The organism is Solidesulfovibrio carbinolicus, from assembly GCF_004135975.1.
In the GTDB taxonomy this organism is placed as follows: domain Bacteria; phylum Desulfobacterota; class Desulfovibrionia; order Desulfovibrionales; family Desulfovibrionaceae; genus Solidesulfovibrio; species Solidesulfovibrio carbinolicus.
Genome location: NZ_CP026538.1, coordinates 4145408 through 4237500, shown reverse-complemented (window position 1 = coordinate 4237500; position 92093 = coordinate 4145408). Strand labels below are relative to the sequence as shown.

Annotated in this window: 86 protein-coding genes and 2 rRNA genes (2 of these 88 running past the window's edge); 26 read left to right on the top strand and 62 right to left on the bottom strand. The window is 67.1% G+C overall.

Features of this window, described 5'->3' with window-relative positions; genetic code table 11:
• The 7 genes from C3Y92_RS18975 to C3Y92_RS18945 form a co-directional block, all read left to right on the top strand.
• Window positions 1–2128: ribosomal RNA gene (locus tag C3Y92_RS18975) — 23S ribosomal RNA — on the top strand (it extends 795 nt beyond the left edge of the window).
• A gap of 43 nt (window positions 2129–2171) precedes the next feature.
• Window positions 2172–2286: ribosomal RNA gene (gene rrf, locus C3Y92_RS18970) — 5S ribosomal RNA — on the top strand.
• 259 nt (window positions 2287–2545) lie between these two features.
• Window positions 2546–3463, top strand: a complete 918-nt coding sequence (locus C3Y92_RS18965; protein ID WP_129355278.1) for a hypothetical protein — start codon at window positions 2546–2548, stop codon at window positions 3461–3463.
• Between the two features lie 254 nt (window positions 3464–3717).
• Window positions 3718–6774 carry a PAS domain S-box protein gene (locus C3Y92_RS18960; protein WP_129355276.1) on the top strand — a complete coding sequence of 1019 codons (3057 nt, stop codon included), beginning with the start codon at window positions 3718–3720 and terminating at the stop codon, window positions 6772–6774.
• Window positions 6775–6857: 83 nt separating this feature from the next.
• Window positions 6858–8120 (top strand): branched-chain amino acid ABC transporter substrate-binding protein, encoded by a 1263-nt coding sequence (locus C3Y92_RS18955; protein WP_129355274.1) that lies wholly within the window; start codon window positions 6858–6860, stop codon window positions 8118–8120.
• 94 nt (window positions 8121–8214) lie between these two features.
• Window positions 8215–9843, top strand: a complete 1629-nt coding sequence (locus C3Y92_RS18950) for a GGDEF domain-containing protein (protein WP_235669543.1) — start codon at window positions 8215–8217, stop codon at window positions 9841–9843.
• 116 nt (window positions 9844–9959) lie between these two features.
• Window positions 9960–11783 (top strand): ABC-F family ATP-binding cassette domain-containing protein, encoded by a 1824-nt coding sequence (locus tag C3Y92_RS18945; RefSeq protein WP_129355270.1) that lies wholly within the window; start codon window positions 9960–9962, stop codon window positions 11781–11783.
• Between the two features lie 95 nt (window positions 11784–11878).
• Here the strand turns inward: C3Y92_RS18945 and C3Y92_RS18940 are convergent, their stop codons facing one another.
• The gene (locus C3Y92_RS18940; RefSeq protein ID WP_129355268.1) at window positions 11879–12403 is read right to left on the bottom strand and encodes a class IV adenylate cyclase; all 525 of its coding nucleotides are present in this window, start codon (window positions 12401–12403) and stop codon (window positions 11879–11881) included.
• 161 nt (window positions 12404–12564) lie between these two features.
• Here C3Y92_RS18940 and C3Y92_RS18935 point away from each other — a divergent pair, with 161 nt between their 5' ends.
• Together C3Y92_RS18935 and C3Y92_RS18930 are read left to right on the top strand one after the other, a co-directional pair.
• Window positions 12565–13008, top strand: a complete 444-nt coding sequence (locus C3Y92_RS18935) for a flavodoxin (RefSeq protein ID WP_129355266.1) — start codon at window positions 12565–12567, stop codon at window positions 13006–13008.
• 247 nt (window positions 13009–13255) lie between these two features.
• Window positions 13256–13597 (top strand): tetratricopeptide repeat protein, encoded by a 342-nt coding sequence (locus tag C3Y92_RS18930; RefSeq protein WP_235669542.1) that lies wholly within the window; start codon window positions 13256–13258, stop codon window positions 13595–13597.
• A 221-nt stretch (window positions 13598–13818) separates the two neighbouring features.
• Here the strand turns inward: C3Y92_RS18930 and C3Y92_RS18925 are convergent, their stop codons facing one another.
• From C3Y92_RS18925 to C3Y92_RS18890, 8 genes are all read right to left on the bottom strand, one after another.
• A complete protein-coding gene (locus C3Y92_RS18925) occupies window positions 13819–14997 on the bottom strand; it encodes a SpoIIE family protein phosphatase (RefSeq protein WP_129355262.1) in 1179 nt (392 codons plus the stop codon).
• Window positions 14994–16745 carry a [Fe-Fe] hydrogenase large subunit C-terminal domain-containing protein gene (locus C3Y92_RS18920; protein ID WP_129355260.1) on the bottom strand — a complete coding sequence of 584 codons (1752 nt, stop codon included), beginning with the start codon at window positions 16743–16745 and terminating at the stop codon, window positions 14994–14996. Before C3Y92_RS18920 ends, C3Y92_RS18925 begins: the two co-directional genes overlap by 4 nt.
• Before the next feature lie 90 nt (window positions 16746–16835).
• Entirely contained in the window at window positions 16836–17078 is a 243-nt protein-coding gene (locus C3Y92_RS18915; RefSeq protein ID WP_012749929.1) for a (2Fe-2S) ferredoxin domain-containing protein, read from the bottom strand.
• Between the two features lie 220 nt (window positions 17079–17298).
• Window positions 17299–17679: a RidA family protein gene (locus tag C3Y92_RS18910; RefSeq protein ID WP_129355258.1), complete on the bottom strand. Its 381-nt coding sequence runs from the start codon at window positions 17677–17679 to the stop codon at window positions 17299–17301.
• Window positions 17680–17784: 105 nt separating this feature from the next.
• Complete coding sequence (locus C3Y92_RS18905) at window positions 17785–19104, bottom strand: DUF2325 domain-containing protein (RefSeq protein ID WP_129355256.1); 1320 nt, start codon at window positions 19102–19104, stop codon at window positions 17785–17787.
• Between the two features lie 289 nt (window positions 19105–19393).
• Complete coding sequence (locus C3Y92_RS18900) at window positions 19394–20452, bottom strand: acyltransferase family protein (RefSeq protein ID WP_129355254.1); 1059 nt, start codon at window positions 20450–20452, stop codon at window positions 19394–19396.
• A 2-nt stretch (window positions 20453–20454) separates the two neighbouring features.
• Entirely contained in the window at window positions 20455–20973 is a 519-nt protein-coding gene (locus C3Y92_RS18895) for a hypothetical protein (RefSeq protein ID WP_129355252.1), read from the bottom strand.
• A gap of 59 nt (window positions 20974–21032) precedes the next feature.
• Window positions 21033–21728: a YkgJ family cysteine cluster protein gene (locus C3Y92_RS18890; protein WP_235669541.1), complete on the bottom strand. Its 696-nt coding sequence runs from the start codon at window positions 21726–21728 to the stop codon at window positions 21033–21035.
• A 320-nt stretch (window positions 21729–22048) separates the two neighbouring features.
• Between C3Y92_RS18890 and dsrA the strand changes: the two genes are divergently transcribed.
• The 5 genes from dsrA (at window position 22049) to C3Y92_RS18865 (ending at window position 27556) form a co-directional block, all read left to right on the top strand.
• Entirely contained in the window at window positions 22049–23362 is a 1314-nt protein-coding gene (gene dsrA, locus C3Y92_RS18885) for a dissimilatory-type sulfite reductase subunit alpha (protein WP_012749935.1), read from the top strand.
• Between the two features lie 16 nt (window positions 23363–23378).
• The gene (dsrB, locus tag C3Y92_RS18880; RefSeq protein WP_129355250.1) at window positions 23379–24542 is read left to right on the top strand and encodes a dissimilatory-type sulfite reductase subunit beta; all 1164 of its coding nucleotides are present in this window, start codon (window positions 23379–23381) and stop codon (window positions 24540–24542) included.
• 60 nt (window positions 24543–24602) lie between these two features.
• Window positions 24603–24830 (top strand): dissimilatory sulfite reductase D family protein, encoded by a 228-nt coding sequence (locus C3Y92_RS21590; protein ID WP_006922177.1) that lies wholly within the window; start codon window positions 24603–24605, stop codon window positions 24828–24830.
• Between the two features lie 157 nt (window positions 24831–24987).
• Window positions 24988–26418: a cobyrinate a,c-diamide synthase gene (locus C3Y92_RS18870; protein WP_129355248.1), complete on the top strand. Its 1431-nt coding sequence runs from the start codon at window positions 24988–24990 to the stop codon at window positions 26416–26418.
• 73 nt (window positions 26419–26491) lie between these two features.
• Window positions 26492–27556, top strand: a complete 1065-nt coding sequence (locus C3Y92_RS18865; protein WP_129355246.1) for a hypothetical protein — start codon at window positions 26492–26494, stop codon at window positions 27554–27556.
• 149 nt (window positions 27557–27705) lie between these two features.
• Here the strand turns inward: C3Y92_RS18865 and C3Y92_RS18860 are convergent, their stop codons facing one another.
• Both C3Y92_RS18860 and polA read right to left on the bottom strand, forming a co-directional pair.
• Window positions 27706–28527 carry a hypothetical protein gene (locus C3Y92_RS18860; RefSeq protein ID WP_129355244.1) on the bottom strand — a complete coding sequence of 274 codons (822 nt, stop codon included), beginning with the start codon at window positions 28525–28527 and terminating at the stop codon, window positions 27706–27708.
• 118 nt (window positions 28528–28645) lie between these two features.
• A complete protein-coding gene (gene polA / locus C3Y92_RS18855) occupies window positions 28646–31312 on the bottom strand; it encodes a DNA polymerase I (RefSeq protein ID WP_129355242.1) in 2667 nt (888 codons plus the stop codon).
• A 246-nt stretch (window positions 31313–31558) separates the two neighbouring features.
• Between polA and C3Y92_RS18850 the strand changes: the two genes are divergently transcribed.
• Window positions 31559–33172 (top strand): TolC family protein, encoded by a 1614-nt coding sequence (locus tag C3Y92_RS18850; RefSeq protein WP_129355240.1) that lies wholly within the window; start codon window positions 31559–31561, stop codon window positions 33170–33172.
• A 578-nt stretch (window positions 33173–33750) separates the two neighbouring features.
• Here the strand turns inward: C3Y92_RS18850 and dsrP are convergent.
• Genes dsrP through C3Y92_RS18820 form a run of 6 tightly spaced genes read right to left on the bottom strand, consistent with a single transcriptional unit; the run spans window position 33751 to window position 39428 of the window.
• Complete coding sequence (gene dsrP, locus C3Y92_RS18845; RefSeq protein ID WP_129355238.1) at window positions 33751–34944, bottom strand: sulfate reduction electron transfer complex DsrMKJOP subunit DsrP; 1194 nt, start codon at window positions 34942–34944, stop codon at window positions 33751–33753.
• An 8-nt stretch (window positions 34945–34952) separates the two neighbouring features.
• A complete protein-coding gene (gene dsrO / locus C3Y92_RS18840) occupies window positions 34953–35729 on the bottom strand; it encodes a sulfate reduction electron transfer complex DsrMKJOP subunit DsrO (RefSeq protein WP_129355236.1) in 777 nt (258 codons plus the stop codon).
• Window positions 35730–35768: 39 nt separating this feature from the next.
• On the bottom strand, window positions 35769–36185 hold the full coding sequence (gene dsrJ, locus C3Y92_RS18835; RefSeq protein WP_129355234.1) for a sulfate reduction electron transfer complex DsrMKJOP subunit DsrJ: 417 nt from the start codon (window positions 36183–36185) through the stop codon (window positions 35769–35771).
• A 3-nt stretch (window positions 36186–36188) separates the two neighbouring features.
• Window positions 36189–37802: a sulfate reduction electron transfer complex DsrMKJOP subunit DsrK gene (gene dsrK / locus C3Y92_RS18830; RefSeq protein WP_129355232.1), complete on the bottom strand. Its 1614-nt coding sequence runs from the start codon at window positions 37800–37802 to the stop codon at window positions 36189–36191.
• Between the two features lie 45 nt (window positions 37803–37847).
• Window positions 37848–38849 carry a sulfate reduction electron transfer complex DsrMKJOP subunit DsrM gene (dsrM, locus tag C3Y92_RS18825; RefSeq protein ID WP_129355230.1) on the bottom strand — a complete coding sequence of 334 codons (1002 nt, stop codon included), beginning with the start codon at window positions 38847–38849 and terminating at the stop codon, window positions 37848–37850.
• 36 nt (window positions 38850–38885) lie between these two features.
• Window positions 38886–39428 (bottom strand): RsbRD N-terminal domain-containing protein, encoded by a 543-nt coding sequence (locus C3Y92_RS18820; RefSeq protein WP_129355228.1) that lies wholly within the window; start codon window positions 39426–39428, stop codon window positions 38886–38888.
• A gap of 164 nt (window positions 39429–39592) precedes the next feature.
• Here C3Y92_RS18820 and C3Y92_RS18815 point away from each other — a divergent pair, with 164 nt between their 5' ends.
• Window positions 39593–40102, top strand: a complete 510-nt coding sequence (locus C3Y92_RS18815) for a hypothetical protein (protein ID WP_129355226.1) — start codon at window positions 39593–39595, stop codon at window positions 40100–40102.
• Between the two features lie 73 nt (window positions 40103–40175).
• On the opposite strand, the gene C3Y92_RS18810 is transcribed toward C3Y92_RS18815, so the two are convergent.
• Together C3Y92_RS18810 and C3Y92_RS18805 are read right to left on the bottom strand one after the other, a co-directional pair.
• Window positions 40176–40433, bottom strand: coding sequence for an amphi-Trp domain-containing protein (locus C3Y92_RS18810; protein ID WP_129355224.1), 258 nt, complete (start codon window positions 40431–40433; stop codon window positions 40176–40178).
• Between the two features lie 173 nt (window positions 40434–40606).
• A complete protein-coding gene (locus C3Y92_RS18805) occupies window positions 40607–41110 on the bottom strand; it encodes a CinA family protein (protein WP_129355222.1) in 504 nt (167 codons plus the stop codon).
• A gap of 249 nt (window positions 41111–41359) precedes the next feature.
• Here C3Y92_RS18805 and serS point away from each other — a divergent pair, with 249 nt between their 5' ends.
• Complete coding sequence (gene serS, locus C3Y92_RS18800; protein WP_129355220.1) at window positions 41360–42649, top strand: serine--tRNA ligase; 1290 nt, start codon at window positions 41360–41362, stop codon at window positions 42647–42649.
• Entirely contained in the window at window positions 42646–42834 is a 189-nt protein-coding gene (locus C3Y92_RS18795) for a hypothetical protein (RefSeq protein WP_012749953.1), read from the top strand. Before serS ends, C3Y92_RS18795 begins: the two co-directional genes overlap by 4 nt.
• Before the next feature lie 174 nt (window positions 42835–43008).
• Here the strand turns inward: C3Y92_RS18795 and C3Y92_RS18790 are convergent, their stop codons facing one another.
• The 3 genes from C3Y92_RS18790 to pabB all read right to left on the bottom strand — a co-directional run bounded on the left by C3Y92_RS18790 (window position 43009) and on the right by pabB (window position 46307).
• Entirely contained in the window at window positions 43009–43587 is a 579-nt protein-coding gene (locus tag C3Y92_RS18790) for a VOC family protein (RefSeq protein ID WP_129355218.1), read from the bottom strand.
• A gap of 29 nt (window positions 43588–43616) precedes the next feature.
• Window positions 43617–44474: a diaminopimelate epimerase gene (gene dapF, locus C3Y92_RS18785; RefSeq protein WP_129355207.1), complete on the bottom strand. Its 858-nt coding sequence runs from the start codon at window positions 44472–44474 to the stop codon at window positions 43617–43619.
• An 84-nt stretch (window positions 44475–44558) separates the two neighbouring features.
• The gene (gene pabB / locus C3Y92_RS18780; protein ID WP_129355205.1) at window positions 44559–46307 is read right to left on the bottom strand and encodes an aminodeoxychorismate synthase component I; all 1749 of its coding nucleotides are present in this window, start codon (window positions 46305–46307) and stop codon (window positions 44559–44561) included.
• 158 nt (window positions 46308–46465) lie between these two features.
• Here pabB and C3Y92_RS18775 point away from each other — a divergent pair, with 158 nt between their 5' ends.
• Window positions 46466–47671, top strand: a complete 1206-nt coding sequence (locus C3Y92_RS18775; RefSeq protein WP_129355203.1) for an OmpA family protein — start codon at window positions 46466–46468, stop codon at window positions 47669–47671.
• Window positions 47672–47816: 145 nt separating this feature from the next.
• On the opposite strand, the gene C3Y92_RS18770 is transcribed toward C3Y92_RS18775, so the two are convergent.
• Window positions 47817–48452: a class I SAM-dependent methyltransferase gene (locus C3Y92_RS18770; RefSeq protein WP_129355201.1), complete on the bottom strand. Its 636-nt coding sequence runs from the start codon at window positions 48450–48452 to the stop codon at window positions 47817–47819.
• 17 nt (window positions 48453–48469) lie between these two features.
• A complete protein-coding gene (locus C3Y92_RS18765) occupies window positions 48470–49426 on the bottom strand; it encodes a sensor histidine kinase (RefSeq protein WP_129355199.1) in 957 nt (318 codons plus the stop codon).
• Window positions 49427–49569: 143 nt separating this feature from the next.
• Here C3Y92_RS18765 and C3Y92_RS18760 point away from each other — a divergent pair, with 143 nt between their 5' ends.
• The 6 genes from C3Y92_RS18760 to tsaB all read left to right on the top strand — a co-directional run bounded on the left by C3Y92_RS18760 (window position 49570) and on the right by tsaB (window position 55704).
• Complete coding sequence (locus tag C3Y92_RS18760; protein ID WP_129355197.1) at window positions 49570–50058, top strand: hypothetical protein; 489 nt, start codon at window positions 49570–49572, stop codon at window positions 50056–50058.
• A 128-nt stretch (window positions 50059–50186) separates the two neighbouring features.
• Complete coding sequence (locus C3Y92_RS18755) at window positions 50187–50948, top strand: phosphatidate cytidylyltransferase (protein WP_328591054.1); 762 nt, start codon at window positions 50187–50189, stop codon at window positions 50946–50948.
• A 13-nt stretch (window positions 50949–50961) separates the two neighbouring features.
• A complete protein-coding gene (locus C3Y92_RS18750; RefSeq protein ID WP_129355193.1) occupies window positions 50962–52476 on the top strand; it encodes a hypothetical protein in 1515 nt (504 codons plus the stop codon).
• Window positions 52473–53735 (top strand): 1-deoxy-D-xylulose-5-phosphate reductoisomerase, encoded by a 1263-nt coding sequence (dxr, locus tag C3Y92_RS18745; protein WP_129355191.1) that lies wholly within the window; start codon window positions 52473–52475, stop codon window positions 53733–53735. The genes C3Y92_RS18750 and dxr overlap by 4 nt, the downstream gene beginning before the upstream one ends.
• 126 nt (window positions 53736–53861) lie before the next feature.
• Complete coding sequence (rseP, locus tag C3Y92_RS18740) at window positions 53862–54941, top strand: RIP metalloprotease RseP (RefSeq protein WP_129355189.1); 1080 nt, start codon at window positions 53862–53864, stop codon at window positions 54939–54941.
• Window positions 54934–55704, top strand: a complete 771-nt coding sequence (gene tsaB, locus C3Y92_RS18735; protein ID WP_129355187.1) for a tRNA (adenosine(37)-N6)-threonylcarbamoyltransferase complex dimerization subunit type 1 TsaB — start codon at window positions 54934–54936, stop codon at window positions 55702–55704. The genes rseP and tsaB overlap by 8 nt, the downstream gene beginning before the upstream one ends.
• A gap of 374 nt (window positions 55705–56078) precedes the next feature.
• On the opposite strand, the gene C3Y92_RS18730 is transcribed toward tsaB, so the two are convergent.
• The 36 genes from C3Y92_RS18730 to C3Y92_RS18555 form a co-directional block, all read right to left on the bottom strand.
• Entirely contained in the window at window positions 56079–56771 is a 693-nt protein-coding gene (locus tag C3Y92_RS18730; protein WP_129355185.1) for a hypothetical protein, read from the bottom strand.
• 21 nt (window positions 56772–56792) lie between these two features.
• Window positions 56793–57128 carry a hypothetical protein gene (locus C3Y92_RS18725; protein WP_129355183.1) on the bottom strand — a complete coding sequence of 112 codons (336 nt, stop codon included), beginning with the start codon at window positions 57126–57128 and terminating at the stop codon, window positions 56793–56795.
• Window positions 57129–57208: 80 nt separating this feature from the next.
• Window positions 57209–58900 (bottom strand): YIP1 family protein, encoded by a 1692-nt coding sequence (locus tag C3Y92_RS18720; RefSeq protein ID WP_129355181.1) that lies wholly within the window; start codon window positions 58898–58900, stop codon window positions 57209–57211.
• Window positions 58901–59026: 126 nt separating this feature from the next.
• Complete coding sequence (locus C3Y92_RS18715; protein WP_235669540.1) at window positions 59027–60292, bottom strand: glycosyltransferase family protein; 1266 nt, start codon at window positions 60290–60292, stop codon at window positions 59027–59029.
• A 222-nt stretch (window positions 60293–60514) separates the two neighbouring features.
• Window positions 60515–61270, bottom strand: a complete 756-nt coding sequence (gene fliS / locus C3Y92_RS18710) for a flagellar export chaperone FliS (RefSeq protein ID WP_129355179.1) — start codon at window positions 61268–61270, stop codon at window positions 60515–60517.
• Between the two features lie 39 nt (window positions 61271–61309).
• Complete coding sequence (gene fliD, locus C3Y92_RS18705; protein WP_129355177.1) at window positions 61310–63001, bottom strand: flagellar filament capping protein FliD; 1692 nt, start codon at window positions 62999–63001, stop codon at window positions 61310–61312.
• 119 nt (window positions 63002–63120) lie between these two features.
• The gene (locus C3Y92_RS18700; RefSeq protein WP_129355175.1) at window positions 63121–64014 is read right to left on the bottom strand and encodes a flagellin N-terminal helical domain-containing protein; all 894 of its coding nucleotides are present in this window, start codon (window positions 64012–64014) and stop codon (window positions 63121–63123) included.
• Between the two features lie 203 nt (window positions 64015–64217).
• Entirely contained in the window at window positions 64218–65135 is a 918-nt protein-coding gene (locus C3Y92_RS18695) for a hypothetical protein (protein ID WP_129355173.1), read from the bottom strand.
• An 11-nt stretch (window positions 65136–65146) separates the two neighbouring features.
• On the bottom strand, window positions 65147–66139 hold the full coding sequence (locus tag C3Y92_RS18690) for an SPOR domain-containing protein (protein ID WP_235669539.1): 993 nt from the start codon (window positions 66137–66139) through the stop codon (window positions 65147–65149).
• A gap of 26 nt (window positions 66140–66165) precedes the next feature.
• Window positions 66166–67533, bottom strand: coding sequence for a response regulator (locus C3Y92_RS18685; RefSeq protein WP_129355169.1), 1368 nt, complete (start codon window positions 67531–67533; stop codon window positions 66166–66168).
• Between the two features lie 18 nt (window positions 67534–67551).
• Window positions 67552–68751: an HD domain-containing phosphohydrolase gene (locus tag C3Y92_RS18680; RefSeq protein WP_129355167.1), complete on the bottom strand. Its 1200-nt coding sequence runs from the start codon at window positions 68749–68751 to the stop codon at window positions 67552–67554.
• 34 nt (window positions 68752–68785) lie between these two features.
• The gene (locus tag C3Y92_RS21730; protein WP_268932610.1) at window positions 68786–70069 is read right to left on the bottom strand and encodes a two-component system sensor histidine kinase NtrB; all 1284 of its coding nucleotides are present in this window, start codon (window positions 70067–70069) and stop codon (window positions 68786–68788) included.
• Entirely contained in the window at window positions 70066–70896 is an 831-nt protein-coding gene (locus C3Y92_RS21725) for a hypothetical protein (RefSeq protein ID WP_129355165.1), read from the bottom strand. The genes C3Y92_RS21730 and C3Y92_RS21725 overlap by 4 nt, the downstream gene beginning before the upstream one ends.
• A gap of 133 nt (window positions 70897–71029) precedes the next feature.
• Window positions 71030–71845 carry a tetratricopeptide repeat protein gene (locus C3Y92_RS18665; protein WP_129355163.1) on the bottom strand — a complete coding sequence of 272 codons (816 nt, stop codon included), beginning with the start codon at window positions 71843–71845 and terminating at the stop codon, window positions 71030–71032.
• A gap of 91 nt (window positions 71846–71936) precedes the next feature.
• Window positions 71937–73136 carry an HD domain-containing phosphohydrolase gene (locus tag C3Y92_RS18660; RefSeq protein WP_129355161.1) on the bottom strand — a complete coding sequence of 400 codons (1200 nt, stop codon included), beginning with the start codon at window positions 73134–73136 and terminating at the stop codon, window positions 71937–71939.
• A 96-nt stretch (window positions 73137–73232) separates the two neighbouring features.
• Complete coding sequence (locus C3Y92_RS18655; protein WP_129355159.1) at window positions 73233–73742, bottom strand: hypothetical protein; 510 nt, start codon at window positions 73740–73742, stop codon at window positions 73233–73235.
• A 3-nt stretch (window positions 73743–73745) separates the two neighbouring features.
• Window positions 73746–75125, bottom strand: coding sequence for a hypothetical protein (locus C3Y92_RS18650; protein ID WP_129355157.1), 1380 nt, complete (start codon window positions 75123–75125; stop codon window positions 73746–73748).
• Window positions 75126–75133: 8 nt separating this feature from the next.
• Window positions 75134–75430: a hypothetical protein gene (locus tag C3Y92_RS18645; RefSeq protein ID WP_129355155.1), complete on the bottom strand. Its 297-nt coding sequence runs from the start codon at window positions 75428–75430 to the stop codon at window positions 75134–75136.
• A 7-nt stretch (window positions 75431–75437) separates the two neighbouring features.
• Entirely contained in the window at window positions 75438–75956 is a 519-nt protein-coding gene (locus C3Y92_RS18640) for a hypothetical protein (RefSeq protein WP_129355153.1), read from the bottom strand.
• Window positions 75957–75959: 3 nt separating this feature from the next.
• On the bottom strand, window positions 75960–76379 hold the full coding sequence (locus C3Y92_RS18635; protein WP_129355151.1) for a hypothetical protein: 420 nt from the start codon (window positions 76377–76379) through the stop codon (window positions 75960–75962).
• A gap of 92 nt (window positions 76380–76471) precedes the next feature.
• A complete protein-coding gene (locus tag C3Y92_RS18630) occupies window positions 76472–78391 on the bottom strand; it encodes a coiled-coil domain-containing protein (RefSeq protein WP_129355149.1) in 1920 nt (639 codons plus the stop codon).
• On the bottom strand, window positions 78388–79806 hold the full coding sequence (locus tag C3Y92_RS18625) for a LamG domain-containing protein (protein ID WP_129355147.1): 1419 nt from the start codon (window positions 79804–79806) through the stop codon (window positions 78388–78390). The genes C3Y92_RS18630 and C3Y92_RS18625 overlap by 4 nt, the downstream gene beginning before the upstream one ends.
• The gene (locus tag C3Y92_RS18620; RefSeq protein ID WP_129355145.1) at window positions 79806–80264 is read right to left on the bottom strand and encodes a hypothetical protein; all 459 of its coding nucleotides are present in this window, start codon (window positions 80262–80264) and stop codon (window positions 79806–79808) included. The genes C3Y92_RS18625 and C3Y92_RS18620 overlap by 1 nt, the downstream gene beginning before the upstream one ends.
• A complete protein-coding gene (locus C3Y92_RS18615; RefSeq protein ID WP_235669538.1) occupies window positions 80261–81880 on the bottom strand; it encodes a transglutaminase-like domain-containing protein in 1620 nt (539 codons plus the stop codon). The genes C3Y92_RS18620 and C3Y92_RS18615 overlap by 4 nt, the downstream gene beginning before the upstream one ends.
• On the bottom strand, window positions 81867–82070 hold the full coding sequence (locus tag C3Y92_RS18610) for a hypothetical protein (protein WP_129355141.1): 204 nt from the start codon (window positions 82068–82070) through the stop codon (window positions 81867–81869). The genes C3Y92_RS18615 and C3Y92_RS18610 overlap by 14 nt, the downstream gene beginning before the upstream one ends.
• Window positions 82071–82098: 28 nt before the next feature.
• Complete coding sequence (locus tag C3Y92_RS18605; protein ID WP_129355139.1) at window positions 82099–82767, bottom strand: hypothetical protein; 669 nt, start codon at window positions 82765–82767, stop codon at window positions 82099–82101.
• Window positions 82768–82776: 9 nt separating this feature from the next.
• Window positions 82777–83349 (bottom strand): hypothetical protein, encoded by a 573-nt coding sequence (locus C3Y92_RS18600; RefSeq protein ID WP_129355137.1) that lies wholly within the window; start codon window positions 83347–83349, stop codon window positions 82777–82779.
• A 125-nt stretch (window positions 83350–83474) separates the two neighbouring features.
• Window positions 83475–83933, bottom strand: a complete 459-nt coding sequence (locus C3Y92_RS18595) for a hypothetical protein (RefSeq protein WP_129355135.1) — start codon at window positions 83931–83933, stop codon at window positions 83475–83477.
• Window positions 83934–83980: 47 nt separating this feature from the next.
• Window positions 83981–84892, bottom strand: coding sequence for a hypothetical protein (locus C3Y92_RS18590; RefSeq protein ID WP_129355133.1), 912 nt, complete (start codon window positions 84890–84892; stop codon window positions 83981–83983).
• Window positions 84889–85611: a phage adaptor protein gene (locus C3Y92_RS18585; protein WP_129355131.1), complete on the bottom strand. Its 723-nt coding sequence runs from the start codon at window positions 85609–85611 to the stop codon at window positions 84889–84891. The genes C3Y92_RS18590 and C3Y92_RS18585 overlap by 4 nt, the downstream gene beginning before the upstream one ends.
• Window positions 85612–85701: 90 nt before the next feature.
• Window positions 85702–86421: a hypothetical protein gene (locus C3Y92_RS18580; protein ID WP_129355129.1), complete on the bottom strand. Its 720-nt coding sequence runs from the start codon at window positions 86419–86421 to the stop codon at window positions 85702–85704.
• A gap of 22 nt (window positions 86422–86443) precedes the next feature.
• Window positions 86444–87415: a phage major capsid protein gene (locus C3Y92_RS18575; RefSeq protein WP_129355127.1), complete on the bottom strand. Its 972-nt coding sequence runs from the start codon at window positions 87413–87415 to the stop codon at window positions 86444–86446.
• A gap of 18 nt (window positions 87416–87433) precedes the next feature.
• Entirely contained in the window at window positions 87434–88009 is a 576-nt protein-coding gene (locus tag C3Y92_RS18570) for a hypothetical protein (protein WP_129355125.1), read from the bottom strand.
• Window positions 88010–88193: 184 nt separating this feature from the next.
• Entirely contained in the window at window positions 88194–88562 is a 369-nt protein-coding gene (locus tag C3Y92_RS18565; RefSeq protein WP_129355123.1) for a zinc ribbon domain-containing protein, read from the bottom strand.
• A gap of 54 nt (window positions 88563–88616) precedes the next feature.
• Window positions 88617–90377, bottom strand: coding sequence for a hypothetical protein (locus C3Y92_RS18560; RefSeq protein WP_129355121.1), 1761 nt, complete (start codon window positions 90375–90377; stop codon window positions 88617–88619).
• Window positions 90374–90706 carry a hypothetical protein gene (locus C3Y92_RS18555; protein WP_129355119.1) on the bottom strand — a complete coding sequence of 111 codons (333 nt, stop codon included), beginning with the start codon at window positions 90704–90706 and terminating at the stop codon, window positions 90374–90376. The genes C3Y92_RS18560 and C3Y92_RS18555 overlap by 4 nt, the downstream gene beginning before the upstream one ends.
• A gap of 239 nt (window positions 90707–90945) precedes the next feature.
• Between C3Y92_RS18555 and C3Y92_RS18550 the strand changes: the two genes are divergently transcribed.
• A complete protein-coding gene (locus C3Y92_RS18550; RefSeq protein WP_012750003.1) occupies window positions 90946–91362 on the top strand; it encodes a hypothetical protein in 417 nt (138 codons plus the stop codon).
• Window positions 91363–91546: 184 nt separating this feature from the next.
• Here the strand turns inward: C3Y92_RS18550 and tsaA are convergent, their stop codons facing one another.
• On the bottom strand, window positions 91547–92050 hold the full coding sequence (tsaA, locus tag C3Y92_RS18545) for a tRNA (N6-threonylcarbamoyladenosine(37)-N6)-methyltransferase TrmO (RefSeq protein ID WP_129355117.1): 504 nt from the start codon (window positions 92048–92050) through the stop codon (window positions 91547–91549).
• Between the two features lie 12 nt (window positions 92051–92062).
• Window positions 92063–92093 carry the 3' portion of a hypothetical protein gene (locus tag C3Y92_RS18540; protein WP_129355115.1) on the bottom strand. It continues 815 nt past the right edge of the window, so only the last 31 of its 846 coding nucleotides appear in the window; its start codon lies beyond the right edge, outside the window; its stop codon occupies window positions 92063–92065.

Sequence of the window (92093 nt, the reverse complement as noted above, 5' to 3'; positions counted from 1 at the left end):
GAAAACCATTGGGATGACTTGTGGATAGGGGTGAAAGGCCAATCAAACTCGGTGATAGCTGGTTCTCCCCGAAATATATTGAGGTATAGCCTCAGGCAGGAAGGACGGAGGTAGAGCACTGAAAGGGCTAGGGGTCTCACCAGATTACCAAACCCTATCAAACTCCGAATGCCGTTCTTTTATTGTCTGGGAGTCAGACTCTGGGTGCGAAGGTCCAGGGTCGAGAGGGTAAGAGCCCAGATCGACGGCTAAGGTTCCCAAATCCATGCTCAGTGGGAAAGGAAGTGGGACCGCTCTGACAGCCAGGAGGTTGGCTTAGAAGCAGCCATCCTTTAAAGAAAGCGTAATAGCTCACTGGTCTAGTGGTCCTGCGCCGAAAATGTAACGGAGCTAAGCATGGTACCGAAGCCTCGGGCCTATCTTAACGATAGGCGGTAGGGGAGCGTTCCCGGACGGGATGAAGGCAGATTGTAAAGTCTGCTGGACTAACGGGAAGTGATAATGCTGGCATAAGTAACGATAAAACGGGTGTGAAACCCGTTCGCCGTAAGCCCAAGGTTTCCTGGGTAAAGTTAATCTTCCCAGGGTGAGTCGGTCCCTAAGGCGAGGCCGAAAGGCGTAGCTGATGGAAAACAGGTTAATATTCCTGTACCTGTTTGTGTGTGCGACGGAGGGACGCAGGAGGGTAGGTCAGCCGGCTGTTGGAAGTGCCGGTGCAAGCGTGTAGGCTTGGAGAACAGGCAAATCCGTTCTCCTTCAAGGCCGAGACGTGATGCCGTGTCTTACGACTGAAGTGACTAATCCCAGGCTGCCGAGAAAAGCTTCTAAGTTTAGCACAAGCAGACCGTACCGCAAACCAACTCAGGTGGGCGGGGAGAGTATCCCAAGGCGCTTGAGAGAACTCTGGTTAAGGAACTCGGCAAAATGACCCCGTAACTTCGGGATAAGGGGTGCCCCCTATGGTGAAGCATTTACTGCATAAGCCGCGGGGGGTCGCAGTGAAACGGTGGTGGCGACTGTTTACTAAAAACACAGGTCTGTGCGAAGTCGTAAGACGACGTATACGGACTGACGCCTGCCCGGTGCCGGAAGGTTAAGGGGTGGAGTCAGCGCAAGCGAAGCTCTAAACCGAAGCCCCGGTAAACGGCGGCCGTAACTATAACGGTCCTAAGGTAGCGAAATTCCTTGTCGGGTAAGTTCCGACCTGCACGAATGGCGTAACGATCTCCACGCTGTCTCGACCAGAGACTCAGTGAAATTGATGTGGCGGTGAAAATGCCGTCTACCCGCGGAAAGACGGAAAGACCCTGTGCACCTTTACTATAGCTTGACATTGGAGCTTGGGCAACCGTGTGTAGGATAGGTGGGAGGCTGTGAAACCGGCGCGCCAGCGTCGGCGGAGCCATCCTTGAAATACCACCCTCGGTTGTTTAAGCTTCTAACTCGGACCGTTAGCCGGTTCGAGGACATTGTCTGGCGGGTAGTTTGACTGGGGCGGTCGCCTCCCAAAGAGTAACGGAGGCATGCAAAGGTTCCCTCAGGCTGATTGGAAACCAGCCGTCGAGTGCAAAGGCATAAGGGAGCTTGACTGCGAGAGAGACATCTCGACCAGGCACGAAAGTGGGCCTTAGTGATCCGGTGGTCCCGAATGGAAGGGCCATCGCTCAATGGATAAAAGGTACGCCGGGGATAACAGGCTGATCGCATCCAAGAGTTCATATCGACGATGCGGTTTGGCACCTCGATGTCGGCTCATCACATCCTGGGGCTGGAGCAGGTCCCAAGGGTTCGGCTGTTCGCCGATTAAAGTGGTACGCGAGCTGGGTTTAAAACGTCGTGAGACAGTTTGGTCCCTATCTTCCGTGGGCGTTGGAGAATTGAGAGGGGTTGTCCCTAGTACGAGAGGACCGGGATGAACGAACCTCTGGTGCACCTGTTGTCGTGCCAACGGCATCGCAGGGTAGCTATGTTCGGAAAGGATAACCGCTGAAAGCATCTAAGCGGGAAGCCTGCCTCAAGACGAGTTCTCCCTGAAGGATCCATGTAGACTACATGGTTGATAGGCCGGATGTGCAAAAGCAGCAATGTTTGAGCAGACCGGTACTAATAGTCCGTTCGACTTGATTTTTGCCAACTCGAATCCCATCCCTTATTTTAACTTATATATTTGTCCTGGTGGTCATAGAGGAGGGGGTACACCCGACCCCATTCCGAACTCGGAAGTTAAGCCCTCCTTCGCCGATGATACTGCATATTCTTGTGTGGGAAAGTAGGTCGCCGCCAGGGCTACTTTTCAAAAGCCCCCGAATCGAAAGATTCGGGGGCTTTTTTTATGTCGTGGGGGCGGGAAGGGGGGAGGGACCACGGTCACAGTCACTGGAGGGTACGCGGACGCGGTCGGGGCCACGACCAGGGATACGGACGAGGTCAGCGTAGAGGTTTGCTTTTCTGCCGGGCAGCAGGCAAGAGGACGTGAGGTGCGCGGCCGCCGTGCGAGGCCTCGGCGTGCCATACGCCAAACGCTTGAGGGAGAACCGGCACGAACATGCAGACCAGATGCGCTTTCGTCTTTGCCACTGACGCCAACTATTTCTTCCTGGCCAAGGGGTTGGTGCTGTCCATCGAGGAACGGATGCGGTCGCTGTTTGATTGCTTCGTCGTCGATATCGGCCTTGACGACGCGGCCAGGGCCTGGTTTGCCGCCCACGGCGTCGGAATCGTGCGTTTTGACCGTAAACGCCATGTCTTTTTTCTGCCGGAAGAACATTTGCCGCCTTATGCCGACGCCCAGCTGTGTCGCCCATTTTTGCGCGATATGCTGCCGGGCTACGACATCTACCTTTGGTGCGACGCGGACTTCTGGTTCCAGTCCTGCGACGGCATGGCGCTGTTCGCTGATTTGGCGCTGCGCCATCAGGAGCAGGCCGTCTTATGCCCGGAGCATCATTATGGGCTTGCTTTCACACGTAATCAAAAAAGCGCCGTGGACGCCGCCCGGTTGTGGTATGGCGAGATTTTCGACGAGGGCGTGGCTGAGGGGTTTTGCCATCTGCCGGTGCTCAACAGCGGGTTTATGGCCCTGCACCGCGCTTCGCCGGTCTGGACGTTGTGGGCCAAGGAGATCCAGCGCGGCTACCGGAAGAAAAAGCGCTATGCCTTCACCTGGCATGTCACGGAGCAGATGGCGCTCAATTACGTGGTGTATTCCCACCAACTTTTCGTGCCCGTTGACCCGATCTACAATTATCCCTGCGCGGCGGCGGCGGTGGGGCATCGGGAAGACGGCAAGCTCATCGTGACCTATCCGCCTTACAGTCTGCTTCGTGGCGTGCATTTACTGTCGTTTCAGCGTTATGCGCAGGCCTATTTCGACGGCCAGTTTCTGTATCGACAGGGGGCGTATCTGGAACCGGAAGAACTGGCCGACGTCAGGGGGCGATTTGAGAAGGCCGGCCGGCCCTGACAGGCCAAGTGCGCGGCGATCTGACAGGAACCCTTGCTCCAAGGCTCTGGACACTGTAGAAGGTTCTAAAGACCCTCGCACCCATGGAGCGTACGCCAAAAGCCGGCGTCGCCGGCTCGTGTTCGCGCCCACGGCAGGGTCTTGGCTCCGGGGCGACGGCTCTGGGCCTTGGGGATGCTCCCCCAGGGCCGGTGCTTGGGGCCGAGCGTCTCGGAGACCGCCGTTACGCCACCAGGGAACCGAAGGGGCCATCCATGCTGCGCTTGCCGGGTTCTATTCGTTTGAACCTGATACTGGTGGTCCTTGGCGGCGTGCTGCCGGTGCTGGGCGTGGTGCTGGGATCGGGCTGGGAACGGCGCGAACATGAGATCGCCCACATCGGCCAGACCACCATGCGTCTGGCCCAGTATTACGCCCATCAGCAGGCCAGCGAAACGGCTCGTCTGCAGGCCGTCCTGGCCGGGCTGGCCGCCGAACCGGCGGTGCGCGAAAAAAACCTTCCCGCCTGCACCGCGCTGTTTCGCGACGTCCTGGTCGGCAATCCCAACTGCGTCAATTTCGCCCTCATGGACGCTGATGGCGAGGCTCTAGCCTCGGCCCTGCCCTTTTCCAGACAAAACCTGGCCGAGCGGCCCGAATTCCGACAAGCCAAGGCAACGGGACGCTTTTCCGTGGGCGAGTATGCCGTTGGCAAGGTCAGCGGCGTCCAGGTGCTGCCGTTTGCCTATCCCGTTTACGGTGCATCAGGCGAACTGTCGGGCGTGCTCATCGTTACGGTCCGGTTGCAAGACATCGCCACGGTCTTCGATCAATCCATGATGCCGGCCGGTTCCTTTGTCGGGCTGACCGATCGCGAGGGCCGGCGTCTGTATCGCCATCCGGCGTCCCCGGAGGCTCCCGTGGGCAAGCCTATCGCCCGTGACGTCTGGGACCGCATTCGGGCAGGAAATGGCCAGGCGATTTTCTCCGCTGTCGCCACCGATGGCGTCCGGCGCATATTCGCCGTCCAAAGCGTGGCCTTGTCCGATCAGGAAAAGCCCTACCTTTCGATACTGGTGAGCATCCCCGAGCATGCCGCCATTGTGGCGGCCGACGCCGTCACCGCCGTCTGGGCGGGCTGGGCCGGGGCGTCCTTGGTGCTGGCCACGGTCTTGGCCTGGATCGTCGGCCGCTTTGGCATCCACGACCCTCTGGTTCGCATTGTCGAGACGGCCCAACGTCTTGGCGGCGGCGATCTCACCGCCCGGTCGGGCCTGACCGGAAGCCGGGGAACTCTCGGCCGGCTGGCCAAGGCCATTGACCGCATGGCCCAGAACCTGGAGCAGGACCGCCTGGAACTGGTGGAGACCCGCGACGCCTTGGCTCGGGAGGCCCTCCGGCGGCAAACGCTCATGGACTCCAGCAACGACGGCATCGTGGTCATCGACAGCGGACACCGGATCGTTGAAGCCAACCGGCGGTTTGCCGAGATGTTGGGCTATGCTCAGGACGCGGTGGTGGGCATGTTGACCTGGGACTACGAGGCTGACTGGGACGAGGCGGCCATTCGCAGCAGTTTTGACAATCCCTTGGCGGTCAGGACAGTTATTGAGTCCCACTATCGGCGCAAGGACGGCTCGGTGTTTCCGGTGGAGGTCAGCGTCAACGGCGTGGCTATCCAGGGCAAAAACTTCTTCGTGTCCGTGGCCCGCGACATCACCGAACGCAAGGCCGTGGAACAGGCGCTGCGGGACAGCGAGGAACGCTACCGGACGCTTTTTGAAAACTCCCTGGACGCCATTGCTTTGGTAGAAGACTCTCCGTTGCGGTTGCGGTGGGTGAATCCCGCTTTTTGCAAGTTGTTCGGGCTTTCGGCCGAAGAAGCCTACGCCCTGTCGGCCGAAGAACTCTGGGGTCTCGCCCATCCGGACGATAGCCGTTTGCTGCGGCCGCGCTTGGAGGATCGGCTGCGGGCGGAACTGGACCTCGGCCGGGAATGCTACCGGATCGTGTGTGGCGATGGCCGGACGCGTTGGGTCGAAATGACCGGGCGTCGGCTTGGCGGCCAAAGCGCATCGACGCACATGGCCATCTATCACGACATCACCGAAGAACAGGAACGGGCGGCCCTCCTGGCCGCGGCCAAGGATCAGGCCGAGGCCGCCAGCCGGGCCAAAAGCGAGTTTCTGGCCAACATGAGCCACGAAATCCGCACGCCGTTAAACGGCATCGTGACTATCCTGCAGCTCATGGTCGCCTCGGGGCTGACCGAGGAACAGGCCGGCCAGGCCCGCATGGCCCTGGCCGCCAGTCGCCGCCTGACCAGACTCTTGTCCGACATCCTGGACATCTCCCGGGTCGAAGCCGGTAAGATGGCCATTGTCCAGGCCCCGTTCAATTTGCGCCGGGCCATGGCGGAAGTCCGCGAGCTCTTGCTGCCGGCCGGCGATCCGCCGGGCGTAACCTGCACCGTTTCCGTCGATGACGCCGTCCCGGAAATCGTTGTCGGCGACGTCACGAGGTTCCAGCAGATTTTGACCAACCTGCTCGGCAATGCGCTGAAGTTCACCGCCAGGGGAACGGTGTCCGTCACGGCCGTGGCCCAGCCGGATGCCTTGACCGGCCATCCCCGGGTGCTGTTTTCGGTGGCCGACAGCGGCGTGGGCATTCCCAAGGACAAGCTCGACAGTCTCTTTGCGCCGTTCACCCAGGTCGCTCAGGGCTATCGCCGTGACCATCAGGGCGCTGGCCTGGGCCTGGCCATCTGCAAGCGCCTGGTCGGTCTCATGGGCGGTTCCATCGGCATCGAGAGCGAACCTGGTCAGGGCGCTGTCGTCCATTTCAGCCTGACCTTCGGCCTGCCTTCCGACGTGTTGCCGCAGCCGGCCCCCCTGCGTCCACGGGCGACGGTTTTCAAACGCCTCAACCTCTTGCTGGCCGAGGACGAGGCTCTGGCCCGCCTGGCCATTGAGGCCATGCTGCGCCGGGAGGGCCATGACGTCCGTACGGCGGAAAACGGCTGCGAAGCCTTGGCGTTGCTCGCCCGGGAGCCGTTTGACCTCGTGCTCATGGATGTCCAGATGCCGGCCATGGACGGCCTGGAGGCGACGCGGCGCATCCGGTCCGGCGAGGCCGGACCTGCAGCGGCGCGAACGCCTATCCTCGCCATGACGGCCTACGCCATGGAGGGGGACAAGGAACGCTTCCTGGCCGCGGGCATGGACGGCTACGTGACCAAGCCCGTGGAACTCGTCGAACTGCTGGCCGTCATCGACCAAGTGCTGTCGGACCGGGAGCGCGGCGGGACAGCTCCAGGCGCGGCTGAAAAATGATTGGTCTTTTCGGATGAAGCGTATAGACAAATAGTAGGAAATGCATGGCGCGGCTGGGAGGCCGGGCGTGGGGAGTGGAGCTCATGGCGCGATGGCTGGGACTTGGGGCGGCGCTGGTGGTGGCGGCATTGGCCGGAGCGGGCGTCTGGTGGGGATTGTCCAACGGCAAGCCCAAACCCTGCCTTGATCCCCTGGGCTGCGTGGAAATCGCGCCCGGTGGGGCCATTCGCCTGGGTGTCATCCAGGCCTTGACCGGCAAGGTCGCGCCCATCGGCCAGGACCAGCTGCGCGGCCTCGAACTGGCCCTGGACCGCAAGGGCGGACGGCTGCTCGACCATCCCGTGGAACTGGTCATCGAGGACACCGGCTGCCGCCAGGAAGGCGGGGCCAACGCGGCCCTGCGCATCGTTTCCGACCCTTCGGTGGTGGCGATTTTCGGCACCACCTGCTCCGGCGACGCCGCCGCCGCCGCCCAGGTCATGACCGAGGCCGGCCTGTCCATGATCTCCGGCAACAACAGCGCCCCCTTCCTCACCTCCATCGGCGGCAAGCGCGCCCCCAAATGGCAGCCCGGCTATTTCCGCACCTCTTCCAATGAAGAGCATTCCGGCCCGGCCGCCGCCCGGTATGCCTACGAAGGCCTGGGCGTTCGCGCCGCGGCCATGGTCCATGACGGCGACATCTACACCCGGGGGCTGGCCGAGGGGTTTCGGGCCGAGTTCGAGCGTCTGGGCGGCCGCACCGTGCTGTTCGCCGCCGTGGACAAGGGCGACGCCAACATGCGCCCGCTGCTTGAGGCCGTGGCCGCCTCAAAGGCCGAATTGCTCTTTTTCCCGCTCTTCCAGCCCGAGGGCAACCATGTGCTGCTCACTGCCCGGGCCATGCCCGAGATGGTCGGCGTCAAGCTCATGAGCGACGGCGCGCTCATTGAAAAAAGCTTTATCGAGGCCGTGGGCGAGGCGTCCAAAGGCATGTATTTCGTCGGCCCCACCCCGCCGGCCCCCGGGCCGGCCCTGGACGCCCTGCGCGCCCAGTACCAGGCCAAGTATCGGGCCACGCCGGCCACGGACTACTACGCCAGCGCCTTTGACGCCGCCGGCATCCTGTTTGCCGCCATAACCAAGGCGGCCGTGGCCGGCAAGGACGGCTCCCTGGTCATCGGCCGCCAGGCCCTGCGAGACGCCTTGGCCGCCACCGCCGACTATCCGGGGCTGGGCGGAAAACTGCGCTGCGACGGTTTTGGCGACTGCGCCACCCCGCGCTTCAATGTGCTGCGCATGGACGATCCCGCCCAAGGCGTCGCCGGGCTGACGGCCAACGTGGTCTTCACCTACGTCCCGCGGTAAGGCCATGGTCATTTCATTGCGGAGGGTGTGGGAAAACCAGGGCATTACGGCCAAGTTGCGGCTGTCGTTTGCCTTATTGTTCGCGATTTTTCTCATGGGCGTCGGAGCCGGCTTTGTCGGGCTGGCCGTGGTGCGGGGAGCCGAGGCTGACATCGTGGCCAACCTGGAGCTGCGAAACGGTGTGCTGGAGATGGAAAGCCAGCTTGAACGCGCCCGCCGGCTGTACCGGGATTTTCTGCTCCAGGTGCCTCTCGTCGGTTTTGCCCAGGCCCAGGAGCGCTACGGACAACCGGCCCTGGCCGCCGCCGCCCGGGTCATCGCCTTAAGCGAAAACCTCCGCCGGGCCATGGCCGCCATGCCCGACGGCAGCGACATGGCCAAGCGCAAGATCGACATGCGCTTTTTCACGTCCACGGCCAAACGCTTTTCCCAGACGCTGTTAAGCGAGAATGAACTGGTCATCCTGGTGGCCGATCCCGAGACCGGCCTCGACACCCAGATCGGCGCTGCCGTGCGCCAGCTCGGCGTCTGCCTGGAGGGCCAGGACGAACTGGCCTTTCCCGCCCGCGAAATCGGCGTCCTCCTCCAGCAGTACCAGCTGTCCCGGCAGCGGCCGGTCATGCAGACGGCGGTCAACAAGGTCGAGGCCCTGCGCCGGCGCATCGCGGCCACGCCGGGCCTGGAGACCGCCCGAAAGACCGAGGCCCTGCGGCTGTGCGACACCTTTGACAAGGTCGCCGCCAGGCTCATGGACACAGCCACGTCCATGAGCGCCAACGCCAACGATTTCGCCCTTCAGGCCCGGGCCGTGGACCCCATTGCCGAGGACTTGCGCCGCATCACCGCCTTGGAAGTGGAGCGGGCCAAAACGCGCATCGGCTGGGCCACGAAACTGGCCGGCGGCATTGTCCTTTTTTCGGCGCTCCTGGGGCTTGGCTGCATTTTCTGGGTGGCGCGGTTGCTCCATCGGGCCGTGACCAGCCGCATCGTGGAACTCACCCGCTACGCCGGCAACGTCCGCGACGGCCACTTCGGCGAGGCCATCGACATGGCCGGTTCCGACGAAATCGGGCTGCTGGCCCGGGCCCTGGCCGACATGAACGGCCGCATCCACGATCTGGTCGGCGGCCTGGAAGACAAAGTCCGCCAGCGCACCCTGGAACTCGACGCCAAAAATCGCGAGCTCGACGCCAAAAACCAGGCCCTGGCCGTCCTGTCCCTGACCGACCGCCTGACGAGCCTGTGCAATCGCCGCCGCCTCGATCAGGTCCTGTCCGCCGAATGGCGGCGCGCCCAGCGCTACGGCACGCCCTTTTCCGTCATCATGATCGATCTCGACAATTTCAAGGACGTCAACGACACCTTCGGCCATGCCGTGGGGGACGCGGTCCTTGTGCGCGTGGCCGATATCCTGCTGGCCGTGGTGCGCGAAACCGACGTGGTCGGCCGCTTTGGCGGCGAAGAGTTCCTGCTGGTGTGCCCGGAAACCACCGTGGAAGACGCCCGGGTTCTGGCCGAGGCCCTGCGCCGGGAACTCCAGGACACCGATTTTCCCCTCGTCGGGCGCATCACCGCCAGCTTCGGCCTGGCCGACTATGAGGCCGATCCCGGGCCGGCCGCCCTGGTGGCCCGGGCCGACAAGGCCCTGTATCGGGCCAAGCAGAGCGGCCGCAATCAGGTCATCGTGGCCCCGACCACCGCCGCCGTCAGCCGGACCCAGTAGCCGGACCGGCCCGCCCCCACCGCGCCAAGCCCGGCGAGCGCGGCAACCTTCCGGCATTGCCAAGCCCGTGTCATGCCGTTTGACGCCCTGCCCGGCATTGTCTACCTAAAGCGGCCATGAGCGTTTGCACCATCAATCTTCGCGGCATTTCCAAGGCCTTTGGCGTGCGTCAGCTGTTTTCCGGCATCTCCATGGCCGTGGCCGAGCGGGAGCGCGTGGGCCTGGTCGGCCCCAACGGCTCGGGCAAGTCCACGCTGCTCAAAATCATGGCCGGTCTGGCCGAGGCCGACAGCGGCGAGCGCACCCTGCGCCAGGGGGCGCGCCTGGCCTATGTGGCCCAGCAGGACGTTTTCGAACCCGGAGACACCGTGGAAGGCGTGTTGTCCCGGGCCGTGGAGGCCGCCTTCGGCCGGGCCGAGGCCGTTTCCGGCGGCCGGGTCGCGGCCCTGGCCGGCCGCATGGGCTTTACCGACCCCTCGGCCCTGGTCGAGTCGTTTTCCGGCGGCTGGCGCAAGCGGTTGTCCATCGCCCGGGGACTGGCCGGCGAGCCCGACGTGCTGCTTCTGGACGAGCCCACCAACCACCTGGACCTGCGCTCCATCCTGTGGCTCGAACAGTTTCTCTCCGGCGCGCCCTTCGCCTTCGTGGTGGTCAGCCACGACCGGTTCTTCCTGGAAAACGTCTGCACCCGCACCGTGGAGCTCTCCGGCGCCTATCCCGACGGCGTGCTGTCCGTGGACGGCCCCTACAGCGCCCTGGTCGAGGCCCGCGAAGCCTTCATGGAAAGCCAGGGCGCCTTGGAGCGGTCGCTCGCCAACAAGCTGCGCCGCGAGGTGGAATGGCTGCGGCGCGGCCCCAAGGCCCGGGCCACCAAGGCCAAGGCCCGCATCGACGCGGCCGGGGTCCTCAAGGAAAATCTGGCCGCCACCCAGGCCCGCAACCGGGCCGCCCTGCGGGCCGGCATTGACTTCAGCGCCACCGGCCGCCAGACCAAGCGCCTGCTCGTGGCCGAAAACCTCACCCGAAGCCTTGGCGGCCGGGAGCTGTTTTCCAACCTCGACCTCGTGCTCTCCCCGGGCACGCGCCTGGGGCTGGTCGGCCCCAACGGCTCGGGCAAGTCCGCCTTGCTGCGGCTGCTGGCCGACGAGGACAAGCCCGACGCCGGCCGGGTGTCCACCGCACCGGGCCTGTCCGTGGTCGCCTTTGACCAGAAGCGCGAACAGCTCGACAAGGACCAGACCCTGCGGCGCGCCTTCACCCCCGACGCCGACAGCGTCATCTACCGGGGCCAGCCCGTGCATCTGGTCACCTGGGCCAAGCGCTTCGCCCTGCGCCCGGAACAGCTCGACCTGCCCGTGGGGCTGCTGTCCGGCGGCGAACAGGCCCGGGTGCTCATCGCCCGGCTCATGCTGCGCCAGGCCGACGTGCTGCTCCTCGACGAACCCACCAACGACCTCGACATCCCCACCCTGGAGATGCTGGAGGACAGCCTGATGGACTTTCCCGGCGCGGTGGTGCTCGTCAGCCACGACCGGTCGCTCATCGACCGGGTGTCCACGGCCATCGTGGGCCTGGACGGCCAGGGCGGCGTGGAAGTCTTTGCCGACTACGCCCAGTGGGAAGAAGAGTTCCTGGCCCGGCAGCGCGCCGAGGCCCGGGAAGCCAAGGCCCGCGAGGACCGGCCGGCCAAGGCCAAACCCAAGCCCGCGTCACAGGCCAAGAAACTCAGCTTCAAGGAACAACGCGAATACGACGGCATGGAAGCGGCCATCCTCGAAACCGAACAAGCCCTCGAAACGGCCCGCGCCGCCCTGGCCGACCCGGCCGTGGCCTCCGACGGCCATGAGCTGGCCCGCCGCCTGGAAGCCGTCCAGGCCGCCGAGGCCGAAGTGGCCCGGCTCTACGCCCGCTGGGAAGAACTGGCTGCCAAGATTGCGTAGGGGGAGGAGGGAAGATGCCTCCGGCGGCCGGGGAGCTAAGCCCCCCGGCCCCCCTGCCTGGGAGAAGCTCTAAAGGGGCGCGCCGGGGCGGTTGGTTAAACGCCGTCCGGCGAGGCAGACAGCAGATCGACGTAGGCTTCGGCGACGAGGGTGCTTTCGTCGATGCAAAGGGCGGCCATGAGCCGGCGCGCTTCGGCCAGCCCCGACGCCTCGGCCTCGCCCTCGGCCAGGACCACCTCCAGCTCCACAAAATCCCCCAGCCCCTCCACCCGGTCGAGATGCACCCGGGCGCGGCCGATCAAATAGAGGGTTCGCTCCTTGCGCACCCGGCCGGCCGCGCCCAGGGCCTGCTCCAGCACCCGGCGCAGATCGGCCGGCGCGTCCGTCGGCGCGATGTCGTAATGCGAAGCCTTGGGGCCGGAAGCGTCCGGGCGCTGGTAGACAATCAGCTCCCCGCGCCCGTCGGCGAATTCCCGCAGCTTGAGCCGGCCATCGGCGCACGGAAAAAACGTGTCGTCCTGGCGGATCCGCACCGCCGGCCCGTGGGCCAGGGCGGCGGCCGCTGCCTCGACAACTGCCCGATCCACCAGCCGGGCCTTGATTTCCATATTGCGGGCCATGGTTCCATCCTCCCTGGGCGACAAATATCCTGCTGCCCCTTGCCGGTTCAAGGGGGCTGTATAATGATATTGACACTGAAAATCATTTTCATTAAATACGAGGCAACACGAAACGGCTGCCCCCCCGGGCGGCCGGAAACGCCAACCTTACGGAGAGGGCCATGGGTAAAGCGCTGGTTCTTTTTGGTTCCACCACGGGCAATACCGAGTCGGTGGCCGAGTATGTGGCCGAAACGTTGAAAAGCGAAGGCATGGCGGTGGATCTCAAAAACGCGGCCGACGTGACTGCCGAAGGGCTGGCCGAAGGCTACGATCTCGTGCTGTTTGGCTGCTCCACCTGGGGCGATGACGAGATCGAGCTGCAGGAAAACTTCGTGCCCATCTACGATGAGCTGGAAAAAGCCAGGCTCGACGGGCGCAAGGTGGCGGTTTTCGGTTGCGGCGACTCCAGCTACACGCACTTTTGCGGAGCCGTGGACGCCATAGCCGAAAAAGCCGAGCAGTGCGGGGCCAAGGTCATCGGCATGGCGCTCAAAATCGACGGCGACCCGGATAAGGCCGAAGCCGTGTCCTGGGCCAAGGACGTCCTGCAAAGCGCGGCTTAGAAAGAAGATTATAATGGCGAAGAGGCCTCCGGCGGCTGGGGGCCTGAGGCCCCCAGACCCCCCGCATGGGAAAAGGGGTTAAGGGGGCTTGTCGAGTGAACACGGGCAGTTTGTCGCAGGGCGAGGTTGCGGCCCGGACGAGCGACGCCTTTCCGGCTTGGTCCGCCTTTTGGGGCGAAGCCATATACGCCGCCTGATTCGCGGGCGGCAAAGGAGCGACAGTATGGCTTGCGTAGGCGGAAAATGCATGTTGACGAGCCAGGTGCGGCGGCTTCGCGAGGCGGGCATGGACGCCATGGACGCCGGCGATCTGGACCAGGCCGAGACGCTGTTGCGCCAGTCGGTGACGCTGGCCGAAAACGAGGCCGGCCTGGATGTGGTGACGGCCAACGCCTCCTACCGTCTGGCCCTGACCCTGCACAAGGCGGGACGCCATGACGAGGCGGCGGCAGAATTCGAAAAAGCGCTGACCCTGGCCCGGGGACGGGCCGGTTGCGGCAGCAAGCTTTATAAGACGATCCTCGGGCATTTTGCCGAGGCCCTTCCGGCCCGGGCATATCCCGATCGGGCGTGCGCCGTCGGGGAGTAACATCTCCCTTCCGGCGCGGGGCCGCGTCCTGCCTGGCTTGGCGGTTTCCGGCGGGACGCGGCCCTTTTTTGCGGCCTGTGGCCGGCGATCACGGTCTCCAGTGCTGCCCGGCCTAACGCGCGCTAACTCGCCCGAAAACCTCTTGACCTTTTCTCCCTATGGGGGGGCTGGGGGCCTTACGCCCCAGCCGCCGGAGGCATCCCCCCTCTTCCTCACCCTGCCTAGAAAACGCTCATCTTCGTTTCTTTCAAGTACTTCTCTTCCAGCACCTTGCAGATGCGCCGGATGATGTTGCGGCGGATTTCCAGGTCAATGGGCAGGTTGGGGTCCTGGTGGGCTTCGTTGATGCGCGCGCCCACGATGAATTCGATGGAGTCGCTGTCGAGCAGGATGTCGTAGAGCTGCACGGCCGGGTTTTTTTCGCGCGGCGCTTCGTCCTGTTCCAGGAGCCGGGCCACCCGGGTGAGGGTGAGGATGCCTTCGGTGACGAGATCCACGTCGTCCATCTCGGCGGCCGGCGGGATATCGCTGACCGCCCCGACCTGCAGGCTGTCGCGGATGGTGCGGCCGAGCTCCCGGGCCACGATGTTGGCCGTGGTGCCGCCGCAGATGATCTTGCGGCCGGGGAATTCGGCCAGCATCTGGGCGAATTCCTTGTCGCGATGGGCGGCGTAGGGCGGGCCGGTGAGCACGATGGAGCGGCGCGGGCGGCGGAAGTAGATGACGGCGGCGGTCATGTCGTCATAGGCCCGCTGGAAGGGTTCCTGGCGCAGGGCCTGGGACAGGATCTTTTGGGACAGGTTGCGGGCCGAGATGGACGGGTCCTTGGCCACGACCTCCTCGACGAACTCCCGGCAGCCCTTGATGCGCCAGCCCAGGCGCATGCGCTCCGAGCCAAGGCCGGCCTGGGTGATGCCGTCGGAGGTGAAGATGAGCCGGTCGCCGGGCTGCATGTTCAGGTCGTAGACCCGGATGAGGCGATCATTGTAGCGCGGCGAGGAGACCTCCTCGAAGTCCATGTGCTGGGCTTTGCCGGCGCGCAGGAGAATCACCGGCGGATTGTCCATCTCCACGACGCGGGTGGCCCCGTCGGGGTGGATGTCTACCACGGTGAAGGTGGCGTAGCTGATCTTGCGCACCTGGCACACGGGCAGGGCGTCCATGATGACTTCGGCGGCACGCACCACGTCGGCGTCGGTGGCCGTGTACTTCAGCGCCATGGTGGCGGTCATGAGCGACAGGATGCTGGCCTTGACGCCGTGCCCCAGGCCGTCGGAGAGCACGGCAATGACCCGGCCTTCATCCTGGACGCGCAGGGTCTTGAAGGCGTCGCCGCAGATGTCCTCGCCGAACCGGTTGCGCTGGGCGGCGTCCACCTCGATAAAGACTTCCTCGGTCACGGCCGCCGCCCCCGCATGTCCTTGTCGCCGATGGGCTTGGCCCCGCTGGAGAAGCCTTCGGCCAGGGAGCGCAGCAGGATTTCCGTGTCGGCCATGTTCTCGCCCAGGCGGCAGGCGATTTCCTGCACGGTTTCGAGGTTTTTGCGGATGATCTCCCGGGCGCGGTTGGCGATCTCGTCGCGCCGCAGTTCCGAGCCGGTGACGTCAAACACGATGCCGCCGATGACGTTGCGCGGTTCGATGGTAAAGATGGTGACGCTGAAAACGCGGTCGTCGAAGCGCAGGGCGTCGCGGTGGATGTCGGTCTCGGTCTCCAGCGACCGGCGAAACAGGCTGATAAACGGCACGATCTTATCCAGGGCCGCCCCCTCCATGCCGGGGCTGGCCTCGTAGGCCATGACCGTCTCCTCGCCGAACAGCCGGGCGAAGTGTTCGTTGCACTCGATGATCTGCAGCTTGTTGTTGGCGATGACCACGCCGGCCGGGATGCAGCGCAGCAGGGCGTTGGCCTTTCTGGTGGCCCGCTTTCGCAGAAAATGCACGCACATCGATGGTTCGGCCAGGCCTTCGAGCATGGCCCGGGCCAGCCCCCGGCAGGATTCGTGGCCGCAGCCGCCGCAGTTGACCTCGTCTTCAGGCGTGAATTTGCCGATAAGCCGCAGCACCCGGGTGTACTGGTCCTCGCTGTAGACGGGCAGGTCCACCGGCGCGGGGTTCTTGCGCTCGGTGATGGACACGGCCGGCTGGCGCACGGGCAGATCGTCGCCGGGCTGGGCGGCCCGGGCGAACACGTCGAGCTGGTCGAGGAGCCGGGGCCGGCGGCTGGACACGCAGGGCCCGCGCACACAGCCGCCCACGCAGGCCAGCATCTCGATAAAGACCGGGCGGGGCAGCACGTGGTTGTGGACGCCCTGCAAGGCCGATTCGATGGTGGGGATGCCCGAAAGCGTGGTGAAACAGACCTTGTCGTTGCCGGCATAGGCCTTGATGGTGTCGGACATGCCGCCTTCGACGGGATACAGCGCCCCTTCCCTGGCCGGGTGGGGCATGAAGCGGTCGGCCGGGCCGGGGATGAGGTCCTCGGGGCGGATGTTCTCCTCGCGCAGCATGGCTTTGAGGTCGGTGAACGTCATGGCCGCGTCGAGCAGGGCCGGATGGTTGTCGGCCTCGGATTTCTTGGCCACGCAGGGGCCGAAGAACACCACGCCGATATCCTGGCCGTAGTTGCGGCGCAGCATCCGGCAGTGGGACAGAAGCGGCGAGAGCAGCGGGGTGAGGTTGGGCACAAGCTCGGGCATGTAGCCGCGGATGAAGTCCACGGCGGCCGGGCAGGCGGTGGACAACAGGAGCCTGGGGCCGCCCTGGGCCAGGATGCCGGCCACGGCGGCCGAGACTTCCTGGGCTCCCAAGGCTGTCTCGGAAACGCCGGAAAACCCGAGCTTGCGCAGGGCGGCGATCATGGCCTCGGGGGACACGTCGGGAAATTCCGTCACCCAGGACGGGGCCAGGGAGACGTAGGCCAGCTTGTCCGAGCGCAAGAGTTTGTAAACGCCGAAAAGGTCGCTGCGCACCTGCTTGGCCTGGGACGGGCAGGCGGCCACGCACTGGCCGCAGGCGATGCACAGCTCCGGCACCACGGTGGCCCGGCCGTTTTCGACCTGGATGGCCTTGACCGGACATTGGCGCAGGCAGCGGTAGCAGTCCTGGCACTCGGCTTCGATGGTATAAATCGGATAATGGGAATGCATGCCGTCTCCGTCGTAGGGGCCTGGGGTTGCGTCCTGGGTACGCCCGGACGGGCGGGATCGCAAGGCGGCGGGGCGTCGGCGCGGGCGGGATCAGCCGGCCAGGTGGCGGCTTAGGAGTTCCAGGAGGCGTTCGCCGTTGATGTCGCCGTAGAGCTGGCCGTCGATGCGGATGTTGGGGCCGCAGCGGCACTGGTCCTCGCAGCGCGAGCCGGTGAGCACCACGGATTCGCTGAGTCCGTGGTCGGCCAGATACTGCTCGATCATGAGCAGATGCTTGCGGTTGCCCCTGGCAAAGCACGAGCTGCCCATGCAGATGACGATTTCATGTTTCATGGGCGCGGGCCTCATTCGTCACTTTTTTCACAAATTACCCGCAAAAATTGCGCTGATCAAGCAATATTCCCGCAAAATGTTGCGAAATCGCCACGCATGGCGCGTTTACCGCCTGCCCCGCACATATAGCCATAACTTCCCATGGAGCAAGGCCCCCTTCACCTATTTGGGGGGTCCGGGGGCCTCAGGCCCCCGGCCGCCGGAGGCATCTTCACTTCCCCTAAATCACTGCCAAAGCTTCGACTTCCACCACGAAGGCGGCGTCCACGAGTTTGGACACTTCGACGATGGTGGTGGCCGGGCGGATGTCGCCGAAGACTTCGCCATGGGCCTTGGCCACGGCGTCGAAGTCGCCCATGTCGGCCATAAAAAGGCGCGTGCGCACGACGTTGGTCAGGTCGGCTCCGGCCTGGGCCAGGGCGTCGCGGATGATTTCCAGGGCGCGCTTGGTCTGGGCGTAGGCGCCTTCGGGGATGGTTCCGTCGGCATTGGCGCCGACGGTGCCGGACACGTAGACGGTGTTGCCGGCCACCACGGCCCGGGAGTAGCCGAGCAGGGGTTCCCATTTGGAGCCGGAGGAAATGTTGCGGCGAGGGGCCATGGGCAATCTCCTTTGGGGAGCGCTCCTGGTGCGGAGCGCTTCCCGAAAGGAATAGCCGGTCGGGCGGACGGACGCAACCGTGGCCCGGAAAGGGAGGTGGGTGGCCTACTGCGCCGGCGCGCCGAGTTCGGCCAGGGAGCGGGCGAGGCTGGAAAGCCCCGAGGATCGGGCGAGGATAAGGGGTTTGAGACAGCCTTTGCAGGCTTGTTTGACGAGCGAGCAGGCCTCGTGGCTGACGCAGTCCACGGGGCAGACCACGGCGTCGGCGCAGCCGAGCAATTCCCAGAGGCGGTGGGAGGACTGTTCCCGGCCGCCGTCATGGTGAATGAGTTCGCAGCCGAATTTTTCGGCCAGGACTTTGTAATGGGAGACCAGGGACGACCGGCCGCCGACGTAGAGCACGCGCTTGCCGGCCAGGCCCCCGCCGACGAGGTGGAGGCTTGAGCCGGCCGCGGCCGGATCGCGGCGGCAGCCGCCGGCCGGGCAGGGGCAGTCGCCGGTACAGGCATGGGGCTGGTCGTGGTGATCGCCAAGGCCGTCGGGATCGTCGATATGGTGCTCGGCATGGGCGGCGTGGGCGGCGGCGGCTTCGCCCAGGGCGGAAAAGAGCGAGGCTTCCAGGGCGGCCACTTCGCTGTCGCGGTCGGCCAGTTCCTGGCGGGTCTTGGCCAGATCGGCGTGCATCCGCTCCAGGAGCAGGGCCTGGCGTCCGGCTTCGGCTTCGGTGGTTTGCAGACGGTCGGCCAGTTCCATGAGCTGGTCGCGCAGGATGTCGCGGTCGCGGCGCACGGCGGCCACGGCGGAATTTTCAATGGCCTCGCGCAGGGAAATGCGTTCGCGTTCGGCGGCTTGCCGTTTGGCCCGTTCGGCGGCGAGTTCTTCCATGGCCTGGCGGCAGCGGGTCTTCCAGACCGACACGGCCTGGCGCAGCACGGCCTTGCTGTCCTCCAGGGCGGCGGCGGTTTCCGCGAGCTTGTCCTCAAGGCGCGAGAGCTTGGCCAGATCGGCCCGGTTGGCCGCGCCCACCCGGTGGGAGAGCATGTGGACCTCGCCGTAGACGTCGCGCAGCAATTCGTTGGAGGCGGTGGGGTGGGACATGAGCGCCCAGAAGGGACCGGGCACGTCGCCGGCGTCGGCCCGCTCCCGCCACAGCCGGCGCAGTTCGGCCTCGTCCTCGGTCTTCCAAAACATCCGCAATTCCTTGCGGTATTTTTTGTCCAGGTATTTCTGGAGATACTTCGAGGCCGGGCTGGCCGTGATCTTGGCCTGGCCGACGAGGAAGACGTGGGCTTCGTAGTCCGAGGCGGCCTCGGGCACGGCGTCGCCGAATTTGCGGCAGATGCGGCGCAGTTCGGCGATGGTCAGACAGGTCCCCACGATGGGGCAGGCGAATTCGGCGTTATCATTTAAAGTCTTGCGCTGCATGTGGTGTGCTCCCCGGCCGTCCGCGTGGCCGTTGCACCCCTTTTAGACGAAATTGAAAATCATTGTCAATTAAGTCGGCAAAAAAATATCGGCCTCCAGGCCGAAGCCCGTCCGAAGACGGTCTGGAAAACGGGAACGTGGCGGGGAAATGGACGCTGGCGACAGCAGCGAGCGCAAGGCACGAGCGTCTCGCGCCGGCAACCGCCCACTTTAACCCTTTCTCCATTCGGGGGGTCTGGGGGCCTCAGGCCCCCAGCCGCCGGAGGCCTCTTCCCTCTTCTCGTCTCCTCTACACTCCAAACAGCACCCTCGCCCAAACCGCGCCGCCGTGGCGGCGGGCCAGGCGGGTCAGCGCCAGGGAGCCGCCGAAGGACACGGCCATGGCCGCCGCGCCCAGGGGCAGGCGATGGGCCGGGGCCACCGGGGCCGGGACGGCGGCGTAGAAGAGCAGCACCAGGACGTAGTGGGCGAGGTAGATGCCCAGGGTGTCGCGGCCGGTTTCGGCCAGGAGGGTGAACAGCCGGCCGGCACGAGCTTCGGCCGCCCGGCAGCCGCCGAGCAGGGCCAGGCAGCCGGCGAGTTGGAAGGCCAGCCCGGAGAGCAGGAAGTATTGGCGGTAGTTGGCCCCAAGGGACCGGGCCTGGGCGTCCACGTCGGCCCAGTAAATGATGAAGGCGCACACGGCCAGGGCGGTGAAAAGCGGCCAGCGCCGGGCGAGGGCGTCAAGGTGTTGGGGATTTCGGGCCAACCAGCCGCCCAGGCCAAAAAAGCCCAGCCAGACCGGGCCGATCTTGATGGCGACGAGCTCGAAGGCGTGGCTGGCCGGCGGGGACAGGTGCAGGGCCAGGGTGGAGGCGAGGTAAAAACCCAGGGTCGTGGCCGCGCCGGCCGCGAGCCAGACGCGCTCCCGGGCGGGGGAGGCAAAGGGCGCGGCCAGGGCGGTGAGCGCCAGGAGCTGGAGCAGGGCGAACAGATAATAGAGCTGGGCCGGGCCGGTGGCCAGATCGGCCAGGGCGGTCGGCGAAAAAAGCGGCATGCCGTAGGCCAGGCGCAGGACGATAAGCGTCAGAGCGTTCCAGGCCAGGAACAGCGGCAGGATTTTTTTGATCTGGCGCAGGGGCCGGGCGGCCTGGTCGCCGCCGGCCGGGGCGAACAGGGCGAGCAGGTAGCCCGAGATGCAAAAAAACGTGGGCACGGCGAAGGTGACCAGACAGGAGGTGAAAAGCGGCGTGGCTGAAAAGTCGCCTTCCCGGAAAAAGACCGTGTTGCTGGCATGGGACCAGACCACCACGGCCATGGCCAGGGTGCGGGCGGCTTCCAGGAAGCGCAGGTCGCGGCCGGGCGTCACGGTCAGGACGCGCCGCCGGGTTTGCCGGCCCGGGTGTCGTAGATGATCATATAGACTTGATCGATCTGGACGTAGAGATCGGGCAGGTTCCAGATGGTCTGGATCATGGTGGTCATGGTCGGGGGGCCGAAGCTTTCGGTGGCCTTACGCACGAGTCCCGGCACGGCCAGCAGGTCGTGGGACATGACGACCAGGGAGAACCTGCCGGTGGCCTTGTCGCAGCCGTAGTAGACCCGGCCCAGGGGCACGCCTTCGAAATTGGGCTTGGCGTCGCGGTCGTAGTGCAGGGTGAAGCGGCTTTGGGCCGTGACTTCCGGGTCATGGACCAGGCCGAACATCTGGTATTTGGGGTCCCAGACGGGCCGGGCCTTTTCCTCGGCGAAAGTCGGCCCGGAGAAGAGTTTCTGGCAGGACTCGCCAAAGGCGTATTTGCCGAAGACGTGGCGGGCCGAGGCGGCCGAGGCCGGCAGGGCCGGGGATAGGAAGGCAAGACACAGGCTGACGATCAAGGCTCTAAGCATGGTGCATCCTCCCCGTGGCCGGACGGGGCCGGCCTTTTCGGGTCGAACCGGATGTAGGCCTATGGCCGGCGCTTGTAAAGGGCGGCCGGGGCGGCGGCGGCGCGCAGGGCCGGCAGGGCCTGGGCCAGGGGCCGGCCGAGGTGGAAGGGCAGGGTCTGGGGGGCGACGCCCAGGCGGGCCGGGAGCAGTTCGCGCATGGCGGCGTCGAAGCGCAGGGCCGCCCGGGCGGCCTCCCGGGCGGCGTCGTCGCCGGCGGCGGCGGCCCGGCACACGGCGGCCAGGCGCGTGAGGTCCGTTTCGGCGTCGTGGTGGGCGCACAGCTCGGCCAGGGGGCCGGGGGCGAGGATGTCGGCCCGGGTCAGGCGGTCCTTGGCGTAGAGGGCGGCCAGGGCCTGGGGGGCGTCGCAAAAAAGGGTCCGGCACTCCAGGGGCGAGGCGTCGTGAATGGCGCAGGCCGGCGGGTCGCGGTAGAACAGGCAAGCCCGGCCGCCCGAAGCCGGGCGCAGCTTCACGAGCTCGGTCGGCGAGGGGCCGACCCGGCCGGCGACGTTGTCCGTGACGCCTTCGCCGCGCCGCAAGGTGACGAGGTCGGCCAGGGTCAGACGTCCGGCGCGCAGCAGGGGCAGGTCGGCGGCGTGCAGGGCCGGACCGCCCAGACGGCAGCAGCGGCCGCAGCGGCGGCAGGCGGCGGGTGTGTCGGAGAGGGCGGCCGGGGTATGGGCTGGGGTGTCGTCCATGGCCGGGAAATGGGACAAAAACGGTGCTTTTGCAACCCCCTGGAGCGGCGTTGGAAGCAAATAGGCTTTGCAAGGAAAAAGCTCTCGTGGTAGGGGAAATGTTCCGGGGGGACCCGGCGTGAGTTCGGTTTGCCGTTGACACGGCGCGTGTTCTCATTTTAAATCAGGCGCGATTGTTCAAAACTTCACGTTTTACGTTGCAATCCCCATTGAATAACACCCCACACGTCGGCGAGCAGGGTCGGTCGGTGGGGAGGGCGCAAGGCGAGGCCCGTCCCGCCGGAGCGCGTGTTAGCTGGTTAAGGCGGTAACTCTTCAAACCCCACTGGAGGAAGCAAATGGCGAAACACCAAACCCCCTTGTTGGACCAGCTCGAAACTGGGCCCTGGCCCAGCTTCGTGTCCGACATCAAGCAGGAGGCCGCTCACCGGGCCGCCAACCCCGACGGCCTGGACTATCAGGTCCCCGTTGACTGCCCCGACGATCTGCTCGGCGTTCTGGAACTCTCCTTCAAGGACAAAGAGACCCACTGGAAGCACGGCGGCATCGTCGGCGTGTTCGGTTACGGCGGCGGCGTCATCGGCCGTTACTGCGACCAGCCCGAAATGTTCCCCGGCGTCGCGCACTTCCACACCGTGCGTCTGGCCCAGCCCTCCGGCAAGTACTACACCGCCGATTACCTGCGCGGCATCATGGACATCTGGGACCTGCGCGGTTCCGGCCTGACCAACATGCACGGCTCCACCGGTGACATCGTGCTGCTGGGCACCACCACCCCGCAGCTGGAAGAAATTTTCTTCGACGTCACCCACAAGATGAACACCGACCTCGGCGGCTCGGGCGGCAACCTGCGCACCCCGGCCGACTGCCTGGGCTCCTCGCGCTGCGAATTCGCCTGCTACGACACCCAGGATCTGTGCCACACCCTGACCAACGACTATCAGGACGAGCTGCACCGCCCGGCCTTCCCCTACAAGTTCAAGTTCAAGTTCGACGGCTGCCCCAACGGCTGCGTCGCTTCCATCGCCCGTTCCGACTTCTCGGTCATCGGCACCTGGAAGGACGACATCCGCATCGACCAGGACCGCGTGAAAGCCTACGTTGCCGGCGAGTTCAAGCCGGGCGGCGGCTCCCACTCCGGCCGCGACTGGGGCAAGTTCGACATCGTGGCCGAAGTCGTTGATCGCTGCCCCACCGGCTGCATGAGCTACGACGGCGCCAAGCTGTCCATCGACAACGCCAACTGCACCCGCTGCATGCACTGCATCAACACGATGCCCGCTGCCGTGAAGATCGGCGCCGAGACCGGCGCTTCGATCCTGCTGGGCGCCAAGGCCCCCATCCTGGACGGCGCGCAGATGTCCTCCCTGCTCGTTCCCTTCGTCGTGGTGGAGAATCCCTACGACGAGATCAAGGAAGTCATCGAGAACATCTGGGACTGGTGGATGGAAGAAGGCAAGAACCGCGAGCGCGTGGGCGAGACCATGAAGCGTCTCTCCTTCCAGAAGCTGCTTGAGGTCACCAACATCAAGGCCATGCCGCAGCATGTCAAAGAGCCGCGCTCCAACCCGTACATCTTCTTCAAGGAAGAAGAAGTGCCCGGCGGCTTTGCCCATGACGAAAAGGCCTATCGCCAGAGACACATGAGATAAGCGGGGGACACAAGAAATGGCATTCATCTCTTCCGGATACAATCCCGACAAGCCCATGGAAAACCGGATCACGGATATTGGTCCTCGTCATTTCGAGGAGTTCTATCCGCCGGTCATCAAAAAGAACAAAGGTCAGTGGGACTACCACGAGATCGTCAAACCCGGCGTGCTCAAGCACGTCGGCCTGTCCGGCGACGTGGTCTACACCGTGCGCGTCGGCGCTGCCCGCCTCATGAGCGTCACGCACATCCGCGAGATCTGCGAGATCGCCGAGAAGCACTGCGGCGGCCACCTGCGCTTCACCACGCGTAACAACGTGGAATTCATGGTCGAGACCGAAGCCGCCGTGGAAGGCCTGCTGGCCGATCTGGCTTCCCGCAAGTTCGCTGGCGGCAGCCAGAAGTTCCCGGTCGGCGGCACCGGCGCTTGCGTCTCCAACATCGTCCACACCCAGGGTTACGCCCACTGCCACACCCCGGCCACCGACGCCTCCGGCCCGGTCAAGGCCGTCATGGACGAGATGTTCGAGTACTTCCAGACCATGACCCTGCCGGCCATGGTGCGCATCTCCCTGGCCTGCTGCCTCAACATGTGCGGCGCGGTCCACTGCTCCGACATCGGCATCGTCGGCATCCACCGCAAGCCCCCCATCGTCGAGCACGACCGCCTGGACAACATCTGCGAAGTGCCCCTGGCCGTTTCCGCCTGCCCCACCGGCGCCATCAAGCCGGCCAAGGTTGAAATCGACGGCAAGAAGGTCAACTCCGTTGCGGTCAACGCCTCGCGCTGCATGTACTGCGGCAACTGCTACACCATGTGCCCGGCCATGCCGCTCGCTTCCGGCGAGGGCGACGGCATCGTGCTCATGGTCGGCGGCAAGGTGTCCAACCGCATCTCCATGCCGAAGTTCTCCAAGGTCGTCGTGGCCTTTATCCCCAACGAGCCGCCCCGCTGGCCGACGCTGACCAAGATGATCAAGCAGATCGTCGAAGTGTACGCCAAGGAAGCCCGCAAGTACGAGCGCCTGGGCGAATGGGCCGAGCGCATCGGCTGGGAAAAGTTCTTCGAGCTGTGCGATCTGGAGTTCACCCACCACTGCATCGACGACTTCCGTGATCCGGCCTACTACACGTGGCGCCAGAGCACCCAGTTCAAGTTCACGAAGCACGTCGAAGCCTAGAGTCAATAACTTCCGGGCGGGGAATCCTCCCCGCCCGGATCAAAACAAAGGGAGCACGGCATGCCTTCCGAGAAAGAGCAAGTTCTCGAGTTCCTCACGGGGAAGACGGGCAAGTCCAAGTTTTACTTCAGCGATTTCTGCAAGATCTTCCCGGACAAAAAGCAGCGCGAAGTGAAAAAGATCCTCACCGAGCTGGTCAACGAGGGCAAGCTGGAATTCTGGTCCAGCGGCTCCACCACCATGTACGGCATGACCGGCGCCGGCAAGCAGAAGGCCGAGGAAGAATAGTCGCCGACGGCGCGTTGCGTTTCGCGACCCCGACCGGCAAGCCGCGACGGCCTGGCCCGAACCTCGCCGTTCACGACACGCCCCAGCGGCTCTTGCGGGACCGCTTCGTGAAACCCGAACTTTCCGACGCGCGCGAGCGCGCCAAAAGACACGCGCCGTGAACTATCGTCCGCGTCTGGTCCTGGCCGGACTCTCCGGGGGGGCCGGGAAAACCATCCTCTCCCTCGGCGTCTGCCGGGCCCTGGCCCAGACAGGTCTTCGCGTCCGTCCGTTCAAAAAGGGTCCGGATTACATTGACGCCGCCTGGCTCGGCCTCGCCGCCGGCCGCGACGCCACCAATCTGGACCCTTTTCTCTTGCCTCCCGAACGCATCCCCTCCCTTTTCCTCGAAAAATCCGACGGCTGCGACGTCAGTATCGTCGAAGGCAACCGCGGCCTCTTTGACGGCATGGACGTGGCCGGCTCCTGCTCCACCGCTGCCTTGGCCCGAAGCCTGGCCGCCCCCGTGGTCCTCATCCTCGACGCCACCAAGATGACCCGCACCGCCGCCGCCATCGTGGCCGGCGTGGCCGCCTTCGAACCCGGCCTCAATCTGGCCGGCGTGGTCTTAAACCGCACCGCCGGCCCGCGCCACCGCGACATCCTGCGCGAAGCCATCGAAACCCTGGCCCACGTGCCGGTCCTGGGCCAGCTGCCCAAGATCGCCGAGAATCCCATCCCCGAACGCCACATGGGGCTGGTCTCCAACCGCGAACACGACGCCGTGGACCCCATCCTCGACGGTATCGCCAAGATCGTGGCCGACCACGTGGACCTGGACCGCCTGCTGGCCATCGCCCAAAGCGCCCCGGACCTGCCGGACAGCCTGCCGCCGGTCTGCTCGGCCTCTACCGCCGCTGCCGGCCAACCGGCCATCGGTGTGGTGCGCGACGCCGCCCTGTGGTTTTATTACCCGGAAAATCTCGAAGCCCTGGAGCGGGCCGGCGCGCGCCTCGTCCCGGTCAGCATCCTGGACGACGCGCCCTGGCCGGAACTCGACGGCCTCTACCTCGGCGGCGGTTTCCCCGAAACCCACGTCGAGTCCATCGCCGCCAGCGCCGCCACCCGCGAGCGGGTGCGCCGGCTGTCCCGGGACGGCCTGCCTATCTATGCCGAGTGCGGCGGCTTCATGTACCTGTGCCAGGGACTCGACGTGGCCGGCACGGTCCATCCCATGGCCGGCGTCTTTCCCGTGACCACCACCCTGTGCGCCCGGCCCCAGGGCCTGGGCTACAGCCTGGCCGCCGTGGTGCGCGACAATCCCTTCCATCCCGTGGGCACGGTGCTGCGCGGCCACGAGTTCCACTACTCCAAATGCCAGGCGGCCATCGGCTCCTGCCCCGGTGACGTCCCCCCCTTGCCCGGCCCCGAAGCCTTCGCCCTGGTCATGGAACGCGGCGTAGGCATGTTGGCCGGCCTGGACGGCCTGGTAACGGCCAACACCTTCGCCGCCTACACCCACATCCACGCCGACGGCGCGCCCCACTGGGCCCCCAATTTCGTCGCCGCTGCCAGCGCTTACCGCACGCGGGGCGAGAAGAAGAAGTAAGATGCCTCCGGCGGCCGGGGGCCTGAGGCCCCCGGACCCCCCGATAGGGGGAAAGGGGGAGAAGGAGTCAACGATGCGTGTCGTGCGGCAGATTGCTTCACCGGGGGGGCTGATCGCCTGGAAGCCCGAACTGGCCGGCGTGGCCGTGGAAGGGGCCGAAGGGCTGGACTACGGACGGTATTTCGACGGGTTGGAAGCTTTCGTCACCCATGAGCCGGTGCGTTCGATCCTGGCCGGGCTGGGCGGCGGCGAACTGGAGACAGTGTCGCTTCGGGCGGAAAAACACGGCGCGCTCTACCATCCAGCCAGCCTCACCCTGACCGTCGATGGCCGTGAAACCAAGCTGTGCGTCAACGTGGCCGCCACGGCCGAGGCCCGGGCCATGCTGGAACTGGAAGCCGGGTTGCTGGCCGGGCTTCGCGACAATTTCACGCCGGAATTCCTGCCCGCCCCCCACGCCTTTGCCGAGCACGACGGCCTGGCCTTTCTCCTCGAAGACTGGTTCGCCGGCTACCACGAATTCCACCAAAACGGCGCTGGACAGGTCAGCCTTTGGGACTACGACGCCGGGACGCGGACCCTTTCCCCGGCCCAGGCCCGGGAACTCTACCGGCAGGCCGCCGCCATCCTCACCCGCTATTACCATGTCGCCACCGGCGCGAGCATCGGGCCGTGGCATCATGCCGCCGGGGATTTCGTGGCCCGGGTCGATGCGACAGGCGTTTCGGTACGGCTCATCACCGTACGCGGCTACGGCGCGTCCCGGGATTTTTCGGCGGCCGGCGAGTTGGCCGAGAAGTTCGCGGCGTTGGCCTTTTTCACCAATCTGACCATGCGCCTGCGCCTGGATCGGGTGGAAGGCGTGGGGGAACTGGTCGTGGCCGGGCCGGAAGTGGCCGAGGCGGCGGTGGAAGGTTTTCTCGATGGCCTGGGGGCCTTGGAGCTGGAAGCGCCTCGTCGCGCCGGACTGCTCGAATTCCTGGGGTCGTTTACGGCCGAGGAACTGGCCCGGGCCGCCGAAGGCCTGGCCTGGCCCTGCCCGGACGACGAGGCGGCGCTGTTGGCCACGGCCTGGCCGGACCATGCGGCCGTGGTGGTCGAGGCCCTAGGGCGCGGCCTGGAAACCGCGCAGGAATAGAAGCGCGCAGCACACTGCCCGCTTCGCCTCTTGGACACTCTGGAATGAGCCCAGCCGTTGGCGCATTGGCCTGTGGGAAGTGGGCGCAGGGGGGTGGAAATTGCGCCAGGACCCGACGTCCCGGGCGTTTGGACCTTGGAGTGGCGGGCTTACTGGGGCGGCGCGGCCGGCTGGGCCAGCTTTTGGGTCGCAGCCGCGTAGACGCGCTTGGCGTCGGTAAGCCCCGGATCGGCGGCCAGGGCCTGGGCGGCGGCGGCCTTGGCCACTTCCCAATGCCCCAGACGGGCAGCGGCCAGGGACAGCGTCTGATCGAACAGCGCCGGAACGCTGGTTTTGCCCTTGGCGTCGAGCAGGACGCGCTCCACGGCGGCCCATTCCTCGGCCTTGCCGCCAACCTGAAGCAGGAAGTCGTAGATGCGCTGATTGTCCGGTGACTCTTCCAGGGCGCGTTTCAAATACTCCAGCGAAGCCTTGTGATGGCCGGCGTCGATGAGGCGGCCGGCAATAAGCGGAAAAAGCCCGGCCTCGTCAATATACTCTTCCACGGCGGCCCGGAAATTGCGTTGGGCTTCGAGCAGGTTGCCGTCGGCCAGAAGCTTGGTGCCCTTGATGACGGCATGGTCGATGCGCAGCTTGCGCTGGCGCATGGCCTCCAACCCCTCCTCGGCCAGATCGGCCTCCATTTTTTTGGCCAGGGAGGCCATGAACGCGGCCAGCTTGGGCTCTTGGCCCTTGAGGTAAGGAACGCCGCTTGGCGCGTATTTCTTGACGCCGTCGAGCTTGCCGATGTTGGTCAGACATTCCCGAAACAGGCTTTCGATGGGCGCTCGGTCGCTGCCGGCCAGCTTGACCGCAGTAAAGGAACGAAAAGCCCCGGCCAACAGCTGCACGGCGCGCAGTTCGTCGTTCTTGGCGTAGGCGGCCTTGGCCCGGGCCAGATCTTCCCGGATGGACTTGGCGGATGGCGGCATCCCGTCGGTTCCTTGTGGTTCCTGTTGCGTTTGGGAAAAAACCGAATCTGGATGATGGTAGGGCACTTTGCCCGGGTTGAAAAGCCCCATGTGCCCGGCCCAAATGCGTCGGTCGCGATCAGTGGGCCTCGCCCCAGGTGCGCCCGGTCCCCCAGTCCACTTCCAGGGGCACGGCCAGGGAAATCACGCCCGTCATGAGGCCGGCCAGCCGGGCTCCGGCTTCCTTGGCCGCCGCCTCGGGCGTTTCCAGCAGCAGTTCGTCGTGGATCTGGAGCACGAGCACCGCCCCCAGGCCGGCCAGTTCGGTGTCGTCGGCAGCGGCCAGCATGGCCATTTTGATGATGTCGGCCGCGCCGCCCTGGACCACGGTGTTGATGGCCTGCCGCCGGGCCTGGGAGGACAGCTGGCTGTTGGCCGAGCCGATGTCGGGCAACAGCCGCCGCCGCCCTGCCAGGGTTGTGACGAAGCCGTCGCGCTTGGCCGCCTCGACAATGCCTTCGTAAAAGGCGGACAGCCCGGGCAGACGCTCAAAGTAGCGGGCAATGAAAGCCTTGGCCGCGTCGAGCTTGATGCCGAGGTCGCGGGACAGCTTTTGCGGTCCCATGCCGTAGAGCAGGCCGAAGTTGATGGTCTTGGCTTGCCGGCGTTCGTCCGGGGCCACGGTCTCCTCGGGTTTGTCGAAAAGGATCGAAGCCGTGCGGGCATGGATGTCGGCTCCGTGGGCAAAGGCGTCCAGCAGTGCCGGTTCGCCGGACAGATGGGCCAGCACCCGCAGCTCGATCTGGGAATAGTCGGCGGCCACAAGCCGGTTGCCCGGACCGGCCGTGAAGCAGTCGCGCATCCGCCGGCCGAATTCGCCGCGGATGGGGATGTTTTGGAGATTGGGATTGGAGCTGGAGAGCCGGCCGGTGGCCGTGGCCATGTTGTTAAGCGTCGTATGGATGCGTGAGTCCCTGTCGGCCAGGGCCGGCATGGGGGCGAGGTAGGTGGACCTGAGTTTTTCGAGCTTGCGGAATTCCAGGATGCGGTCCACCAGCGGGTGCGCCCCGGCCAGGCGTTCCAGGGCGTCCTGGGAGGTCGAGGCCGCGCCGCCCGGGGTCTTGCCGTGGGCCTTGAGCCCCAGGTCGGTGTAGAGGATCTCGCCCAGCTGCTGGCTGGAGCGCGGATTAAACGGCTTGCCGGCCAGGGCCGCGATGTCGGTTTCCAGGATCGCCAGCCGGCCGGCGACCTCGTCGGCAAAGGCGGCAAAGGCCGCCTTGTCGATGCCGATGCCGGCCCGTTCCATGGCCACGAGCACCGGAACCAGCGGCATTTCCAGTTCGGCCACCAGCCTGGACAGGCCGGCCGTTTCCAGCCGGGCGGCCAGAACGTCGGCCAAAAGGGCGGCCGCCCGGGCGTTGTCCGTGGGGGACACGCCCTCGGTGTCCACGGAAGGGTCGGCAAACAGGCTGTCGCGCAGCCGGTCAAAGGCGTAGGCCCGGCTCTCGGGATTGAGCAGATAGGCGGCCAGTCCCAGGTCGAACCAGACGACCAGGGGCACGGCGGCAAAAGCCGGGCTGGCGGACAAAAGGGCCTTGACCGAGGGCACGGCCGCCCGGTCGGCCCGGGCCAGGAAGGCGGCCAAGGCGTCGGGCGTGGGATCAATGCCGTATTCATCCGGGCCGTAGGACAGGCTGTAGCCTGTTTCCAGGGGGACCAGGGCCAGTTGCCTGCCGGCCGGGTCAGGCAGTTCGTCCAGGGGGGTGAAGGCGACCGGGGCCGGCACGGCGGCGGGGGGGGCAGACAAGGTGCCTGCGGACTGGGCAACGTCCGGCCGTGGGGCATCAAAAAGCGACAGCTGGGCCGCGCGTGGTCCGGCCGACGCGGCCGGCGCGGCCGACGTGGCCGATCCGGCCGCGGCCGGCGGTTGGCCGGGGATGTCCCGGGCCAGATTACGCAGCTCATAAGCCAGCAGGAATTCGCGCAGGGCCTTGGCGTCGGGTGCGCCAAGCCGGGCGTCGTCAAGGCCCGTGTCCGGCAGGATGTCGGTTTTCAGGCGTGTGAGTTCCCGGTAGATGAAAAGCTCGTCCATAAGGGGGACGATCTTGTCGCGCACTTTCGGCTTGATCGTGTCCAGGCCGTCGCGCACCGCTTCCAGGGTGGGCAGCTGGCGCAGGATGTCCAGGGCCGTTTTGGGGCCGACCCCGGGGATACCGGGGATGTTGTCGCTGGTGTCGCCGACCAGGGCTTGCAGGTCGGGCCAGGAAGCCGGGGCGATGCCGCAGTCGGCGGTGAAATCGGCCAGGGTGGTGATTTTTTCGGCCTTGCCCGAGGGATCGTAGAGGACCACCCGGTCGCTTAAGCACTGTTTGAGGTCCTTGTCCGCACCGACGATGACCACGGGCAGATTCGACGAGAACCGGGCGGCCAGGCTGGCGATGCCGTCGTCGGCCTCGGCTCCCTGGGGGATGATGACCGGCACGCCAAGCAGGCCGAGGCCCTGGCGCAGGGGCTCAAGCTGGCGGGCCAGGGGTTCGGGCATGGCCTCGCGGTTGGCTTTGTAGGCGGCATAGATGTTGCTGCGGAAGGTCGGCCCCTTGCCGTCGAGGAAGAAGACCAGATGGCGCGGCTCCTGTTCTTTGAGAATCTTGAACAGGAGTCGAAAAATCATAAACAAGGCGCTGGTCGGGAAGCCGTCGGACCGGGCCAGGTCGCGAAAGGCATGGTAGCCCCGGTAGATGTAGGCGCTGCCGTCCACGAGAAAAAGGGGCGTTTGGGAAAAACCGAGCCGATTGGCCAGGGACATGGGCATCCTCCTGACGGCCTGGACCGTCCGCTGCTGCCGCGCTTGTACGGCAGGGGCGGCCGGGATGCAACCAAGCCGTCTCGGCTCTCGACAAGTCGCGGGAACAGGCGTAAGATACTGCGCTTGGATAGGGTGTATGCCGGTTTGGTGAATGCTTGTTCACAAGAGTATACATCCGGTATTAATTGTATTATCGGGAAACCTCCCTGGCCTGTGGGGAAATCTCCCCGAATGTGAGGACTCGGCATGACCGCAGCAGCGAAACGGCCCCATCTTCTTCTGGTAATGGGCTTGATTCTTTCGGTATTTACGGCCACGTCAGCCTTTGCCCAGAATGGCTCGGGCAGCAATGACCGCGTGGCCAAGCGCTACGCCATCCAGCAGACCCAGGACGGCTACGGGCCGCCGCCCATCACCGACCCGTCGCTGGAAACCAAGGTCGAAAAGATTCCGCTGCCCGATTTCGTCAAGGAAAAGCAGACTGATCCGGCCGCGCCTAAGGCCGGCGGCGCGGCCCAGGCCGGCGACGGACAGAGCTTCGACATGCAGCAAAGCGCCCAGCGTGGCCTGGACGCCAACCCGCAGATGCAGTCCGCCCGCGCCCAGCTGACCGGTTCGGAGGATCTGCGCCGCCAGGCCCTGGCCAACTTCGGGCCGGTGGGCACGGTGAGCTACTCCTTCCAGCGCGTGGACGCCCAGGTCGTGGGTTCGACCAGCCTCAACATCCCCGCCAACCAGATCATCAACGCCACCCAGGGCACGAACTTGTCCACCACCCGCACCTCCTCCACCCGGGTGGGCACCTGGCAGAACACCTACCAGCTGCAGCTGGTGGCCACCCAGCCGCTTTTCACCGGCTTCAAGCTCCTCAGTTCCTACCAGAAGGCCGCCCTGACCAAGGAGCAGGCCCAAGCCAACATCAAGTACACCGAGCTGACCCTGGTCAAGGCCGTGCAGCAGGCTTTCCTGACCCTGCTCCAGGCCCGAGCCAACGTGTCATCCAACAAGGACTCGGTGGCCCGCCTCGAATCCCAGTACAAGGTGGCCCAGGCCTACTACGACGTCGGCCTCAAACCCCGCCTGGACGTGTTGCAGGCCGAATCCGACCTGGCCCAGGCCGAACAGGACCTGCTCAAGGCCGAAAACAACGTCCTGGTCCAGATCGCCCAGCTCAATTCGTTGCTGAACCTGCCGCTCAATCAGCAGACCAACTATCTGGGCGAGCTGGCCTACATTCCCTTTGCCATGAACATCGAGGACTGCCTCGATCTGGCCTACAAGCAGCGCCCGGACCTCTACATGGCCGTCAAATCGGTGCAGATCGCCGAGCGCGACGCCAAGATCGCAGCCAGCCCGCTGTATCCCCAGGTCCAGGCCCAGGCCATCTACCAGCGCGAGGGCAACACCCTTGACCTCGACGTGCGCGACAATTCCGGCGGCACCGTCCCGGAAACCACGTCTTTTGGCATCACCGCCTCCTTGCAGGCCTGGGACTGGGGTTCGACCTTCTTCGGCTTCCAGGCGGCCCGGGAAAACGTGAAAAAACTGCAGGCCGATCTGGCCAAGCTGCGCCTGGACATCGGCTATCAGGTCAAGACCTTCTATCTCAACATCCAGGACGCGGCCAAGCGCATCTCGGTGGCCCGCACGGCCCTGGAGGCGTCCAAGGAAGGCTACCGCATGGCCGTGGCCCGTTACCAGGCCCAGGTCGGCACCAGCACCGACGTGCTCGACGCCCAGGCCCGGGTGAGCACCGCCGAGTACAACCTGACCCAGGCGTTGACCGACTACCAAAGCGCCCTGGCCGACATCTACGTGGCCATGGGCATGAAGAAGCTCGATCTGGCCGCCGCCCAGTAGCGGCCCCGTTTGCCGGCCCCATGGCCGGACAAGACGCTTTCAAGGCCCGCTTCCGCAAGGAGGCGGGCCTTTTTGCTGGCGCGGCGTCAAGGCGGCCAAATGGCCGGGGGCGGCGTCGCCGGGCGAGGACACCAGGCGAGGCGTCACCGGCCCAAGCGGCAACTGGCGATTGTGGGCCAGACGCTGCTCCGAACGGTGGGCAGAGCAAGCGCATGGGCCGTTGGCTAAGCCTCGGTCAACCCGCCGCCACTCGGCGGTTTTCGGAGGGATTACCGGGCCAAGTGCGGCGCGCCTCCCGGCTTTTACCGCCCCGGGAAGACCACGCCCGGCCGCGCGCGTTTAGCAGGACATAAGCCTGTCCTGCCGAAGGGAAGCTGGGGCGGACAACCACGGCGTCGCAGTCGTTTCGAAGTCTGCCCAAGCAGGCCCGCCAAGGCGCTCTCGGAAGCTTCCCGGTTACGGCTGCTCGGGGCCTCCCTAGGAGCTTCCCGGAAAATGCCGCCTTGGGGTCGCCAGCCACGAAAAAGGCCCGCCTCCTTGCGGAAGCGGGCCTTACGGGCAACGTTTGCGCCGGGCGCTTATTCAGCGGCCGGCGGCGGCACCATGGACAGGTTGCCGCCCTCGACTTCACTGCGCACCTCAATGGCGATCTTCCACAGCACGGTCAGCACGATGCCGCCGAGCGCGAAGACCATCAGCGAGATCATAATCTCCGGGACGGTCGGGCTATAGACCGTGACGGTCTCGAAGGGGTTGGGCGTAAAGCCGCCGATGAGCAGTCCCAGGCCCTTGTCGATCCAGGAGGCGATGACCAGCATGATAAGGCCAATGGTCAGGGCCGTGGGGTTCTGGCGGATGGGCGTGGGAATGAGGAACAGCAGGCAGCCCAGGCCCAGGACCACGGCGGTCCACATGAAGGGCACCATCATGTCGTGGCCGTCGATGCCGGTGAACAGGTACTTAAACGGCGCGATGTGCCCCGGCATGTTGCTGTAAAACGAGGTGAACACTTCCAGCAGGAAGAAGAAGATGTTCACGCACATGGCGTAGGTGATGATGACGGCCAGGCGGTTGATGGCCTTCTGGCCCGGGTCGAAGCCGGTCAGGCGGCGCAGGCACAAGACCAGCAGCAGCAGGATGGCCGGACCGGAGCAGAACGCCGAAGCCAGGAACCGGGCGGCCATGATGGCCGTCAGGAAGTAGTGGCGTCCGGGCAGGCCGGCGTACAGGAAGGCCGTGACGGTGTGGATCGAGAAAGCCCAGATGACCGACACGATGGCCAGGATCTTGACCCACTTGGGCGGGGTCATGTCGTTTTTGAAGTACTGCAGGCTCGTCCAGCCCACGATGATGTTGAGGAACAGGTAGCCGTTTAAGACGACCATGTCCCAGAACAGGACCGAGTGGGGCGTGGCGTTTAGCAGCACGTTGAGCATGCGCTGGGGCTGACCAATATCGACCACGATGAAGCCCAGGCACATAACCACGGCGGCGATGGCCAGGAATTCGCCAAGAATGATCATCTTGGAGAATTCCTTGTAGTGGTGGAAGTAGTAGGGAAGGACCAGCATGACGGCCGAGGCGGCGACGCCGACCAGATAGGTGAACTGGGCGATGTAAAAGCCCCAGGACACGTCGCGGTTAAGCCCCGTGATCTTCATGCCGAAGGTCAACTGGTACAGCCAAAAGCCGAGGCCCAGCGCCATGACCAGGCCAAGGGCGATCAGCGTGCCCCAATAACGGGGACTTCCTTTGAGCGCTTTTTCCAGCATGGCTTACCTCACAGGATGTAATACACGCTCGGCGAGGTGCCGGCGTCCGGTTTGCGGCGGATGGCGAAATGTTCGCGCAGCGCCTTGCGGATGTCGGACTGCTCGTCGGACAGGTCGCCGAAGACCAGGGCGCCCTCGGCCGCTTCCACGCACACGGGCAGCTTGCCGATGGCCAGGCGCTCGGCGCAGAAGTTGCATTTTTCCACGACGCCGCGCATCCGGGTGGGGAAGAGCGGATTGAAGCTCTTGATAAACGGTCGCGGGTCCTGGAAGTTGAAGCTGCGCGCGCCATAGGGGCAACCGGCCATGCAGTAGCGGCAGCCGATGCAGCGGTGGAAGTCCATCATGACGATGCCGTCGGGGCGCTGGAAGGTCGCCTGGGTGGGGCAGACCTTGACGCACATGGGGGTTTCGCACTGGTTGCACAGCAGCGGAAACTGCCGGTGCTCGATCTCCTCGGACAGGTAGTGGCCGTGCTCGGTGGGGAAGGACTCCTCGAAGTTGGCTCCCCAGAACCACTTGATCTCCTTGGGGCCGGCGATGTCGGGCACGTTGTGCTCGGTATGGCAGGCCTTGCGGCATTTGGCGTTCATCTCCGGGGTCATCTTGGCGGTGAAAATCGCCATGCCCCAGTGTTTGGCCTTCAGGCCCTCTTCGAAGTTGGCGGCCGTGGGCACGCTCTCGGCGAACGCCGGGGCGTCGCCGAGGAAACCGAGCCGGGCGGCGCCGATCCCCATGGCGGAGACGGCGGCCAGCTTCAGGAACTCTCGTCTGTTGCTTTTCATGGTAAGGTCCCCTTGAGTGGTGGTGTCGCCGACGCCGGCCTAGTGCCCGCCCGAGGCCGCTTGCGCGACGGGGGGAATGGGCGACTTCTGGTCTGGCGTGAGGTTGTGGCAATCCCAGCAATAGGGGGCCACGCCTACCGTGTCGTGGCAACGGTCACAGAACTTGGCCTTGTCCGTGTGGCAGGACATGCAGGTGTTGGTCAGGCTCTTGACGTATTTCTGGCCTTTGGCGTTGACGAAGATGCGGTTGCCGTCGCGAACGGCTTCGTTGCGCCATTCGTTGAGCAGTTGCATGTGCTTGTCGCGCATTTCCTGGGTCGGCAGCACGCAGTCCTTCTGATCCTTGGGCAGCTCCGGCGTCACTTCAAACTTGTGGCCCATGTTGTAGACCACGGGAGCGAAGGCGAGGGCCAGGAAGAAGATAATGCCTGGTATGATATATTTGGCATTGTACATAGGTTATTCCTCCTCGTCCTCCATCCCCGGCAGGGGGTTTTGCCTGAGATCGGTGGTGCGCTTCTTCTCGCCGTCGAGGATGATCGCATTGCCCACCAACTCATGCAGGCCGGAGACGCCGACACCCGGAGCCCAGTAGTCGCACAGAGGCGGCAACGTGGCACGGTCGATGGCGCAGACGCAGGCCAGGTTGTTGACGCCGTGCCGATCGCGCACATACTTGACCGCGTTGCCCCGGGGCAGGCCGCCGCGCAGGCGCGTCTCGGTGAACTCTTCGTTGTTGAGGCCCGCGCCGCCGCCGCAGCAGAAGGTCTGCTCGCGGATGGTGTTTTCGGGCATTTCGTAGAAGTACCGGCAGACGTTTTTGAGCACGTAGCGGGGTTCTTCAAAAAGACCCATGCCGCGGGCAGGGTTGCAGGAATCGTGGAAGGTGGTCTTGAAGTTGTCGTTGCGCGACGGATCAAGGTTGAGCTTGCCGTGCTTGATCAGGTCGGCGGTGAACTCCGCGATGTGGAGCATCTTGGTGCCGGCGGCGGCGTCGAACTTGGTGCCGGTGATGGGGGACACCGGGGTTTCCAGGAAGTCGGCCGGGCCGTTCATGGTGGACATGTACTGGTTGATCACGCGCCACATGTGGCCGCACTCGCCGCCAAGAATCCATTTGGCGCCCAGGCGTTCGGCCTCGGCGTACATCTTGGCGTTGAGCTTTTTCATCATCTTGTCCGAGGTGAAAAGGCCGAAGTTGCCGCCCTCGGAAGCGTAGGTGCTCCAGGTGACGTCCAGGCCCAGGTGCTCGAACAGGATCAGGTAGCCCATGTAGGTGTAGATGCCCGGGTCGGCAAAGATGTCGCCGGACGGCGTGATAAAAAGGATTTCGCAACCCTTCTTGTTCACGTTGGGCCGGATGCGCTTGCCGGTGATTTCCTCGATGTCGTCGCAGAGGAAATCCATCATGTCCTTGTAGGCGTGGGGCTGGATGCCGAGGTGGTTGCCGGTGCGGTTGCAGTTGGCGGCCGGTTCGAGGATCCAGTTGATGTTGCAGCCCACTTCATGGAGCAGCTCGCGGGCCATCATGGTGATTTCGGCGGTGTCGATGCCGTAGGGGCAGAAAAGCGAACACCGGCGGCATTCCGTGCACTGGTAGAAGTACAGGAACCATTCCTTGATGACGTCTTCTTCGAGCTTGCGGGCGCCGGCCAGCTTGCCGAGCACCTTGGCGGCCGCCGAGAACTCGCCGCGGTAGATGGAGCGCAACAGTTCCGCGCGCAGCACCGGCATGTTTTTCGGATCGCCGCCGCCGATGAAGAAGTGGCACTTGTCGGCGCAGGCGCCGCAGCGCACGCAGATGTCCATGAAGATCTTAAACGAGCGGTACTTCTTGAGCTTCTCGCGGAACTTCTCCATGACGATGCGCTGCCAGTCGGGCGGCAGCTTCCAGTCGTCGTCGGTGGGCGTCCACTCGCGGGGGTTGGGCATCCCCAGGTACTTGAGGATATCGGGCTTGCCCGGGTAGCTGAAGTTGCCCGGTTTAAAAGCTGTCTTGGTGTCCATCCACGACTTGACCGGCGTGGTGTAGTTGATCTTGATCAGTTCTTCCGGTGGCGGATACTTGGCCATGGTCGATCCTCACTTCTCTCCAGAAATGGTAAGGTTGCGCCCGCTTTAGGCTTTCTTGTCCACGGGCAGGCCGGCTTCGATCATCTTCTCGCGGAAGTCGTCCTCGTAGGCCGCGTAGGAGTGCGGCTTGATGGACGGATCGTTCCAGGGGTTCACCCACATGGCCCGGCGGCTCATGTTGGGCGCCACGCGGGTGGGCGAGAGGAAGACGCCGCCCATGTGCATGAGCTTGGAGAAGGGAAAGTAGATGAAAAGCGCGCACACCAGCGTCAGGTGGGCATAGACCGAGGGGTCGATGGCCGCCTTGGGCATGTGCGGATGCAGGGTCACGATGCCCATGGCCAATTCCTTGACCGCGATAACGTCGACCTTGACCACGTAGCGCATCCAGATGCCGGTGACCACGATGCCGATCAGCAGGAGCAGAGGGAAGTAGTCCTGCATGAGCGAGATGTAGCGCACCTTGCCGTCGAACACGCGGCGAGCCAGGAGGAAGAGCAGTCCGGCCAGGATGAGCGCGTCGGACTGGTACATCACCGGCAAGCCGATCTGGAGGATCGAATCCATGAACTCGGCGATGTGGACCGGGTAGGGCACCGGCGCCATGAAAAAGCGCAGGTGACGCACCAAAATGAGCAGGAAGCAGTAGTGGAAGATCAAGGCGAACAGCCACAGGGATTTCTCCGAGCTGTAGCCGACCTTGGGGCCTTCCTGCTGGAGTTTCACCGACGTGTTGCGGAACAGCGACCGGAAGCACAAGACTTCCAGCACCATGCGCATGAACACGCCCTTCTTGTCATACGGGTTGTCCCAGGGGCTGTTTTTGATCCAGGGCAGCGATTTCTGCTGACCACCGGTGGTGGGAATGCAGAAAGGGACGGGGCTTTTGGCCCAGTCCACGATCCGCATGGTGAATCCCACCATGAAAATGATGATTGCGATGTACGGGAGCACGATCCCGAACAGCGCACCCATCCCCATCCCCACGCCCAACCACGGGATGACGATGAGCGCCAGTACCGCGAGAAAGGAGTAAAACGCTGCCATGTACCCTCACCTCGTTAAAGGTTTCCCCATTGACGCCTACTGGGCCTCCCCTCCCTCGGCGGAGAGGTCGCAGACGAGATTGGCCCGTTTAAGGAGCCGGTCGTACTGTTTCTTGATCTGGTCGATGCGCAGCCCCGCGAGCTTTTCCCGGCACTGGCAGTAGATGTCCATGGCGAAAAGGGCCAGCACGTCGATGGAAGATTCCAGGGCGAGAAGCTCGACGAAGAGGTCGTGCTCCGCGATTTTTTCCCAGAGGGTCTCGCGCACCGCCTTTTTGAGCAGGAAAATAAACGCCGTGGCCTGGGACGGCGTGAAGTCCTGGATGGCCCGCACCCGCACGATCTCGTCGAGATAGGGGCCGAAGGTCTCGACGTCGGGCGTCTGGCCGCAGGTGGCCAGCCCCACCACGATGCCCCGCATGCCGGCTTCGAACCGGTGGCGCACCGGATTGGCGAAGGGGTCGTCGCGCTTTTTCCACAGCACGGCCGTATTCTCGGAGTAGGTGCCAAGAATCAGGTCGAACCAGGCGTCAAGGACGGCCTGCTGGTCGAGGACGAGATGATCCACCAGTTTCAGCATGAAATGTACCTTTCTTCACAATCGCTTAACAGGCTGGTTCCTTACCAGAAAAACGCAAATTGTAAAGGACGGAATTCCCCCGGTCCGGGCGGAAATCGCCTTGAATTCCCGGCCTGTTGCCGGTCTATGGCGCTTTTGCTAGGCTTGGAAAAAAGCGAGCCGACATGCAAACCACTGCCGCCCACGTCGATATCCTGCGCGCCGCCGCCGCCTTTGCCTCCATCGCACGCTACAACGGGACCATGCCCAGGAGGCAGGCCCTGCACTACGACAAAACGCGGCTGGCGGAACTCGAAGATGCCGGATTTCTGGAGCGGGTCAAGCTCTCATTTCCCTGCGGCAAGGACGTCGAAGGCTGGCGCATCACCGCCGGCGGCCGTTTCGCCCTGGCCGGCGAGGATGCGGCCAGCGCCCTGGAACCGGAGCATCTGCGCATTTTGTCCGACGTTTACCACTACTCCAAGCTGTCGAAAAACCGGGGCATGATGCCCAAGGAACTGGCCGGGGAGTTTGACGGGGACGACGTGCGCGACCTGTTTTTGCACGGCTACCTGTTGCGCATCAACTTGAAGGGCACGGTCAAGGCCAAGGGCTGGGTGGTGTCCCAAAAGGGCCTCGACGCCCTGCGCCGCGCCGGCGACCGTGCGCCGGTCTGCGGCGAGGACCGGTCCTGAGGCTTTTGTTCGGCTCTTGTTGTTAATGTCCAGGTATTATTGAAAATATTGCCTGAATGGACGGCCTGGAAGGCTAGAATTCGCCGCGTGCGCCGGACTCGGACGGCTGCGGCGGACGCCAGGACAGGCGCACGTCAATGCCTTCCCGGTCGGGCCGTTTGGTGGCCTTGATCTCCACGTCGAGCATCACGGCCGGGGACAGTTCCACCGAGACCCGTCCGGCGGCCAGGGCCAGGCTGCCGGCCCGCAGTTCCTGGGCCATGGTTTCGAGCCTGGCCGCCGCTTCCCACACGCCCATGACGCCGCCCAGACGGGCCGTGCGCGTTTCCATGTCGCCTCCCCGGCCGCCTGAAGGCGGCCTTGGCCCCGGCTAGCAGGCCCGTGTGACCGGGGCGGGGCGGTCCGGCGTCCGGTCGCCGACAAGGCCGTGCCGGCTGCGTGTCGCGGCGCGCGCAACACCGTAGCCAGGCGGGGATGGGCCGGCCTCATCGCGGCTTGCGGGGCCTACCCTTCGGGGCCGGCGGTCTGGAGCGCCCGGGCCAGCAAGCCCTCCATGGCCGCGGCCACGGCCAGGCGCTTGACGGCCAGCCGGTCGCCGGCGAACTGGAAGCGCTGGACATCGGTGAAGTCCGGGCCTTCCCAGGCCATCCAGACCGTGCCGACGGGCTTTTGGGGCGTGCCGCCGGACGGACCGGCGACGCCGCTTATGGCGATGGCGGCGTCGACGCGCAGCACCCCGCGCGCGCCCCGGGTCATGGCCAGCACGCTCTCGCGGCTGACCGCCCCCTTGGCGTCCAGCACGGCCTGGGACACCCCCAGCACGTCGCGCTTGACGCCGTTGGCATAGGCCACCACCGCTCCGGCGAACCAGGCCGAAGCGCCGGGCGCGTCGGTGAGCACGCTGGAGAGCAGCCCTCCGGTGCACGACTCGGCGCAGCCCAGCAGCCACCCCCGGGCGGACAGGGCCTCGCCCAGACGCAGCGCCAACACTCGCAAGGTCTCTTCCATAAGGCCAACCTCCCCTCGATCATGGGCGGATTAGCGGATTTTTTGCCGCCTGTCACCGATGACGCGGCCAGGGTGTGTTGCCAAAATTGGCAATTCGCCAAAACCGCCGCCGCCCTGCCCGGGTTCCTCGTCCGAAGCCGTCCGGCCCTGCCCGCCCAATCGGGCCTCCCGGCCGTCCCCGTCCCGACTTGACGCGAGAAACGCCGGACGCGTACAGGCAAGGCCGACGGAAACGACAAGGAGCCAGCCATGCTTGATCTGAAATTTCTGCGCCAAAACCCCGAGGCCGTGGCCGCCGGCCTGGCCCGGCGGCGCTTCCCCTTTGACCTCGACGCGTTTCTCGCCCTGGAAGAGCGTCGCCGGGCCTGCATCACGGCGGCCGAGCAGAAAAAAAGCCAGCGCAACGCCGCCTCGGCCGAGGTGGCCAAGGCCAAGCGGGCCGGCGGCGACGCCTCGGCCGCCCTGGCCGGCCTGGGGGCGCTGTCCGACGAGATCAAGGCCCTGGACGAGGACGCCAAGGCCATTGACGCCGAGGTGGCGGCCCTGCTCCTGGGCGTGCCCAACCTCCCCCATGCCACCACCCCGGACGGGGCCAGCGAGGCCGACAACCCCGAGGTGCGCCGGTGGGGCCAGCCTCGCGAATTCACCGATTTTCCCCCGCGCGAGCACCAGGACGTGGGCGCGGCCCTTGGGCTGGACGCCGAACGGGCGGTCAAGCTGTCCGGGGCGCGCTTTGTGGTGCTTCGCGGCGCGCTTGCCCGGCTGGAACGGGCCCTGGCCGCCTTCATGCTCGACCTGCACACCGGCTCCCATGGCTACGTCGAGGTGGTCACGCCCTACATCGTCACCGACGAATGCTTGATCGGCACCGGCCAGTTACCCAAGTTCGCCGAAGACCAGTTCAAGATTGAAGGCCGGGCCGCCTACCTCATCCCCACGGCCGAGGTGCCGGTGACCAACCTCCACCGGGGCGAGGTGCTGCCCGAGTCGGCCCTGCCCCTGGGCTACACCTGCCACACCCAGTGCTTCCGCTCCGAGGCCGGCTCCTACGGCAAGGACACCAAGGGGCTTATCCGCCTGCACCAGTTCGGCAAGGTGGAGCTGGTGCGCTTCGTCCATCCGGACACGTCCTACGACGAGCTGGAAAAGCTGACGAGCCAGGCCGAGGCCGTGCTGCGGGCCCTGGAGCTGCCGTATCGCGTGGTGGCCCTGTGCGCCGGGGACATCGGCTTTTCCTCGGCCAAGACCTATGACCTCGAAGTCTGGCTGCCGGCCCAGGGCAAGTACCGCGAGATTTCCTCGTGCTCCAATTTCGAGGACTTCCAGGCCCGGCGCGCCGACATCCGGTTCAAGCCCGACGGCGGCAAGAAGACGGCCTACGTGCATACCTTGAATGGCTCGGGCCTGGCCGTGGGCCGGACCATGGCCGCCATTTTGGAAAACGGCGTCCAGGCCGACGGCTCGGTGGTGCTGCCGAGGGCTCTCGTGCCCTACATGGGCGGCCTGGAAGTTCTGGAACCGGAGGGGAAACGGGCATGATGACCGAAGAACAGCGCAAGGTATTCTGGGGCGAGGTCAAGCGCGGCCTGCTCGTCGGCGGCGCCGTGGGTGTCCTTGGCGGACTCTTTTTCATGGACATGCGTCGGGGGCTGGTGCTGGGGCTTATCGGCGGCTTTTTCGCCGTGCTCACCCGCCGCTCCATCGAGAAGCGCCGGGGCCGGTAGCCGGCCGGCGACGATTTCTTCGCCGGGACGCCCGCCTGGAGCCTTGGCCATGCCGGGACGGTCGGCTCTCTCGCCTCGGACCCGAAACGAAAGGCCCGCTTCCCTTGGGGAGGCGGGCCTTTGGCATGGCGCGGCCAGCGGCCGCGCGGGAAACGTGGACTGACGGCCGAGGCGCTACTCGTCCTCGACCAGCACCAGCTCCCGGCCCTCACCGGGGTAGATGCGCCGTTCGGCCAAGGGCGTGGGGGTCGGGGCCGGCCATTGGCCGGGCTGGGGCTCGGCCCCTTCCTTGGCCGTGGCCGAGGGGTGGCGGTCGGCCATGATGGGGTGGGAACTCACGTCCACCCCGGGCACCGGACAGCTGAACTCGATGGCGATGTTGTTGGGATCAAAGGAATAGACCGAGAAGATGAAACCGTGGTCAATGACCTCCGACACCCAGAAGCCGGCCGCTTCCAGCCGGTCTTTCACATCCCACAGGTCGTTGCGGTCGCGCACGCCGATAGACACATGGTCAAAGGCGAAAGGCCCCTTGACCGGCACGCCGTGGTCCTTGGGTTCGATGGGTTCCACGGCCGGCCATTCGAAAAAAGCGAGCATGTCCGTGGGGGAAATCTCCAGAAAATAATGCCGGTAGCCCGGACGCCCCAGGCCGGCCACCAGACGCATGCCAAGCAGGTCGCGCCAGAACCGGATGGTGGCGTCCATGTCGGCCGTGGCCATGGCCAGGTGGTTGATGCCGGTGTAGCGCATGGCGTTTCCCCCTTGGGCGCGGGACAGGGTTACTGCGTGTCGATGCCGAGGCTTTGCGGGTAGAATTCGCCCTTGAAAACCAGTTCGGCCGCGCCGCGCAGATAGGTCTTGCCGTCGCGCAGGATCACGCCCAGCACCTCGCCGCCGGTGGTGGTGATGTCGGTCTCTTCGCCGGTCATGCCGAGTTCCCGGGCCACGATGGCCGAGGCGACCGCGCCGGTGCCGCAGGCGTAGGTCTCGTCCTCCACGCCGCGCTCGTAGGTGCGCAGGGACAGCGTGCCCTTTTCCTCGGAACTGATGAAATTGACGTTGGTGCCGGCCGGGGCGAAGTACTGGTGCTGGCGGATGGCCCGGCCGAGCTTCCAGACGTCGACCAGTTCCAGGTGGTCCATGACGGCCACGGCATGGGGCACGCCGGTGTTGACGAAATGCAGGTGGAAGGGCCGGCCCTCGACCTCGATGTCGATGGCCATGCGCAGGTCCTTGGGCGGGGTGAGCTGCACCGTCACCTGATTGGAGTCGGGATCGACCTCGGCCTCGATGGGGCCGGCGTCGGTGCCGAAAACGTGTTTGGCCGGGGCGAGGCCGAGCATCCAGGCCAGCCGGGCGGCGCAGCGTGAACCGTTGCCGCACATCTCGGCCCGGGAGCCGTCGGCGTTGAAAAAGTGCCAGATGTAGGCCAGGCCGGAACCTTCCGGGGCATGGTCGAAAAAGATCATGCCGTCGGCCCCGACGCCAAAGGCCTTGCGGCACACCGGCACGACCAGATCGGGCATGGCCGCCGGATCGATGCCGAGCACGCGGTTGTCCACGCACACGAAATCGTTGCCGCAGCCCTGCATCTTGAAAAACGGAACGGATTTGCCGCAAACGGCCTCAATGTCCATGCCTCACTCCTTGCAAGGAAATGCAGGCAAGCTAGCAGATCGTTTAGCGCCCGTCGAGGGCCCCGCGCCGGGCCGGGCGGGGGCTTAGAAGTCCGGCACGGCCCGGGTCCACAGGCGCAGGGCATTGACCAGCCACACGGCCTCGGCCCGTTGGAGGTCGGCCGGCGTCAGCCGGGCCTCGGCCACCACGCCCCGGGCCAGAAGGCGTGCCCGATACGTGCCGGGCAGCAGGCCGCATTCTGCGGCTGGGGTTAATAGCCGGCCGTCCAGGCGCACGACGAGGTTGGCCCGGCAGCTTTCGGTCGCCTCGCCCAGGGTGTTGCACAGGATCACGTCGTCCCGGTCCGGCCGGGCGGCCAGGACGGCGTCGTAGCGGGCGCGGCGGGTGGTCTTGTGGAAAAGGGTCGGATCGGCCGGGTCCACGGGCTCGGGGCAAAGGGCCAACCGGGCCGGCCGACCCAGACGGGCGGGCAGGGGATGGCGCGTGACGGCGACCTCGCCTGTCGGAGACAGGGTCAGCCGCAGCCGCGCCCGGCCGGGTTGCCGGGCGGCCGCGTCCAGGGCGGCGGCCACGGCGGCCGCGTCGTAGGTAAAGCCCAGGGCAGCGGCCGAGGCGGCCAGACGCTCCAGATGTTCGGCCAGAAAACTCAGGCGTCCGGCGTCCAGGCGTAGGGTTTCCAGCAGGGAAAAGCCGGCCGCCGGGTCGCTGAGAAAGCGCGCCTTGAGCCGGCATTCGGCGTATTCGTCGCCGGCCCGGGAATCGTGGGTGATGCCGCCGCCGACGCCATATACCGCCGTCCGCCGGGCCGTGTCCACGACCACGGTGCGGATGGCGACGCTAAACGCGCAGTCGCCGTCCGGGGCGACGAAACCCAGGGCGCCGGTGTAAAAGCCGCGCGGTCCGGCTTCGCGCTCGCGGATAAGGCGCATGGCCGCGGCCTTGGGCGCGCCGGTGATGGAGCCGCAGGGGAAAAGCGCCCGCAGGATGTCGATCAGGCCGGTTGCCGGGGGAACCTCGGCCGTGACCGTGGTGGTCATCTGCCAGGCCGCGCCCAGGGGCTCCACGGCGAAAAGTTCCGGCACGGCCACGCTGCCGGGCACGGCGATGCGGCCGAGGTCGTTGCGCATGAGATCGACGATCATGCGGTTTTCGGCCCGGTTTTTCGGGCAGGCGGCCAGGGCGCGGGCGGCGGCCGCGTCGGCTGCCGGATCGGCGGCGCGCGGGGCGGTGCCCTTCATGGGGCGCACGGTGAGGCGATGCCCCCGGCGTTCAAAAAAGAGTTCCGGCGAGAAGGACAGGACCACCCGGCCGCCCATATCGATGCGACAGCACAGCCCGGCCTGCTGGCGCACGGCCAGGGCGGCGAACCAGGCCCAAAGATCGGCCGGGGCCGGGCCGGAGAGCGGAAACGTATAATTGACCTGATAGGCTTCGCCCCGGCCGAGTTCGGCCCGAATGGCGGCGATGCCCCGGTCGTAGTCCGGCCGGGTCAGGGACGGGAATAACGGCGCGGCGGGCAAGGGCGCGAATACGGGCCTGGGTGGTCGGGGCAAGGGGGCGTCGTAGGCAGCGGCAAAGGCGACGGGTTCGCCCGGGGCCGGAGCGTGGACGGCCAGGACGGGATCAAAGGCCGGCGCGGCCTCGTAGGCCAGGGCCAGGACCAGCCAGCGGCCGCGCTCCTGCTCGCGGCAGGCGCGTTCCAGCAGGGGGATGACCTCGGCGGTGGCGTAAGCCAGGCCGTGCCAGGCCGGGGCGGCAAAGGCCCGGGACCAGCCCCAGGGCGAATAGCCGTCCGGGCCGGCGGCGGAGAAAAAAACAGCCTCGCCGAGCATGGCTTCAAGCCTTTTCCCGGCCCAGGCCGCGCAAACGGGCGGCGGTGGCCTTTTGGGGCGATTGCGGGTAAGGCTCGGGAAAATCGGCCTGATTCCCGGCCGGTGCAGTCCTGCCCCGCGCCTGGCCGCAGCCGGCGCGGCGTGTTCGGGAGAGAGTCATGCGTGGACGTCTGCTCAAAATATTCATGGTGATCCTGGTCCTTGTGCCGGTCGGGCTGACCGCCTATCTGGCCAATTCCCTCTACCACCGCAAGGGCGTGCCCCAGGCCCTGGAAAATCTCACGCGCCAGCTCTTCCAGTCCAAGGAAGAGGAGAAAAAGGCCGAAAAGCGCGCCCAGGACCTAGAGCGCAAGACCGAGGAGCTGCAAACCGCCTATGACGCCCTGGTGGCCGATCTGCGCGGCGAAGTGGACAGCCGGCAGATACGGGTGCGCCAGTTCCGGGAAAAGCTCGAAATCAACTTCGTGGACAAGATCCTGTTTCCGTCGGGCAGCGCCGAAATCAGCCCCAAGGGCCGGGACATCCTGACCCGGGTGGGGGCGGTGCTGGCCAAAGTCAAGGACAAGAGCATCTACGTGGTGGGACACACCGACAACGTGCCCATCCATTCCTCGCTCTACGCCTCCAACTGGGAGCTGTCGGCCTCCCGGGCCGCCTCGGTGATCCGCCACCTGTCCGAGGCCGGCGGGCTGGCCCCGGAACGCTTCACGGCCATGGGCCGGGCCTTTTACCAGCCCGTGGCCAGCAACGCCACCCCGGAAGGGCGGCAGGAAAACCGGCGGGTGGACATCATCGTGGCCGACGTGCCGCTCCTGGCCGGCGAGACCGGCTCCCAGTCCATGCGCGGCACGGTGTCCGGGGGCGCGGCCGGGGCGGCTGGAACTCCGGGGACGCCCGGGACGGGTGGAACGGCGGTCGCGCCGGACGCCGGAGCGACGCCGTCCGGGCCTGATTCCGGAACCGCTGCCGAGTCGGCCACCCCCGAGGCCGCGCCTGCCGCTGAAGGGGCCGCGCCGGACGCTTCCAAGCCCCTGCGCGAGACCGCGCCGCCGGCCGGCCAGACCCTGGCCCCGCCCGAGCCGGCCGACCGGACGCCGGCCTCGCCCCAGGATCAGGCCAAGGCGGCCGCCCAGGACGCCGCCGCCAAGGCCGAGGCCGCGCCGGCCAAGGACGACGGCCAGGCCGCCAGCTCCGAGGCCGCTTCGACCAAGAGCGAAGACGCCAAGACCGCGCCCGAAGCCGCGCCGTCGGCCGCTGGCCCGGCCGGCCCGGCGGCGACGCCCGATCCTTCCGCCGGCCAAGCCCCGGATCTGCCGCCGCCCCTGCCCGACAAGCCGGCTCCGGCCGGTCCGTCCGGTTCGTAACCAAAAGAGCCCCTGCCCGGCATCGCGCCGCGCAGGGGCTTTTGGCAATGGTCGTCCAGACGGCCGCCAACCGCTTCTTCCCCATGGACTATTTCCCCAAGCGGGGGGGCTGGGGCCTCAGGCCCCCAGCCCCCGGAGGCCTTCTTCAGGGCTTGCGGGCAGTCATCAAAAATACGCCAAAGGGGCGGTCGCCGCAGCATTTGGTGGGTTTGACGATGGTGGCGGCGTCGGCGGCGTTGATGTCGGTGTAGCCCAGGCCCGCCAGCATGTCGGCCAGATCGATGCGATCAAAGCCGTTGTGGTGCACGCCGGCCGGGTCGTCGTGGAAGCTGCCGTCCTCGGCGTCGAGGTCGGCCAAGGCGAAGCGCGCGCCCGGGGCGGCGGCGGCCAGCAGCCGTTTGAGGGCCGGGGCCGGATCGGGGATGTGGTGCAGGGCCATGGCCGAGGCGACGAGGTCGTAGCCGCCGGGCACGGGGGCGCCGGCGCCGAGGTCGGCTTCAAGGACGCCGACGTTGGGCAGGCCGGCCCGTTCGATCTTGGCCGACAGTTCGGCCAACATGCCGGGCGAGGTGTCCAGGCCGGTGACGCTCTGGCAGCGTTCGGCCAGTTCCAGGGTCAACAGCCCGGTGCCGCAGCCGAAGTCCAGGGCCGAGGCCACGGGCTGGCGGAAGAGACCAGCGGCTTCCATGGCGGCGGCAATGTCGCGGGCCAGTTTGCGGCGGTGGGGGCTGGCGTCCCAGGCGGAGGCCCGGGCGTCGAAGCGGGCGACGTCGTCATGCATGGAAATGGCTCCTTGGGTCAGCGGGCGGGGGCGACGGGCAGGCTGACCCGGAAGGCCGCGCCACGGCCGGGGGTGGAGGAAACGGCGATGTCGCCGCCAAGCTGCCGGACGATGCCGGCGCAAATAGACAGGCCCAGGCCCGTGCCCTTGCCGGTGGCCTTGGTGGTGAAAAAGGGTTCGAACACCCGGTCGGCCACGGCCTGGGGGATGCCCGGGCCGGTGTCGGACACGATGAGCACGATGCGGCCGCCTTCCAGGGCGGTTTCCAGGATCAATTCGCCGCCGGCCGGCTCCATGGCGTCCAGGGCGTTATTAATGAGATTGAGCAACAATTGTTGCAGTTGGGAGGCCGAGCAGGCTGCCGGCGGCAGATTCGGGGCCAGACGGGTGGTGAGCCTCACCTTGGCGTAGTCGGCGCGTTTGGCGGTCAGCCCGGCCATTTCTTCCACCAGGGCGCTGACGTCCACGGCGTCGCCGCGACCGTCCGGGGTGCGGGCAAAGGCCAGCACCATATGGGTGATTTCCTTGCAGCGCGCGCCTTGGGTCTCGATCTGGCCCAGGGCCCGGCGCAGTTCGGCCAGGTCTTCGGCTCCGGGCACGGCCCCATCGGCCAGGATGTCGCCGCCAAGGCCGGCTTCCTCCATCATGATGGCCACGGGGTTGTTGATCTCGTGGGCCAGCCCGGCGGCCATTTCGCCGATGGCCGCGAGCTTGCCCAGGCGCAGGACCTGTTCGGCCAGCACCATGGACTCGCGTTGGGCCGCAGCCAAGCGGGCGTCTCGGCGTCCGGCCAGCAGCGTCGCGCCAACGGCCGCCGCGCCGCCGAGAAAAACGGCCAGCCAGACGCCCGGCGTCCGGGCCTGGCTGTCAAGGAGCACCAGGCACAGCGCCAGCGGAACCAGGGGGGCCAGGGGCAAGGCCGGCGCGAGCCACGCCCAGTCGCCGACGCGGGACAGGACGGCCCGTGAACTCACGCGCGCGCTCCGACCAAGGACGCGGCAAGGGCGGCGAGCGCGGGAAAGGCAGTGGCGAAACGCATGGAAAAAGCATACGTCCGAGAGCATGGTTTTACAAGGCGGCTGCGCCAATCCTTCATGCCCGACCCAATGGAGGCCTCATGGCTGACGGCGTCATTGATCTCAAAAAGCAGCTCAAGGAACTCAAGGCCCACGAGAAACTGGCCGGATTCACCGGTTTTCGCCTGGATCTCGGCGACGGCGGCCCGGCCAAGGACGGCGTGCTGAAAATCGCCGAATTCGTGCGGCCCGACAAATCCGGTTATATCACCCTCACCTTCCAGACCGACCCTGATGCCGAAACCAGCCGGCGCGCCGCCCTGGCCGGGGTGTTCGACCGTTTCGGGCGCTTCGCCCAGGCCGTGGACGCCGCCGCCGGGAGCGCGCGTTTCGGCCCGGGTTTTGAGTACCTGATGGTGGTGAACGACGGCCTGGTCGACGGCGATATCTGGTTCGTGGTGGAATTCGATCTGTACTACCAAAAGCTGGCCGGGCGGCTGCGGGCGCTTATCGAGCAGGCCGTGTTGCCGGGGCTGGCCGGAGTCTTGCCCGTGGTTTTCGAGCCGGTGAACTGGTGGGAGGGGGCCTGATGCCCCGGCCCGGCAAGGCGTGGCGGGCAGGCGTTGCCCTGGTCCGGCAAATGGCCTAAGAAACGGGGTGCGGCCTGTCCGGGCCGACGACGCAAGGCATGTGAGTCATTTTGAAGAACAAGCGCGTTTTGACGGCAGCCGTCGGGCTGCCGGTGCTGGGCGCGGCCGTCTGGTCTGGCGGCTGGCCCCTTATTGTTCTCGTCGCCGCCGCCTCGATCCTGGGGATGCGGGAATTTTTCGCCATGGCCGGCCGTCCCGGGCCGGTGCTCGAAATCGTGGCCTACGCCCTGGGCGCGGCCTGCGTGGCTTGCCTGGGATTCCAGCTGTGGCCGGCGGTCATCGGCATTTTGGCCCTGGCGCTGTGGCTGGAGCAATTCGATTTCCTGCGCCGCTTCGCCGCCCGGGGCGAGACCGAGCCGCCGCGCGGCCGTCTGGCCGTGGCGCTGCTCTATGTGCCTGTCAGCCTAGGCCTTATCTGCGCCTTTTCGCCCCTGGAAACGGCCCTGGTCCTGGCCGTGGTCATGGCCGCCGACACCGGGGCCTACTACGGCGGCCACGCCGTGGGCGGGGCCAAGGTCTGGCCGGCCGTAAGCCCGGGCAAGACCTGGGCCGGGACCATAAGCGGCGTTGTCGCCTCGACCCTGGTCGCCTCGTGCTTCGCCGCCGCAACGCCCGCCGCCTGGCCGGCCCTGGCGGTTCTTGGCGCGGGGCTGGCCGTTATTTCCCAATTCGGGGACTTTTTCGAATCCGCCCTCAAACGGGCCGCCGGAGTCAAGGATTCCGGGGCCATCCTGCCCGGGCACGGCGGGCTGCTCGACCGCGTCGACGGCCTGCTCCCGGCCATCCTGGCCTATGCCGCCTGCCGGTCCCTGCCGGGACTGGCCGGATAGGAGCCGCCACGCCATGGACGATACCGCTTCGCTTGACCGCGACGGCCGATTTGCCGCCTGCCTGGAGCGCCTTGAGGAACTCAAGGCCGTAAAAGCCCGACGGGAAGTGCTGGAGGAGCGGGTTTTCCTGGAGTTTTTGCGGGCCAACCGAGGGCGCATCAACGAATTTCCCCTGCTTGAAACCGAGCAGCAAAGCCTCATGGACATGCTTCTGCGCCGGGCCGAGGGCCTGCATCCCGGCCACGCCTATCTCAAGGAGCATTTTTCCGCCTATCTGATCGAGCTCAACCACTGGGGCAAAGCCAAGGCCGTGGGCGACGCGGCGGCCCAGGAAAAGCTGGCCCGCCGCCTGGAACGCCAGGAAACCATCCTGGCCAAGTGCCTGCAGGGCGCGGTCTATGCCTCAAGCCTGGTCAAGGACAATTTCAGCGACGCCGTCATCCGCCATTTCGGCGAGAATTCTTTGGTGAAGATCGAGGAAATCACCGCCACCATGGTCTTTGACGAGCTTTACTGGCGGGCCTACATCGACCGGTTCATCAAGGAAGAGGTGCGCGGGGCCTACGACGGCATCCTGGCCGCGCGCCGTTACCGTCTGCTGCGCGAAGGCCAGCTGCTGATTGTGGTCTACCCCTTCGACGCCGTGCTCGAAGGCCTCAAGGGCACCACCAAGGCCATCTCCAAGACCCGCGTCCAAAGCAGCTTCGAGGAAGCGGCAAGCGGCGACGACGGCCGCCAAAACGCCGAGGCCGTCCTGTCCCTGTGCCTGCGCGCCGACCTCGGCGACGCGGACAAGCGCCTGGACCGCGACGAACTGACCTTCGCCGCCCGAGTGGGGGCCATGGACGCCGTGGCCGGCGAATATCGTGAAGCGCTCACCGACGCCGCCGAGGACGCCGAAGAAAAACGCGAACGCCTGGGCGAGCTGTGCGTGGCCCTGGCCCTGGGGGCCATGGTGTCGCTGCGGGTGGTGCGCGAGGATTTTTCCAAGGCGCTGCGGGACTTTTCGGCCAAGGAAGTCGCCTGGCTCATCCAGGCCGCCGGCTACTTCGAGGCCAAGCGCCTGGGCAACGTCCTTGAGCACGTCATGGAACTCGATTTCGCCCATTTGCTGCGCGAAAAAGGCGAGGCCGACGCCGCCCGCATCCAGGTCAAGCCGGCCCGGACCCGGCGGGCCGCCAAGGCCGATGTGGACGCCCTGGCCGAGGCCGGACTCAACAAGATCCGGCGCAAGCAATTTTTCGACGACGACCCGGACTTGGCCGAGTCCCTGCTGTGGCGGGCCAAAAACCCGGCCGAGTTCCAGGAGAAGTTGAAGCTTTTCCAGATCGAACCGGAGCTGGCCAAGGCCCTGGTCACGTTGTGGGAAGAGGCCGGCTTCAAGGTCGACCTCTATTTGTGCATCAATCTGGCGGCGCTGGGGAAGGTGGCCACCAACCTCCCGGCCCGGGTCGCCGAAATTCTCGGCCGCTACGGCATCGCCCCGCCCGGGGCCGCCGATCCGGCAAAGGCGCGACGCGACCCATGACCCCGATTTCCGCCGCCAACGCGGCTGGTCCCTGTCCCTGCCCCGGCCAAGGCTATATCTCCTCCCTGTCCGCCCGCGATCCCGGCCGGCCCAGGCGTCTGGCCCTGCTTGGGGCCACCGGCTCCATTGGCGTCAGCACCCTTAGGGTCGCGGCCGAGCATCCCGGGGAATACGACGTCGTGGCCCTGGCCGGCGCGACCAACGTCAAGCTCTTGGCCGAGCAGGCCGCCGCCTTCCGGCCGGCCGTGCTGGCCGTCATCGACGACGCCCGGGCCGCCGCCCTGGCCGAGCTGCTGCCGGCCGGCTACCGGCCGGACATCCTCACCGGCCCGGCCGGCTACGCCGCCCTGGCCAGCGCCCCGGAGGTCGATCTCGTGGTCTCGGCCATTGTCGGCGCGGCCGGGCTTGGGCCGACCCTGGCCGCCGTGGCCGCCGGCAAGATCGTGGCCCTGGCCAACAAGGAATCCCTGGTCCTGGCCGGCGACCTCATCCGAACCGCCGCCGCCGGCTCGGGCGCGGTGATCCTGCCCGTGGACTCCGAACACAACGCCCTGTTCCAGGCCCTGGGCGGCGTGGGCCTGCCCGATCTGCCCCTGGTCGAAAAGCTGGTCTTGACCGCCTCGGGCGGCCCCTTTCGGTGCGCTGACCGGGCCTGCCTGGAAGCCGTCACCCCGGCCATGGCCCTGGCCCACCCCAACTGGTCCATGGGCCCCAAAATCAGCGTGGATTCCGCCACCCTCATGAACAAGGGGCTGGAGGTCATCGAGGCCTGCCGGCTGTACGGCCTGCCCGTGTCCCAGGTGGACGTGGTGGTCCATCCCCAAAGCATCGTCCACTCCCTGGCCCAGCTCCACGACGGCTCGCTTTTGGCCCACCTCGGCCCGCCCGACATGCGCGTGGCCATCGCCTACTGCCTGGGCTATCCGCGCCGGCTGTCCCTGGCCGTCCCCCGGGTCGATCTGGTCAAACTGGCGGCGCTGACCTTCGAAGCCCCGCGCGACGACGATTTTCCCTGCCTGGGCCTGGCCCGACAGGCGCTTTGCGGCGGCGCCAGCCACACCGTGGTCCTCAACGCCGCCAACGAAGTGGCCGTGGACCTTTTCCTGACCGAACGCCTGGCTTTCCTGGACATTCCGGCGGCCATCGCGGCCGCCCTTGACGCCCACGCCGGGCAGCCCCTGCCCGATGTCGCGACCGTCGCCGACCTCGACGCCCGGGTGCGCCGGGAGACGGCCGACTGGGCCGCGCGGCGGCGATAAGTTGCCTTTGCGCCGACGCCGCTTATCTTTATCCTTCGGCAGGACCGAAGCCGGATTTCCCGGCCGAAGCCCCGCCGTCAAACACCGACGCCGGCCCGACTCCTTTGCCGGCGAGTGCGAGCGCCCATGATAGAAAGCATCGTTGCCGTGGCCCTGGTCCTTGGCGGCCTGATCTTCTTCCACGAACTGGGGCATTTCATCGCCGCCCGGGCCTTTGGCATGGGCGTGACCACCTTCTCCCTGGGATTTGGCCCGAAAATCTTCGGCTTCACCCGTGGCAAGACCCGCTACATCCTCTCGGCCATTCCCCTGGGCGGCTATGTCCAGCTGGTGGCCCAGGACCCCGACGACACCGCCCCGGACGACTTCCCGCCCGAAACCCATTTCCGCCTGCGCCCGGCCTGGCAGCGCATGATCGTGGTGGCCGCCGGCCCCATTTTCAACTTCGTCCTGGCCTGGCTGCTGTTCTGGGGCCTGCTCGCCGCCGAGGGCCGCTTCGAGATGCTGCCCATCATCGGCCAGGTGCAAAAGGACAGCCCCGCCGCCGTGGCCGGCCTGGCCCCGGGCGACGTCGTCACCAGCTTAAACGGCGGCCCGGTGGCCAACTGGGACGCCCTGTCCACAGCCATCCGCACCAGCAACGGCCAGCCCGTGAAGCTGACCGTCAGCCGCGACGGCAAGGACGAGACCTTTGTCCTGACGCCCACCCTGCGCACCGTCAAAAACCTCTTCGGCGAAGAGGAAACCGTGCCCCTGGTCGGCATCGTCGCCTCGGGCAAGACCCGTTCCGTGCCGCTTGGGGCCGGCTCGGCCGCCGCCGAGGCCGTGAAACAGACCTGGAACGTGGTGGTCGTCACTTACACCGGGATACTCAAGCTCATTGAACGCGTGGTGCCCCTGGACAGCATCGGCGGCCCCATCATGATCGCCCAGATGGTCAGCAAGCAGGCCGGCGAGGGGTTGGGCAACGTCGTGGCGCTGGCGGCGCTTATCAGCGTCAACCTTGGCGTGCTCAACCTGCTCCCCATCCCGGTCCTCGACGGCGGCCATCTGCTGTTCTACGCCATCGAGATCATCATGCGAAAGCCCGTCAGCCCCCGGATGCGCGTACTGACCACCAAGATCGGCCTGGCCTTTCTCATCGGCCTCATGCTGCTGGCCACCGTCAACGACATCCGCCGCCAACTGAGCATCAGCGATGGATAAGTTGACTCCTCCCGGTTCCGGGAAGCTCCTCGTCATCAATGCCGTGGCCCCGGCGTTGTGGGTCACCTGCGGCCGGCCCGGCCAGGACGTGGTCCACCGTCGGGCCGAGGCCACCGGCCGCTGCGCCGAGGTGCTGGCCCCGCTTATCGCCGAAGTCCTGGCCGAGGCCGGCGTTCGTCCGGCCGAACTCGGCGGCCTGGCCTGCGTGCGTGGTCCGGGCAGCTTCACCGGCATCCGGGTGGCCCTGGCCACCGCCCTGGGGCTGTCCCTTGGCGCGAACGTCCCCATGGCCGGGCTCGACCATCTGCCGCTTCTGGCCGCCACCGCCGCCGCCAAGGCCACCGGAGCCGTGGTGGCCATCACCCACGCCCGCGCCGGCCAGGTCTACCTGCAATCCTTCCTGGCCGACGGCGACCTCATGCCCATGGGCGCCCCCAAGGCCCTTGCCGTGGCCGAAGCCGCCGCCCGGGCCGCCGACGGGGCCGCCGTCGGCCCGCTGTGGCTGGTCGGCGACGGCGTGGCCCGCTACCGCGACGCCTTCCTGGCCGCCGCGCCCCTGGCCGTCATCCTTGGCCCCGAGTTCGATTCCCCCAGCCCCGCCGCCCTCATGGCCGCCGCCGTCACAGCCGACTACGGCTTCACGCCGGTGGAACCCCTCTACCTGCGCCCAAGCGACGCCGAGGAAAACCTCGACGCCATCGCCGCCCACCGGGGCCTCACCCGCCACGACGCCGAAGCGAGAATTCGCCAGGCCATGGAGTAATGGGGGAGAGAAAGAGAGAAGAGCGCCTCCGGCGGCCGGGGGGCTCAGCCCCCCGAACCCCCGACATGGGCGGGGTGGTCGGTCGGGTGGGGGAATGGTCGGCGGGCGACCGGCCCGAGAGAAGACGGGGGCTGGAATTATCGGGTTGCCGTCCAGGCGGAAGCCGCCCGGACGGCAACCCGATAATTCCAGCCCCCACCTCGCCAGCGAAACGGGCCGATTTTCACGCGATCAAAGCCTCGCGCGAAAATCGGCCCGTTTCGCATTCCCGGTCCCCAGCCAAACCATGTGGGGGTCCAGGGGCCTCAGGCCCCTGGCGGGTGCGGGCAGAGCCCGCTCTTCGCCTTTATCCTCTCCCCTTCTCCCCTTCTCCCCTACGACCCCGCGCCCGCTGGCGCTGGCGGCGGCGGGTTGGGGCTGGCTGGGGGCGGGGCTTTGTAGCCGTAGTTCCAGTTGGTGATGGGGCTGCCCATATCCATGGCCAGAGTGGCGGTGATGGCCGAGAGGGGTTCGGTGGGCATCCGGTTTTTGCGCAGGAACAGGATATAGTCCTCGGTCAGGCCGGTTTCCATGGTGCCGCCGTGGGCCATGGACCACAGGCGTTCGCCGCTGCGGGCGTCGATGACGTCGAAGGTGAAGGACACGCCTGAGGAGCCGCGCGAGCCGCCGGACATGATGTAGGTGAATTTGCCGACCACGACGGTGTCGATGCCCATTTTGCGGGCCAGGGCCACGGCCTGGGGGGTGGAGGCGTTTTTGAGATTGGCTTCGTAGAGCAGTTTGGGGAACACGCGGTCGCGGGTCCAGGTTTGCCAGACGACGCGGGTGAGTTGTTCGCCGAGGTCTTGGCCGTAGGGGATGTCCTGGGTGACCTGGAAGGGCACGATGAGGGCCGAGACGGGCACGGGCGGGGCTTTTTGGGGCTCCACGTAGACTTCGGGGTTGTTCCGTTTGGTCCAGTTGTCGATGTAGACGGTGTGCTGGGCCGTCATTTTCGGTTCGACCGAGCAGCCGGCGAGCAGGGCGGCGGCGAGGGCGGCGAGGAGGAGAAGCGTGGCGTGGCGCATGGGACCTCCGTAAGTGGCCCGTTATTGGGGCGTGGTGGTGACCACCGGGGCGTCGGAGAGGGTTTTGAGGAGCTGTTCGCGGGAGGAGAGCAGATTGACCCGCAATTCGTGGCGTTTTTTGGCCGAGAGCAGGCGGAATTCCGGGCGTTCGGCCAGGCGTTCAAGTTCGCGCATTTCCTGGCGGATGCGGCGGATTTTGAGCAGAAAGGCTTGTTCTTCGGGGCGTACCTTGGAGGCGACTTCGGCCAGTTCGGCCAGTTCGCCGGCCATGGCCCTAAAGGCGTCGGGGTGGAGTTCCCGGACTTTTCGCCGCCACTCGGACAGGGCGCGCCATTTGGTCTGAAGCCATGACAGCATGGTCCACTCCCGCGAAGAATCCCTGTGGGTCTGCGTCCGTTATGGGCGTATCGCGTCGGCTCCGTCAAGGCCGCGCCGGGTTATTGGCCCGGGGTGAAGCTTTGCAGCATGGCCAGGAGCAGGAAGAGGTAGATGGACCATTTGATGAAGATGGCGGCCAGGGTCTGCGTGTAGGCGCCTTCGTGGCATTTCTTGAGGCCGATGGCTTGCAGGGCCATGTACCAGACGAGGATGACCGGGGACAGGAGCTGTCCGGCCACGGGCACGGCGGTGAGCACGGTGGGCGCGGCCGAGTAGCACAGCACCCGGAAGGTCTCGTCGAAGCTTTTTTTCGTGCTGCGAAACAGGATGAGCAGCAGATGAGTCACCCAGGCGTCGAGGTAGATGCCTATGGAAATGACCAGGGGCACCAGGAGCAGGGCCAACAGAAACGACAGGGGCGAACTGCCGAGCACGCTTAAGGCGTCTGGCTGTTCCGGGCTGCCGATGCGGGCGCGCAGACCGGCCAGGGTCCACATGAAGTCGATGAGCAGCAAAAATTCGCTGATGAGCAGATTGAACACCAGCGCCTTGGATTTGGGGCGGCCTTCGGGAAGATTGCCGAAAAAATCCAGGGGCTGGAAGAGGATCTTGCGCAGGGTAAGGATGAGCGCCGGGAAAAAGCCGTAGGCGTCCTGGCGTTCCCAGGGCACGGGGTCGGTGACGGTTTCCCGGGCCGGCTCTTCGGGTTCGTCCTCGGCCGGGCGTTGGTGTTCCAGGTGGGGCCGGGCGGCCTTGCGGTCGTCGAGGGCTTGCAGTCTGGCCCAAATATCACGCACGCCGTCGGCGCGCACGGTGGTTTCCTGGGGCTGGTCGTCGGCCGGGGCCTTGGTGGCGGCGGGAGGCGCGGCGTCTTCGGGGGCCAAGGCCTGGGGCGCGGCCGGCGTTTCGGCCTGGGGTGCCGTGGCGCGGGGCGGAGGCGTCGTGGCCGCTTGGGGTTTGGCGGCGCGCGGCGGAGCCGGAGCCGGTTCGGGCGCGGCTTCCGGTTCCGGTTCGGGCGCGGCGGCGGCCACGGACTCAGGCGCGGGCGTGGGGTCAAGCCCTTGTTCGACCCGGGCGCGGATGCGTCGGGCGACGTCCGAGGGGGTTTCGTCCGGGATGTCGGCGTCGGAAAAATCGGGTTCCGGCTTGGGTTCGAGTCCGGGTTGGCGGGCCGGCTGAGACGGCGTCGCCACGTTTTCGCGGACGCTGGGGGCCGGTTGGCGTTTGGCGGCGGATTTGGCCGGCCGGGGCGGGGCGGCCGGCTCGTCCTGTTCATCCAGGGCGTCGAGGCGGCGGCGCTGGATCAGGGGCTGGCGCGGTTCGGGCTGCTGTTCCCAGTGGGTAGGGGGCGGCACGGCGTCGTCGTCGGCCGGGATTTCTTCCGGTTGGGGCATCGTGTCGGCCCGTGGCGCGGGATCAGGCGCGAAGGTGGCGTCGGCCACGGGAACCGGGCCGGACGGCGCGAGGTCTTCCGGGACAGTCTGGACGTCGGTCTCGCCGGCCTGTTCTTCCAGTGATTCCCAGGCGGCCGGGGGCGTGGCGGCACGCTCCTGTCGGGCGGCGGGGCGACGCCAGGAGGACACGCCGGGTTCGGCCGTAACGAAGGATTCTTCGACGGCCGGGGTCGGTTGGGGACGGAACCGGAACCGGTGGCGGCATTTGGGACAGGTGGCCATGGTCGGGGTGACCGGGGCCTTGGCGTCGGGGATTTCCCGGAAAAAGCCGCATTGAGGACAGGTTATGCGCATCATGTACCTTCGCGAAACGCCCGGCGCGCTGTGGCAGGGCCTGCATGGACAAGACCTAGTGTAGCTTCTCCAAGCCGCCAAGGCAACCTCGGCCAGGCCTTGCCCGGACGCGGGGGTTTCGGGGCGCGGTTACAGGCCCGGGGGCAGCAGGAGGCAGCGGCCGGGGTCGTCGCCCGGGACCAGGGACGTGAAAAAGTCCAGGGGCAGGGTCGGGTAATCGGCGTTTAAGCGGTGTCGGGCCGCGCCGGCCACCCGGCTGAAGGCTTCGAGCTTGTCGGCCACGCCGGCGGTGTCGGCCACAAGCCGGTTGTGGTGGAGGATGGGGGCGTCCAGGGCCAGGACGGCGGCCCCGGGATGGCCTTCCAGGCGTTCGTGCAGGGGCCGGACGTAGCGCGGTCCGGGCATGGCGTCGGTGCGAAAAAGGCGCAGTTGCCAGTCCGGCCACAGCCCGTGGCCGACCTTGGCCCGGCCGGGGTCGGGATAGAGGGTCAGGCGCGGGAAATAGGCGGCTCCGGCTTCCGGGCAGGCCATGATCCTGGCGACGGCGGCGGCGAAACCGGGGCCGGGCCGTTCGTCGGGGTCCAGGGACAGCACCCAGCCGGTCGGGCAGGCGGCCAGCAGGGCGTTGCGCTGGGCCGCGAAATCTCTGCCCAGGGGCCGGGCCAGATGGCGCACGGGAATGCCCAGGCCGGCGGCGGCTTCGGCGGCCGGCGGGACCTCGCAGGCGTCCCAGAGGATGACCGCCCGGGCAGCCAGGCCCCGGGCGGCCTTAAAAAAATCGCCAAGGGCCGGTTCGCCGGCCCGGGCCAGCAGAGCCAGGGTCGGCAGCGGTTGTGCGGCCGGCGACGGCGTGGGATCGGGCAGGAGCCGCCCGGCGGTCAGCAACCGGCGCACAAGGGCCAGGCCCTTGGCCTCGGCGGACTCGGCCGGTTCGGGATTCACCGTGACCAGGGCGTTTTCCGGGGTCAGGCCGTTGGCCCACAGCAGATGGCACACGGCCTGGACCGAAGTGTCGGCGACGAGCTGGGCCGGGCTGTCCGGGGCAAGCCAGGGAAAACGGCCGGTGGCCAGGCCTTGCCGGGCCGTTTGCGGCGACAGGCAGACCAGGGTCAGACTGCCCCCGGCCGGCAGGGAGGCGGCCAGGGCGGCGGCCAGATCGCCGCTGCCAAGGCCAAGCAGGGCGACGCGTCGCCGTCCGCCCAGGGCGCGCAGGACGCGGGCGGCTCGGGCGGTGGTCGTCTCGGGCGCGGCGGCCGGGGGCAAGGCGGCGTCTTCACCGCTGCCGAGCCGCCAGGCCAGCACTTCGGCGCTGTAGGTGAAAAACGGATGCGGTGCGGCGGCGATCATGGCCCAAGCTAGCGTGGCGTGGCCCCGCCGACAAGCCCGGGACGCCATGTTCCCGGTTCCCGGATTTGGGCCAAACGGCTCGTGGCGGCGGCTTGATCCGGTCCAAGCCGCCACCAGCGCCCTCGGGAGCGGCCGGGCAAAAGGCCCTTGGCACGAGGCCGGATCCGGGCCGCCCGGGTCGCGTCCCTTAAACAATATATTTTTAAGAAAAACTCGTGTGTTGAGTCTGTTGTCCGCGAATTGTCCTGGAGGCTTTTCGCGGCCGCGATACTATCCCGTGGCGCGTCCCTGGGAATAGGCGGCCATGGCCCGGCGCACCGGGGAGATGGTTGGCCGGGGCGTGTCGATGACGACTGGGGCGCTTTGGGCGGCTTCCTGGTCGGTTTCGGCTTCGACGGTTGCGGCCGCGGGCGGCGTGGCCGAGGCCACGGGCACTTCGGGGCGCGTGGGCGCGGCCGATGGCGTCGTCACGGCCGCCGCGACGGCGACGGCGGAGGTGGGAGCGGCCGGCCGGACCGGGGCCATGGGCCGCGTCGTCAGGCCGGGGTGCGGCAAGGACGCGCCGGCCATGACCGCGCCGAGGTGGTTGCGGCCAAGAGGCGCGGCCGTGACGCCTATCCGGGTATTCTGGGTCGCCTCGGACGGCACGGCCTTGGTGGCCACCATGGAGTTGGCCTCGACAAAGGCTTCGCGCAGGCCGGTCAAGATGCCCACCACCTCGTCGATCTTGGTCGCGTCCATCTTGAGGTTGGCGGTGAGCAGGCGGGAACTGCAAAAGAAGTAGAGCTTTTGCAGTCGTTCGGCCAAGTCCCCGCCCTTGTTGACGTTAAGCGACCCTTGCAGCTCGGACAGGATGTCCAGGGCCTTGGAGATGAGGATGCCCTTTTGAGCATAGTTTTTTTCGGCGATGCGTTCCTTGGCTTGGTGCAGGAACTTGAGGGCCGCGTCGTAGAGCATGATGACGAGGTCGCCCTGGGTGGTGGTGGACACCTGGGTCTGGAGGTAATTCTTGACGGCGTTTTGCATGGAGCTCTCTCCCTTTGCATGCTTATCGGCAGGAACGAATTAATCTGAAGAGAGCTGCTTGATTTGCGACTCAAGTTGGCTTTGCATCTTGTCGTAGGTGCCGAGCATGGAATCGACCTTGGCGAACCGCTTTCGCAAGTTGCTGGCATAGGTCGATATTCGCCGCTGTTCGTAGGCGATCTTTTCATCGATCATGGCGGTGATGTCGTCGTAGTTGTCGTCGAGAATGTGCAGGGGCCCGTCCTGGCTGTCGGTCAGCTCCCCGAGCAAGTCGCTTAATTGCCCGGCCTTGCCCTGCTTGAGGGCGACTTCGCCGGTGTGGGTTCCGGGGGTGGTGTCCACCACCCGGATGACCATGCCGGCTTCGTCATAGCCGTGGGCGCCGGTGATGAGGTTGGAGTTGCTGTTAAACATCGCGGCGTGGCCGTTTATCGTGGCGGCGGTGATCTTGCCGCTGGCGTCCGTGGTGTAGGAGAGCTGGTAGGTGCCGTTCTTGGTGGTGTTCTTGATGTAGGAGGAAATGGAAAATTCGGAAGAACTGGTGCGGCCTACGTACTGGGCGGCAAAGAGCTGGCCGACTGCGTCGGCGTTGGAGGACAGGACGGCGTCGAGGACGTCGTCGTCGATGACGAGCAAGCCTTCGGTGGTCGATCCTTGCTGGGCGTCGGTGAGAATGCCCAGCTGGGACAGGGTGGAATACTTGTCCTGATCGTAGTCGAAGCCTACGCCAAGCCCGGCCACGGCGCTCTTGAGATTGGTGTCGATGAGCTGGATGCCGTAGTTGCCGGTGAGCAGCGAAGCCTGCTTGGTGGTGGAATCCACCTTGCTGATCTCCCGGATCTTCGTGCGCACGAGGTTGACCTGCTCAACGAAGGTCTCGATTTTTTCCTTGATGGCGTCGGTGTCCGTGGTGGTGACCACGGTGGAAGACCCGGTGCTTTTGAGCGTCATGGTCAGGCCGGGGATAAGATCCGTGACGGTGTTGGATTCCCGGGTGATCCAGGAGCCTGAGGCGGTTGGCCAGCCGTCGAGCTTGAGCTGGGCACTGGCGTTGGAGGTGATGGTGCTGAAATCGCTGTTGCCGAAGCCGGACAGCGTCGAGTTGCTGGCGATGACCAGGCTCGCCGTGGAGCCGGTGTCCATGCCGCGCAGCTGCAGGTAATACTGGGAACCGTCGTAGGAAACGCTGGCCTTGACCCCGGGGTTGCCCGGGTCGTTGTTGATGATGCTGACCAGGTCGGTAAGGGTGGCGTTGTCGCCGATGGTGTTGGTGTAGGTCGTGCCTTTATAGGTGTAGGCAAACACGGCGTCGGAGCTTGAAGGATTGATGTCCGTCGAGGCGCTGGCGTAGCCGGTGGTGGTGACCATGGCCTTGGCCGTGGCCAGGCGGTTGACCACGACCTCGTGGGAACCGTTTTCCGCCCCGGCCCCGGCCACGGCCGAGAGCACGGTGGAATTCGAGGAATCCACCGTCTTGGTCATGAACTCGTCCATGCTGTCCATTTCCTCAAGGGTGGTCTTGAGGGTCAGCATCTGGGTGTTGAGTTCCTGGAAGGCGGCTTGCTTGTCGGTCCAGGATTTTTTCCAGGTCTGCAGGCTCGTGATTCGTGATTGCTCGACTTGGACGAGCTTTTTGATCATCGAATCGAAATCCGTGCCGTTGCCCAGGCCCGAATAGGTGATCTGCCCCGAGGTGGTGATCGGTGAATAACTGCTGACGGTGTTCGACATGGTGCTCCCCCGGCGGCAAAAAATTCCTGGCGGCAGGACTTCGTCACGTCAGAAGCAAGGCGGATGCCAACTGCGAGGGGCCGGACCGCCCGGGGCGGTCCGGCCGAAAGCGTCGATTATTAGCCGCCGATGAGCTGCATGGCCATCCGAGGCATGGAGTTGGCCTGGGACAGCATGGCCACCGCCGACTGGGTGAGAATCTGGTTGCGCACGAACTGGGTCATTTCCGTGGCCACGTCCACGTCGGAGATCTGCGATTCGGCGGCCTGGAGGTTTTCGGACTGGATCTGCAGATTGGAGATGGTGTTCTCCAGACGGTTTTGCAGGGCGCCCAGGTTGGCGCGGATCTTGTCCTTGGACACGATGGCGTCGTTGATGGCTTCCAGGGCCTTCTGGGCCATTTGCTGGGTGGAGATGCTGCGCCCGTCGTTGCCCGAGGCGGCGCCGATGCCCAGACCCAGGGCCGAGGCGGTGGAAGTGCCGATCTGGACGTAGTAGTAGTCTTCCGAGGATTCGTTGCCGGACCCGAAGTGCACCTTGAGCTTGCCGCTGGAATTGATGCCGGCGCCGCTGTGGGTCGTGCCGGACAGGTTGCCGTTGAGCAGATAGATGCCGTTGAAGTCCGTGGCGTTGGCGATTCGGGTGATTTCCGAGGCCATGGCCTGGTATTCCGAGTCAATGATGAGGCGCTGGTCCGAGGTGTAGGTGCCGGTGGAGGCCTGTTCGGCCAGTTCCTTCATGCGGATGAGCTTTTCGTCGATGACCTGGAGCGCGCCGTCCGCCGTCTGGATCATGGAAATGGCGTCGTTGGCGTTGCGCACGCCCTGATTGATGGAAGCGATGTCCGCGCGCATGAGCTCGCGAATGGCCAGGCCGGCGGCGTCGTCGGCGGCGCTGTTGATGCGAAGCCCCGAAGACAGGCGCTGGGTCGAGGTGGCCAGGGCGGAATACGAGTTGGACAGGTTGCGGGCCGCGTTGGCGGCCATCAGATTGCTGTTGATGGTAAGAGCCATGGTTGTTTCCTCCTTGAATGCGACGGGCGTCCTTGCCCTTGTGTGATCCGCCGGCCGTGGGCCTTCGGCCTGGGTGGCGGATTGTGCCTCTTTGTCTTCATTATCGACGCCGTTAAACGCGTTCTTTAGGCCGGGCTTCGGGCGAAGCGACAAAAAAAACCGGCTTGGGCCGGCGGGGAAGGATTTGGGGAGAGGTTGCCGCGTCAGGGCCGGAAACAGCTGCGCCGCCAGTGGGCCAAAAGGGCCTCCAGGCCGGCCTTGTGGCCATGGCGGAGCTGGAAATCCCGGATCAGGGCGTTGGCCCGGGCCTGGGCGGCGTCGATGCGGGGCAGGCCGAGAGGGGTCAGGCAGCCGTCGTCGTCCAGACGATGGTGGTAGTGGAGGATGGCCGCGTCCTGGTCGTGCTCCGGGCGGTAGCTGGCCGGGCGCAGATGGGTGGGGAAATTGAGCCGGTCGGGCAGGTGGCCCGGGGGCAGGCCCAGGTCGATCAGGGCCAGGGCCAGGCCGACCTGGTCGGCGTGTTTGGCGTAAGGGCCAAGAAGCCGGGCGTTTTCCAAGGTGAAATGGGTCCACTTGAGCCAGCGCGGTCCCACGGCGGCCAGGGTTTCGCGGTCAAAAAGCGTCACCCCGCCGTTTAAATTGGCGGCCAGGGTCTGGCCCGGGCCAAACCCGGCCGTGGCCGTGGCCGCGTCCCGGGGCAGGCCGGCCGCCCGCAGCAGGGCGCGCAACAGCGGCAGGGGCGGCGCGGCCGTGTCCACGATCTTGCCCCGCGCCCCCGGTCCGGGCAGCTCCAGGGAAAGATCCCCGGTCACGGCCACGTCGGCGTCAAGCAGGGCCACGTGGTCCGCCCCGGCCAGGGCCTTGGAGCGCAGCTGCGTCAGCTTGTTGCAATAGGGCGAGGCGGCCGCGCCGTAGGGTTTGGTCGGGACGACGACCACGCCCAGGCCGGCCAGGAAACGGACAAAGTCCGGGGGATGCTCGCCCACCAGATGCACCTGGACGGCCTGGGGCAAAACGGTGCCCGAGCCGAGCAGGGTGGCCAGCAGATTGAACGCCTGGAGACGGAATTTCGGCTGGGCGTCCACCACGAAGGATACGGCCAGGGCGGCGGGCACGGACATGTCTTGCCTCCCTACCGACACCGCAGCCCGGGAATGTCGCCGGCCGCCACGGGCGTGATGATGGGGGCCACGCCCGTGACGGCCATGACTTCGGCCCGGGCGGCGGCGGCGGCCCGTCGGTCGCCGAAGCGGCCGGCCAGCACCCGGTAGCGGCGTTTGCCGTCCTTGTCCGACACGGCCAGGCAGGCCGGCAAGCCCCGGGTCCGGAGTTTGGCCGCCTGGGCGGCGGCATTGTCCGCCTCGGCAAAAAGGCCGGTTTGCAGGGCCAGATAGCCGGCCGCCGGTTCGGCCTTGGAAGGCGGCGGGACTTTTGGGCGCGGTTCGGCCTTGGCCGGCCCGGGGGCCGGCGGGGCCGAGGCGTTGGCCTGGCCGGCCGGTGCGACGGGCGCGGCCGCCAGGGCGGGAAGGGCCGGGGCCGCCTGCGGGGCTGCCGGAGGGTTCTGGGGCGCGGGTTCGGGGCGCGGCGCGGCGGCAGCGGCTTTGCCCGCCGCCTTGGCCCCTGGGGCCGTTGGCATGGCGGTCGGCGGCGAGACGGCAGCCTCGGCCGGCCGGCCGGCCACCTGGAAGCGGGCCACGGCCGGCTGGCCGCCCGGCGGGGTCAGGGTCAGCGTCCACTCCCCGGCGGCCACGGGCAGCTCGGCAGCCAGGGCGTAGGCGGCCACGGCCGGTTCTCCCGGCCGGGCCGCCGTCTGCCAGACGTCCTGGGCCGTCCCGCCTTCGGGCAGCGGCCGCGTCAGCCGCACGGCCACAACGACCGAAGTTTGCCCCGCCTCGCCGGACACGACGAAGCGGCAGCCAAGGCCCCGGTCCGCCGCGCCCACGGCCTCGCCCGGGCGCACATCCCTGGCCGTTGGCCAGCCCTCGCCCGGGGCGGGGTCCCGGAGAAGCGCCCCGCACACCAGGGCGGTCACGGCCGGGGAGGCGTCGGTCCCGGCCCGGGCGTAGCCGGACGACAGGCCCAGGAACAAGGCCGCCAGCAGGCAGGCGAGGGGACGCATGGACATGGCGCGGGGCGACGTCGCGGCGGCCGTCATTGGCCCAGGTGGGCCAGCAGGCGCCTGGCCGGTTCGTAGCCTGGGTGGCGCTTGAGGGTCTGGGCCAAAAATTCCCGGGCAGCGGGCAGATCGCGGCACCGGTGGTAGGCCGTGGCGATGTTGTAGCCCACGGTGGGCCCTTGGAGGATGAGGTCGGGATCGAGCTTGAGGGCCTCCTCGAAGTGGGTCAGGGCGGTATAGTAGTCCTTGCCCTCGGCATGGGCCACGCCGAGGTTGTAGCGCAGGCCGGCGTCGGACGGGGCGATGGACAGGGCCTTGCGATAGTTCTCCGCGGCCTCGCGCCAGTTGCCCTGGCGGCGCAGCAGGATGCCCCGGTTGTTGAACATCCACAGATCCTTGGGGCCAAGGGCTTCGCCTTTGGCCTCAATGGCCTCGGTGACGAAGCGCAGGGCCGTTTCCTGGTCGCGTTCGCCGATGCGCTTGGCCATTTCCATAAGGGCCTCGCTGACCATGTCCGAGGCGACCTTGCCCACCGCCTTGCGGGCTTCCTCGAAAAAGGCCCGGGCCTTGTCGCCCTCGCCCAGGTCCAGGTAGGCCTCGCCGATGACCGCCTTGCGCTCGAAATTCAGCGGCGACAGCTCGTCCAGGCGGGTCAGGCAGGCCAGACGCTTGGCGTCGTCGCCGGTCTGCGCGTAGACCTCGACCAAGCGCTTGAGGGGTTCGATATAGAGCTTCTCGGCCCGGGCCGCGTCCTTGTAATGGCTTTCGGCCTGGGCGTGGTCGCCCTTGGCCAGGGCCACGTCGCCCAGGAGCAGGTGGGCTTTTAAGCTGTCGGGCTTGATCTCGAAGGCCTTGGCCGCCACCCGTGCGGCCTGATCCAGGTCGCCGGCGGCCAGCAGGGCGGCGGCCCGGTCGAACAGCACCCCGAGCTGGTTGTTGGGGCGCACGGCAAAAGCGCATTTTTCCATCAGGGCGTTGGCCGAGATGGGTTTGGTGATGCAGCTGTCGGCCCCGACCTCGTGGGTGAGCACCAGTTCGTCCCGGGAAAGCTCCACCGTGGTGACGACGAGCCTGATCTTGTCGCCGTAAAGGCTTTTCAGCGTGCGCACGGTCTTTAAGCAAGCCGTTTGGCGCAGTCGGCGCTCCAGAAAGACCAGCAAGGGGACGGGCAGCCGATCGGCGGTCTTGGCGGCCAGGGTGGCCACGTCGTCGTAGTCGGCCACCTCGCGCAGCACGGTCTTGACGTCCACGCGCAGGGCGCCCAGGGCGTATTTGAGCTGGCGCACGAAGCTTTCGTCGTCGGTGCAAAGGACGGCCAGTCCGCCTTCGGCGAAATAGTCGGTCACGATGCGTTCGTAGCGGCGGGTCATTTGTTCGGCCCGCAGTTTGACGGCATTGGACATGGGCAAGGATCCTTGGGGTCAGGAGCAGCCTGGGGCGCGTCCGACCCGGCGCAAAAGGGCCAGCAGTTCGGGATCGGCCAGACCCGGGGGCGGCGCGTCCTCGACCGGCGGGACGAGCACCCGGCAGCGGACGTCGCCCGGCAGGGACTCGGCCTCCAGGCAGGCCAGCCAGCCGACGTCCACCATCTGGCCGGACGTGGCCAGAACCTCGGCGTGGGGCAAGGCGACATCTTCCTCCAGGATCATGCCCGGGGTCAACGCCGAAAGGGGGATTTCCCGGCGCTCCAGTCCTTCCCGCTCCCCGGCCAGGGCGGTCAGGGCGTCCAGGGCCTGGGGATCGTAGAGGCCTTCCCGGCCGGCCAGGGCGTCCAGGGCCTGGTCCCGAGCGCGGCCCGAGGTCAGCAGCGCGTCGTAATCCAGGGCGGCCTTGAGGAGTTTGGCCCCAAGCGGAACGTCCCGGCCGGCTCCGGCGTGGGGCGTTTCCTGGTGGCGGATAATGGCGGCCACTTCGTCAAGCTTGGGAATATTGGCCAGCAAATCCCCGGCCAGGCCCGGGTGGCGGGCGAAAAGCCGGGCTTCGTCGCCGGCGAGATCGCCTGTCCGGCGCAGCTTGGCGAACAGGCCTTGGGGCAGGACCAGGCCCCCCAGCTGGGACAGGGTGACGGCCAGCTCAATGCGCCAGACGTCGGGAGCGTCCAGGTAGCGGGCCATGTCGGCCACCAGCCGGCGTACGCGCATGGCCCGGGCGTAAGCCTCGGGATTTTGCAGGGCGAGCAGGTCTGACAGGAGCTTGATGATGCCGCGAAGGGCCCCTTTGAGAAAATCGCGCTCGGCCGTGGCCTGGGCAAACAGGGCCGCGCCGGCGGCCAGGGATTCGGCCAGTTCCTCCTCGGGGCAGGGCTTGGCCAGGAACCGGAAGACGTGGCCGGTGTTGACGGCGTCCATGGCGGCTCGCAGATCGGCGTAGCCGGTGAGCATGATCCGCACGGTTTCGGGGGAGAGTTTTTTGAGCTGGGTGAAAAATTCCAGCCCGTCCAGGCCCGGCATCCGCAGGTCGGCCACCACCACGGCATAGGGGCCGTGCTCGGCGGCGACCTCCAGCCCCCGCAACGGGCCAAGGGCGGTTTCCGTCAGGTACTTGCGTCGAAACGTGCGTTTAAGGGTCGCCAGAATTTCTGGATCGTCGTCCACGAACAGGATTTTGGCCTTGCCGCCCATTGGCCCGCCGCCTTTGCCGTTTGCCGGGGCGCGGTCAGGCCGCCCCGTGTTGCGTCTGGCCGTCTTCCAGGGGAAAACGGAGGAAAAAGGTCGTGCCCTCCCCGGAGCGTGACAGGCAGTCGATGCAGCCGCCGTGGCGGGTCATGACCGCGTGGCTGATGGCCAGACCCTGTCCCGTGCCCTTGCCCACGGCCTTGGTGGTGAAAAAGGGATCGAAGATGCGCCCGCGCACCGCCTCGTCCATGCCCGGGCCGTTGTCGGCCACGGCAATCTCGGCAAAGCCGGGAACGAGCCGAGAGGACACGAGGATGGTCCCATGCCGCCAGGGTTCCGCGGCGACCCGTTCCTCCACGGCCTGGGCGGCGTTTAACACCACGTTGAGCAGAACCTGGGACACCTCGTGGGGCGCACCGTACACCAAGGGCAGCTCGGGGGAAAGCTCCAGGGTCACTTCGGCGACATGCTTCCAGGCGTTGCGGGTGACGGCCACGATGTCGCGCACGCTGGCGTTGACGTCGAAAAAAAGCATCTCGCCGGTTCCTGGGTGGGACATCTGGCGCATGGCCCGCACGATGTCGGCCACCTGGCCGATGCCCTTGCGGGTGTTGGCGATGGCGGCCGGGATTTCCTGGCGCAGGTAGTCGATGTCGATTTCCCCGGCCACGCGCCGGGCATCGGCGGCCGCTCCGGCCACGGCGGCGGCGTCGCCGGCTTCCACGGCCTCCAGCAGCCGGCCATGGGCTTCGAGCAGGGCCAGCAGTTCGGTGAAGGATTCGTCGAGAAAGCCGGCGTTGTAGCCGACGTACTGGACCGGGGTGTTGATTTCGTGGGCGATGCCGGCGGCCAGGCGGCCGATGGCCTGCATCCGGCGTTCGTGGATGGCCTTGAGTTCCCGGGCTTTGATTTCGCCGAGATCCTGGCCGAGAATCAGCGCGCCCGGGGCCTCGTCGCCGGCCGGGTCCACAGGGTTGACCGTGAGTCCCAAAAGGCGCTCCTCGCCGGTGGCCGTGCGGCAGCGCACCTCGTCCACCCGGGCCGGCGCGCCGGTTTTTCGGCTGGCCTCCAGGGCCTCGCGCACGGCCGGACCTTCCCAGGCCAGGTCCAGCTCGAAGAAATCGCGGCCGGCCACGGCCGTCGCGGCCAGGCCGAACGCGTTTTCGGCGCTGGCGTTGAAGCGGCGCACCCGGTTTTGGCCGTCCAGGGTGACCAGGATGGAGCGGATGGAGCCAAGCAGCATCTCGATGTCCCGGGCGGCCAAGGCCATTTCCCGCTCGGCCGCGTCGCGGGCCAGGGCTTTTCCGGTCCGCTCCGGGTTCACGCCGCCGCCTCCTCAAGCCAGAACGTCAGGCCCAGCCGGCCCGAGGGCGTATGGGCGCGCACCACCAGGCAGTCCTCGCAGCCGGCGGGATGGCCAGCCGCCGTGAGCACGGTCCCGGCCTCCAGACGCAGGCCCTTGTCGCGCAGCATGTCGCCAAAATAGCGCAGCACGGTGTCGTAAAAACCGCTCAAGCCGGCCGCGTCACGGCTGCCGGCGCCATCGGCGTCCAAACGGTCGGCCAGGGAGCGCGACAACCCGATGGTGGCGGCAAAGCGCCGCTGTCCCAGGAGCAAACCCTCGATGCGGGCATAGGCGGCGTACTCGACCGGATCGTGGGCGCTGCCCAGGCCGCTGGCCGCGGCCTCCTCGCCGGTGAGGCGGCCCAAGGCCCGGGACAGGGCGGCGAACAGGCATTCGGCCACCCGGTTTTCGGCGAAAAACTCCTGCAGATAGCGAAGACTCACCCGCCCCTTGTCGCGCAGGGCGTAGTGGCGGCCCATGAGTTCCTGGTATTGGGCCCGGTCGATGTGGCCAAGAACGAGCAGGGCCTCGCCCAGGTAGGTGTGGTGGATTTTTTGGAGAAAGAGCAGATCGTCCACGGCCCGCCGGGAGAGCTGGCGCTCCCCCACGGCGATGTCGCCGAAAAGTCGGGGATCGGCGTTTTGCCGTTGCCGAATGTCCTTGGCCTGCTTCGAGGTGAGCATGCCGCGTTCCACGGCCACCTCGCCGATGCGCCGGTTTTTTTCACGCTGGTAGGCCAGGCCCTCTGCCAGTTGGGCCTCGGTGATGGCCCCCTGCTCCACCAGGAAACGTCCGAGAAAGCTCATATGCGTCCTCGCGCGGCGGCCGGCCGCCTCGTTATTTCGATTCCACGCCTCAAGCGCAGCCGCATGAGATGCTTCATTCTGTTATAACTTTCTCTTGTTAAAACACAACAGTCGTTGTGCTTTAACAGCGGTATTAGAAGTCGCTGGCGGCGAATCTCCCTGAAAACGGCAGGGCGGTTTCTTCCAGGGCTTTGCGTTCGATGGCCCGGGCCAGGGCCTCGGCTTCGGGAAAGGCCGGATTGATGGCCTGGGCCATGCCGAGGAACTTCAGGGCGAGCTTTGGGTTGTCGCGCTCAAAATAGGTTCTGGCGATGTTGTACAGGAGATGATCATCGGTCTTGCTCAGACGGTAGGCCTTGAAATAGTAGCGCAGAGCCTGATCGTACATCCGATGTTTGCGCATCTTGATGCCGAATTCGTTGAACAGGTGTTTGTGCTCCTCGCCGAAAGCCGCCTCCAGGGTGATGATGCGGCGGCAAACCAGACGGGCGCTGTCCAGTTCGCCCCGGTCGAGGTAGGTGAGCCCCAGGCCGAAGGTAGCCCGGATATGCTCCTCGTCCACCCGCAAGGCGTTTTTGTATTCGAACTCGGCCGACATGAGTTCGCCCTCGGTCCGGTGGGCGTCGCCGGCGTCGGCGTACTGCCTGGCCCGGCGCATCATGGGCACGACCTTGTTCATATAGAGGTCGGGCTCGGGCAGGTATTCGGACAGGAGCTGTTCCCGGGTCACGCGACGGGGTTTGCCGGAGGGGATGAAGTGCTTGTTGAGGCTGCGCAGGAGATAGGAGCCGTCGGCCTGCTCCTCGGCATAGACCTGGACGTTTTGTTTGACCTTGCGCTTGGTCGCCCCGAAGCCGATGAACGCCTGGGTCTGAGTGGAAAAAACACCGCGAAAAGGATCGCTTGCGGTCTTGGGAAGCTCGTTGGGGGGGGGCGGAACTGCTGCCATGGGGCTGTCGGCGCGGGCCGGAGGTTGGGGATGATGCGCGGAACGCTGTCGGCGCTGACGGATCGCTTGTCCTTAATAGGCGCAAATCGGCCTAGCCATCAAGCATCATGGCGAAGGCCAATTTTTCCGGGGGCGGGACCAGCACCCGCCAGCGGCTTTTGGCCCCGCGTTCGCCGTCCAGCCGGGCCAGGCGGCGGATGGACACGGCGTTGAGCTCCAGGCCTCGGCCAAGGGCCAGGGTTCCGTCCAGGGCGGCCACATCCTGGTCGAGCAGCATCCCGGCGGCCAGTTCCTCGGTGGAGATCAGGCGCGGTTCGAAGCCGTCGGGCAGGGTGGCCAGGGTTTCCAGGGCATCCAGGATTTCCGGGTCGTACCAGCCGTCGCGGTCGCGCATTCGGGCCAGTGCGTCGGCTTCGGGGGTTTGCGAGCGCCGCTTCTCGCCGTAGTGGGCGGTCAAGGTGTCGAAATCCAGGGCGACCTTGAGGATTCTCGCGCCCAGGGGAATGCGCTCTCCGGCCAGGGCGTCGGGGGGCAGCCCGCCGCCGTCGTAGCGTTTTTCCTGATAGGCGATGATTTCGGCGACTTCACGCAGACGGGGGATGTTGGCCACAAGCTCGGCGGCGATCTTGGGGTGCATGGCGAATTCGTAGGCCTTGTCGCCGGGCAGGGGGTCGCCGCGATAGGCCCGGCGCAGGGTTTCGGCCGGCATGGCGGCGCAGCCGATCTGGGAGAGCATGGCGGCCAGCTCCAGCCGCCAGGCTTCGGCAATTCCCAGGTAGGCGCCCAGGTCCACGGCCAGACGCTTGACCCGCGACGATTTGCCGAAGGCCTCGGGGCTGACCATTTCGAGCAGGTTGGTCAGGAGTTTGATGGTGCCGCGCACGGTGCCGCGCAGGAGCTCCTTTTCGGCGGCGATGAGCTGGTATTGGCGCAAAGCGGCTTCCAGGGCCTCTTCCAGAGCCTGCTCGGGGCAGGGCTTGGTCAGGAAGCTGAAGACCTTGCTCTTGTTGACCGCGGCGATGGCCACTTCGATGTCGGCAAAGCCGGTGAGGATAATGCGCACGGCGTCGGGGCGCAGCTCCCGGACACGGCCCAGGAACTCCACGCCGTCCAGGCCCGGCATCCGCAGGTCCGAGACCACCACGGCCACGTCAGGCAGGGCGGCCAGCCGTTCCAGGCCGACTTCCGGTCCGGCCGCCGTTTCCACGGCGTAGCGTTTGCGCAGGGCGCGACCGTATGCGGCCAGGATCTCCGGGTCGTCATCGACAAAGAGGATACAGGGCTTGTCCATGGTCGCCTCGCAGCCGGTAAAAAAGTCCGGGCGGCTGTGACGCCGCCCGGACACGCTATCGGCTTTTCCAGCCCCGTACAAGGCGAAGCCGTGATTTTACGGCCAGACCGCCTTGTTTTTGGCGGCGATGACACCCTCGACGTCCTCAGCCTGTCGGACCGCCTTTTTCACGGTCAGCCGCGCTCGCTCCACCTGCCGGCCGTAGGCCCGCCACTTTTCGGCAGCGGCCAGCACGGCCATGGCCACTTCGCCGGCGGAGTCGGCGGTGATGCCGATCTCGCTGAAAATGTCCGGGTACTCGCCCTCGGTCGGGTTGTCGTCTTGCAGAAGCGCCCGGGCTTGGCGTTCTTTTGCCTGATAAGCGGCCATCTGGCCGGAACCCGGCGTCAGCACGGCGTTGCGCCGCTGTTCGGCCTCGGCGTCGATGGCGTTGCAGGCCGAGGATTTGGCGGCGTCCACATTCACGGCCCAGGCCTGCCCGATCTCCACGGGCGTGTCGTCGGGGACGGTGAGGATGAGGCTGCTGGAGTAGTCCGAGATGCCGGATAGATTTTGGGCGTCTGGGTGCTGCGCCGCGACGACCTCCCCTTTTATAACCAGTTGCATATGTTACCCCGCGTTGTACGATGCGTTGTTGCCAAAAGTATTCAAGGCTGGCGAGTAATTGGCGGCGTTGTTGCGCATTATGGTATAGGATGACAGTGATCTGACAAATCCCCCGTCATATGAAGTAATTCCGGTGTTGGAGCATGAATCAATAATGGTTATTTGAGAAGAATTAAGCAATATCTTTCCTCCGCTTTCCGCATATGGACCATAAATGCACGATTTTGAAACAAAATTATAAAGGCTCCCTATCCCGTTCATTTGCGCTCTAAGAGCGCGCCCAAATCCCTTGACGATGCACCCCGTAATAGATTGGTTTAGCGGCTGCGCAATATTGAAGGGAGTATTGTACGACGTTGGGCTTGAACAATCGAAGCGAATCCCCTGGATGCTTTTAAGTGGCTTGTTTATAGCGAAGACGTTTATATCGACAACCCTAACAATTACCCTGTTGCATGCTTTGATAACAACGTATCCCCCTCCGACCGTTGCCGAGGCAATCGTCTCGGCCGAGCAGGTAATGACGGTATTGGTGCCATCGTAGCTGACGCCAGACACCACATACGCGCCATTGAGTCCGCTCGTGCTGCTGCCGATCAGGCCGATGATGTCCCCGACCTGGATCGAGCCCGTATAATTCCCAGTCACAGTGATCGTTTTGGCCGTCGTGTCGATGGCCGAGATGGGTACAGTCGTCTCGGCTGATGTATTGCCGAAAATCTGTATTTTGTCCGCGTCCGGGTGATCAATCGTGATCGTGCTCGAAATCGAGTACGTCCCGTCCGCCACCCGGATCGTCACCGTCATGCCCGAGGCGATGAGCTTTCCGGCGATGCTGGAGAGCGCCTTGTGGATTGAGGCGAACGGCGTGGCGGACGAACCGTCGCCGCTCGCGTCGCTGCCGGTGGTGGCCACGTAAATGGTTGTATTGGTGGTGATCAGTCCTTTTACGGCGGCGGCCAATCCGGCCGGGGTCACGGCCTTGGCGGCGCTGGCGCCGGCTTGGGTCTCGACGGCGCTGGCCAGGGACACCAACCCCGAAACACCGGTGGAAGCGGCCGGCAGGGCGTCGCGGCCGCCTGGGGCGTGCAGCGCCGCATGGGCGCACAGGGACTCGGGCACATCATTGCCGTGGAGGACTTCGGCCAGATTGGCGGTCAGCGCCGCGCCGCCGTCCATGGCCGTGGCGACTACGGTGCGGCCGGTCTCGGCGTCATGGCTGGAGGACGCCACCGTGCCAAACAAAACCCCGTCGGTCCCGCAGTCGGCCCGCAGCCGCAAGCCGGGCGCGAACGCGCCGACGAAGGAATCCCCGGCAGCGTTGAACACGGCGAACGTGTCGGATGCCAGGAAGGCCACGCTATCGTAAACGGGAATGGTCATGTCTTGCCTCATGAAAATCGCGGCCGCACCGTGAAGCTGGCCGTCCGGCCCAGGCCGGACCAGTCGCCCAGGGTCAGCGCGGCCTGGAGTTTATAGACGCCGGCCTCGGCCAGATCGCCGGGCCGGGTGACATAGCGCAGTCTGGCGGCGTCCTGGCCCGGGCCGGCCACGGCCGCCGGCCAGGAACGGACCGCGCCCGAGGGCAGGCGCACGCGAAGGGCGGGGCTGGCCGCGCCGGTCAGGTCCCGGACGCAGTCGACCAGGATTTCCAGACCCACGTCGCCTTGATAGATGGTGTCTGCCATGGGTTCCTCACGTCTGTTCGATGTCAATGGCTGAAGAGAGGCCAAGCCGCGTCACCAGGAAGGAGCGTAGCCGGGTCGCCGTCGTTGGCGGCGAGCAAAGGCGCGCTACCTCACGGATGCCCGTGCCGGCCAAGCAGGTCCGGGGCGCGGCGGATAGGCCGGCTGGACCGACCGGCGCGACCGCCGACGCCGCTGTTGCGGCCCCCCGGGCGGCCGACTCCACAGCGGCCCTGGCGGCAAGCGGCTCCGCCAGGGCCGCTGCGACCGCTTCCCGGAGGGCGGCGGACAGGGCGGCCGATGTCGCCGGCGCTTGGGTGGCTGCAGCCGTGGCGGCCGGTCGCGTCTCCATGCGAACGGCCAGGTCCCCGCCGCCGGGGTCGGCCCGGGCCGCGCCCGCGCCGCCAACGGCAGTCGCGGCGGCCACCGGCCGGCCTACCGTCGCCTCCACTGCCTGTCCGGCCATTTTTCCCCAGGCCGCCGTCAGGGCGGTCCAGGCGGCTGCGGCATTGCTCCACGGCCCGCTCATGCCCTACTCCAGAGCCAGGACGCCCGAGGCGTCGAACCGGACGGAAAACGTGCCGCCGGTGACGCCCCGGTCCGTGCCGAAGTCCAGCAGGCAGACCAGGGGATTGGTCCGGCCGGCGACGGTCTTGGCCACGTAGATGAGCGCGTAGCGGGCCGTGATGGAGGCCTGGCTCCAGCTCGGGTCGGCGGCGGCCAGTGCGGCGCTCGTGCCGGCCAGGGTCCAGGCCACGCCCGAAAGCGTTTGGCCGCCGGCCGTGTAGCCCGCGCCCGAGGCTTCGCTGGCCGCCACGTCGGCCAGGGCGGCATGGCCGGCCGAGGGGACGTAGGCGCTGGTGAGCAGGGCGCAGCGCACCGTGTCGGCGGCCAGGTCGAAATGCCCCTTGCCCAGACCTTCCTTGAAACTCGCGTAGATGAGATCGGCCATGATTGCCTCCTGTGTCGCGCCGGGGCCGCCAGGAAAGACCGCGTTCCCGTACGGGAGCGCGTCCTGGGCCGGGCCGGCGGCGGTTTGCGGCGTTACACCCGGTAGTTGTAGTTGTGGTTGAAGCTCTCGCGGGAGCCGTTGGAGCGGGAGGTGGATTCGCTGACCGAACGCTGGGTGGACTCGGTGGTCGAGGTGGTGGTGCGCTCGCCCACGGATTCGCTGAAGCCGATCTGCGCCGTGGCGCTGACGGCGTTTAAGGCGCTGGCCGCCATCTGGGCCGAAATCTGCGCGCCGGAACGGATTTTTTCCGATTCCAGGCGCAGTTCGCCCAGCGAGTTTTGCAGCAGCATGTCGGCTTCCTTGATCGAGGCTTCGGCCGCCTTGAGGAAGGCGTCCACCTGGGAGGCATGGTCTCGGGAGCGCAGTTCGTTTTGGGCTCCGTCAGCCTTGAGCACGGCGTCGTAGAGGCCCAGGGCCAGTTCCTTTTCCTTGAGCAGCGTGTCGGCCTTGGCCTGGGCCTGGCGCAGCTCGGCCTCGAACCGGGCCACGTCGGCCTTGTAGGCTTCCAGGCGGGTGTCGTTTTCCCGGGCGGCCACGGCCAGCCGGGTCTCGGCCGCCGTCTTGGCCGCCTCGACCTCGCCGCCGTAGGCCCGGACCTGTTCGGCGTAGATGCGCGCCTTGGCTTCCTCCCCGGCCAGTGCGGCGGCGTGGGCATTAAAGCGTGCCGTGTTGGCGTTGACCGCCGCCACATAGCCCGCCACCTGGGCCTCGTAGGCGGAAAGCCGGTCGCGCCCCAGCGACGCCTTGGCCGCCGCGCCCTCCATGCGGGCCTTGTACAGGCCGATCATGGCCGTGACCCCGGACAGCTCGGCCAGGTAGAGATCGGCCGCCTGTTTTTGAACCTCGCCAGCCAGGCGCGCCCCCTCGACCCGGGCCTTGTAGGCCTCCAGTTCCGACAACCCGGCCCGGATGCGGGCCTCGAACACGGCGGCGTCGGCCTGATAGCGGGCCAGCTGGGCATTGTGCACGGCCACTTCGGCGGCAAGCCCCTCGTAGCCGAACCGGGCCAGTTCCCGGGCCGCCTCAAAGGACCGGGCGGCGCGCTGGTTGACCAGGTCGATGTCCTGGGCTTCCAGGGCCAGGGCCTGGTCCACGGCGGCCCGGCCGTTTTGGGCGGCCATCTCGGCTTGCCGGACCAGCAGATCGAGGCTGTGGCCGGCGAGCCCTTCGGCCGCGTCGGCCCTGGCGGCCCGCAGCAGGGCGGCCATGGGGCCGCCTAGGCCGGTCGCGCCCCGGGCGGCGAAGTCGTCGGACACGTCCTTGAGCTTTTGGGCCAGGGCGTCGTCCACCCGGCGTTTGGCGCGTTCCCACAGGCCTTCCTCAAGCTCCGGGCCGTAGCCGGCCCCGCCGGCGCGCACCTCGGCTTCCAGACGCTGGGCCAGGGCCCGGCGCAGGGAGGACTCGTGGCGCTCCTCGCCTGGTACCACATAGAGGTTGCCCGGAGCGGGCATGTCGGGCAGGGGCGGGCGCTGCCCCTCGAAGGTCGGGGTGACGGCCGTGGTCAGCTCGGGGATGACCAGGGGCGAAAAGACCGGCGGCGCGGGCAGGACGAGGGCCGGCTCGGCCGGGAGTTCGAGGTCGGGCAGGTTCGGCGCGTCGCCCGGCGGCCGGGGCAGCTCCATGGCCGGGGCGGCGGGCAGGACGATGTCCGGCGCGACGGTCCGAAAGGCCGGGATCTCGATGCCGTCGAGGTCGAGGTCCGTGAGTCGCGGCAGGATCGGGGCGGCCACGGTGTCCAGGGCCACGCCGGGGAGTTCCGGCGGCTGGGGCACGCCCGAGTAGGCCGGGGCGGCCGGCAGCTCGGGCAGGTGGTCCTTGGGATAGGTCACCCGGGTCAGCCCGCCCAGACGGGCCAGAAAGCTCGTGGCCGAATGCCAGGCGTCGTTGGCGTAGTTCTGGGCCGTCTCGAACTTGTTGCGCACAATGCCGGCCGCGTCGTTTTGCTCGCTCATGCCTCCTCCTTGACGATGGTGACGGGGGTAAGGCCCTGGGCCACGGCCTGGGCCGTTTCGTGGTCATCGGCCACAAACAGGCCCGACAGGGCCTCCAGGGACAGCAGCCAGGCTTGGCCGGGCGACAGGGCGTAGTGGAAAAAGCGCGGCAGGCCCACGTCCATGGCCGCGTTCATGCGGTAGGCGGCGATGGCCTCGCCGCCCTCGCCGCTGCGAAGGGTCCAGGCGTTGACCCCGCTGGCCTGGTAGGTGCAAGCCGCGTCCAGGGCGCACAGGGGCATTTTCCCCCCGTAGGCCGCGCCCTGGGCCTGATCCTCGCGTACGACATAGAGCCGCACGGTTTCGTCGGTTTCATGGGTCATGACGACATGATGCCAGACCCCGATTTCCAGGGGATCGGACACGGCCGGAGTCGTGCCGAACTGGTTTTCAAAATGCGACAGCCGGGCGGCCAGCAGCCGGTTGCCGCCGGTGACGAACACCCCGGCCGCCTGGACGCCCATCTCGAAGCCGTCGGGATAGGGGTAGGGGTTGCCCTGGCCGTCCAAATACGTTTCGCCGGCCAGGCGCGGGGCTTCGGGACACGGGGCGCTGGCCCGGCGCGCGCCGGCGATGCGGTCCGGCGTGCCGGCGAAGTTTTCGTTCCAGGGTGACCAGGGATAGACGGCGTCCTCTTCCCAGTCGGGATGGCGATGAGGCGAGCAGAAGCCGATCAGGGGCGACAGGTCGCCCGGGCAGTCCTTGAGGAAGTCCCCACCGTCCTGGCTTCGCAGCAGATAGGTCCGCACCGGGTTGCGCACCCCCCGGGCGTCGAAGTCGTAGTCGTATTCCAGGGGCGCGGTCAGGCGCACCAGGCAGCTCACGGAAAAGGGCGCGTCGTCCGGGATATGCTCCCGGCCGTAGAGCAGGCCCGAGGCCGCCCCCCCGGGCAGGCGAAAGACGCCGACGTCGCGGGCGATGCCGGCTTGCGGCAGTCCGGCGTAGGCCGGCAGTCCGGCCTCGTCCGCCGGGATGACGGTGACGGCCGCGCCCAGGCCCAGGGTCCAGCCGGCCAGCGTGCCGTGGGGCACGGCGTTTTGGAGATCGGCTAGGCCTTCGTAGCGGGCCAGGCAGTCCGGGATGGCGTAGAAGTCGCCGTCGCGCCGCCGCTTGGGCGTTGGCGCGCTCCGGGGCTCGTCGTCGGCTTCCCGGCGGCGGCCTGGCCCCAGGGTCACGTACTCCTGGCCGCCTACCCGGCGGCACAGGACCGTTTCGCCGGTGGCCAGGCGCGAGCGCCGTTCGTAAACGGGCAGATCGAAGACGTTTTCCCGGCGCATGATGTCGAGTTCCCGAAGGCCCGCACGCCGCAGCCGGGCCGGTTCGTCGCCGCCGACAGCCAGGCGCAGGCGCGGCGTGGGTGCAAAGTCGTCGTCCATCACGGCCTCCGGTCTAGGTCGGTAAACCGGGCTTCCAGGGCGGCGATGGCAAGGAGCGCGCCGTCGTCGGCCTGCAAGCTGATGGACCAGCTATGGCCGTAGCCCCGGCCGAACCGGCAAGCGGCCCGGCCGGGCAGCCCGTCCCGGCCGGCCGGTCCGAGTTCGCCCCAGGATTGCGTGCCGGCGTCGCTGACGGCAGTGATCGCCGCCTGGCCATCAGCCAGACCGTCCAGGGCCAGGCCGGCCAACCGGGCCGGGCCGGGGCAAATAACCGGCGGCAGGGTCAGGCGCACCGGGATGGCCACGCCGTCGTCGCTGTCGCCGCCGACGCGATAAAGGGCCACGCCGTCGCTGAAAACCACCCGGCCGTTGTGCAGGCAGGCGCAGGCCACGGGCAGGCCGTTTACGGCCGTTGCCGCGCCCGAGGCCAACTCCAGGGAAAGTCCTTCACCCGTCATGTCCATTCCTCCCCGTTGCCCCGGCCGGCAAGGCCCAGGCGTTGTGCGCGTCCCAGGCCGGCCGCGACCGGGCCGCCAAGAGCCACAGCCGCCAGGGCCAGGCTTTCCGGCCGGCCCGACCCGTCCGGGAACAGGCACGGGAGCGTTGCCGCGCTGTCCCCCAGCGGCCCGGCCAGGCCGATCCCGGCCCCTCGCGGCGGCCACAAGCGGCAGGCAGCAAAGCCGGCCGCGCCGGCCAGGCCCCAGGCCCGGCAGTCTGGGCAAGGGAGCCGGCCCTGGCCTGAAACCAGGGCGGCCTGGACAGCCTGTCCCAGGCCGGCCCACTCCGGCAGTCCGGCGGCGGCCTGCCCGCCGCCGCCGCCAAACCCGGTTCCGCCCCAACCGGGCAGGGGCAGCCCGCAAAGCCCGCCGGCCAAGGCGGCAAGGCCAAGGCTCGGCCAGGCGAGGCCGGCGCGGCTGTACCCGGCCCGCCCGACAACGGTCGGCGCGGCCAGGGTCGGGGCAGCGCGCGCGCCGGTCTGGCTGGACGCTTCCCAGCCGGCCGGCAAATCGGCTTCAGCTGCCGCACCGTGGGCCGCCCCGGCCCGGCAGGCCGGCCGGGGCAGGACAACGCCATCGCCGGCCGCCCGGGCGAAAAAGACCGCCGCCTCCTGGCGCACCGGGAAAAACGCGCCGCTGGTCAAGGCGTAGTCCACGAAGACGTAGATATTGGGGTCGCCCATGGCCGGCAGGGCGGCCATGGGGCCTTGGGTCGGACCCAGAGTCCAGTCCAGGGCGGTCCAACGGCCGTCGCCGCGCCGCCGCCAGGCCACCCAGGCATGGCCGTCGCGGTTGGCCCCCACCCGGCCAAAGACCGTGACGATGCGGTCGGCCGGCAGGCCGGCGGCCAGCATCAGGCCGTGGAGCAATATGGCTCCGTCCTCGCAGTCGCCCTGTCCAAGGGCCAAGGTGGCCGGGGCGCAGCGCCAGGCGTCGTCGGCGTCGGCCACGTAGGTCAGCGCCCTGGCGGTCCTGTCCAGAAGCGCCAGGGCGATGGCGTCGTCACCAGATGGCAGGCCGGCCACGGCCTCGGCCAGGTCCGGGTCGCCGACGCCGAGCAGGGCAACAGCCCGGGCGGCGTCCACGACCCCGGTCAGGGCCGGGCTTTCCAGGGAACAGGACTGGCCCCGGGCGATAAGCCTCGGCAGACGCGGCGCGCCGCTGCCCCGGCGGGAAAGGTCGGACAGGCCCAGCACGGTAAGGGGCAAGGTCAGCGCGGCCCAGGCTCCGCCGCCGGCCAGGGCGAACAGCGGGACCAGCACGGCCTCGGCCAAGGCCGGGATGGTCCCTGTGGCGGCGGCCTGAACCGGGGGAAGCGTGGTTTCGCCGACGCCCGGCCGCCAGCCGGCCTGGCTGGCCTGGATCTCCAGTATGGGCAGACGCGCGGCGGCGGCGGGCTGCCAGGAGCCTTGGGCCAGGGCGGCCGGCAGAGGCAGGGCCAGGCCGTGGCCGGCCGTGACCACGCCGCAGGTCCCGGTTGCGGCGGCGGCCAGGTCGAGGACGACAAGGCTGCGGGCGTTAAGCGCCTCCTCGGGCAGGGCCTCCATGGCGAAAAGATACTCGTCAAGGCTGGCCATCATGCCCCCTTGCCGGGCTTTGGTCCGGCAGCAAACGCCAGCGCAGGCCGGCGAACGCGGCCGGCACGCCCCGTCCGGACAATCCGGCCGGATCGGCGCTCGGTCCGGCCGCCGCCGTCATGAGCGCCCCGCTTGGGCCGGCCTGTTCCGCCACGACCAGGGGCGGCACGGAGAACTGTTGCTGTTTCATGGCTGGTCCTTTTGGGCTGGGCCGGGCGTCAGGCCGTGCGGCCGTAGAAGACGAGTTCGGAGATGTTGTAGTTGCCGTTCTTGTCGGGTTTGAAGGCCGAGACCACCAGCCGGTAGCTCAGGTAGTAGTGGTCGTTGGCGCAATCGAGACGCTCGGACAGGAACACGCCGTCATCCCAGTAGTCCGCTGGCTCGTCGTAAAAGGGGCTGGCCGTGGCCACCCGCATCCCGCCGTAGTTGGTCGCGGTGTAGAGGGTGGTCCAGCTGACCTCGTCGTTTGAGGCCTCGAAACGGAAGTCCGTGGGGCAGGCGCAGGGGCCGTAGCCGTAGGGGCAGTAATGATTGCTGAAAAGGCCTGACGCGAACTGGAAGGCCGTGACGCGGATGGGCGCGTCGAAGCGCACCCCGACAAATTCCGGCACGGCGTTTTTGGGGTCCGGGGCCCAGCAGCCGTTGCGGCCGTCGCTGGAACTGATGCTAAAGGAATGGACGGAATGGGGGCCGGGCACGCCGCAGGTGGAGTAGAACACCTCGCCCTCGACCCACAGCAGGGCGTCGTCATCGCCCGGCACGTGGCCCAAGGCGTCGCGGAAGCGGTGGCGCACGAGCAGGTCGCGGTAAAAGTCGGTCTGGGCCGGATCAAGGGCGGCGGCGGCGACGGTGGAGCCGGTCTGGTAGTAGACGAGGGAACTGGGCATGGGACTCTCCTAGAACCCGACGGCGACGTCGCCGGCCAGTTGCAGCCGGCCGCGCACGATGCGCCCGCCGGCCGGAATGTCGCCGGTAAACCAGGTGGCCCGCACCCGGTCGGTTTCTGCCGTATCCTGGGCGTCCTCCAGCCAGATGGCCTCGGGGGCGACGGACGGCGGGGGCACGGGGCCAGAGGCCGGGATGCGCGTCTCCCAGACGTCCACGGTCTCGAAGGCGCGGCAAAGCCCGGCGGCTTCCAGGCGCAGGCCCTTGACCACGGCCAGGCTGAACCAGGCGGCGTCGGCGGCGGCCAGATAGAATCGCCCCAGGCCGTAGTGGGAAATCTTGAGGTTGTAGTGATCGTCGTCGCCGGTGTCGGCGTAGATGATTTCGGTTGTGGGGATAGGCTGGCCCACGGTGAGGTCGCCGAAGGTTTGGCCGCTTTTGGGGGTTTGGGCCAGGGTGACCCGGCTGCCGAAGGAGTAGGGCGTGCCCGGGCGCTCGGAAAAGGCCCGGCCGCAGACGACCCGGATGCGGGGCGGAAAACCCTCGAAGCGGCAGGGCAGGGACTGCGGATAGAGGTCGGCCATGGCCTGTCCTTGGGCGCGCGGCCCGGGAGGGGGTTAACGGGGCCGGGACGGATTCCCGGCCCCCGGGATCGCGCCGCCTGGGCAATGCCCCAGGCGGCGCAGGAGCGTTTCGAGACGTGGCCTGGCTAGGACGCCGGCATGGTGACCACGAAGCTGTCGATGGTGGTGGTGGCGCCGGCGGTAATCGCTGTGGAGCTCATGTTGAGCTGGGCCCCGGAGGTGGAAACCGAGCCGTCGAAGCGGGCATGGCCGGCGTCGGCCCCGGTGGTGCGGTCGTTGGCGTAGAACCGGAACCAGCCGGCCGTGCCCGAAGTGGTGGCCGCGCCGGACCAGACTTCGCCGGCCGCCTTGGCGCAGGCCCCGGAGGCCGGGGCGGCGAAGTTCAGCCCGTTTGTGGGCGTGCCCGGGGTGAAGGTCCCGGAGGAGACGGTGATTTCCAGCAGGGGCGTGGCCCCTTCGCCGTCGTCGGCCGTGGCCGGCTGGACGCCCGGGAAGATGCGGATCACGCCGTTTTGCATGATGTCCTTGAAGCTGGCCGTGCCGAGCAGCATGTTGCGAAGGCCGGTGGAAAGACGAAGCGCCATGGGAATCTCCTGGGCAAAAGGGTTGGCGGCCAGGGGCCGGGGAGGTTTCAGATGCGGTCAAAAAGCAGGTAGCGCCCGCGCGTAGCCACGGCGGCGGCCCGGCCGGAGATGGGCACGGGCACGGCGGCCAGGCGTTTGACGGTTCCGCCGGGAAGCCCGAGCCAGATGCCGTCGCTGCCGGCCCAGACGGCGGCGTCTCCCCCAAGCGGCTGGCCGGCCACGGCTTCGTGGCGGCCGGCGGTCAGCCGGGCCAGGCTGCCCGGGATGGGCGGTGTCGGGCAGACCCGGGCGAAGGTCATGGTCCTGGGGTCGTTGCCGGCCACGTAGCTCACGCCGGCCTCGTCGCCGACGTAGAGTCCGCCGGTCACCGCCGCCAGCAGGCGCGCCCGGCCGACAACGGGCGGCAGATAGCCGGCCAGGGCGTCCACCCAGTCGAAGAGGCCGGCCCCTTCGGTGAAGTGGACAAGCGCCCCGGAGGCGATCCAGATGCGGCCGGCATGGAAGGCCAGTTCATGGCCCACCGGCGGCGGCCCGAAGCGGTCCAGGCGGTCCGGGCCGGGATAGCGTTCCCCGGCCCAGGGTTGGGCCTGGCCCTGGCGCAGGCGGCCGTTTTCGCAGCCGTTGGCGTAGTAGACGTCGTCGCCGACCGGCAGCCAGGCCATGGGCGCGCCGGGCGTCAGCCCCCCGCGCAGGAGCCTGGGCTGGCCCTGGCCGGGGATCAGGTAGAGCCCATCCCCGGCGACGCCGTAGAGGTCGCCCCCGCCGGAGCACAGTTCGGTGAAGCCGAACCCGGCCAGGCGCTCGTAACCCGGCCGGCGGACCAGGCGGCCCTCGATCACGTCCACGTTGACGGCCTCGGCCAGGGCATAGCGGCCTGTGTCCGGGTCGCAGACCAGCCCGGCCGGGGCGGCCGAAGCCCCCAGGCCCAGGCAGGACTTCAGGCGCACGACCCGGCTCACGGCCAGTCCTCGCCAAAGCCGTACGGGTCGGCGGCCGAGGGGATGTCGGCCGGCGCGGTCTGGCGCGGGCTGGTCGTGGCCGTCAGCTCGGCCAGCAAGGCCTCGTAGCGTTTGCCGTAGGCGGCGGTTTGGGTTTTGGCCCCGTCGGCCCCTTCCTCCAGGCGCTCGAACAGCTCCCGGCAGGCGTAGGCGACCAGCAGCGGCCCGGCCAGATGGACGGGCAACCCCTCGGGCTTGTCCCCGGGCGCGGCCAGGGGGGCGGGCAGGCGTCCGTATTCGAAGCCGATGATGACATCCCCCGCCGGCACGGGCCGGACATGGAGCCGGCCGCCGGCCAGTGCGGCCAGGCGCGGCCGGCCGGGGCGCGTGGCCGGGCAGGACCGCCGCAGGGCGGCCAGGTCCGGGGCCAGCCGGACCCGGCCGCGGGCGGGGAGGAGGAAGGCATCGACGGGAGCATGGAGGAGATCGGCCGGCAAGGGCGCGTCGGCCTGCCCCGAGGCCAGGGGAATCTCGGCCCAGGCGGCCAGATCGGGCAGGCGCGCGGCGGCGGCGGCGGCGAGCAGGCCCCGGCCAAGGGCCTGGGCCACGTCGTCCTCGGACACCGACGGGTCGCCGACGATGCCCGACACTTCGGCGGTAAGCCCGGCCAGGCTGTCAGGCACGGCGCGGCGTATCCCCTGGGCGTCGGCCCGGGGCAGGTTCATGGCGGCCATGGCCATGGCGTTCTCCGTTGGTTGGGGGTGGGTCGGGGCGGACCTGGGTCGCGTCCCGGCAACACGTTGGGGGCTGTTTTGTTTTAGGGGAGCGGCCTAATCGAGGGTGAGCAGGCAAGGCTGATGCTTGCCGTCGGCAAAGGCGGCGGCAAAGGCCACGCCGGCCACGGGCTGGTCCACGTCGAGGCTGGCGTTCATGGCGGCCAGGCTCCCGGCAGCCGGACCGGGCACGAGCATGGAACCCACGGCGGCCGTGCCGGCGGCCAGGCAGCAGGCCACGCCCCCGGTCTGGGCGAAGAAGTAGTGCCTGGCCGGCACGTCGCAGACGGCGACCCCGGCCGGCAGGTTTTCCTCGCTGGCCGACACGGCCGCGCCGCACCAGGGCGAGGGGATAAGCGAGACCACGGAGGTGGCGGTGAGCGCCGCCCGCACCGGTTCGGCCAGGGTGATGACGGTGGTGCCGCCAGCAGGGCAAGCGGTGTTGGACAGGATGCGATGCTGTCGGCCGCCACCGTCGTTGGCGGCCACTTGCAGATAGCCGTCCTCGTAGGCGTTTTCGGCCACGGGCGCGGCCCCGACGACCAGGCTCACGACGCGGTCGCCGATAGCGGCCGGGGTGGCGGCGCGGCCGGTGTGGGCGGCCACGGCGGCCGGGGCCATGACCAGGGAGCCGGCCGGCACGGGGGAACTCCCGGCCTTGGCGTAGCGGAACTTGCGGCCGTCGGCGGTGATGCGCAGCGCGCCCACGGCTTCGCGTTTGGCCGGCGAGGTTTCGCCCACGTCCTGGGTAAAGGAAAGCTTCATGGGTTGGGCCATTTTTGCCTCCGATGGTTGGCGGTTAGGACAGATTGGCGTGACAGGCGTGGGCCTTGCGGTTGGAGCAGATGAGGTTGCCGTGCCACAGGATCTTCATGGAGCGCCCGGCCGGTCCGGCCAGATCGACCCAGGGCTGGCGGGCGAAAAAGCCGTTTTGGTGGATGGCGAAGCCCAGGTGGTTGGTGTTGACGGTGAAGAGGTGGCCGGCCGGGCAGTAGTCGTCGGCGGCCAGCACCATGCCTTCGTAGACGAGGTGGGCGAACCCGGCCTGGGCCACGCCGTCGTCGGTGACGAAGCGCTGCTGGACCTGCAGGATGCGGGAGACCTTGTTGTAGAGGGCCTCGGTGGTGACGGCCACGTTGGGCTTGCCGTCGCGGCCATCGGAGACCTTGGCGGCGCTGCGCAGGGTCTGCAGGGTCTCCAGGCTCATGGTCTCGGCGTCGGCCACGGTGACGCCCTTCCAGGGCTTGGAGCCGTCGGCGGCCACGAGGTCGTTTTCGGCGATGCCGCCGTAGGCCTTGTCGGGATCGGGGCTGGTCAGGGCCCGCAGGCCGGTCAGGGTCGGGGCCTCGTCGCCGGCGGCGGAATAGAGCGTGGCGGCCAGCCAGCCCGAGCAGGTGCGCTGGGCGGTTTCGAGCTTCTGGGTGACGAACTGGACCACGGCGTAGTCCCCGGCGGCGGCCACCTCGTCGGTGAGGTAGACGGTGGCGTTGCCGTAGGCGTGCTTCCAGTTGAAGGCGGCGGCGTTGATGGTGACGCGGTCGTCGCTGGAGAGCGTGTCGGCCCGGGTGAAAAAGCCGCCTTCGCTGTCGGAGTAGGACAGGGGCACCCGGATCTTCTCGCCCCCGGCCGGGCGCTCGAACAGGCCGGCCTGGCGGTTCATGAGCAGGTCGAGCAAAAACGAGTTGCGGAAGTAGATGTCCACGGCCCGGCCGCCGGCGGCGGCGAAATAGTCGTTGGTGATGGCTTCGATTTCACTGAGCGAAAGGGACATGCGGGTTCCTCCTTGGGGTTACAGGCCGGCGTCGCGGCGGCGGGCGGCCATGCGGGCGGCCAGGACGGCATGGACGCCGCCGAACCGGTCCGGGGCTTCAAGCTGGGGATCGTCGGCCCGGCCGCGCTGGGGAGTCCCTGAAGGCGCGCCCAGGGCGACGCTGCCGCGCCGGGCGCGCAACCGCTCCATGGCCGCGGCCTCGCCTTCGGCCAGGGCTTTTTGGCGCACGCGCTCGGTTTCTTCCTGATTCGCCTTTCCGGCCTCGGCCAGGTGGTGGGCGAAGTAGGCCCCGACCTCGTCCAGGAGCGGGTTTTCGCGCTGCCTGGCGGCCAGCGCGCCGTTTTCCCGCAGCGCCTCGAAGTCCGGGTGTTCGGCGGCAAAGCGCTGGGCCAGTTCGGCTCGCTGCGAGGCGGCGCGCCGGGCTTCGAGGTTTTCCAGACGGGCCTCGATGAGGGCGTCGAGGCGGGCCTCCAGGTCGCTAAAGACCGATTCCAGGCCGGCGATGCCGGGGTCGGTCCCGGCCTCGGTTCCCGGAGCTGCCCCGGGGGCAGGACCGGCGGTTGGCGCGGCGGCGGGATGGGTCGGCTGTTCCATGGTTCCCTCATAGGTGGGCTGGGGTTGGCGCGTCGGGCCGGGCCGGGCGCGGCCCAACCCTTGGCGCAAAGTATGGTCCCGGGCGCTGCCGGCGCAGTTTTGGGCGCACGAAGCCATGGCGGCCGTGGCGGCTGCCCGGGAAGAACGGTCGGGAAACGGAGGTCTGTCAGCGTCCGGCGCGGCGTCAGACCCGGCCGCAACGCGCCTTGTGACGTTCGAGAACTTCCCGGGAGAGGGCCGGGCCGGGGTCCGGACGGCGGCCGCGTTCCTCGCCGGGCTCCTGGGGACGGATGCCCTCGCCGCGCAGGAACCGGCGGTAGTTGGCCCGGCTGGGTTCGGCCAAAAAGGCCCGGACATGGGGCGCGGACGAGGTCTTGTCGGCCACGGCCGTGACGGATGGGAGCCAGTCGGCGTCTGCCCGGTAGCCGCGCCCCACCGACAGCAAGCGCTTGGCCGAGCCGCCGCAGGCGCAAATGTTTTCGGTCCGGTCCATGGGGGCCATGGCTTCGAACTCCCGGCCGCAGACCCGGCAGGCGAAATCATACAGCGGCATTTTTGCTCTCCCTTCCTTGTCCAGACACCGACGTGCCCCGTCTCATGGCCCCCATCACCCCTTTTCCCCGGCCAAGGGGGGCCGGGGGGGATTATCCCCCCCGGCGGGGGAGCTCGAGGGGGCAGCGCCCCCTCGATCCTCCAACCTCGCCAGCACGGCGGCTCGGTCGTCCCAGTCGAGTTTTTCGAGGAGATCGCGGCGGTCGATGGCCTCCATGTCGTAGAGGGCCAGGGCTTCCTCGCGGCGTTGGACCCGGGAGACGGGCATGGTGGAGCCGGCGACAACGGTGAGCCGGGCCGGCACGCGGCAGGCCTCGCCCCTGAGAGGGGCTATGGCGATGGCCCCGTTTTCGGCGAAGCTGATCCAGCGTTCCTGGGCGTACCAGTTTTGCATGTGGCTTAAAAACATCCGGCCGCGTTCGCGCACCAGGCGCGAGTAGTTGCGGATCTTGCCGCGCAGCAGGGTGGAGGCCTGTTCGATGAGCGCGGCGATGGCCTTGTAGGCGACCACGGGATGGTCCGGGGAGGCGGCCCGCTCCAGCTCGCCGATGCCCGAGATCTGGCTGAACAGTTCCCGATAGATGGCCAGGACGCTTTCGATGTCCCGGGTGTTGTTGGCGAAGTCCAGGTAGCGGATGCCCTGGGCGGCGGCCATGGAGGTCGGGTTGACGATGCCCAGGCGGTTGGTGAAGGCGGCGTTGTCCACGCCCGAGTCGCGGGGGTTGATGATCTTGGGCCGGGCGCAGCGGTCCTTGTGATACGTGAGCTGGGACAGGCATTTGTTGATTTCGAGCTGCAGCTCGGCCAGCTGCTCGAAGTCCGAGGCTCCCCAGATGGTGGTGGGGTCGGTCAGCGAATTAGCCAGGGCAAAGGGGTAGCGGTCATAGAGATAGCTGGCCATGGCCTGGTCCAGGGGCAGGGCGGGGTTGACGGACGGATTGGGCTGGTCGGACAGGACCAGCGTTCCTGGGCCGGCCACGACGACGCAGCGGATAAAGCCGGGATACAGCGGCCCGTCGTCGGTCATGGTGTAGTCGCGCGTCCAGCATTCGCACACGAGCACCGTGTCCTGGCCCAGGGCGTCGCCGCCGCCGGCGCCGGCCAGCTGGCGCAGCACCTCGCCGAAGCGGGTGAAAAGCCCTTGCCGCCGGCCGTCGCCCAGGAGCACTTCGCGCCGGCCGTCGCCGAGGTCGGCCAAGGTCGCGGCGTCGCTTTTGAGTTGGCCCGCCGCCTCGGGCCAGCGCCGGGCCGCCTGGCGCAGGCTCATGGGCGCGAAGTGCAGCACGGCCTCGGCTTCCTGGAGGTCCAGGCAGTTGGTGGGATAGACGCCGAAGGCAAAGGGATCGACGTTTATGGTGCGCACTTCGCCCAGGCCGTATTCCAGTTCCGGGTCGAAGACGACTTTTTCCACGGCCAGGCCGTAGGTCTCGCCGTTTATGACCGAGCGTTCGAACACGGCCTGCTGTTCCTGTTCGTTCCACCACCAGGCGGCGGCGCGCTCCAGGACGCGGTAGACGTCCTCGTCGCCCACCGGGCTGACCCGGCTGACGTTGAAGGTCGGGTGGTTGTCGGTGAGCAGGTTGACGGTGCGCTGGCGGTGCAGGTGCAGGAGATTGGCTCCCAGGCGCGGCAGGCCGGGCTGGGCCGGCCCCTGCCAACAGCGACCCTGGCCCAGGCGGTAGTTGCGGGTCCAGGCCTCGGCCAGGCCCAGGCGGGCCTTGTCGCGCACCACGGTTTCGAGAAGCTCGAAGACGCGACGGCCCACGCGCTGGGGCTCGGCGGCCGGGGGCAGGAGCTGGTTGACAGTGTCGGTCATCGACTTCTCCGGTTGGGCTTGTCGCGTTTGGGGATCGGGCCGGGGCTGGCGGGTTTCGGGTCGGGGCAGCCGGTTTCGGGCTGCTCCGGTGCGGGAAGCGGCCAGGTTCCCTGGTCGGTTTCGAGGCTCTTGGCCCCGTCCGGGGCGTACCCCTGGGGATGGTGGCGACACTGGGGGCAGCGCGCCGCCTCCCAGGGGACGTCCGGGGGGAAGGGCGGCGGGAACCCCGGCTCCAGAGGCTCGAACACGGCGCTGGTCAGCGGCGGGATCAGGCGGGCGGGGTCGCAGGCGGCAATGGGGGCGTGGCACAAGCGGCAGCGCAGGATCATGTTCGGGTCTCCTTTCGCGGCGGCTGTTCCCGCCGCCCTCAAGACCCACAAGTCCATGGAAACCGGCCGCGAACCAGCCAGTTTTCGTCAAAACATGCGGCGTTTTCCGACTGGTCCGCTGGGAGATTGAAAGAAAATTCACAAGCACGTGTCGAAAAGACCGCATTTCCCGTTGTGACTCCAACGGCTTTCGACTAGCTTTCCTTGAATTCTAAATTTTTGCCTCGGAGGAGACCACTATGCTTGGCATGGAGAAGAAAGTCCGGGCGATGTATGGCGATGACGTCGAGAGCAAGGTCGGCAATCCGGCCGTTGAGGCGAAGGAAACGGCCAATTCGGCCCGGGCCGGCCTGGCCATCGGGATTTTGGCCATTGTGTTGGCCCTGGGCGTGTATGTCGCCCTGGACGCCAAACTGTCCGTGGTGACCCAGTCCGTGGCCGACGTGCCGGCCAAGGTGGCGGCCATGGACGCCAAGATCGCGGCCTTTGACGCCCTGCCGGGCAAGCTGCGCAAGGAAATGGCGGCGGCGCGTCTGGCCGAGCTGGCCGCCACGGCCGACGCCCTGGCCGTCACCCTCGAGGGCGACGCCAACAAGGCGTCCCTGGCCAAGGTTTCCGAGATGATCAAGCAGCTCAAGGCCGACGTCGCCAAGTAGCGACGGGCCGCCCGAAGGCATGGGGCCGCGCCGACTGTTCCGGATGCGGCCTCATGGCCTTCCCACCGGCCTGCGCCGCAGGCTTACGGGGTTCCCCCGGGCCTTTTATAGGCCAACGCTGAAAAAACGGCCGCATCCAGGCAAGGATGCGGCCGTTTTCATTGGTGAAGAGAGCGTCCGGGGATCAGTCCGGGCCGACGAACCGGTCGTCGGAGCGCGTCTGCCCCACGGTCTGGCCGCGTCCTTCCAGCCAGCCGCTTCGCACCGGGCCGGCCGGGGCGTCGAAGGCCGGGGCATAGGGCTTGATGTCGAGAAGCGGCGTGCCGTCGAGCATGTCCGCGCCGCGAACGGTCAGCACGTTGCCCGCAACCGACACCACCTCCACCACGGACAACCCGATAGGGTTGGGCCGTTTGGGGGCGCGGGTGGCGAAAAGCCCGCGCGGCGTGTCGTCGAGATAGGGCGTCACCGTGGTCTTGTAGCCCGAGGACTCGTGGAAGCAGTAAATGAGGTAGACGTGGGAAAAGCCGTCCACGTCGGCCAGGGCCGGAGCCAGTTCGGGGTCAAGCTCCACCCGGCCCAGGCTTTCCCTGGCGCCGCCGGGCTGGATGGGCATCCCTTCGAGGGCGGCGTAGGGTGTGCGGATCACGCCGATGGGACGCAGGGCGATGGATGTTTCCGGGGGCATGGCGATCTCCTGTTACGTGTCGGCCTCGAAGGCTTCGCTGGCC

Bases quoted from the DNA above. Each gene is read 5' to 3' on its own strand.
- C3Y92_RS18965 (WP_129355278.1), top strand. From the start codon at position 2,546: ATGCAGACCAGATGCGCTTTCGTCTTTGCCACTGACGCCAACTATTTC.
- C3Y92_RS18960 (WP_129355276.1), top strand. From the start codon at position 3,718: ATGCTGCGCTTGCCGGGTTCTATTCGTTTGAACCTGATACTGGTGGTC.
- C3Y92_RS18955 (WP_129355274.1), top strand. From the start codon at position 6,858: ATGGCGCGATGGCTGGGACTTGGGGCGGCGCTGGTGGTGGCGGCATTG.
- C3Y92_RS18950 (WP_235669543.1), top strand. From the start codon at position 8,215: ATGGGCGTCGGAGCCGGCTTTGTCGGGCTGGCCGTGGTGCGGGGAGCC.
- C3Y92_RS18945 (WP_129355270.1), top strand. From the start codon at position 9,960: ATGAGCGTTTGCACCATCAATCTTCGCGGCATTTCCAAGGCCTTTGGC.
- C3Y92_RS18940 (WP_129355268.1), bottom strand. From the start codon at position 12,403: ATGGCCCGCAATATGGAAATCAAGGCCCGGCTGGTGGATCGGGCAGTT.
- C3Y92_RS18935 (WP_129355266.1), top strand. From the start codon at position 12,565: ATGGGTAAAGCGCTGGTTCTTTTTGGTTCCACCACGGGCAATACCGAG.
- C3Y92_RS18930 (WP_235669542.1), top strand. From the start codon at position 13,256: ATGTTGACGAGCCAGGTGCGGCGGCTTCGCGAGGCGGGCATGGACGCC.
- C3Y92_RS18920 (WP_129355260.1), bottom strand. From the start codon at position 16,745: ATGCATTCCCATTATCCGATTTATACCATCGAAGCCGAGTGCCAGGAC.
- C3Y92_RS18915 (WP_012749929.1), bottom strand. From the start codon at position 17,078: ATGAAACATGAAATCGTCATCTGCATGGGCAGCTCGTGCTTTGCCAGG.
- C3Y92_RS18910 (WP_129355258.1), bottom strand. From the start codon at position 17,679: ATGGCCCCTCGCCGCAACATTTCCTCCGGCTCCAAATGGGAACCCCTG.
- C3Y92_RS18905 (WP_129355256.1), bottom strand. From the start codon at position 19,104: ATGCAGCGCAAGACTTTAAATGATAACGCCGAATTCGCCTGCCCCATC.
- C3Y92_RS18895 (WP_129355252.1), bottom strand. From the start codon at position 20,973: ATGCTTAGAGCCTTGATCGTCAGCCTGTGTCTTGCCTTCCTATCCCCG.
- dsrA (WP_012749935.1), top strand. From the start codon at position 22,049: ATGGCGAAACACCAAACCCCCTTGTTGGACCAGCTCGAAACTGGGCCC.
- dsrB (WP_129355250.1), top strand. From the start codon at position 23,379: ATGGCATTCATCTCTTCCGGATACAATCCCGACAAGCCCATGGAAAAC.
- C3Y92_RS21590 (WP_006922177.1), top strand. From the start codon at position 24,603: ATGCCTTCCGAGAAAGAGCAAGTTCTCGAGTTCCTCACGGGGAAGACG.
- C3Y92_RS18865 (WP_129355246.1), top strand. From the start codon at position 26,492: ATGCGTGTCGTGCGGCAGATTGCTTCACCGGGGGGGCTGATCGCCTGG.
- C3Y92_RS18860 (WP_129355244.1), bottom strand. From the start codon at position 28,527: ATGCCGCCATCCGCCAAGTCCATCCGGGAAGATCTGGCCCGGGCCAAG.
- polA (WP_129355242.1), bottom strand. From the start codon at position 31,312: ATGTCCCTGGCCAATCGGCTCGGTTTTTCCCAAACGCCCCTTTTTCTC.
- C3Y92_RS18850 (WP_129355240.1), top strand. From the start codon at position 31,559: ATGACCGCAGCAGCGAAACGGCCCCATCTTCTTCTGGTAATGGGCTTG.
- dsrP (WP_129355238.1), bottom strand. From the start codon at position 34,944: ATGCTGGAAAAAGCGCTCAAAGGAAGTCCCCGTTATTGGGGCACGCTG.
- dsrO (WP_129355236.1), bottom strand. From the start codon at position 35,729: ATGAAAAGCAACAGACGAGAGTTCCTGAAGCTGGCCGCCGTCTCCGCC.
- dsrJ (WP_129355234.1), bottom strand. From the start codon at position 36,185: ATGTACAATGCCAAATATATCATACCAGGCATTATCTTCTTCCTGGCC.
- dsrK (WP_129355232.1), bottom strand. From the start codon at position 37,802: ATGGCCAAGTATCCGCCACCGGAAGAACTGATCAAGATCAACTACACC.
- dsrM (WP_129355230.1), bottom strand. From the start codon at position 38,849: ATGGCAGCGTTTTACTCCTTTCTCGCGGTACTGGCGCTCATCGTCATC.
- C3Y92_RS18820 (WP_129355228.1), bottom strand. From the start codon at position 39,428: ATGCTGAAACTGGTGGATCATCTCGTCCTCGACCAGCAGGCCGTCCTT.
- C3Y92_RS18815 (WP_129355226.1), top strand. From the start codon at position 39,593: ATGCAAACCACTGCCGCCCACGTCGATATCCTGCGCGCCGCCGCCGCC.
- C3Y92_RS18810 (WP_129355224.1), bottom strand. From the start codon at position 40,433: ATGGAAACGCGCACGGCCCGTCTGGGCGGCGTCATGGGCGTGTGGGAA.
- C3Y92_RS18805 (WP_129355222.1), bottom strand. From the start codon at position 41,110: ATGGAAGAGACCTTGCGAGTGTTGGCGCTGCGTCTGGGCGAGGCCCTG.
- serS (WP_129355220.1), top strand. From the start codon at position 41,360: ATGCTTGATCTGAAATTTCTGCGCCAAAACCCCGAGGCCGTGGCCGCC.
- C3Y92_RS18795 (WP_012749953.1), top strand. From the start codon at position 42,646: ATGATGACCGAAGAACAGCGCAAGGTATTCTGGGGCGAGGTCAAGCGC.
- C3Y92_RS18790 (WP_129355218.1), bottom strand. From the start codon at position 43,587: ATGCGCTACACCGGCATCAACCACCTGGCCATGGCCACGGCCGACATG.
- dapF (WP_129355207.1), bottom strand. From the start codon at position 44,474: ATGGACATTGAGGCCGTTTGCGGCAAATCCGTTCCGTTTTTCAAGATG.
- pabB (WP_129355205.1), bottom strand. From the start codon at position 46,307: ATGCTCGGCGAGGCTGTTTTTTTCTCCGCCGCCGGCCCGGACGGCTAT.
- C3Y92_RS18775 (WP_129355203.1), top strand. From the start codon at position 46,466: ATGCGTGGACGTCTGCTCAAAATATTCATGGTGATCCTGGTCCTTGTG.
- C3Y92_RS18770 (WP_129355201.1), bottom strand. From the start codon at position 48,452: ATGCATGACGACGTCGCCCGCTTCGACGCCCGGGCCTCCGCCTGGGAC.
- C3Y92_RS18760 (WP_129355197.1), top strand. From the start codon at position 49,570: ATGGCTGACGGCGTCATTGATCTCAAAAAGCAGCTCAAGGAACTCAAG.
- C3Y92_RS18750 (WP_129355193.1), top strand. From the start codon at position 50,962: ATGGACGATACCGCTTCGCTTGACCGCGACGGCCGATTTGCCGCCTGC.
- dxr (WP_129355191.1), top strand. From the start codon at position 52,473: ATGACCCCGATTTCCGCCGCCAACGCGGCTGGTCCCTGTCCCTGCCCC.
- rseP (WP_129355189.1), top strand. From the start codon at position 53,862: ATGATAGAAAGCATCGTTGCCGTGGCCCTGGTCCTTGGCGGCCTGATC.
- tsaB (WP_129355187.1), top strand. From the start codon at position 54,934: ATGGATAAGTTGACTCCTCCCGGTTCCGGGAAGCTCCTCGTCATCAAT.
- C3Y92_RS18730 (WP_129355185.1), bottom strand. From the start codon at position 56,771: ATGCGCCACGCCACGCTTCTCCTCCTCGCCGCCCTCGCCGCCGCCCTG.
- C3Y92_RS18725 (WP_129355183.1), bottom strand. From the start codon at position 57,128: ATGCTGTCATGGCTTCAGACCAAATGGCGCGCCCTGTCCGAGTGGCGG.
- C3Y92_RS18720 (WP_129355181.1), bottom strand. From the start codon at position 58,900: ATGATGCGCATAACCTGTCCTCAATGCGGCTTTTTCCGGGAAATCCCC.
- C3Y92_RS18715 (WP_235669540.1), bottom strand. From the start codon at position 60,292: ATGGCGTCCCGGGCTTGTCGGCGGGGCCACGCCACGCTAGCTTGGGCC.
- fliS (WP_129355179.1), bottom strand. From the start codon at position 61,270: ATGCAAAACGCCGTCAAGAATTACCTCCAGACCCAGGTGTCCACCACC.
- fliD (WP_129355177.1), bottom strand. From the start codon at position 63,001: ATGTCGAACACCGTCAGCAGTTATTCACCGATCACCACCTCGGGGCAG.
- C3Y92_RS18700 (WP_129355175.1), bottom strand. From the start codon at position 64,014: ATGGCTCTTACCATCAACAGCAATCTGATGGCCGCCAACGCGGCCCGC.
- C3Y92_RS18695 (WP_129355173.1), bottom strand. From the start codon at position 65,135: ATGTCCGTGCCCGCCGCCCTGGCCGTATCCTTCGTGGTGGACGCCCAG.
- C3Y92_RS18690 (WP_235669539.1), bottom strand. From the start codon at position 66,139: ATGTCCATGCGTCCCCTCGCCTGCCTGCTGGCGGCCTTGTTCCTGGGC.
- C3Y92_RS18685 (WP_129355169.1), bottom strand. From the start codon at position 67,533: ATGTCCAATGCCGTCAAACTGCGGGCCGAACAAATGACCCGCCGCTAC.
- C3Y92_RS18680 (WP_129355167.1), bottom strand. From the start codon at position 68,751: ATGGGCGGCAAGGCCAAAATCCTGTTCGTGGACGACGATCCAGAAATT.
- C3Y92_RS21725 (WP_129355165.1), bottom strand. From the start codon at position 70,896: ATGAGCTTTCTCGGACGTTTCCTGGTGGAGCAGGGGGCCATCACCGAG.
- C3Y92_RS18665 (WP_129355163.1), bottom strand. From the start codon at position 71,845: ATGGCAGCAGTTCCGCCCCCCCCCAACGAGCTTCCCAAGACCGCAAGC.
- C3Y92_RS18660 (WP_129355161.1), bottom strand. From the start codon at position 73,136: ATGGACAAGCCCTGTATCCTCTTTGTCGATGACGACCCGGAGATCCTG.
- C3Y92_RS18655 (WP_129355159.1), bottom strand. From the start codon at position 73,742: ATGCAACTGGTTATAAAAGGGGAGGTCGTCGCGGCGCAGCACCCAGAC.
- C3Y92_RS18650 (WP_129355157.1), bottom strand. From the start codon at position 75,125: ATGACCATTCCCGTTTACGATAGCGTGGCCTTCCTGGCATCCGACACG.
- C3Y92_RS18645 (WP_129355155.1), bottom strand. From the start codon at position 75,430: ATGGCAGACACCATCTATCAAGGCGACGTGGGTCTGGAAATCCTGGTC.
- C3Y92_RS18640 (WP_129355153.1), bottom strand. From the start codon at position 75,956: ATGAGCGGGCCGTGGAGCAATGCCGCAGCCGCCTGGACCGCCCTGACG.
- C3Y92_RS18635 (WP_129355151.1), bottom strand. From the start codon at position 76,379: ATGGCCGATCTCATCTACGCGAGTTTCAAGGAAGGTCTGGGCAAGGGG.
- C3Y92_RS18630 (WP_129355149.1), bottom strand. From the start codon at position 78,391: ATGAGCGAGCAAAACGACGCGGCCGGCATTGTGCGCAACAAGTTCGAG.
- C3Y92_RS18625 (WP_129355147.1), bottom strand. From the start codon at position 79,806: ATGGACGACGACTTTGCACCCACGCCGCGCCTGCGCCTGGCTGTCGGC.
- C3Y92_RS18620 (WP_129355145.1), bottom strand. From the start codon at position 80,264: ATGACGGGTGAAGGACTTTCCCTGGAGTTGGCCTCGGGCGCGGCAACG.
- C3Y92_RS18615 (WP_235669538.1), bottom strand. From the start codon at position 81,880: ATGGCCAGCCTTGACGAGTATCTTTTCGCCATGGAGGCCCTGCCCGAG.
- C3Y92_RS18610 (WP_129355141.1), bottom strand. From the start codon at position 82,070: ATGAAACAGCAACAGTTCTCCGTGCCGCCCCTGGTCGTGGCGGAACAG.
- C3Y92_RS18605 (WP_129355139.1), bottom strand. From the start codon at position 82,767: ATGCCCAGTTCCCTCGTCTACTACCAGACCGGCTCCACCGTCGCCGCC.
- C3Y92_RS18600 (WP_129355137.1), bottom strand. From the start codon at position 83,349: ATGGCCGACCTCTATCCGCAGTCCCTGCCCTGCCGCTTCGAGGGTTTT.
- C3Y92_RS18595 (WP_129355135.1), bottom strand. From the start codon at position 83,933: ATGGCGCTTCGTCTTTCCACCGGCCTTCGCAACATGCTGCTCGGCACG.
- C3Y92_RS18585 (WP_129355131.1), bottom strand. From the start codon at position 85,611: ATGGCCATGGCCGCCATGAACCTGCCCCGGGCCGACGCCCAGGGGATA.
- C3Y92_RS18580 (WP_129355129.1), bottom strand. From the start codon at position 86,421: ATGGCCCAACCCATGAAGCTTTCCTTTACCCAGGACGTGGGCGAAACC.
- C3Y92_RS18575 (WP_129355127.1), bottom strand. From the start codon at position 87,415: ATGTCCCTTTCGCTCAGTGAAATCGAAGCCATCACCAACGACTATTTC.
- C3Y92_RS18570 (WP_129355125.1), bottom strand. From the start codon at position 88,009: ATGGAACAGCCGACCCATCCCGCCGCCGCGCCAACCGCCGGTCCTGCC.
- C3Y92_RS18565 (WP_129355123.1), bottom strand. From the start codon at position 88,562: ATGCCGCTGTATGATTTCGCCTGCCGGGTCTGCGGCCGGGAGTTCGAA.
- C3Y92_RS18560 (WP_129355121.1), bottom strand. From the start codon at position 90,377: ATGACCGACACTGTCAACCAGCTCCTGCCCCCGGCCGCCGAGCCCCAG.
- C3Y92_RS18555 (WP_129355119.1), bottom strand. From the start codon at position 90,706: ATGATCCTGCGCTGCCGCTTGTGCCACGCCCCCATTGCCGCCTGCGAC.
- C3Y92_RS18550 (WP_012750003.1), top strand. From the start codon at position 90,946: ATGCTTGGCATGGAGAAGAAAGTCCGGGCGATGTATGGCGATGACGTC.
- tsaA (WP_129355117.1), bottom strand. From the start codon at position 92,050: ATGCCCCCGGAAACATCCATCGCCCTGCGTCCCATCGGCGTGATCCGC.